Here is a 115343-nt window from a genome sequence, read left to right as displayed (position 1 = left end):
AAACCACTTTTGCATGAAATCTTTTATACCTTCGTTCTCGCTCATGGTTTGCCTCCTTTCTTATTGTTGTTTACCACAAGTCCCGGTAATAGACGTTTCACTTCTGCCAACAGATACCATACTCTACCTCCCCTGATTGAATAGGTTATTTCTCCGTTACTGCGTAACCGCTGCATAGTGCGTCTACTTACCCGTAATATGGTAGCAGCATCTTGATCACTCAGCCAAACCTCTGATGGATCAGATTGTTGTAGGATAGTATTTTCTTTTTCTTGTTTTTGTACAAAAGAATGAATCCGGTCAATTTTTTGTAGTAGACTTTTATAGGCTTCCGATTCTATACTTATTACTTTCATGCTCGTAACTTATTGGTTTGATGCAAAGTTCGAGCGTTTTTTGATACTTGATAACGAGGTCGGTACTACTCTTTTTGAATATTTCTGTAAGTAGCTTATATATAATCGAATATAAGTAAATTTTCTCCGAAAAAGAGAAATAGAAAATACAGAAAAGATCGGTATAATGCGTGTTTAAGCATACATACCGACCTCGGTATTATTCTTTTCTACCCATACGCCGCAATAGGGCATCTTTTAACTTGTCAAGAAATGGTGTAGGGGTATTCCGTATTTTCAAATCACCAAGAGTTCGCGAAAGATTGCTATCTAACTGGATATTAAATACATTTTGGATATAATCGTAAAGTTGTGTCAACGGTAGGTCTCCAAACATTCCGGCACTATCCCATGAAAATATTTGCTCCTGTAACTCGGCTTTACTACCCATCCAAGTCTTTTTAGTCGCAGGAAAGCCAAAAGAACAACTCTTCATACCGTTATCATCCAACAACTCCACTTCGTGCATCAAATAGACAGTAAGCATATCATTTGCTAAAATCTTCGCTACCTTAAAATCGCAGTTAGTCGAAAATTGGGGATCAAATTCATAATAAAATGTTTCGAGATATTGCTCCACGTCTGTTTTATCCCGCAGAAAATAAATAGCGTCTAAATGAGAAGAGTCTGATCGGTAATAACGGATAAAATCAAGCCTTTTACCATTATATTTGTTTATATCATTCAATAAATCACAGAAGTATTCCCGTTGTTTATTTATACCTATGGGGCGATTCATCTCAATATTATAGACTTTACGATAGAATATTAAACGGGAGCATAATCTAGGTTTAGTTTCTTTGAAAAAATAAATTTCCTCTTCCTCATCTTTAAAATCGTATGATAAAATAAATGCTTTTAATTGGTTGAATGCTTTGGCAAGTACGCGGGAAGCATCCAAAGACTTCGTAATCATACTCATTTCAGAACATTCTATTTGTTCAATCTTTATATCAATTTCTTTTTTTAGATGGGAGGTAAATCGAATCATAAATATGCATCTTTTTAGACCAAACAGTAAAACAGAATTCTATTACTAACTGATGTTACGCAAAAAAGAGAGAACATGCGATATGGATACCTCAGGGGCATCTTAGTTTCCCATCGTTAGATACACAATGTGCTTTGTGAGGCCTGAGATACAGGTATAATGTTTCCCTGCGTAACATCAGTTACTAATTGAACTACAATAGAGCACGAAATCTAATATCTCAAGTTTAATTTCTTTAAAAAAACATTTTCATTAAAAATATCATTAGAGTTTAAAGAAAGAAAACAATTTCTCATTTTATTCAGACAATCGCTTAATAGTCTTATTATTGGTTCAGTTTCTTCAATGGAAATTCATCAAAATGATGGTAAAACACACCGACATATATACTACAACTTATCAGGTTATTTCATATGCCGGTGTGACACTTAACAGAATCAAATAAAAACAATTAATATTTCCATCAGGTATGAATAAATGGATTTTATTTCATTCGTAACATCAACGCATTTATTGCAACTATTACTGTACTGACGGACATTAGTACAGCCCCTACGGCAGGACTCAATATAATACCTACAGGAGCGAGAATTCCTGCTGCCAATGGTATAGCGATAATGTTATACCCTGCCCCCCACCATAGATTTTGCACCATTTTTTTTGTTGTGTTTTTTGCAAGTGAAAGAAAATGGATGATATCATATGGATTACTTTTTACCAATACCACGTCTGCTGAATCTATCGCCACATCTGTTCCGGCACCGATTGCCACACCGATATCTGCACGTGCCAATGCCGGGGCATCATTCACTCCGTCACCCACCATCATAACGTTTTTTCCCTTATGCTGGTATTCTGTTATGACCTTCTCTTTATTTTCGGGTAAAAGAGAGGCATATACATCGCTGATTCCCAACTGTCCACCAACAGACTTTGCTGAGGCTTCATTGTCTCCTGTTAACATGACCGGAGTAATTTTTTCATTTTGAAGTTTTTTTACTGTCTGTTTGGCTTCTGGTTTAATTTGATCTCCTTGTGCTATTAAGCCTGCTACATCATCATTTATTAAAAGGTAACTTATGGAATTGCCTTTTTCTGCCAAGTCATTAAACAAGGATTTATCATATGACACTGCATTTTTATCCAGATATGCAGCAGTAACAATTTTTGCATCCTGTCCACTTACAGTACCCGATAAGCCTGTTCCACTTATAAGAGCAACATTTTCGGCCTTTGGTATCTCCAATTTATCTTCTTTGGCTTTATCCAATATACCTACTGCTAATGGATGATTGGAATGTACTTCCATTGCTGCCATTGTTTTTAGTATATCAGCATCACTCCATCTATCCGAAAGACTTTTAACAACGGAAACACGGAAATTACCTTCAGTAAGTGTGCCTGTTTTATCCATGGTTACAACGGATATATCCTTTGCTTTCTCCAATGCGTTGCGGTTACGGATTAGTAAACCATGTGTTGCACCTAAAGATGTAGAGCGAGCTACTACAAGGGGGATAGCCAAGCCTAAAGCGTGTGGACAGGCAATGATAAAGACAGTTACCATCCTTTCCAATGCGATATTAATATCTTTGTCGATAATATACCAAACGATAAATGCAATGATACCTACTATCAATGCTATATAAAAGAGTGCTTTGGCTACTTTATCGGAAATGGATTCCGCTCGTGATTTTTCTTGTTGGGCTTGTCCTACCAATTTCATCACTTGTGCTAGGTAACCTGATTCACCTGTTCCTGTCACTTCTACTACTATTGATCCCGAGCCATTGACCGAGCCACCTATTACGATTGCTCCCTCGCTTTTCTTTATGGCTTTGGCTTCCCCGGTTACCATTGATTCATTAACAGATGTTTCACCGGATATAACTTTCCCGTCAGCAGGCACTTTTTCCCCCGCCTTTACCATTACATGCTGCCCTTCCTGTATTTGTTGAAGAGGGACATCATTAATACTTCCGTCAGGTTGTACCAGATGTGCACTTCCAGGCAACAATTCAGCCATTTTCTGCAATGCGTTTCCTGCATTACCCACAGCCTTCATTTCTATCCAATGACCGAGCAACATAATAACAATTAGTGTCGCCAATTCCCAAAAGAAATCCATTCGGTGACCCGGCACTTGCAGGATGTAATTGGTAACAAAGGCGTACACACTGTATATGTAAGAAACAGTGATACCCATTGAAATCAATGTCATCATAGCCGGATTTTTTGCTTTTAGTTCACTTACAGCTCCAGTGAGGAACGGCCATCCACCGTAAAAATATAGAAACGAAGCTAAGAACAGTACTACCCAATATGAGCCCTCAAACGAAAGGCTAAAAGGTAGTTTCATTCCCATCATAGGGGATAACAGAATAATCGGTATTGCTACGATAAGGGAAATCCAAAATTTCTGTTTAAGATTTCCCATATGAGCCATATGTCCTCCCGCATGATCGTGATTCTGATGTCCATGCCCACTATGGTCATGTCCTTTGTGCATACTGTTCATTTCTGTATGATCCTGATGATTATTATGCGACACGTTTTGAGCATTTTGAGCCATTTCTATAGTATAATTGCCAATTTTCGATAAGGCATCCTGCAATACTTCCGTAGATATATGTTTATCCATACTGATGATGGCTATAGGAGGATCAAGAGTAACAGTTGCATGAATGCCTTCAATAGCATTCAGTGCTTTTTCCACACTTGAACGGAAATGATTACAAGTCATACCGTTTATAATATATGTATGTTCCATGTTTGGCTTCTTTTTATAAGAGGAATGCTCTAATTGAGCATTCCCTTTAAATATAATACTCACTTATCCCGGTCATTTATTCACCGTTTAAATTATTTCTAACAGAATTACCTGTATTTGCAACAGCCGGGTAGGGCATTATACGTTTTTTTATCTGTTTTGTCCTTTTCTGTATCATGTCCCACTTTGGCAACGGCCTTACTTATTGCCTCGATAGATGTTTTCTTTTCGTCAAAGTTAAGATGTAATTCTTTCGTCTTTTTATCCCAAATAGCCGAAGACACACCTTCCACATTTAATGCGGCTGTCTCAATTCGTTTTTTACACATATCGCACTTACCTTCCACTTTGAGCATCGCATGAGATTCTTTCATTTCACTTTTTTCTTTTTGATGATGTCTGGCATGTATGGTATCTTTTTTTTGTAGGCTATCCTGATTGTTAGCAGTCAGGCTGTTTGCTGATAAGAATATTATCACTGTTAAAAATAAAACTATCTTTTTCATTTATTTTTTTATTTTGATTGATTAATTATTCGTATTTCTCTTATTTTCTGTATTTGCAGCAATCGGGCAATGCATCATATGCTGCCTGATCAGCTTTATCCTTATCCGTATCATGTCCTGCTTTGGCAATAGCCTTGCTGATTGCATCCAGATTAGTCTGATGTGGATTGAAGTTCAGATGTAGTTCCTTCTTTTCTATATCCCACATAGCCGAAGATACCCCTTCCACACCTTTTGCAGCAGTTTCTATCCGCTCTTTACACAATTCGCAAAGTCCTTGTACACCCAACATGGCATGTTCATCCTGATGATGTTCTGGGGCTGACTGGGTTGTCGGTTCCGTTTTGGATGTATCGTCACTTGGTGCGCTTTTTGAGTTACAGGCACTAAAAGACAGGATGCCTAATCCCAATACGATGACTAAAATATACTTCTTCATTTTATTCTATTTTTTAATGGTGAATATTCCTTTTTTAGGTTGTTATGTTTATTTCTTGTATTTGCAACAGTCCGGTAGTGCATCATAAACAGCTTTGTCTGCTTTGTACTTGTCTGTATCATGCCCAACTTTGGCTACTGCTTTACTTATAGCATCCACATTGGTTTTTGCCGGATCAAAGTTTAAATGCAGTTGTTTAGACTTCTGATCCCACGAAGCCGATGTTACTCCGCTAACACCTTTAGCAGCTTTCTCGATACGTTCTTTGCATATTTCACAGAGTCCCTGCACATTTATCATAGCATGTTCAGTTTTGGCAGTCATGCTTTGTTTTGAATCTCCCTGCATGGAGGACATATCGTGTCCTTCATGCCCGGTTGATGTTTCGGATTGGTTTGTACCTGATGAGCTTCCCGACATATTATGACCTTCGTGCCCTGTTACGGGACGGGATGCTTCAGCATTCATCATACTACGTTTTCCTTCGAGTTGCGCACTGGCATCAATGGTAAAGGCTCCGTTGGTCACAATCTCATCTCCTTCATTCACACCCGAAAGCACTACATACGAATCGCCAAGTGACGGTCCGAGTTCAATTTCATGTAACATAAATGCCGGAGATTGTGTATTCGGTTGCTTCACATAGACAATCGAACGTTTCCCTGTCCAGAGCACAGATGATTTTGGTATGACAATTTCATTGTTGAATTGTTTCAACGGAGCTTTGATAATGGCATTAGCATACATCTCCGGCTTTAATTGCATGCCGGAGTTGGCTGTTTCTACCCGAATTTTAGCTGTACGGGTCGTTCTATCCAATATCGGATCAATAAAGGATATTCGACCTGAAAATGTTTTGCCGGGCACAGCCTGCAACGTGAAATCAATTTTATCCCCGACTTTAAGGAAAGGCAGATCTACTTCATAGGCATCAAACATAGCCCATACCTGTGACAGGTTAGCAATATCAAAAAGTACACTTCCCTGATTAATATAATCTCCCTGATTCACTTTTTTGCTGACTACAATACCGCCGGTATTGGCTTTTATTTCTACCAATGCAGACACATTTCCTGATTGCTCTATCCTCGCGATCTGTTCATCTGTCAATTTCCACAGGCGCAGTTTTTCCCGTGCCGCCTGAATTAAGGCAGGTTGTACCGATTGCATTTTAGCTGCTTCCAATAATTCCTGCTGCGCACTTAATAATTCAGGGGAATAAATTGTAGCAATCGTTTGTCCTTGCCTAACACTCTCTCCTGTGAAGTTGATAAAGAGTTTTTCAATCCGCCCACTAACATGGGATGTTTGTGATTGAGACAATCGTTCATCAGCTTGTATTGTACCATACAACTGAACATCTTTTATTGGATTTTGGCGGCTGATAACGGTTGTTTGTATATTAGCCAGTGCCACAGCTTCCTTAGACAGTTGAATCGCACTCGGGTCAACAGCTTCGTCTCCGCTACCGGATGTTTTCAACGGTATCAGATCCATACCGCAAATAGGGCATTTACCCGGTTTGTTTTGTCTTATCTGAGGGTGCATGGCACAAGTCCAAATTTGTACCGCACCCTCTTCGTGAACATGCTCAGATGATTCATTCTGATTATTGGATGAAGCTCCGAATATCAGCCAGCCGATAAACAGCCCGGCAATGAGTATCAATCCGTACTTGATATAATTATTATTAATAATCTTTTTTAATTTATTCGTTTCCATAATATATGCTGTTTACGTTTTGTTCAGTATCCTTAAATGAAATCAGTTTTTGAATAGATGCCACCATTGTATTGTAACTTGCGACTGCCTCGGCTTTTTTGAGTTGATAATCCAACAGTTGCCGTTGAACCTGTATAACATTGGTTAGATCGCTTTTTCCAACAACAAACTCCTGTACGACCAAATTATAGGTTGTTTCAGCAAGGTCTGACTGTTTTTTATATAGCGAAATTTTACGGGAAGCATCATCCAGCAGGTGTTTTGTCTTATACAATTCCGACTCCAGTACATTGTACGTATTGGTATATTTCTCTTTACTGGCTTGCCACCAGAATTTACTTTCGCGCTGTTGAGCCTTGTACTTGTTACGATAGAGGGGGATACTAACGGAAACCATTGGCATAATCATATCCTTTCCGTTCATATCGCCCATTCCGAACATCGGATCGCTTGTTTTCTTATTAAGCATATATTGCACACCTATACCGAACATCGGATAACTCATCTTTTTATCCATTTCTGCTTTAGCTTTGTAAGCAAGCCCTTCTTCGGTAATCATGTTCAACATAGGGTTCTGATCGTTGATCTTTGTCATAGCAGTTTCGGGATCGAATAGGAATGGAAGTTGCTCAAAGGTTTCGGGTATCTGTATTTCGCTGAGAGCGGAGCGGTTCAGTAAAGCGTTGAACTTTGCTTTTTCCGCTTTTATTTCCGAAAGAATGCTCTCTATATTATTATCCAATTCAGCTATTTCCAACTGGATACGCAGCACATCAGACATACCGCCGGAAGCTGTACCACTCATGCCTGATGTCATACCACCACCGGAGCTGCCCATCGAAGACATACCTGCATTTTGAGCAGTTGGCTGAGAGCCACCACTACTTCCCATTGAGGACATGGATGACATACCACTTCCTCCTGCCGGAGGCGTACTGGTTGGTGGGGGCGGGGATGAAATTGAATATCCTGAACCTGAACCTGCTGATGGCGATGAAAACTTACGTAACGCCAGTTGTTCCAATTGAGTCAGCAGGGCTTTGTTATCCCTGTTGTTCATCAGTTTTTGTTGTAAGCTGCAAAGTAGATACCATTGGGTATAAACTTCCAGATAAAGGTTATCCCTTGTTTCACGGAATTTCTCAAACGACATTTTTGCCATGTGGGTGGCTTCGGTCTGTGCCGCTTTCTTTGTACCAAACCAAGGGAACATCTGCATCAGTTTGAACTCGGCAACCTGTTTCCCTCCGATAATATCCATCGGTTCAAGGAAAAAGCCCATTTCAAGTTCGGGATCTGCATAAGCTCCTGCTTGTGGTATTTTTTGCAGAGATGCCTTATAAACCATAAAATCCGCTTTAACTCCGGGGTTATTAAAGGCAGCTATTTTGAGGTAATGGCTGAGTGAATCAGCGGTTTGTGCTGAAACTGAACCGGTGCCCATTATCATCAACAACAGCATTGTTAAATATTTGATTCTTATTGTTGTCATAATACGATTTGTTTTATTCTTTAATCTTACCGTGTTTCTTTATCGCCGATTCACGCCACCAGCATTGAAACACCGGAACTACGAACATGGTCATCGACTGGATAAGCATCCCTCCGAAAGTAGGAATGGCCATCGGAACCATAATGTCCGCTCCCTTACCTGTCGATGTCAATACGGGAAGTAATGCGATGAGTGCGGTTGCCGTAGTCATAGCGGCAGGGCGTACACGCCTTAATCCGGCGTGAACTACAGCCTCTCTGATTTCATCTTTGGTATGTGGGTCGCGTTCGAGGAAAGTATCATGGATATATGTACCCATCAGCACCCCATCATTGGTAGCGATGCCGAATAAAGCTATAAATCCTACCCAAACAGCAATACTCAGGTTTATCTGATGCATTTGGAACAGGTCGCGCATATTCATATCCCCAATAGAGAAGTTCATAAACCAAGGCTCTCCATAAAGCCACAACAGGATAAATCCTCCGGCAAAGGCTACGATTACCCCGGAAAAGTGGATCAATGATGCTGTAACAGTCTTAAACTGAAAATACAATATCAACAAGATAGCCAGCAAACTTAATGGTATAACAACCAATAGTCGGTTAGCAGCCCTTTTCTGTTGTTCATAATTTCCAGCAAACTTATAAGATACACCTTTGGGCAATTCTAACTGTCCGGACGCTATTTTATCTTTAAGTATCTTGTCAGCTTCTTTAACAACATCTACTTCGGCTTTTCCGGCTACTTTGTCAAAGATTACATAGCCTAATAGAAAGGTGTTTTCACTCTGGATCATTTGCGCTCCCTTGGTATATTCTATATCTGCTACTTCCTTTAAAGGAATCTGAGCTCCGGTTGCTGTTGGCACAATCAGTTTAGCCAGTTCTTCGGGGTTATCCCTCAATTCCCTCGGATACCTTAAACGCACAGGAAAGCGTTCACGTCCTTCTACAGTTGTGGTCAAAGGCATTCCTCCCACTGCTGCACTGATTACATCTTGTAAATCAGCCACGGTAATGCCATAACGTGCCATATTCTGACGGTTTAATTTTATTTCAATATAGGGTGCTCCGACGGCACGGTCATAGAACACAGTAGATGAAAGTATAGACGGAATATCTTTCAAGGCTGCTTCCAATGCTTTTCCTCCTTGCTCAATGGATTCCAGATCGGGCCCTGATACTTTCAATCCCATCGGTGCGCGCATACCTGTCGAAAGCATCACCAATCGGGCTTCTATCGGTTGTAGTTTAGGCGAGGATGTAAGTCCCGGCATGTGAGAAACATTTACGATTTCCTGCCATATATCATCCGTTTTTTTGATATGGGGACGCCACTGACGAAAATAATCGCCCTTGCTGTCCGTGATAAGACTATCGGCAGGTAACAGGCGAAAACCATCTTTCGGATTATAAGCGCCTCCACCTTTTAAAAGGAACTCACCATTACGGTTTACTTTAAATCGTTGCCTGTGTCCATTTTCGTCCAGAATATATTCACTACGATAGTTAATTGTGTTTTCAAACATTTGGGTTGGAGCAGGGTCGAGTGCCGAATTGACACGTCCCCACTTACCTACGGTTAGATCCACTTCGGGAATATTGGAAATGCGTTTATCCAGTGTTTCAATAAATTGTAAATTCTGCTCTATACCCGTATGAGGCATACTCGTTGGCATCAAAAGGAACGAGCCTTCATTCAGACTTGGCATAAACTCTTCACCAATACCGGGGAAACGTTCACTTGAAGCCTGCCAGAAAGCAGTTTGTCTAAAACTCTTCCAGCCCACAGTTTCAAAACCTTTAGCCACAAAACCGAATGTTGTATCAAATCCCAACCATATCATAATACCGAAGAATACGGTAACTAATGGTATAAGCATAAACTTCCATCGATGTGCCAAGCACCAACGTAATATGCGTTCGTAATAAATTACCAATATCCATAGTAAGGCTAAGATTATACTTATCGCTACAAGGACGAATATTAAGTTTAAAAAGAATCCTTCCTGCGGGCCGATAGGTAGCCACTCGATTGTTAAATAATAGACAGCTACCAGAATTGCAATGCCAATATTGATATAAGTAGGTATCTTCTTATTCGTCCATCGGTAAGCAAGGAAGTTATTCAGTCCAAATAAAGTGAGAGCCAGGGCTGCCAATACTCCCGTAAAGACAAACAACAGGATACCTCCAGCTATCAGGACAATATTAGTAATTTTTCGTACCTGGGCAGAAGTCACTTTAATGGAAAATACATAATAAGCCAGTGTCGGCAACAGACTTAGTCCCAGTAGTAATGCCGATATCAATGCAAAAGTTTTTGTAAATGCTAACGGATGGAATAATTTCCCCTCCTGCGCCTGCATGGCGAAGACAGGCAGGAAGCTCACAATGGTAGTAAGCATTGCTGTCGTGATAGCACCTGAAACTTCGCTGACGCTTTTATGTATCAGGTTTGTAAAGGCTTTCCCTTTGGAAATGCCTTCATTTTCGGGCATCTCCATATGCCGGATTATATTTTCGACAAAGACAACTCCGACATCAATCATGACCCCGATAGCGATGGCAATACCCGACAGCGCGACAATATTGGCTTCGACACCCGTATAACGCATGATGATAAAGGTGGCCAGCACCGTTATAGGGAGCATGGAGGAAATCACAACCGATGCCCGTAGGTTGAAGACTAATACTATTACTACAATTATACAGATCAGTATCTCATGAGAAAGGGCTGTTTCCAGTGTACCGATAGTTTCCTGTATCAGTCCAGACCTGTCATAGAAAGGTACAACAGTAACTTTTGACACGGTACCATCCGCCAGTGTTTTCTGAGGAAGCCCTGCTTCCATTTCTTGTATTTTAGCTTTTACATTGTCAATGACCTGCATCGGGTTTGAGCCGTAACGGGCAACCACAACGCCACCGACTGCTTCGACACCTTCTTTATCCAGACCTCCACGACGGGTAGCCGGGCCCAGATTAACAAAAGCGACATCTTTAATTTTAACGGGTACTCCATTGCGGACAGTAATAACCGCTTCTTCCAGATCGGAAACATTCTTTATATACCCCAATCCCCTGACAAGATATTCAGCCTTATTGATTTCCACTGTTTCCGCACCTATGTCCAGATTGCTCTTTTGTACGGCATTCATCACATCCATGATGGAAACATTAAAGGCACGCATAGCATTAGGATTTATCTCTACCTGATATTCTTTCACAAAACCGCCGATAGATGCTACTTCGGATACTCCTTCGGCTGCTGAAATCGAATATTTGGCATAAAAGTCCTGAATAGTTCGTAACTCATCTGGGTTCCATCCGCCGGTTGGCTCCCCTGTTTCGGGGTTACGTCCTTCAAGGGTGTACCAGAATATTTGTCCTAAAGCAGTGGCATCTGGCCCCAAGCTGGGCTGTACCCCTTCTGGTAATGTTCCCGCAGGTAGGGAGTTCAGCTTTTCTAATACTCTGGAACGACTCCAATAAAATTCGATGTTGTCGTCAAAAATGATATATATAAACGACATACCGAACATAGAAGTACTACGGATGGTTTTCACTCCGGGTATTCCCAGCAGTGAAGTAGATAACGGATACGTAATTTGTTCCTGAATATCCTTTGGTGAACGTCCCATCCATTCAGTAGCTACAATTTGCTGATTTTCTCCTATATCAGGAATAGCGTCCACAGGGACAGGATCGCGTGGCAATACGCCACCATGCCAGTTGAATGGAGCTGTAGATAGTCCCCAAACAATGATGATAACAAGTAGTAACAATGTTATAACTCTGTTATCGAGAAAATACTTGATGATTCTGTTAAGCATAGTAATATTTTTATTTATCCGTCAATAATATATTAAGGTTTTCCCATTTTCCTCCGTCATATACATTTATAAACCCCTGATGTGTTAAAAATGTTTTAGCTTCTTTACTTCTTTTACCACTACGGCAAACTATAACAATAGCTTCTTTCTTTTGTAGGGAAAAAACAGAATCATTTAATTTGTCCAGCGGAATATTAATAGAATTTCTTATATGACCTTCATTATACTCTTGTTCTGTACGAACATCAAGTATAATAGCAGATTTATCCTCTATCAGATGTTTGACAAGGGTGTATTGAGGGGATGAGGGTTGAGAGACTGTTGAATCAATCGGAACTGTCTCCGTATTATAATGAGTATATACGGGACGTCCTGTGATATAGCCGGTGGACATAGCTATACCAATCAGAAAATAAAATGGTTTCATTGTTCTTTGATTTGATAAACATTTGTAAATCTTTGTTTTTAGATTTAAACAATTTAACGTACATCCGGTTTTGGATATACACAAAATTCAAACCAATGGCAGGGTAGCCACGGATTTATCAAATCAAATACGGTAGATGCAAATATAGGTCAGAAGGTCTATGTTGTGTAAACTAAAACCTCCTGGCGGAAAGTATTGACTGGTTTTAGTTACACCCTCATTCTCTGTTGGTATAAGCAAATTAAGAGCCAACCATACATTTTCATATGACGGCAATATATTGCTTAGGTTAAATTGCTGAACCTGATGCTGATAGTCGTCCGTTGAGAGTTCAACCTTTTGAATGTCACAGCAATTTTCATGGGATGGCATTATGTTATCCTCCTGTGTGTTTGAAGTAGTATGGCAGGCATTGTCATCCTGTTGTGGCATTTCCATATCTTCACAGCAGGACTTCTCTATTTCATTGTCCAAAACTCCAAAGGAATATAATTCTCCTGCACAATAATGCATAGCTATCACAGGATGAGCTCCAATGATCAGCATTAATAGCAACAGAAATATTGATATAACCTTCTTCATTTTATTACTGTAAAAATTCACTTATAAAATAAGCTATTGGCAAAGGTAGATATTTATTTTTATATTAACACAAAAAAAATACAATTTTATCCATGTTAGTTTTTAGATATCCAAATTGGATTTTATCATTATACTGCACAAAGATAGAAACACCCAACATGAAGTTACCGTCATTTTTAACAATCAACTTTAAGCATACCTAAATCTCATAATTTAATCTTTGCTATTTCCCATTTTAGTTTTTTGTCCTGTCCTGGAAATAATGGAATATCATGCTCCGAAATATTGGAATATCCTAAAAACACATTATACAGTGATAACACAGACATTGAACAGTTGTCTCTATTTTTGGAAATTACCAGTTCGTTTAGCAAACATTTATTATATTTATATCAAACGACATCAAACCCCTATTCATATATTTTTATTAATTCAAGGGTAAATATTCCGTACAAGCTCTTTTGGGTATTGAATTTGAATTATCATTAGCTATAAAATTTTATAGCAAGAAATTAATAAATACAATAAATCAGATAAATAAATTTGAGAATATTGGCAATATAAGGATTATTTAGTATTTTCACGCTAAGTTAAGTCGCTCTTTAATAGTAAGGGAATTAAGCATATCTAAGAACCAAGTTGGTTTCTAGATCGTTACCTATTGAAAAATAGCACATGCGCAATTTGTTGATTAATAGTCTATAAGACTTTCTTTTGTGTCTTGCAACATATGTTGTTAAGTCAATTGGTATGTTCAATTCTTTACCAATGTCTTTTAACCGTTTATTTACTTTAGTAATTACTTTATGAACTCGATTTGCTTTTTGTTGCTCTGTTTTATGGAAACTGTTTAAAATCGGGAATAGATAAGGATTTTCGGAATTAGAATATTTATTGATAATCTCCATTGCTTTAGCCTGTAATGGCGTTTTTATCAACTTATTTGTCTTTCTTCGAAAGTATATTAATCTATCCTCAATTATATTATCTCTGGTTAAATAAGCCATATCAACAAAGTTTATCCCTGCCATTAAATAAGAGAATGTAAATAATTCAATAGCAAGCATTTCATATATGTTATTACCATCATAAGGGTAATTTATAACAGAAATAATATTCCCTTTTGAAATAGAACGCTTTACAGTTTCCTGCTTTAGTTTAGAAACATTATATTCCTTAAATGGATAATGTTCCGTTTTAGCTATATTCTCTTTAATAGCCACATTGTAAACGGCTCGTAACGTCCTAAATCGGATACCTATTGTATTTGTTGATATATTATTACTCTTTAGCCAAGTTTCATATTTATTGAGCCAAGAAGCATCTATATCCGAAAAGTAAATATCAAGGTGCGTATTATACTCTAATAACGAATTTAGGACTTGTAAATGAGACAAAGCATAACCACGTCGTTTTTCCTTAAACAAACGCTCTATCTGGTCTTCAAACACCTCTTTTACTGTTTTCTTAATTGTTGGATTATGCACCTTTTCAATTAGAGATTTAGCCGTAAACTCCTTATTTGTAATTTTATATTCAATTATTTGCTCTCTGTATTCTTTTGTTCTCTCTGAAATGAGGGTTAATATTTGCTCTTTATTGGGACAGTTCCGTTTCGGTTTGTTTTTGGTAAAATCCCAATACTCTGGATTGATTGAAATTCCGAGGCTTAAATATCGCCTTTTTCGATCTTTCGTTACTCTTAGCATTAAAGGATTCTCATTGTTTTTCAACACTTTAGATTTGTAACAAATCACATCAATTGTTGCACTCATGGTTTACACATCGGTTTACACAACCTATGTAAAACAGTGTATCTTCGTATATAAAAGATAGGGAAGTTATATTAAACGAAAAAGCCGTAATTCAATGAATTACAGCTTTTTTTAACGTGGTGCCACCAGGAATCGAACCGGGGACACAAGGATTTTCAGTCCTTTGCTCTACCAACTGAGCTATGGCACCTTAACCGTTTTGCGTGTGCAAAGATAGTACATAATTTATATTCTCCAAAAATTATACGAACTAATTTGATAATATTTTCACAATTCATAGAGCCCTGCAAGCTGCAACCAGCCTAATTATTGAGCTTTTCAGCCTCATTATCAGAATCTATAGACTAAATAAAGTCGGCTGAAAAATATTTAAAAAAATAGTCGATATTTTTCATATCAAAGCGTATTCAGGCAGGAAAGCTGATTCGTTTTACTTCAAAAGAAAAATAGCAGTCTTAATTCGATACTACTTTCAATCCAATAATTGAACAGACAAGCGTAAAAATAAAGAATAACCGCCAAAAGCTAGAAGGCTCTTTAAACACCAAGATTCCTAACAATACAGTACCAACTGCACCAATGCCTGTAAATATAGCGTAAGCAGTGCCCATTGGTATTGTTTGAACGGCTTTTATCAACAAATACATACCCAAAGCAAGACAAATACCAAAACCAATATACCAGTAGTATGAATGAGGAGTAATTGCCTCTTTTGCTTTTGATATGCAAAATGTAAACCCAACCTCAAACAAACTGGCTAATAATAAATAAATCCATCCCATAATACTTAGACTCACTGAACAAACGTTCAATATATTAAAAAAATAATACTACTTCAATAAAAAAATATAATGTAATAAAGCCTTTTCCAGATTCTGAACAATCGAATTTCCATCTGTACTGAAAATACTTTGAAACCAAATACCATCAGTCAGGGTGAACAATTGCATCGCCGAAACTTCAATATCTGTATCCTGCTTTATCTCTTTCCTCGAAACACTATTTCTCAGCGCACTCTCCCACCCGATTTTCTCTTTTTCGATTGTAGCCTGATATTTATTTCTAAATATGGCATCACGTTGCATCACTTGATAGAAAAGAAAATGATAATTCAACATCGACACATTTGTATTCTTAGATGCATCTCGAACAATATCAGATACTATTCTAGCGATCTTCTTAAAACGCTTACACATAAAATCAACAAATTCGAAAACTGTGTAATCTGCCGTGCGTCGAACTTCAAAATCAAATATTCTTATAAAATACTTTTCAGTAACCTGTATAAACAGATCTTCTTTATTCTTGTAATAATGATACAGAAGACCTCTGGACAGACCTGTTGCTTGCTGTATATCAGATATTGACACAGCATCAAAGCCTTTCAAGAGCAACAGCTCAAATGTTCTTTCTAATATTAATTCTTCTGACACCATAATTGAACAATCATTCAACAAAGATATATTTTTATACCAAATCAGACAAGATCGAATGTATAATTATAGAAAATTTATAGAATAATAGTCTTTATAAACCAATCGTAAAGCAACGAGAGAAGAATCCAATTAAGTGAACCATAATAGAGCAGCACGGGATAAAGATGACAATAGATACAAAAACGATGAAAAGTTCTTACCTTTGAGCTTTCTTTATTTAGATCGAAATATAACAAAGGCATCGAGAAAAATGACTGTATTATACGAGGACAACCATATCATCATCATCAATAAAACAGTATCTGAGATTGTACAAGGAGACAAAACCGGAGATCAGCCACTTTCAGAAATTGTAAAAGAGTATCTAAAGGAGAAATACAACAAACCCGGAAATGTATTTTGCGGGGTAACACACCGTCTCGACAGGCCGGTAAGCGGCATTGTTATCTTTGCGAAGACAAGCAAAGCCCTTAGCCGTTTGAATGAAATGTTCAAAAACAAACAGATAGACAAAACCTACTGGGCAATAGTAAAAAACATGCCGAAAGAAGCTGAAGGAACGCTCAGTAACTATCTGGTTAGAAATGAAAAGCAAAACAAATCGTATGCTTATGATGTGGAAAAGCCAAATTCGAAGCTAGCCATACTGCACTATAAGTTGATAGCACGATCCGACAGATATAATTTACTTGAAGTTGACCTTGAAACAGGCCGCCACCACCAGATACGTGTACAACTGTCTAAAATGGGATGTCCCATAAAAGGTGATCTGAAATACGGCTTCGACAGGTCCAATCCTGATGGAGGCATCAGCCTTCACGCACGTAAAGTATCTTTCCTACATCCTGTTTCAAAAGAACGGATCGAGGTCACTGCCCCTCTACCGAAAGATACCCTTTGGCAAGCTCTGGAAAAAGCAATTAGTTAGAACTTACAGGAACTTCTTTCCCCGAAATGGCATCCTCTATATATGAACGTAGAGAGGTATATTCCACGCCCTTGGAAAAAGCACGTCCGTAAGTATAACGTGTTACTCCTTTTATTTTAGAAACTTTGTATTCCCCTCCTGACTGATTATCAAGAGATGGTGTATATTCAACGAAAATAGAAGAGTCCACTTCTCCCGAGTCATTCATCACATAGAATATATTTTTAACGAAAGGCTGAGATGAGCTCTCTTCATAACGCTCATATGCATATACATCAAAAGAACCAACTTTAAACTGATCTATACAAAAATTATCAGAGATGGTAGTCGAAGCCAACTGGCCTTCTTTATATGCATTATATAGCTTAGTCTTAGATGCAGCCGCCTTGTTGTACTCCCCAAGCTTAACATAACACTGAACCAGCTTTTCATACGAATAATAATCGTCAGGAAGATAGCCGACTAATTCCTCATAGGCTTCTGCAGCTTTGGTATATCTACCAAAATCATATTCTATCCGTGCTATATTATAAAGAACTGTAACCAACAATTCCTCATCCTTCTTAATTTTATCTTTGGCAGTATAAAATACATTCAATGCATCAGACAGATCGTCTCGGCTTGCATATATTACTCCTATCATGTAGAACGCTTTCTCAGACGGAGGATTAAATGATGTAGCCTTCTTATAGTTTTCCAAAGCTTTATCTGTATCTTCTTTTGCAACAAATACATCACCTAATCCGACGTATGCATCTGCAAAATCAGGAGAAATAGCGATGGCCTTTTCAAAACTAACTTTTGCATCATCAGCACTGCCATTTGCATTCTGAACTAATCCTTTCACATAATAAGCCCGGGCGCATTTTGCACTTTTCTGCACGGATAAGTCTATATATCGCGACGCATTGATCAGATCGTCCAAGTAAAAATAAGCCTCTGCTACATAAGCAAGATTATCCGCCGAAAGGCTACGTGGCTGAGCGGCATATTGTTCTACCACCTCTTGATAAAGTCCTTTATCAAACAATGATTTTATATCCTCTGTTGGTTTTACGACTTGTAGCTGTGCAGAGAGCAATGACTGTACCGAAAAGCACATTAGAAACGAGATAAAGAACAACTTAACAATACTCTTTTTCATACTTAATTTCCTTTATTTTTCTTAAAACCATTTCTGTCTTCTTATCCAAAGGTAAGAAAGAACCGCAATCAATATAAGAGTTATCCAAGCTCCGAGATAACCATATTTCCAATCCATTTCGGGCATCAGCTTGAAATTCATACCCCAAACACCTACCATAAATGTCATTGGTATAAATATGGTAGACACTATCGTCAATCGCTTTATAATATCATTCATCTTTAGGTTATTGTTATTATAATACAAGTCCAGAAGGGAAGTCAGCGACTCATGGAAAGATGCCAAGTTGCCCAAGATAGAACGCATACGATCATCAAAATCATTATAATAAACAATATTTTCTTCTTCTATCAATTTGTTGGTGTTATGCAAGAGATTGACAAATTCTTCGCGCAGAGAAGTGATAGTACGCTTTATATGCATATAATCGACCCGGCATTCGTGCATCAAACGCAGAATATCGATAGACCCTTTGCCTTCTATCAAATGATCTTCTACATCAGCCAGCCTGTCTTCAATATCCATTACGGTATTCACATTCGCCTGATTCACGGCGCTCATCAAAATGTATAGAAGGAAGTCAGCTCCTTTCTGACGCACTACAACATTATTCTCTTCTATATTTCTTTTTACATCATCAAAAACAGGGATTGCTGCCTCCTGAAAACTGACTACAAAGTTCTTTCCAAGAATAAACCCGATCTGCATATCGTCAATATCTGTAGTATCTTTTACCTGATAAAAGAGAGACATCAGAACAAATGAGATATTTTCATACCCAACAGCCTTTACAACTTGTCTGTTTCCCAGAAGGTCCTTAATATCAAAACCGTGTAGTCCAAGCTCTTTACAAATTCTGTATACAGTATTAGCATCAGATATCCCTGTTATCTTTATCCAATTTACCTTCGTTGTATCTATCTTATCCTTAATAGATTCTTGCAATTGAATATTCCTAACCTCCAGACGTGTCGTATCATATTGAACGAGTTCAATAGACATCGGTATATCCTTATCACCAAGATATACGGGTTTGGTTAATAGATAATTGTTTCGTGAAACCTTATTCTTCGATTTTCTGGTGGTTCGTTTACTCATACTGCAAAATTATGTTTTGAGTGATATTAAACAATATCAAAAGTAAGAATAAAATACTATATTTGTCGACTCTAAATCCGTATTATTTAAACTAAGGCAGATTTACTGACGATAAATTATTAACACTTGTGATGTAACCAATGAACGAAATATACAGCATATTAAAGAAAAAGAAAATGCAATTCTTTTTCTTATTTTATATCCTACTCCTACTGCCTATACTGTGCCCTTTAGCTCAAAATTTTACTTTTTTAGACAAAGTTGCTGTTTTCTTGGTCTGTGGTTTATTCTTTGCTGCTATCTGGATCTTATCGCTATTTATCAGTTCCAGATCTGAAAAGATCATATACTCTATCATGTTGGCTATCTCGATTATTCCTGGATCAATCTATCTGGCCTACTTACTGTTTGCACACGTTATGCTTGAGCAAAACAGTGTGACCAGTCTATTCGAAACTAATCCCGAAGAGAGTAAAGAATTTATAGCGCATTATCTGAGTATGTGGGTTATAGCCGGAGTTGTAGTATATGCTGCGATACCTATCGTGATGATCTGTAAAATGCGTTCGTTCAGAAAACTCAAAATAAAAGAATATAAAACGCTGTTTATATTAAGTATAATAACAATAATAGCCATTGTTGGCATAGGCAGGGTATCACGGTCTGTATATTTCATCAATTTCTACAGAACATTTATCAGCTATAAGATCCGTACAACCCATGAGGTAAAAGAGATACAAGCACGTCAAAGCTTAGATTATGAAGTAAAAACCAACCATAAAGATTCCATTCCTCAGATAATGGTACTGGTGATTGGCGAATCACTGAACAAAAATCATATGTCTCTCTACGGCTATCCAAGAAATACAAACCCCTTGTTGTCACAATACGGAGACAGCCTTGTTGTATATAATGATGTAGTAGCTCCACATGTGCATACAATTCCGGTGGTTCGTTCTTTATTATCGATGAACGAAGTAGATCATTCGGAATACTTCACAGAGAAACCATCTATGTACGAATTATTCAACCGTGCGGGATACGAAACATACCTTATAAGCAATCAGAGATTTAATGACGAAATGCGGGCAAGCTACGACATACTGCTATCGCTTGCGAAAAAAAGATACAATCTGGCATCTTACAGGCAACACGATGATATTGTCCTTCCCATATTAAATAAAATACTGGAGAAGAATGACAAAAAAGATAAATTGATTATCATACATCTCATAGGAAACCACATGGCCTATGAATTCAGATATCCTAAAGAATACATATTCTTCAACAACCAAAAAGATGGCTTGGTGAAAGATGCTCCATACAGAGACGAAAAAGCAAAAAAAGCAATAGATGCTTACGACAACTCTGTTCTCTATAACGACTATATAGTAAACAGCATTATCGGTTCTCTAAAAAAATTACAGCATCAGGATGCAGCCATGATCTACTTATCCGACCACGGAGAGGAAATGTACGATTACAGAGATTTTGCAGGTCATGCTTATGAAAAAGTATCACCAACGATGAGCGAAGTCCCTTTTCTTGTATGGCTATCGCCGTCATACAGAAAATTCAGAAAAGATCTTGTCTTTGACAAAAACAGAGTCTATTCGTCAGCAGACTTTATTTATTCTGTATCCGATCTGGCAGGGATAAATTATGTTGATTATGATGACTCGAAGAGCATATTCTCCACGCATTTTGTTCCTCGTGAGCGTTATGTAGGAGAAAAAAAATACGAAGACATAAAAGAGAAGTTTGAGAAATAGAAACTATCTGCCGGTGTAATCAGAAAATCATTTTATAGCCTATTCCCCGAATATTTATAATTTGAATTGTAGGGTCTAAAGCTAACTTCTTACGCAGCTTTACGATAAACACATGCAGGCTGCGTGTATTAAAGAAACTATCATCGCCCCAAAGCTCAATCAGTACAGCTTTATTCTCTACGATATTATTCTGATTAGAACAAAGACGTTCCAATATAGCAGCTTCACGGTGAGAGAGAATTTCAGTACGTTGAGAGTGAACTAATTTCTGCATCAAGGGATCGAATGTATATTTTCCTATCTCATATATTTTATCTTGAGGGATCTCCGTTTGCGCTCTGTTTAGCAAAGCCTTGATACGCACAATAAGCTCATCCATTCCGAAGGGCTTTTTCAAATAATCGTTTCCTCCTATCTCAAACCCCTGAACTACATCGTCTGTCCTAGACTTAGCACTTAAGAATAATATCGGGGTTTTCTTGTCACTTTTACGTATCAGTTGAGCCATTGTGAAACCATCCATCTTTGGCATCATTATGTCTGCCACGACGATATCGGGCTTCAACCGATGAAAAAGCTCGAGCCCTTTTTCTCCATTAACTGCTATATCAACAACAAACTCCTTTTTCTCTAAAGTATCTTTAATGATCATAGACAAGGCCGGTTCGTCCTCTACTAACAATACATTTATCTTATTCATCCTATCATTATTTCGAAACAAGTACCTTTACCTTCCACACTTTTTGCTTTAATATTCCAGCCATGCTTAACCACAATCGTCTTTACATAAAAAAGCCCTAAGCCATATCCTTTAACATCGTGAACATTACCTGTATGAACACGGTAAAACTTATCAAATATCTTATCCAAAGACCCGTCCGGAATACCGATTCCGTTATCACATACAGATAAAACAATTTTATTTCCCGACTTACGTGCCGACAACCGAATCTCTACCGAATCGTTGGAATATTTGATTGCGTTTTCAATCAGATTACTTACTACATTACCAAAATGCAATCGATCGGCTTCAATACTCAATCCTTCAGGTTGTATATCTATTACAAATGAGGTTGGTTTTACAGTGTTCAGTAAAAACTTATTTTTCTGACTCTCAAATATGCTCCCCACTTCTATATTTTCCAAATTCAGTTTGAGGTTTTTCCGCTCTTCTACCGACATCGTTAGTATCTGTTCCACAAGGCTATTCAGATACATTAACTGCTCACGTGAAATATCAAGATATTCTTTTCTTTTTATAGGGTCATCGCCAAAACCAAAGTTCTGGAGGGAATCTACAGCCGCGTAAGTAACTGATATCGGCGTTTTAAGCTCATGTGTCATATTATTTACAAAGTCTGTTTTTATTTCATCTATTGTTTTTTGTCTTAATATGATTTTAAGCAAATATATAAAAGTCACAATTAGTAAAATAACCATCAATACAGAAACGGAGGTCAACCCCCACATACCTTTAAAGATATACCACTTAGGATTATCCATATACAAATAATAAGTATGTATCTGGGTTTTGAGACCTTCTAAAACATATTCCTTACTATTCTTAAAATCGAAAGTTCCTTTAGGTATTTGAGTCACCAAGGTATCTCCAATAGATGTTCTACACTGGATAACATGAGGTATATCGAATCCTTGTGCAGACAAATCGGCACTCATAATACTATCCAAACGTACTAAGTCGAGTGGGGTTATTTCTCCAATAGCAGACAAAAGTCCTTTCTTGATTTGTATCGTTACCTCTTGCAAGTCTGCGTAAATAGAATCAGAGCTACTTTTTTCGCCTCCTCGTTCTTTGGAGAAACTCATACTAATGGTTGTCTTACCTTTGCCGGAGTTATAAGTCTTTGTTTCTACAGAAGCAGGAATACCATTTTCTGCTTCTTCCTCTTCAGCATCCTTGGCTGATATGGTAGACATTCTGATTGCCAACTCTTTGAAGGAGCTGCTTTCTGCCGTATTGTTTATTACTGTTTCTAACTTCTCATATTGCTGGTTATAGAAATTGACCAACCAATAAGCCTGATAAGAGCAAACCAGAATTAACAAACTAAAAATAACGATCGCTATGGATTTAAATCTGAACTTCATACATGAATTCATTATCGATAAAGCAAATGTAAACAATAGCTTAGAAACAAAAAATAGTGATAACACTAAATAACACTAGACAAGCAAACTTCTGTACAAATCATTTTTATAAAATTATCTTATATAAAGGCAGTTATAGTAACAAAGAAATAAAATACAGACACTTTTTGTAACAGAGAAAAGGTGACAATAAAAACAGATCGAAAAGGTGTTACTTTTGTCACTTTTTATTAGCTATATCATTGTTTACTAATACTTAACAAAACATTTATATTTTGTCACTTTTTTAACTAACATACAGTTCTCTATTGCTTGCTGGGATAGGCATATTATATCCGCTTTTTTTAGTACTTTTGCAACTTATTACGGAAAAATCAATGAGCGAACTTAAGAAAGAAATACAAAAAAGACGCACTTTTGCTATTATAAGTCACCCCGATGCGGGTAAAACAACCCTTACTGAAAAGTTATTACTATTTGGAGGGGCAATACATGTTGCCGGAGCAGTAAAGTCAAATAAGATAAAGAAAACTGCTACCTCGGACTGGATGGAGATAGAAAAGCAACGTGGTATTTCTGTTGCCACCTCTGTTATGGGATTCGAATACGATGGTTATAAGATCAACATACTCGATACTCCCGGTCACCAGGATTTTGCCGAAGACACTTATCGTACCCTGACTGCAGTGGACAGTGTGATCATTGTTGTCGATTCGGCCAAAGGGGTTGAAGCACAAACACGCAAGCTGATGGAGGTCTGCCGTATGCGCCATACTCCTGTCATGATATTCGTCAACAAGATGGATAGAGAAGGTAGAGATCCTTTTGAATTACTAGACGAACTGGAAGCCGAATTACAAATCGGGGTTCGTCCTTTGAGTTGGCCAATTGATAGCGGACAACGTTTCAAAGGAGTTTATAATATATATCAGGAAAAATTAGACCTATATACTCCAAGTAAACAGACTGTTACGGAATCTATAGGATTTAAAGATATAAATAGCCCTGAGCTGGAAACATACATTGGAGTACCCTTGGCTGCAAAGCTGAGAGATGACATCGAGTTGATTGACGGAGTATATTCCGAACTGGATATGGATACATACCTCAAAGGACAAATTGCACCTGTATTCTTTGGATCGGCTCTCAACAATTTCGGAGTAAAAGAACTGTTGGATTGCTTTGTAAAGATTGCACCATCTCCACGTCCTGTAGAGGCAATAGAGCGTGAAGTAAAACCTGACGAACAGGCTTTTACAGGATTCATATTCAAGATACATGCCAATATGGATCCTAATCACCGTTCATGTATTGCCTTTGTTAAGATATGCTCTGGAAAGTTTGAACGGAATGTAAACTATAAACATATGCGATTGAACCGTTCGATGAAGTTTTCCTCTCCTACTGCCTTCATGGCTCAAAAGAAAGAAACTGTAGATGAAGCTTTTGCGGGTGACATTGTAGGTCTGCCTGATACCGGGAATTTTAAGATCGGGGATACACTCACATCGGGAGAAGATTTACACTTCAAAGGTTTACCTAGCTTCTCTCCTGAAATGTTCAAGTATATCGAAAATGCTGACCCGATGAAATCTAAACAACTTCAGAAGGGAATAGACCAATTGATGGACGAAGGTGTTGCTCAGTTGTTTACAAACCAATTTAACGGACGCAAAATTATAGGAACTGTTGGGCAGCTGCAATTTGAAGTAATCCAATATCGCCTATTGCATGAATATGGTGCTCAGTGTAGATGGGAAGCAATCAATTTGTATAAAGCTTGTTGGATAGAAAGTGACAACAAGGAACAACTGGCTGACTTTAAGAAGCGTAAGGCTCAATATATGGCAGTAGATAAAGAAGGACGAGATGTCTTTCTTGCAGACTCTAACTATGTATTGATGATGGCTCAACAAGATTTCAAGGATATAAAATTCCATTTCACTTCTGAGTTTTAAGATGGTAGAAATTGTTATTAATCCCGAATATAAATATCTGGAAGGTTTTGTAGAAAATCTTTCTGACTCTTTTGCTTATGAAGGTGAAACACTATATGCCGCTCGGAATATTATAAAGCTATTTGATGTAGATGGGTTTAAGGTAAACGTGAAGTTCTTTAAAAAGCCTATTTTTATCAATCAGATAGTATACAGGACATTTAGAAAGTCTAAAGCCCGACGATCATACGAATATGCTTTTAAGCTAAAGGAGAAAGGACTTCATACTCCCGACCCGATAGCCTATATAAAAGATACTAAATTTGGGTTGCTTAAAAACAGCTTCTATATATCAAAGCATGAGTCTTTTGATGGCACAATGCGTGAACTAAAAACATCGCTCCTCTCAGAAAAGGAAGAGCTGATAAAGCAGTTTGCAAGATATACAGCCGGCCTGCATGAACAGCAAATACTCCATTTAGACTACTCTTCAGGGAATGTCTTATATAAAAAGGAGGGAGACGATTATATCTTTTATCTGGTAGACCTTAATAGAATGGAGTTTGATAAACCTATCACTATGGATACGGCTTGTTTTAACTTCAGACGATTATGGGGTAGCGATGATATGATTTTCTTATTTATTAAAGAATATGCCCAAAGCAGAAACTTTGATGTAGAAGATTGTCTTAAACGGACGTTATACTACAGGAAGAGATTTTGGGATAATTTCACAAAAAAGCATCCGGGTTCTTCACCATACATAACTAATTACTAATCAGTTACAATAAAAAAAACAAAAAAAAACATTTATTAATATTTATCTAGCCCATTTTGGCAATAGGTTCCTTCACTATTAATAGTTTCTAAGAAGGTTTTGTGATTCTGATTGACTTTGTCTCTACTATTGATAGGATGATCAAGGTGATATCCTACTGCTCCCATCTTTAAGAATTGTCTTTTTATTCCGGCAAAAATAAGTCGTGCTCCTAACTCATTATCTTCATATCCCCAACCGATAATATCTTCGTTATATCCGTTTACCCTTAGCAAATCCTCTTTCCAAAAAGCGATATTACAACCCCGAACAAGGTAGGGATGATTTACTTTATATATAAATCGAAAATAGTTTTGCAAGAATCTTAACCTCAATCTATTGGGTTGAAAGAATGAAGACCATGAAAAAGGAATATCCACCTTGCCATTCCTTAATATCTCCAAGCTAGACTTTGGTGATAACTTCACTCGACTTCCTTGTGTGAAAAAACTCTTTTGAGCAAATAAATAATGATCTTCTATAAAGTGTTTTTCTAGAATAATATCTCCATCTATTTGAACGATATAATCACCCGCAGCTTTCACTATAGCTTTATTCCTTATTTCAGACACCCTGAAGCCATTATCTTCTTGCCATACATGAATAAGTTTGCAAGGGAAAGACTTCTGCATCTCTTCTATTAGTTCTCTTGTATCATCTCTTGAACCATCATCCGCTACGATTACTTCTATTGGTAAATATGTTTGATTGATGACACTAAGCAATATAATTTTAAGAGCTTTAGGCCAATTATATGTTGATATGATAAGTGTGATAGAAAAGTCATTATTATTCATGAATACTATTTACAAATTAATAGATATAAGATGTTAAGTCCTCTATATGTGTTATATTATATTTCTCGTAAGAAAACACCAACGACTTATTGGGGTTGATAAATAAATCCCTTTTAAGTCGATCTTGCAAATTCACCTCTACACCCACTGGATAGAAGAGTAGTAATCCCGAATAAAACTCTGTTTTTTCGACCTCACTCCTAAATGAGAAAGCATTAGTTATCTGCCCTTTATCATTTACCTCTATAATATAATTTTTCAGATATATATTCGGATATATAAAGGTATAATGCGAATAATAGCGTTTCATTTCAAAACTTTGAAGGTATAGGAATTTCGATTTTTTAATTAGGCTCCGGACGACCTAGACTTTCCTTACGGATATTATCTGTTGATCTGTTCGGTTGCCTTGTAGAAAGACCGTCTTTATGTCTTACAACAGCTACAGAATCTATATAGCTTATATTATGTATCAAGACATTTCCACTACTCGTATTATTTTTAAGGTGTATATACCCTGATATGCCGTTCAGTAAGCTATCAGGTAACGAAGGTTTACTTATTGAATAATGACTATTACTTTCGATAGGAATCCTTGTTTTAACTAAGGTGTCCTTATAATTGAAATAAATTGCAGCCTCAGCTTTTTGCTTAGCGCTCAATCCTTGTATATCAAACTTTAGGTGAAAATCGGATATATTCTTTATACTCTTCATCTTCAATGTATCTATATTGAAAGAAAGAGTTGGAGTATAACTATTCAGATAGTAAAATGTAGGTATGATCAAATTACTCTGAGCACCCCTGCTCAGCATTGCAGATCTAGAATTTAGAAGCGATTCATTTCTAAACTTGAGACGTGCAGCTACAGTATCATTTATTGCTGCATAATATTGTATATTATCCGAGTACCACAAAAGAGATGTATCTAGTTCGGCTTGAGTTATATTATGCTTTTTAAGCACTCCGGCCACTAGCGCATCTTTCATGTCATCAGACCTGAATTGAGGATCGTCATTGAAAATAGATTGGGCTAGCCTTATATCGTATAAGACATCTGTCATCTTATCGGGGGAGATTACATATCCCGGTCTTCTTCCGCAAGAGCTAAACAGAATAAGAATAGAAATAATGATATAAATAACAGATCGTTGCATAATTATGCTTTGCCGTTTTTTTCTAAAGATAGCGCAAGAGTCTTACGATAGAAAAGAAGAAGGATAAAAATACCAACAGTAATAGCTGAATCAGCGATATTGAATATGGCACTAAAGAAAACGAATGGTTGCCCGCCCCATACAGGAACCCATGAAGGGAAAGTGCTTTCGATCAATGGGAAGTACAACATGTCTACAACCTTACCATGCAGCCAGCTAGAATATCCGTCTCCCAAAGAAACAAAAGACGCCACATGCCCGGAGTAGCTAGCTGAAAATATTTCGCCGTAGAATACACTGTCTATGATATTACCAAATGCTCCGGCTAATATAAGCGATATACATATGATATATCCTGTCTTATATCTCCCGTTAATCAGCTTGTATAAATAATAGCCAATAAAACCGATAGCTACGATACGGAATATAGAAAGAAACATCTTTCCGATGAATTCCATCCCAAAAGCCATCCCATTGTTTTCAACAAAATGTATTTGGAACCAGCTTGTTATTTCAATACTCTCAAAAAGAGACATATGGGTCTTCACCCAAATTTTAGATGCTTGATCTATTACAAGAACGAGTACTATTACTAGGATTGCTATCAGTCCTTGATTCTTTTTCTCCATATATCAGCCGATTCCTGTAAAGAAAGTGAAGAAAAAACAGGCATAATTCACCCTTGCTTTTTCTTCCTTTCTTCTATGCTTTTTTTATTTAATTACTACTTATTTTACTCCGCTGTTCTTAGCCTCAATACTTAATGTAGCATGAGGAACAGCACGCAATCTTTCTTTCGGTATCAATTTACCTGTTTCGCGACAAACGCCGTATGTCTTATTTTCGATACGAATAAGAGCCGATTGAAGATTTTGGATAAACTTCATCTGGCGTTGAGCCAAACGGCCGGCTTCTTCTTTCGACAATGTAGATGCACCTTCTTCCAGGACTTTGAATGTCGGTGAAGTGTCAGTAACATCATTCCCATCGGCATTTGTTATAGCCGCTCTCAACTCTTCATATTCTCCTTTAGCCTTATTTAGCTTCTCAAGAATAATATCGCGGAATTCATTTAATTCCTCATCAGAATATCTTGTTTTTTCTGCCATAACCGTTAGTTTTATAATTCCTGTTTCTTATTTTACTTAAAGATAATACATTTTCAGACTTTTTCAACAGATATCTGTAAAATATAATCATCCATATCAATATTTTGCCCATCTACAGACTCCAACAGTTCTATTTTGTCAGCAAGTACCTGTGACGCTATGTAATTATTATATTCCGAGACAGTTTCCCTTATCTGCTCCAAGTCTGTCAATTTTATATTTATTCTGTCAGTTATTTCCAGTCCACTGGATTTACGTATATTTTGTATACGGTTTACCAGCTCGCGGGCTATACCTTCTTTTCTCAGATCGTCTGTTATTGTCACATCAAGTGCAACAGTCAGTTTTCCGGCATTAGCAACCAACCATCCCGGTATATCTTCAGATATGATTTCCACGTCAGCCAATTCTATGGTAGCTGCTTGTCCAGCAATATCGAATGTATATTTTTCTTCTTTTTCGAATGTAGCGATAGCTTCCTGACTCATCCCCTGAACTTCTGCGGCAAGCTGTTTCATGATCTTACCATAACGAGGCCCAAGTTTTTTGAAATCGGGTTTTACTTTCTTCACCAAGATACCGGCAGCATTATCTACATGCTTAAGTTCTTTGACGTTTACTTCATTCAATATCAGTTCGCGCACAGCATCCAAATCTTTTCCTTGCTGATCGTTCAACACCGGTATCATGATTTGTGTCAATGGCTGACGCACCTTGATATTGGTTTTACGGCGCAGAGCCAAAACAGCGGATGATATATCTTGTGCTATTTGCATACGTTCTTCCAAATTCTTATCTACTACTGATGCATCAGAAGTAGGGAAATCCGAAAGGTGTACCGACGCTACTTTTTCATGCTCTGTTACAACAATCAAATCACAGAAAAGTTTATCGGCATAGAATGGAGATATCGGAGCCATAAGTTTGGCTATTGTCTCTAAACATGTATATAAGGTCTGATATGCAGATAATTTATCTTTTGTCATTTCTCCTCCCCAGAAACGTTTTCTGTTGAGGCGCACATACCAGTTGCTGAGATTATCATTTACGAAATCAGAGATAGCACGTCCGGCCTTTGTTGGTTCGTATGTATTATAATACTCATCCACATCCTTGACTAGCGTATTGAGTAATGATATTACCCAACGATCGATCTCCGGTCTTTCCGAAACAGGTATCAAGTCTTCCTTAAAGGAGAAGTTATCCACGTTTGCATACAAAGCAAAGAATGAATAAGTATTATAAAGCGTTCCGAAAAACTTACGGCGCACCTCTTCTACTCCCTCTATATCGAACTTAAGGTTATCCCAAGGCGACGCATTTGTTATCATGTACCAGCGCAATGGGTCTGAACCATACTTATCTATTGTCTCAAAAGGATCGATAGCATTGCCTAAGCGTTTCGACATCTTTTGTCCGTTCTTATCTAATACAAGTCCGTTGGAAACAACATTTTTAAACGATATGCTGTCCTTGAACATTGTAGATATAGCATGTAGAGTAAAGAACCATCCACGGGTCTGATCTACACCCTCAGCTATAAAATCAGCCGGGTATACTTTTGAGAATTCATCTTCGCTGATATTCGGATAAAATACCTGAGCGAAAGGCATTGCCCCCGAATCGAACCAAACATCGATCAAATCTTTTTCGCGTGTCATTGGTTGCCCCGAATCGGATACAAGTATTATATCATCAACATACGGACGGTGAAGATCTATTTTCTCATAGTTTGCCTTATCCAGATTTCCGATTTCGAAACCTGTCCAAGGTATTTCTTTCATCACACCGGCATCTACAGCTTTTTGCATTTCGGCATAAAGCTCTTTCATCGAACCGATGCATTTTTCTTCTTTTCCATCCTCTGTTCTCCATATAGGAAGAGGCGTTCCCCAATAGCGGCTACGGCTGAGATTCCAGTCCTGCAGGTTTTCGAGCCATTTTCCAAAACGGCCTGTACCTGTCGATTCCGGTTTCCAGTTTATTGTCTTATTGAGTTCTATCAATCGTTCGCGACAAGCAGTGGTACGTATAAACCAGCTATCGAGCGGATAATATAATACCGGTTTGTCTGTACGCCAACAGTGCGGATAGTTGTGCACATGACGTTCTATCTTGAATGCGCGATTTTGTTGTTTCAACATCACGCAGAGATCTATATCTAAAGTTGTTGCATCAGCAGGAAGCGTATCGTCGTATTCGTTTTTCACATAACGACCGGCATATTCCTTATATAGCTCAACATTTACATTGTCACTAACAAAACTAGGATCTAAATCCTCTAAGTTGAAATACTTTCCGGTGAGATCTACCATCGGACGTTGATTCTCGTCTTTGTCCAACAGAAGTAATGCAGGTACATTATTTGCTTTTGCTACACGGGCATCATCTGCACCAAATGTAGGTGCTATATGTACAATACCTGTACCATCTTCTGTAGTTACGAAGTCGCCTGCAAGAACTTTAAATGCACCTTCTCCGGGATTAACCCATGGGATAAGTTGTTCGTATTCCATTCCGGCCAAGTCTTTACCCTTCCATTCTCCTACAATCTTATAAGGTATAAGCTTATCTCCTACCTTATAATCTTCAAGAGCTATGTCTTTGGCTTTCTCATTGAACATACTGAACACAAGAGACTGTGCCATTACAGTAGTTATCTTATTTCCTGTATACGGATTGTAAGATTGTACCGCTACATAGGTTATCTCGGGTCCTACAGCTAGTGCCGTATTGGACGGAAGAGTCCAAGGGGTTGTAGTCCAAGCTAAAAAGAAAGCCTCTCCAAACTGAGACATTTCAGCCTTCGGAGATTTTATCTTAAACTGTGCAACACAGGTTGTATCTTTCACATCACGATATGCACCCGGCATATTCAGTTCGTGTGTACTAAGTCCTGTTCCGGCAGCGGGCGAATATGGTTGTATTGTATAACCTTTATAAAGGTAGCCTTTGTTATATAGTTCTTTTAGTAAGAACCAAAGTGTTTCTATATAACGATTATCGTATGTGATATAAGGGTCGTTCATATCTACCCAATATCCCATTATGCGGGTAAGGTTCTCCCATTCCCCGGTATATTTCATTACCTCTTTGCGACAGGCATCGTTATACTCTTCTACTGTTATTTTCTTGCCGATATCTTCTTTGGTTATACCCAGTTTCTTTTCTACAGCAAGCTCTACAGGCAAGCCATGAGTATCCCATCCTGCCTTACGGTTTACAAGAAAACCTTTCATAGTCTTGTAACGGCAGAAAATATCCTTAACCGATCTAGCCATAACATGGTGAATACCAGGCATACCATTAGCCGACGGAGGTCCTTCATAGAAAACAAATGATGGTGCTCCGGTGCGTATTTCCAAGCTCTTTTGGAATATGCCTTCTTTATCCCATTTTTCTAATATCTCTTTGTTGACATCAGATAAGTTAAATCGATTATATTCTGAAAATTGTTTACTCATAATGTAAAATAACCTGCTTAAAAAATTGAGGACAAATATAATGAAAAAATCTATACGGTATAGTGTACGATTTTACGTTAGTTAATATAATAAGGTAAAAAAAGATAATTCACAATAATCACGACTGATTGCAAATAAATACAAAACTCATGCCAAAGAATAAAAACAAAAAAAGTAACAAAAGTAACAGATTCGTATCTGTTTTTTGATGTCACTTTTTTATTTCGGATGTAAACGCCCTATACTATATAATAGATAAATTTACGAGGCATCGATAAACTGTTTCTTTACCCAATCCTTTCCCTCCGCCAAACGGGTTACCATCATTGCACAAACCACATTACCCGTAGAGTTGAGCAGTGTAGCAGGAACATCAATTATAGTACTTATAATCATCAATGTAGCAGCAAACTGAGGTGAAAACCCAAAGATAGAACAAATCAACAATTCGCCCGTCATACCTCCGCTTGGGATAGCTCCTACAACCGCAGCAGATAGTACGGCAACACCTATAATCATAAACATATTCGAAGAAGATGTTATCTCTTGCCCGAAAATCGTAAATAGAAATATGATCTTAAGAACACCGCCTATAATAGAACCGTCCTTGTGCATATTTGTACCTAACGGAATCACTGTTTCGGCAATACGCGAAGGAATCCCCATTCGTTTAGAAGCTTCTATATTGACCGGAATACATGCCGCACTGGAAGATGTGGCAATCGCCGTAAGTGATGGAGTCAATATATTCTGCCAAAATGAAACAAAGCCTTTTTTACCTCCCGCCCAAAACACATATATAGAGTTGAGCCCGAAAAAGCTAATTCCTGTAAGGATGAGGAAAAGAATGAAAACATGCATATACCCATTCAGTATCTGTCCGCCCAGATTCCCAACCGTATCGGCAAAGTAACAGCCTAGTCCGATAGGAGCCGCTTTCATTATTATATCCATCATTTTCATAATTACATGAGTGGAAGCATTTAAAAAGTCTGCCACTATTTTTCCTTTCGTACCCGAAAAAGAGGTAGCCAAGCCAAAAAAGATGGAGAATATAATAAGAGGTAAAAGATTAGCTTTTGTAAATAGCTGCTGAAAGTCAGAAACAGTAAAGACATTCACAAATATTTCGGCTGAAGTCAATTGTTTTACAGTTTGTTGGGGCAGCCCTAATAAGATTTCCGACTGATTAACTCCTCCTAGAGGATTATACAAGAGCGTAAAAAGATAGGATACGGCGGCGGCCACAACTCCGGTAAAGAGAAATACAAAAACAATGCTTCCTATCACTTTACCGACCATATTAGAGTCGCGCATGTTGTAAATAGATGATGCTACACTAAAGAAAACAAGCGGCACGATAAGCACAAACATCAAATTGAGAAAAATATCCCCCACAGGCTTTACAACACTAGCCCCTTCTCCAAAAATAATACCGCAAATACCACCAATCAGAATGCCGAGAAGCAAAAAGATCGTAAATGCGTAGTTCTTCAAAACATTCATTAATCAAACTCTTATATAAGTCGACAAAAATACACTTTCATTTCGAAATATCTGTATTAAAAGAACATAGATTTTATAAGCGAAGAGTCTAAATAAAAAAGATTAAGATTTTTCATCATACCCCTTGCTAATACAAGAAAAATGCATATATTTGCACCGCAATTGCAAAACGGTGGTTGTAGCTCAGTTGGTTAGAGCGTCGGATTGTGGTTCCGAAGGTCGCGGGTTCGAGCCCCGTCTTCCACCCTGAAAAAGAAACTGTTTATTTAACAGTTTCTTTTTTTTATTATATCATATATCCAAACTTGGAATACTTCCTCTTTAAGTGATGATTCACTCTCATTCAGCACAATAACAAAACCCCTTTCAAAAAAAAGATCGAAGACTTGTTCAACAACAATCAATATTCTTTTCTTAAAATTGAATATTGTATTTATAAAAAATAAACATTACATTTGCAAACAAACTTTGACACGAACTCATTTAACATAACAAACTTTATAAAACAAAATTTAAACCGTTCGACATAAGAAAATTTTACAAAATTAATACCCAGAGAAAATCAAACTATAGTCTTTAACACTAATAGATAATAAAATATTACTCTTTTATCTATTTTGTAATTTGTTTGCACAAAGCATTTTGGGCACACCATACACACAAACATATTATTATAGTGAAATGTCAGGAATTTCAGATTTAAATACACAAACAATTAACTTTTACATTTATGACAACAAACAATTTACTTAATTACTTTTTAATTCACCTTAGCGGATTAAAGGAAAAGACAAAAACAAGGAAAACAAAAAGTTTCGCTTACCTATGCATGACCTTTGCTTGCTTTATGATTACAAGTAATGCTACGGCACAAGTCACAATAGGTTCGAACGTCTCACCGGAGGGAGGTTCTATTTTAGACCTAAAGGAGTTTGCGGCCAAAAGTCAAAACCAGACATCAGACAAAGGTGTAGTTCTGCCTCGTGTTCTACTTACAAACAAAAATGAGTTATACCCTATGTATTGGAATACATCTACAAGCTCTGAACAAATTGAATACACAAACAACAAAGCAGAGTTAAAGAAGAAACATGTAGGAATGACAGTATTTAATTTAACAAATACCGGCGACTTTGTTATTGGAGTACATATCTGGACAGGGACAGAATGGAGAAAAATAGACGACAGTCCGGTTATACAACCTCAAATCACATCCTTAATATGCAGTAGTTCTCAAATGACACCTAATACCTATACGGCAAATGTTCCTTTTGAAGGAATACTAAAAGTACCTTATTTAGGAGGAAATGGAGGATCATACTCAGGAACTGCCGCAACATCAATAGATAATGGACTATCGATAGAACGAATTGGAGGTAAACTCGCCTACGGAGGAGGAGAAGTTATGTACCGAATATTTGGGACACCGATAGCATCATCTCCAACAGCAGCAACCATACCTTCTATCGACTTTTTAGGTCAGACTTGTAGTAATATAAAAATCGGTGACGGCATGATAGGCATAAACCTAAAAAACTTAACCAGCGATATTACTATCAGCACAACCTATAATAGTGTAAATGGAGACCATGCTCAGGCCAACCAACTTCCATTCGGCGATATCACAATAAATGAATCGGGAAGCTACGCATTCTCACTACGACTTTACGGCCGAATTGGAACAACCACTCAGAATCGTTTACCATTCTATATATATCTTCAAAAAAACGACAAATCTACCCTTATAGATGCCGCTGAAATCGACGTAGTAGTTTTAGGGCTACCAACTAACCAACAAGATTATAGTTATAGCGTAACACTAGGAGGAACATTTGATGCAGGAGATAAGGTTATTATCAGTATGCTTAGACCCGATTTATCGAACTGGACATTAAGACAGGGATTAAGTTCAACCAGTGCTATACGCACCAGCCTTATTTACTGGAAGCTTTAAACATAAAACATTATTAAACAGCAAAATATCGAATAAAACATATCGATTAACACATTAAGGTTAAAATAAAACTACTTAAATAAAAAAACGCAGAAAGTTTGTAATACATTAAGTCTATAATTGGAGTTGTCTCTTTCGATGACAACTCCTTTTTTTATTGATGCAATAAGATTCAACCCTTCCATAAAAAAAAGAGTCATCGGAAAACCCCGACGACTCTTTTTATAATATTTTCTCCGGCTTTATTTCTTTATACCGTTTCTTTCCAGCAATGCATTTACAGTAGGTTCTTGCCCTCTGAATTTAACATACAAAGTCATTGGTTCTTCGGTATTCCCTTTCTCTAAAATGTTTTCACGGAACGAACGAGCTGTATCTTTGTTGAAAATACCCGTTTGTTTGAACAATGCAAAAGCATCTGCATCCAATACCTCCGCCCATTTATAACCATAATATCCGGCAGCATATCCTCCGGCAAATATATGGCTGAATGATGTAGACATATTAGTGCCTTCTACTACTGGCAACAAAGCCGTTTTGTCCATTGCCTTACGCTCAAATGAGATCACATCACCTGTATATGGTTGCTCTAATGTATGCCATGCCATATCAAGGTATCCGAATGATAATTGACGATAGCAGAGATATCCTGCATTATAATTGGCGGCATCTACAAGTTTCTTTACAAGATCAGCAGGTATTTTTTCTCCTGTTTTGTAATGAACAGCAAACTTATCAAGATATTCTTTTTCTGTTAACCAGTTTTCCATTATCTGAGAAGGCAGCTCTACAAAATCATGTAAAACATTTGTACCTGAGAGTGTTTCGTAAGTACATTTGGTTAGCATACCATGCAAGGCATGTCCAAACTCATGAAGGAATGTTTCTACCTCATCGAAAGTAAGCAAAGCAGGTTCAGTCTCTGTTGGACGTGTAAAGTTCATCACAATCGTAACAAACGGACGAGAGTCTTTTCCTTTTTCTACATACTGTCCCTTAAACTCAGACATCCATGCTCCTTGACGTTTTCCTTCACGTGGATGAAAGTCTATATACAGAACAGCCAAAAAATTACCATTCTCGTCTAACACATCAAAAGCTTCTACTTCGGGATGATAAACCTGTATTTTAGTATTCTTTTTAAATGTGATTCCATATAGATCTGTAGCCAGGCCAAAAACACCTTTCTTTACATTTTCCAATTCAAAGTAAGGACGTACCAATTCATCGCTTACACTATATTTAGCATCTTTAAGTTTTTCTGAATAGAAAGACCAGTCCCAAGGTTGCAGGTCTATTGCTTTTCCTTCCATCCCTACTGCAAAGCCTTCTACCATCTTCACATCTTCACGAGCCGCCTGCGCATAAGCACTGAACAAGTCGTCCAACAAACCGTAAACATGCTCCTTATCTTTTGCCATCTTGTTACGTAATGTATAAGTAGCATAATCCGGATAGCCCAAAAGATTCGCTATTTGCATTCTGGTTTTAGCTATTTCTTTTACATTCTCCTGATTGTCGAACTCTCCACCTGCCACACATTTTGTATTATATGCCATATACAGTTTCTGACGGAGGTCACGGCGAGTAGAATATTTCATAAATGCGATATAGCTAGGCGCAGAAAGGTCAAACATATACCCTTCTTTTCCTTTAGCCTTTGCTTTGGCTGCCGCAGCATCTTTCACCATCTGAGGCAATCCGGCTAAATCAGCCTCATCTGTCAGAAGCATCTCAAATTTATTGCTTTCTTTCAAAGCATTCTGTCCAAAATCTAAAGTCAATTGGCTCAACTTTGTAGAAAGTTCTTTGTATATATCTCTATCTTTTCCTACGAGTGTTGCCCCGCTATTTTCAAAGCCACGGTATGTCTTTTCTACCAAACGGATTTGCTCGGGTGTAAGGTTCGATTCCAGACGTTTATCATAAACAGCCTTCACTTTTTGAAACAAACCTTCATTCAATGTTATTGAATTGGAATGCTCCGAAAGTTTTGGTTGAATACGCTGTGCTATTTCCATCATCTCATCATTGCTCTCGGAGCTGAGTAGATTAAAGAACACTGATGTTACTCTACTCAACAGCTTTCCGGACTCTTCCAAAGGAACGATTGTATTCTCGAAGGTAGGAACGGCCCTGATCATTACTATCTTGTTTATTTCAGCCTGATGCTCTGCTATTCCTTTTTCTATAGCAGGTTCGTAATGCTCGTTCTTGATTTTATTGAACGGCGGGGTATCGTAAGGCGTTTTATACGCCGAGAAAAACGGGTTTTGAGCTTGAATTGTAGTCATAGCTATTGTTAATAATAAAACGAAAAAACACTTTTTTTTCATATAATTCAAATATTTGAGGTTATCAATTATCTCTTTATTTAACTTCCATTATCAATTTTACCGATGCATAAATGATTTGCTTGATTTAGGACTCTATTTATCGTTATAGTTTTAAATTAAAGAATTCAATGGAAACATACAAAGGTACAAAAAGTAACACAAAAATCTTACCTTTGCACATTAAATAAGAAGCCTGAATGGCAAACACGAACAAGAAAGATAGAGTATTTGATTTTTCATTTTTAGATTATTATTTAATGGCATACGCAAAGAGGCGTGATATAAGAATTTGGATTTGATAGCAAATATCCTTAATTTATTATACGTATACTCGGTAAAACGAAAGTTAAACAACCTCTAAATCGTCTTGAAATATACTTTTTTTAATATTTACACGTTATAAATTAGTAAAATTTACGAACCGATTATGATAGATTATATAAAAGGGGATATCGCTGAACTGACCCCTACTTCCGCTACACTCGAAACACATGGTATAGGTTATTTTATTAACATAAGCTTAAATACATATACCAGTATATCAAGACAAAAGAGTGCCAAATTATACATATATGAGGCAATAAGAGAAGACGCCTACCAGCTATATGGTTTCTCCGAAAAACAAGAACGTGAGCTATTCATCTTATTGATAAGTGTCTCGGGCATAGGAGCAAGCACGGGTCGGATGATTCTATCGTCGATGACTGTGCAGGAATTAACAAACGTAATTGCCTCCGGCAATTCGGATATACTAAAAACCGTTAAGGGTATAGGCACTAAGACCGCCCAACGTGTAATTGTTGACCTGAAAGATAAAATCAAGGTCAGTGGAATTGAGTCTGCAGAGATGTTTGCAAAAACAAGTCAGGCCGGAGAAGAAGCCATCGCAGCACTGGTAATGTTAGGCTTTCCTCAGCAGGCTTCGCAAAAAGCAGTGTCTAAAATATTGAAAGATAAACCGGACAGTACTGTTGAGCAAATAATAAAGACGGCACTAAAAATGCTCTGATCATTCACTCTATTTATATTTACCTTGTCGGATTGAAGAAGAAACTTACAAAATATTTGTTTTTTATCACGCTTTTAGTAAGCTCGATCAGTTTATTTTCCGGTATTTACGGAAAAAAGGAAATCGATATTGCCCAAAAAGAAAGCTCTTTGCTAGAAACAAATGATACAGTACCTCTCTTTCCGGTAAAGAAAACTCAGATAGAAACTTATAAAGACCTCAACGCTAATCCTCCGGCAGACCTCAAAGACCCCGACAACCTGAAGAAGTCTGTAGAATATGACCCTGCCAGCGGACTGTATATTTTCCGTACAAAAATCGGAGATCAGGAAATATCCACTCCTTTTTCGTTAAGTTCTGACGAGTATATGGATTACACCCTCAAGCAATCCATGAGTAGATATTTCAGATCTAAAAATGCAGAAGCATACGACAAGAAAGATGAAAAAGATGAGTTTTCTCTGAAAGACATAAAACTAAACTTAGGTCCGGCAGAGCGGCTTTTTGGACCCGGTGGAGTAAAGGTGAGAACTCAAGGATATGTTGAAACTACAATGGGCTTTAAACGAAGTAGCACAGACAACCCTACCCTCTCGGAACGCAACCGAAGTCACACTACCTTTCAGTTCAAAGAAGATATCCAGATGAACGTAACGGCGTCGGTTGGTGATAAGATCAACTTCGGCATGAATTATGACACCAAAGCCTTATTTGATTTCGACTCTAAAAAGCTAAAATTGGGGTACGATGGAAAGGAGGACGAAATAATAAAGAAGATAGAGGCAGGAAACGTAAGCATGAGTACAACAAACTCGCTCATCAACGGAGGAACAGCCTTATTCGGGATCAACGCAGAGCTTCAGTTCGGAAAACTACGGATAAATACAGTTATCTCTCAACAGGAGTCTCAGTCGCAGACGGTGAATACAAAGGGAGGAATACAAACAACCGAATTCTCTTTTAAGGCTGATCAATACGACGAAAACAGACACTTCTTCTTGGGATACTATTTCCGTGATAATTACGATAATGCAATGAGTAGAATCCCTTATATCAACTCACCTGTATCAATCACTAAAATAGAAGTGTGGGTTACGAATAGGAGAAGCGACTTTATGCAGTCGAGAAATATTGTTGCCTTTGCCGATATTGCAGAGCGAGACAATATTAAAAATCCAAAATGGATAGGGACAGGCTCTGTAAAGACACCATATAATGCAGCTAATAACCTATATGGTACGATGACCACAGCACACACCAGGGCTAGGGATATTTCGCAAGTAACCAGCGAGTTTAATGGCTATATAGAGAGCGGGCTCGACTATGAGAAAATAGAAAGTGCGCGAATGCTTAGTTCTTCGGAATATACATACAACGCTCAACTAGGGTACTTATCTCTAAACTCTGCACTACAAGCTGACGAAGTACTTGCAGTAGCTTACCAGTATACAGTAAATGGAACTACATATCAAGTAGGAGAACTATCCACAGATATATCTGCCAATTATGAGTCAAGCAACCCCAAATCAGGTGCTTTGTTTGTAAAGTTATTAAAGCCCATCTCTCTGTCTCCACGTTCATATACATGGGATTTGATGATGAAAAACATTTACTCCCTTGGTGCAAGCAATATACAACAAGACCGTTTTAGATTAAACATAGCCTATCAATCAGACACTTTAGGTACATACATAAACTATCTGCCTGAGGGAAACATTAAAAATCAACTTCTGATAAAGGTGATGAACCTAGACAGATTGAACTCTCAGAATAAAGAAGTTACCCAAAAAGACGGAACAAAAGGCGATGGTATTTTCGACTATCTTGAAGGATATACCGTCCAGTCTCAGAACGGACGCATTATATTCCCTGTGGTTGAACCATTCGGAAAGCATCTGGCGAATAAAATAGGCAGTCCTATTATTGCAGAAAAGTATGTTTACCAGCAATTATATGACTCGACATTGACCGTAGCCAGACAAATCGCAGAAAAAAACAAATTCAAGATATACGGTTCATTCAGAGGATCATCGAACAGTAAAGCTGAAATTGACCTGATGTCGACAAACATACCACAAGGATCAGTTAAACTTACAGCCAATGGTATGCTCCTCACCGAAGGAACAGACTATATAGTTGACTACACATCAGGTATAGTCACTATCATAAATCAGAACCTGATAGATTCCGATGCCAATATACAGGCTTCGTTAGAGGAACGATCGTTAGGTATGCAGCGAAAAACAATGATGGGGCTGAATCTGAGCTACGATATCTCAAAGAATTTCAACATCGGCGGTACAATTATGCATCTATACGAAAAACCCCTTACCACTAAAACAGTTATTGGCGAAGAATCTGTCAATAATACCTTATGGGGATTGAATACGTCATATAAAACCGAGTCGATGTGGCTCACCAACCTGATTGACAAGATACCGTTTGTGAATGCAACACAACCTTCTCAAATTAGTTTTATGGGTGAGTTTGCGCACATGATACCGGGACATTACCAAAATAAAGATACGGGTGGATTCTCTTATCTCGATGATTTTGAGTCGTCGCAATCACGCATCGAACTCAAAAGCCCTTATGCATGGAATCTTGCGTCAACACCGAAGGAACTACCTAAATATGTTTATCCTCCTACTATATCAGGGAATAAACCTTCGGATAGTATCCAATATGCAAAAAACAGAGCCATGTTATCTTGGTTTACTATCGATCCGCTATTTACACGCAAAGGGTCGTCACTTACACCAAGTTATATAAATAGTGACTCTTTATCAGATCACTATGTAAGGGAAATTGGTATCACCGAAATATATCCGAACCGAGATATCAGACAAACAGAATCGGCAACAATACCAACATTAAACTTATCGTACTACCCTAACGAAAGGGGGCCTTACAATCTGGATGGAGAAAAAATAGATTCGGATGGGAAATTATTAAATCCACGAGATCGCTGGGCGGGCATTACACGTAAAATGGATGTGCGTGACTTCGAAGCATCAAATATCGAATACATTGAATTCTGGCTAATGGATCCATTTGTAAAAGATTTTTCAAGTTCGCACAAAGGAGGAGACCTTTATTTCAATCTGGGAGAAATATCGGAAGATGTTTTGAAAGATGGGAAAAAGTTTTACGAAAACGGACTACCTGTCAATGATGATCCTACAGCATATACAAAAACTGTGTGGGGAAAAGTACCTACGCGCCAATCTACGGTATATGCATTCGATGATAATTTGGGAGCTATTGCCCGCGAAAAACAGGATGTCGGGCTAAATGGATTGAATCAAGAGGAAGAAAAAACATACGGCGTATATAAGGATTTCTTAGACAATCTGAGAACAAAGTTACCTCAAAGTACGCTGAATGAAATGGCAAACGATCCTTTCTCTCCGCTTAATAGCCCTTCGAGAGACTTATATCATTTCTATCGTGGCTCAGACTACGACCGCGAGCGAAAAGGAATACTCGACCGCTACAAATACTATAACGGTACGGAAGGAAATTCGAAACCGACAGATCAGAGTGGAGAAAGGTATTCTACCGCAGCACGTGGAGTTCCCGATGTAGAAGATATAGATCAGGATTACACGCTGAATGAAAATGAATCGTATTACCAATATCGGGTATCACTGAAACCGGATAGCATGAATGTCGGTCGCAACTATATTGTAGACGAACGGGAGGTTACTGTCCCGCTCCGAAACGGAAAAGAAGAAAAGGTAAGATGGTATCAGTTCAAAATTCCAATTCGCCAAGGAAAACGAGTTGGAAATATCAACGATTTCAAAAGCATCCGTTTCATGAGAATGTTCCTGACTGACTTTGAACAACAAACAGTGCTGCGATTCGGAACCTTACAGCTTGTAAGAGGTGATTGGCGTGTTTACGATCAGGACTTAACAAGTGGGGCTAAGATGGGAAATGGATCTATTGATATTTCGACAGTAAATATCGAAGAAAACTCTGAAAGAAAACCCGTAAATTATGTATTGCCTCCGGGGCTAAGCAGATCCTTAGATCCTGACCAAACACAATTGACCAAAGAAAATGAGCAATCGCTATCGATGCGCGTGACAAATCTCGATCCGGAAGATGCACGAGCCATATACAAGAATACATCTTACGATCTGAGACGCTATAAACGCATACAATTATTTACACATGCAGAAAATCTTATAAATAGAACTGAGTTGGCAAATGGAGACATATCTGTATTTATGCGTTTAGGTTCTGACTACAAGAACAATTACTATGAATATGAAATACCTTTAACAATAACACCCGAAGGTAATTATGGAAACGGAGACAGGGCTGTGGTATGGCCTAAAGATAATATGTTTGATTTCCCTCTCGAGTTACTGAAAAATATAAAACTGAACAGAAACAGAGAAAAAAGAAAGTCGGGCTCAACAGTATCTTATACAACCCTATACCATGAGTATGACCCTGATAAGCCAAACAATAAAGTAAGTGTAATGGGTAATCCGTCTTTATCTGATGTTTACGTAATCATGATCGGTGTCCGAAATAACTCCAGACTAACCAAATCGGGTGAAGTGTGGATCAACGAGCTTCGTTTGACCGATTTCGACGAAGAAGGAGGATGGGCGGCTCAGGGTAGCCTGAATGTTGCTCTTTCGGATCTGGGAAACATCAGCGTTTCGGGACGGAAGGAAACGGCCGGATTCGGTGCTCTGGATCAAAGCCTAATGGAAAGACGACAAGACGACTATCATACATACAGCATAGCCGCAAACATAGATTTGGGAAGGTTTTTACCCGAAAAGGCAAAGGTTAGCTTGCCGCTGTATTATTCATACTCGAATCAGACGACAACGCCTAAATACGATCCGTTCGATCAGGATGTAACGCTGAAAGAATCATTCAGCTTGGTAGAAACTAAAGCAGAAAAAGACTCGATAAAAAGTCTTGCTCAAGAAAAGTCTACGACAAAGAGTATAAGCCTCAACAATATAAAAGTGAATATACAAAGTAAGACACCAATGCCTTACGACCCGGCAAATTTCAATATCGGATATTCATTTAATCAGACTGAGATTAAAAATCCAAGTACAGTCTACGATGTTACTAAAAATTACAACCTGACTTTTGGATATAATTATAGCCCGATAGTAAAAACGTGGGAGCCTTTCAAAAACACAAAAAGTAAATCCGGCGCGGCTAAATATGCCAAATCGCTTGGGTTCAACTACCTGCCAAGTAATATTGCCCTCAATTCAAGGATTACCCGTTATTATAGCGAGACGCTTTTACGTGACATAGAAAGTTACTCATTGGGCGGAAGTAATAATAATGAGTTCTTGTCGTGGAGTCAGTCTTTCTTGTGGGACAGAGATTTTAATATCAATTGGGATTTTACAAAAAATCTGAAATTCTCATTCCGATCGGGAACCAGAGCCGAAATAGAAGAACCATACTTACAGGTAAATAAGAAACTGAACAGGAACGACTATGAAATCTGGAAAGATTCCGTCATGCACAGTATCAGAAACTTAGGCACCCCCCTATCCTATCGCCAAATAGCCAGAGTAACTTATCAATTGCCATTCAAGAACATTCCGGCTACCGACTGGCTGACATCCAATGCCAGCTACACAAGTGGCTATCAGTGGGATCGTGGAGCACAAGTAGAAGGAATAGAGGTAGGAAATACGATAAGCAATAATGTAACCCTAGACTTTACTAATCGCATCGACATGGTTTCTCTATACAATAAATGGGGATTCCTCAAAAAAGTAAACGATCGATTCGATTCGAGGAGAAGACAGTCTCCAACCCAAAGACAGCAAGAAAAGAGACAGCCTGAAAGAAGGCGCTTTACTCAGGATATTACATTGCGAAAGGATACAACATACACCCTAAGGCACGGACTGAATACAAAAAATATACAGGTATCAGCAAAGCTAGACGGTAAACCGTATTCTGTAAAATTCAAAAAGACAGATACAAATACAATATTAATAACGAATAAAGACTCTGCAAATATCCTGATCAGCGTCGAGAGTAAGATCAATGATCCGAATAGCTCGCAGCTTCTGACTGATATAATAGACTATTCCGCCAGAGGCTTAATGTCATTACGCACTCTGAATATTAATTACTCGAAACGAAGAGAAACACATCTTTCCGGATTTATCCCAACTATTGGAGATATGTTTGGACAGAAAGATACAAATGAGTACGGGCTTGTTCCGGGTCTGGGTTTTGCATTCGGTCTCGAAGGAGGAGAAAAGTTCATCAACAAATCGTTGAGTAGAGATTGGTTGGTGATGGACACTATGAATATCTCGCCTGCGGTATATAATAGTGCCGAAAAGTTGGAACTAAGAGCTCAGATAGAACCTATCAAGAATCTCAAAATAGAGCTTAATGCCAATTACGAAAATAATAAGAGAACTGAAATCCAATATATGTCGAAAGGGATGCCGCGCACACTGGGCGGAAACTTCTCTATGACTACTATTGCTCTAAAAACAACTCTTAGAGGCAGCAACTCAAAAAAGGACTATCAATCCGATACATTCGACAAATTCTTAGCTTATAAGGAAATAATTAAAAACAGGCTACAAAAACAGTACAACAATGTAACCTTACCCGATGGTTTGGCAAGCGGAAATGCGGCGACAGTGAATGCAAACTCGGGAGACGTACTTATTCCTGCTTTCATAGCAGCTTATACAGGGCGTGATGTAAATAATATCTCCATGTCGGCATTCCCATCTATATGGTCTATCCTCCCGAATTGGAACATAACCTACGATGGATTAAGCAATATACCTCTTATTAAATCTAAGTTCAGATCGTTGAGGTTGAGTCATTCCTACAGCTGCTTTTATCAGGTAGGAAGTTACAGCTCTTTCTCTGGCTGGCAGCAAGCCATAGGCGGAGGCGATGACTTGGGGTATATACGTGATGTACTCGGAGGTAACCCTATCCCATCATCGCCATACAATATATCATCAGTAGGTATTACGGAATTATTCAGACCGCTGATAGGAGCCGAAGGGATACTGAATAACAACATGAATATCAACGCTCAGTACAATAGTGGGCGTACACTTACGCTGAACATGTCGTCTTATCAGATCATCGAATATCTCGAAAAAGAATTTGTATTGGGATTCGGTTACCGTATCAATGAATTTAATAGGGTAATAGGATTAACATCCAGAACACCGAAGAATTTCAACAACGACCTGAATATAAAAACGGAGGTATCTTACAAATCATCAGAAGCCTTGTTGAGAAAAATAGAAGAATATTTTACCCAAGCTACCAGTGGGGTTACAGTTTTTACATTAAAGATATCAGCCGACTATACTTTGAGCCGTGCGCTCACCCTAAGGGCATTCTATGACAGGATTTTAAATAAACCGTTGATTTCAGCTTCATCTTATCCAACAACCAACAGTAATTTTGGAATAAGTTTAAAATTTACACTTGTACAATAAAAAATATTGATAAGTTTGCATAAGAAAAAAAAATCATATAAGTTTATTTCCTCAAATGTTAAACAATATCTTACTCTCAATTGTTAAATAGTTGTTCAGTGCAAAAGGTTAATGTTTGATAATTATCGCATTATTTAATTGACTAGAGAAGACTGAGGATATTAAGAGAAAATGAAAAAATCGACAATTTGGATACTCGCAGCAATAATGGCTGTAGCATTCTTTGGTCTGTTGTATTTACAAATAACCTATTTACGCGAATCAATAAGATTGAGGAGCGATCAGTTTAATGAAGCGGTAAACCGTAGTTTGGCTCAAATTTCAAGAAATTTGGAACTCGATCAAACAAAAAAATATCTGGATGAAGCGTTCATTGAAACACAGAAGAAGGATGCAGCGGCTTACAATCGCTCTATGGCATTAAGGAATCAGCCACAGGAAGAAACTGTTACACAACAGCAAAGGACAAAGATGACAGCGCCCGACGGTACAGTCATTTATATGGAACACAATGTGACTACGGTACAAACAACACCGCCTAAACAGGTATTCCAGTCGCCTAAAAGCGGCACAAATGCGATCTCAAAAACATTCTTCGACCTACAAGAAGAGCAGATAAAGAGATACCTATATGAAAAAGATATCATGAATGATGTCTTGAACAGGATATTCAAATCGGCAAGTGATGTGCCTATAGAAGAAAGGATAAACTTTAAAGATCTGGAGACTAAGATAAAGAATGAATTAAAAAACAATAATATAGAGTTACTTTTCCAGTACGAAGTTGTAGATAAAAATGATAAGCCGGTTTATAGGCAACCACGTTTTCTGGATAGAGACAAGAAATATGCATATCAACAAGTACTATTTCCGAATGATCCGCCGAATAAAGTCACCTATCTGAAAGTTTACTTTCCCGATAAAGGACACTATCTATCAAGCGAGGTATCATTCTTGTATCCGGCCATAATATTTACTTTTATCTTGTTGGTTACATTTATAATAATAATATATATCACATTCCGACAAAAGCGTTTATCGGAAATGAAGAATGACTTTATGAACAATATGACCCACGAATTGAAAACACCGGTATCGACTATATCTTTAGCCGCCCAGATGTTAAAAGACGGGGCTATTACAAAATCACCCGAGGTATTTAAACATATATCCGGGGTAATAAACGACGAAACGGAACGATTGAGTTTTCAGGTAGAAAAAGTTCTTCAGATGTCGCTATTCGAAAAACAAAGAGCTACACTAAAACTCAAGGAACTGGATGCCAATGACATTGTAGTAGGAGTTGCAAACACATTCCAGATCAAAGTTGAAAAATTTGGAGGAAATCTCGATATCGATTTAGAAGCTACCGAATCGGCTATCGAAGCAGACAAGATGCACATTACAAATGTGTTGTTCAATTTGCTCGATAATGCCGTGAAGTACAGAAAAGAAGATGTTCCTTTGCAACTGATGATTCGAACGTGGAACAGCAATAATAAATTGTACATCGCTGTAGAGGACAATGGTATCGGAATAAAAAAGGAATATGTAAAGAAAATATTCGAACGGTTTTATCGGGTATCGACAGGTAACAGACATGATGTCAAAGGTTTTGGACTAGGACTTGCATACGTAAAAAAAATAATAGAGGATCATAAAGGAACAATAAAAGCCGAGAGTGAGCTGGGGAAGGGCACCAAATTTATAATTTGCCTGCCTATAATGAAGAGTAAAAGTTAGTTAAGCAAAATAAACTGTAAATAAGTAAGTTATGGAAGAAAAATTGAAACTGTTTTTATGTGAAGATGATGAAAATCTTGGTATGTTGCTAAGAGAATATCTTCAGGCCAAAGGGTACGACACAGACCTCTACACCGATGGTGAGGTTGGATACAAAGGCTTTGTTAAAGAAAAGTATGATTTGTGTATATTGGATGTTATGATGCCTAAAAAAGACGGTATCACTCTTGTGAAAGAGATCAGAGCAATCAATACAGAAATACCTATCATATTCTTGACAGCCAAAAATATGAAAGATGATATTCTGGAAGGATTCAAAGCCGGAGCAGACGATTATATCACGAAACCGTTCAGCATGGAGGAACTTGTTCTTCGTATCGAAGCAATCTTCCGTCGTGTGAAAGGGAAAAGAAGTAAAGAACAACAGCTTTATCAGTTTGGTAATATGAACTTTGATACTCAAAAACAAATTTTGACGATCAATGGAGAAAGTACTAAACTCACAACAAAAGAAGCAGAACTTCTTGCTCTATTGTGTGCTCATGCCAACGACATTCTGGAAAGAAATCATGCCCTAAAGCAAATTTGGGTGGACGATAACTACTTCAACGCTCGTAGCATGGATGTTTACATCACTAAATTGCGTAAGCTATTGAAACCTGACCCAAGTATTGAGATCATCAATATACACGGTAAAGGCTACAAACTGATAGCTCCGGTAAACGAAGAAGAAAGCGCAGAGTAATAAATGCAATTATATATGAGAGGCTAATGATAGAATATAATCATTAGCCTTTCTTTTTTAGTAATTCTATAACCTTTGCAAGAGGCAGCAAAAGCATCATCTACATCAATCCAAAATAATAGTATCGATAAGTGAATTAAGAAGTAAAGTATGTCTTTTTAACTCATACTTTTTTTATTTGTGCATTATCAGTGTCTTATATTTCATTTTTTTACTAATTTTGCACCCTGAATTGAATTGCTTATATAAATTATAAATATTGAAAATGAAAGCATTTGTATTCCCAGGGCAAGGAGCTCAGTTTGTAGGAATGGGTAAAGACCTTTACGAAACATCTCCTGTTGCTAAAGAAATGTTCGAAAAAGCGAATGAGATTTTAGGTTTCCGCATAACAGATTTAATGTTTAACGGTACTGACGAAGATCTCCGTCAGACTAAAGTTACTCAACCGGCTATTTTCCTCCATTCGGTAATATTGGCTAAAACAATTGGCGATGAATTTAAGCCAGATATGGTTGCGGGTCACTCTTTAGGAGAGTTCTCTGCTTTGGTTGCTGCCGGCGCCATGTCTTTCGAAGATGGTTTAAATCTTGTTTATAAACGTGCTCTTGCTATGCAGGAAGCATGCGAAATGAATCCTTCTACAATGGCAGCAGTGTTAGGATTGCCAGACGCTAAAGTAGAAGAAATATGTGCATCTATCAAGAACGAAGTAGTTGTACCGGCTAATTATAACTGTCCCGGACAGGTGGTAATATCAGGTTCTAATGCAGGTATTGATGCTGCATGCGAATTGTTACTTGCTGCCGGAGCAAAAAGAGCTCTTAAGCTGAAAGTAGGAGGAGCATTCCACTCTCCATTGATGGAGCCTGCAAAAGTAAAATTGTCGGAAGCTATAAACAATACAATTATCACAGTTCCTACATGTCCTGTATATCAGAATGTGTCTACAGTAGGAGAAACAGATCCTGCCGTTATAAAGGACAATTTGATAGCACAATTAACAGCACCTGTAAAATGGACTCAATCTGTAGAACATATGGTTGCAGACGGAGCTGTTGAATTTGTGGAACTTGGACCGGGTAATGTTTTACAAGGTCTTGTAAAGAAAATAGCACCACAGGTATCTGCAACAGGCAAGCAACAATTGGTTAGCTGCATTTAAAAAAATAAATCAAGATGGCTTTTTTTTCAGGAAATAAACAAGCCGACGATCAGGATGAAACAGCGAAGAATATTTTTCTGTTCGAACTCGTTCAGAAAAATATTCTTGTTACAGGATGTAACGGACAGTTGGGAAATGAGATAAGACGAATATCGGCTAATCATGAAAACAACTTCCGTTTCTTCTTTACAGATGTAGCAGAGTTAGACATCACTGATCTTAAGACTGTAGATTCCTTTATAAAAGAAAATAATATAAAGTATATTATCAACTGTGCAGCTTATACAGCTGTGGACAAAGCAGAGGATGATGTAGATTTATGTTATAAAATCAACCGTGATGCTGTTGCCAATTTAGGGCTGGCAGCAACAAACAACAATGCTAAAGTTATACATATATCCACAGACTATGTGTATGATGGAACAGCAAACAAACCTTATGTTGAGACTGATACAGTAAATCCTCAGTCAGTATATGGTAAATCGAAGCAAGAAGGCGAAGCTGAATTATTGAAAGCTTGTGCTGATAGTATTATTATACGAACAGCATGGTTGTATTCCATTTTTGGAAACAACTTTGTGAAGACAATGATAAAACTAGGCAAAGAGCGCGAAACACTAAACGTTGTAGCTGACCAGAAAGGAACACCTACCAATGGAACAGATCTGGCCAAAACAATTGTAAAAATACTTGATTTCAGTGAAGCCAACGGATTTAAACCCGGTATATACCATTACTCCAATGAGGGGGCTACTACCTGGTACGATTTCACATTAGCAATCCACAAAGAAGCGGGTATCAATACATGCAAAGTGAACCCTATAACGACCGAACAATATCCGGTAAAAGCCACAAGACCTAAATATAGTGTACTGGACAAATCCAAGATAAAATCTACATTCAACCTTACTATCCCTAAATGGGAAGAAAGTTTAAACAATTGCATCAAAGAATTGTTATCTATTTGAACTTAGTTAATTTACAATCACATTCTAGCTACTAAAATGAAAAAGATTTATCTTTTCAGTTTTATATTTTTGGTCACAATCGTATCCTGTCAGAATAAACAATCTGAAAATAAGCAAGCTCAGTTGGATACATTAAATGTTGAGCTTTCAGAAACTCAGTTGAGCAATAAGGCCGATAGCATGGATCTGACGGATATCGCCAGACTGACCGAAAAAGAGTATACCGATTTACAGTTGTTCAACGTTAAAGGTTTAGAAGGTTACAGTGCCGAAGATTTATCGATGGGGCGTATTTTACTGGCGAATGAGAATGGCAAAATATTAACCGTACTAGTGATAACAGATGGTGAAATAACCGAATATTTGTTAAGCTACGACAAAAGCGGAAACCTGCAAGATAATTTGCTTGTCGCTTACGAAGATATGGTAGAGTATTACAGCGAAGTATCATCAAAGATAAATAGTAAAGAGATTATTGTTCAGACTATAAATTTCACCTATAGCGACAACGATGATGACCAAGTGGAAAAATCAGATACTGCTTTTGTGAAATATCAGATCACTCCTGAGTTTAAATTTATAGCAAATTAGCATATCCAATATTAAAGAATAAATCAACAGAGGTTTTCGTACAAAGAGAACCTCTGTTTTTATTTATAGGCAATAACATTAAGCTCTGACATTTGACTATAGATATCAGAACCTTGTATTTTCTAATTATTAAATTGTCTTATATTAAAGATCGTTAGAGCCTGATTAAATTTTGCTCGTTCCAATTTTTAGAGCTATTTTCAGGATGATTTATTCTCTTGAGAAACGATAATAGCAGGCTATTAGAATTGAATAAAAGGATAAATCGGACAAAAAGAGACTAAAAATGAACGAAGAAAATTCGTAGAAAATTTAAACAGGCTCTTAGTATTATTGAATAAAGAAAAAGGTGACAACAAATAATATACTTAAAAGTGTTACTTTTGTTACTTTTTCTGTTTAATTTGTTTTATATATGGAAGTTAAGAGAAAGGGAGCAAAATCCTTAAAAGATATACCAGCCGAAGTATTGCAACAACTGAATCTGGGTACTATAGAGTCTGTTAATCTGACAGAGTGGCTGGCTGTTGACCAAAAAGAGCTTTTGAAAAACGTTTTGTCGGAGAAATATGCGACGGCTTGTTTATCAGACCTTGAAGTGTTGGAAAAAGCGAGCACAATGCAAACGATACGCAGAATCGGAGAAACACTTTTGAGAGAAACGCTTCAAGAAACAGATAAGAAGCTGTTGAAAGAACTTAAAAGTCACATATCCGATAATGTACGCTGTTGGGCTGCTTATATGATAGGCTTAGACAAATCAATATCTTTTGCGGATAAATTGGAAGCAATCAAAGGTTTTGCCGCCGATGGCAATTTTGGGGTAAGAGAGATTGCATGGATGGCGGTTCGTGAAGATATGGATCGCAATATAGAAAATGCTATACCGATACTGTTAGCATGGACTAAAGACAAAGATCATAATATTCGCAGATTTGCATCAGAAGCTATACGTCCGAATGGGGTATGGAGCAAACATATCGAAAAACTTAAGCAACAGCCCGAAATTGCTTTGCCAATTTTAGAAGCGTTGAAATCGGACTCTGAAAAGTATGTACAGGATAGCGTAGGCAACTGGTTGAATGACGCAAGTAAAACCCGTCCCGATTTTGTAATTGCAGTTACAACCAAATGGGAAAGCAATAATCCGACCAAAGAGACGAAATATATAATCAAGAAGGCACTTCGAACGATTAATAAAAAATAAGAGATTAAAAATGAAAAGGACTACATATAATATACTCATTATATTATTGTTTCTGAATATCCTTTCGCTAAGAGGGCAAGAGGCGATAGTCCCCGATTTGCAAAAATTGTATGAATATACAGACTCACACTTTGTTGATCTGAGAGCAAAACAGCAACCATTGATCGGAGTCTCTGCAAGCCGCACAAGCAACGGAGGATCGAGCGTGCCCGGAACATATATAGAAGCTATTCTCAAGGCCGGAGGACGACCTCTTATTATCCCTGTGATGACAAAAGGAACAGTACTGAGAGATATTGTAAAGGATCTTGACGGATTAGTAATGACCGGCGGTGAAGATTTCAACCCGCTATACTATAAAGAACAGGCGATCCCGGAGATGAATGACATAGATTCTATCCGTGACATTTACGATTTAGTACTTTTAAAGTTGGCGACAGACCGCAACATCCCTGTATTGGGGATATGTAGAGGAGAGCAGGCGATCAATGTTGCTTTTGGAGGAACACTCTATCAAGACATCCCTACACAGCATCAGAATAAAAGCGTAAAACACAGGCAAAGTGAGCCTAAAGAAATCGGAACACATAAAGTCTCTATTGCAGAAGAGTCTCAATTGAGTAAGATACTTGGAAAAACAGAAGTATTTGTCAACAGCTTCCACCATCAGGGTGTAAAAGATGTGGCTCCCGGATTCAAATTGGCAGCAACAGCACAGGATGGCATCGTGGAGGCAATAGAAGCCTATCCCGACAGAAGAATAATAGGTGTACAATGGCATCCCGAAGGACATGTTGCCGGAGGAGATACTACGATGCTGAAATTCTTTAAATTCATAGTTTCTGAAGCCGAAACTTTCCGAAAGGCAAAAGAACTGCATAAACATATATTTTCTATTGATACTCATTGCGACACTCCTTTAGAATTCAAAAAAGCAGGATTCGATATCGGAGAAAGAGAAAATAATCAGGTGAATATTCCGAAGATGGAAGAAGGCATGCTAGATGCTATTTTCTTTGCTGCTTATACGGCTCAAGGGAAACGGGATAAAGTTTCATCGCAGGCTGCCGTCGACAAAATAGACGGATTGATAAAAGGTATCCATTTACAGGTAGAGAAAAATAACGATATCTGCGAAATAGCTTATACGACAGATGATCTTGCTAGAATAAAAAACGCAGGAAAGAAAGCTATTTTCATAGGAATAGAAAATGGTTATGGAATAGGGAAAGATATTGAGAATATTGCCCGGTTCAAGAAAATGGGGGTGAATTATATTACACTTTGCCATACCAAAGACAATGATATATGTGATACATCGAGTGATACTACACGTGAATGGAATGGGTTAAGCCCCTTGGGGAAAGAGGTAATAAAAGAAATGAACACACAGGGAGTCATGATTGACATATCGCATGCGAGTGAAAAGACTTTTTGGGATGTTATCAAACTCTCTACTCAACCTATTATCGCTTCTCATTCGTCAGTACAAGCACTATGCTACCATGACCGAAACCTTACAGACAAGCAAATGCAAGCTTTAGCCAAGAACGGAGGAGTTGTGCAAATATGTTTGGTAGATCTCTTTGTGAATAAAGATCGGAAAAAAGCATCCCTATCTGATGCGATAGAGCATATCGATTATGCCGTAAAGGTCGCCGGAATAGATCACGTAGGCATTGCTTCCGACTTTGATGGCGGTGGCGGGCTTATTGGCTGCAATGGCAGCAATGATATGATCAATATTACGATGAAGCTTTTAGAGAAAGGTTACACGGATGAAGATATCGCTAAAATATGGGGAGGAAATTTCCTTAGAGTTATGGCTACCGTTCAAAAAGAAGCACAAAAGTAAATTGCAATAAATAGAACTGCCTGAAAGGATTTTATCTTTTAAACACGAGATGTTTCGCTTCGTTCAGGATGACAAAGAAGAATAAGTTATTTACTCCCTTTCAGCCAGTTCTACTTAGTATCTAATTGTTCAAATATTTTTCAAGAACTCACACAAAGCCTTTGTAGCTAATGCTCTGTGACTTACGTTATTCTTCACTTCTGACCCTAATTGGGCAAATGTTTGATCGTATCCATCAGGTTGAAAAACAGGATCATAACCAAACCCCGCGTCTCCCCTTTCTTCGGTGATAATACTACCCTTCACCTTTCCCTCGAATAGATATTCTTTGCCATCCAATATCAATGCGATCACAGTTCTGAACTGCGCTTTCCTGTTAGTAGTACCATCAAGCTCTTTGAGCAGCTTTTTCATATTTGCCTTCGAGTCATGATCTCCTCCCGCATAACGGGCAGAGTATACTCCCGGAGCACCGTTCAAGGCTTCTACTTCCAGTCCGGTATCATCTCCGAAGCAGTCATAGCCATATTTATCTTTTACGTAGCGGGCTTTTATCAGAGCATTTTCCTGCAATGTCTCTCCCGGTTCTTCAATATCTTCGTGGCAGCCGATATCTTTTAGGCTGAGTATATCAAAACTGCTTCCAACAACTGCTTTTACTTCTTCGAGCTTATGACTGTTGTTGGTAGCAAAAACTAATTTCCTTCTCATTTTTTATCTTTTGAATTATAGGCCTCTAAAGCTTTTTCTAATACAGTAAGTGCCTTCGCTAAATCTTCTTTATTAAGTACATAAGCAATACGCACTTCATTTTTCCCAAGTCCCGGTGTAGTGTAAAAGCCGGAAGCGGGAGCCATAAATATAGTTTGTCCTTCGTATTCAAAATCAGACAAACACCATGCACAAAAATCGTCAGAATCTTCGACCGGCAATCGGGCAACGGTATAGAACGCGCCCATAGGTATAGGAGAATATACTCCCGGAATACGGTTTAGCCTGTCGATTAAGAACTTCCGTCTCTCTACATATTCTTCGTATATGTCGCGTATATATTCCAGAGAAGCATCCAGAGAGGCTTCCGCTGCTATCTGACCGATAAGTGGCGGACTAAGACGAGCTTGACACAACTTCATTACAGTTTTGCGAAGCTCCTTGTTCTTGGTAATCAAAGCACCGATGCGGATACCACATTCGCTATATCGTTTCGACACAGAGTCGATCAGTACGACATTCTCCTCAATTCCAACAAGGTGACATGCCGAAACATAAGGTGAGTTGGTATATATAAAGTCACGATATACTTCGTCTGAAAACAGATAGAGATCATATTTTTGCACCAAATGTTTTATCTGGTTCATTTCTGTACGAGAATACAGGTAGCCTGTCGGATTATTCGGGTTACAAATAAGGATACCTTTAGTCCGCTCATTAATAAGCTCTTCGAATTTCTCTACAGGAGGTAGTGCAAACCCCTCATCGATGGTAGAAGACACAGTACGAATAACTGCTCCTGCCGATGCTGCGAACGCCATGTAGTTGGCATAAGCAGGTTCGGGAACTATGATTTCATCTCCCGGATCGAGACAAGCCAAGAAAGCAAACAATACCGCTTCTGAGCCACCTGTGGTAATAATAATATCATCGGGAGATACATTAATATTATATTTTGCATAATATCCTATCAACTTTTCACGATAAGAACGGTAACCATCGCTGGGACTATATTCTAAGATCGTGCGGTCTATATTCCGAATCGCTTCGAGAGCTTCTTCCGGTGTCGGCAGATCGGGTTGTCCGATATTCAGATGGTAAACTTTTAGACCTCTAGCCTTTGCAGAGTCTGATAAGGGAGCCAATTTTCTGATTGGCGAATTTGGCATATCTATTCCTCGTTGCGAGATACTTGGCATAATCGAATATATTATTTATACAATTTTACAATGAAGCACAAATATACGAATTATAGGAAAACTTATACCCGGAATGCAAAAATAGATTTTTGGTTCTGTGAGTTAGATATATACAACGTTATGCATTGAATATCAAACAATGTTAATAATCTTATTCTATTCAAACAACAAAAAGGCAGGTATTTATCAGAAAAAGAAATATATTTGCTTTTCACATAGTGGAAGACCCGGACAAAATTGTCATATATCATATAGGGAAGTAGAATTGACTCGAAACGACCCTATCAAAAGCAATGTAAAAAAGTGGAGCTTATTCAAGAGACAGTGAGGTTAACAGATAAAGGAACTCACGAAGCCCTGTTCAAAAGGTGGTATGAACCTTTATGTAAATACGCTTATAGTATTCTCAAAGATCAGTTCGAGGCAGAAGATGCCGTTCAGAAAGTATTTTTTAAACTATGGGACGACCGCCTCAATACGAGTATAACCGTGTCGATAAAGTCTTATCTGTATATGGCTGTGCATAATATCTGTCTAAACCGAGTTAAACAGATGAAAGTGCAACAGAAGCACAATCAACAAATAGCCTTAGACGAACCGGTTGAGCATAACGAAGTATATGAAAGCATTGTAGAAAAAGAACTGAATTATAAAATCACTATGGCGATAGCACAATTACCACCCCGATGCAGAGAGGTATTTGAACTTAGCCGATTCGAAATGATGAGCTATAAGGAGATTGCTCAAGAACTGGCAATCTCTCCAAATACGGTAGAAAATCAAATAGCTAAAGCACTGAAGCTCTTGAGAGAAAACCTGAAAGAATTTATTTCGGTCGTCGTGTTATACTACTTAATAAAACTGATTGGACTATGGTAACGAATGACACTGACAGATTATTAGCACGATATTTTGCAGGAGAGTTATCTCCTCAAGATAGAATACGCTTGGAGAAGTGGCTTGCCGAGTCGCAGGAGCATGAAGAATATTTCTTTGAGCTCACTTCGATTTATCAAAATATGGGAACGGGCGAATACCCTCCCTTCGATGTACAAAAAGCGATTGAAATAATAGAGGAACATATAAATAAAACCTCCCTAAAAACGCTATCTCACAAAAGAAAGCCTCTAGCTTGGATAATAGGTGCAGCTGCTGCTGTAGCGATACTATTTTTTATCTTCAACAGAAAGCAAGACAATCCGATTACTACCATTACTGAGAAAGGGTTGTATTCTTTTGCTGACAGCACAAGAATAAACTTGATAGAAGGTGAAGTCTCCTTTAGTAAAAATGGCACAAGAGATACAATCTATCTAAAAGGTAAAGCTTCCTTTGAAATGAATTCGGAAAAAGCAGAAAGCAAAATTGTGAAAGCAGGGAATATATATGTAAAAGATATCGGTACTAAGTTTACAGTTGAAGCAAATACTCCCGACTCCGTTTATGTGAGTGTTACCGAAGGTGAAGTCTTGTTTTATTCGGACAGCAACACCGGCATAAATCTTAAGATGAGTCAAAGCGGATATTACTTGTCTAAAAATAATAAATTCTATAAGGAAACAATGAGAGGTAATTTCCAGTTCAAAGGGACAACTCTAAGCGAAGTTATCAACCAACTAAATACATTCTACGGGCAACAGATAGAGCTGAAAGATAAAAGCGTCCAAGATCTTCCTATTACAGTAACATTCACAAAAGAAGATTTGTCTACCATACTGGATGTAGTAGCTATTACATTAAACCTGAAAGTAGACCACATAGGCGATGGCTATACAATCGAATAGGGAAAGATCATAATTAAAGTCGAATGAAGAAAATAATATTTATATCATTATTTATCCTTATCACTGCTAGCTTGCACTCTCAGAAAATGGTAAACATAAAATTACAGAATGAGAGAATCGGTGTAGCGATGAAACTTATAACCCAACAAACGGGAGTCGAATTTTCGTACAACCCTAAGGTTGTGGATACGCATAAGAAGATTTCTATCAATATTGTCAACAAAGAGGTAACCGAGGCAGTATACATATTGCTGCACGACAAATATTTTTTTTATATTATAAAAGGTAAATATGTAATAATAACATCAGCCAAAGCAACCCCTAAGGGAATCGCTAATTATGAACCAATTACAGAAGACGATAATAATATTATAGATAGGAGTAGTGGAAACTCCCCGCATAGTGGTCTTAGTAGTATAGGAAATGACAAAATCGCTGATGAGCGGATAGAGAAAGGGCTTCCTTTAACTATAAACAACAAAAAAATGAGACCATTATGTTAAAAAAAATCGCAAGAATTTTCACGCTATATTCGAGAAGAAGGATAGTGACTATAATTAATGCACATTTAGAGTTAATTCATCGAGAAAAAATATGTATTTATCGATTTCAGCTTGTTGGTTAATATGGTCTAGTCTAACTTTGCATTATAAAAAAGGACACTCTTCATTTGTTAAATTGTGAACGAGTGAATACAATAAACATAGATTTTAATGGTTTTATTTTCTAAAACCACTAAGATCTGAATAGATAAAAACTTATACATTAATATAAACAAATTGAACTTTGTTTAAAAATTTAAACCTACTTATGTTAGTACATGCAAATTTTTTACCCAAAAAGACTTGGGTTTCATTTCTATGGCTTTTACATTTATTTATAATTCCGGTTTTGACAAGTGCACAAACCTATAAAATTAGCGGGACGGTAGTTGACTCTCGTACAAAAGAAACACTGATAGGAGTTCCAATTATAATAGAAAACCGAAATGGCAGTGGTGTATCATCAGATGAGAATGGGAAATATGCCCTTACTCTTCCGAAAGGAGAATACACATTAAAGGTTGATTATATCGGCTTCGAAAAAAAAACCTTGAAAATTTCTCTTAACCAAAATATAAAAAAAGATATCGAACTTGTACAAACTACAATTGGTTTGAGTGAAGTTGTTGTATCTGCCGAGCGTCCCGATGCAAATGTATCCGCACCACAAACAGGGATTGAGAAAATGGAGATACAAACAATAAATAAGATTCCGGTTCTACTCGGAGAACGTGATATCATAAAATCAATACAGCTAATGCCCGGAGTACAAGGTGCCGGAGAAGGCAGTTCAGGGTTTTATGTACGCGGGGGTAGTGCCGATCAGAACCTTATCTTACTGGATAATGTATCGCTCTACAATGCATCCCATCTGATGGGTTTCTTCTCTACGTTCAACTCGGAAGTATTACGTGATGTAACGCTGTATAAAGGAGCTATGCCGGCGCAGTACGGAGAACGCTTGGCATCAATCTTAGATGTTCAACAACGTAATGGTGACAATCAGAAATATCATGTAGCCGGTGGCATCGGGCTTATTTCATCTAATGTGAATGCCGAAGGGCCTATACAAAAAGGGAAATCATCTTTCCTGATAGGGGCAAGACGCACCTATGCCGATGCATTGGCACGTATGTCGGGAATAGAAGATGCAAAAAATGCTTACCTGTATTTTTATGACCTGAATATGAAGTTGAACTTCGCCTTGTCTGATAAAGACCAGATATCTATTTCTGGATATTTGGGACGAGACAAAATGGTATTAAAAGATGCAGCCGAGGTGAACTGGGGAAATAGTTTTCTGATAGCTAACTGGAGTCATACTTTCAATAACAAATGGACTTCTCGCACATCACTATCTTATAATCAGTACGATTACTACTTTGGGATGGAAGTAGGAATGAACTTGAATGGAACAGCTAAAATCAAAGACTATGGTTTAAAGCATGAGTTTATCTTTCAGCAAAGTAAAAACAGCCAATGGCGTTTAGGTGTCAGCTCTACATACCATGATTTGGCTCCCGGAAACTATAATCTGGACTCGGAGCAAAAAAACTCGGTAGATCTGCATCATCGCTATTCGTCAGAAAATGCAGCCTACATATCCAATCAGATCAAGATAACTGATAATCTGGAGGTGGTATATGGACTTCGTGCTTCGGCTTTCATGGCTCTGGGGAAAGGACAATATTATACGCTAGATCAGGATAATAATGTATTAGATAGCACATGGTACAAATCGGGAAAAGTAGTAAAAACATATATAAATCTCGAACCTCGATTTTCAGCTGCTTACAAACTAAATGAAGTATCTTCAATAAAAGCTGCTTATGCACGCACAACACAGAATATGCACTTGTTGTCATACTCGGCACAAGGCACACCCTTCGACCGTTGGACATCCAGCTCCAACAATGTAAAGCCACAGATAGCAGATCAGGTATCGCTTGGGTACTTTAGGAACTTCAATGATAATATGTTCGAATTCAGTATCGAAGGTTATTACAAAGATATGAGAAACCAGCTCGACTTCAAGGACAATGCCGACATAGAAGGATATGACGTTATAGAAACAGAGCTGCTATCGGGAAAAGGAAGAGCATACGGGGTAGAACTTTCACTGAAGAAGCGTCAGGGAAGGCTTACGGGGTGGATAGCATACACTCTTTCGAAATCGGAGAAAAAGATTGACGGCATAAATGAAGACAGATGGTATAATGCATTCCAAGATCGCACGCATGATTTATCAATTGTGGGAATGTACGAACTCAACCCAAAATGGTCGTTATCTGCGGCTTGGGTATTCTATACAGGGAATGCGATTACTTATCCAAGCGGAAAATATCAGGTCAATGGTAAAGATGTGATGTACTATGCAGAGAGAAATGGCTACAGGATGCCTAATTATCATCGCCTCGATCTAGGTGCAACCTGTCTGCTAAAGAAGACCTCTAAATTTCAGTCGGAATTGGTATTCGGTCTATACAACGCTTATGGACGAGAGAATGCTTATATGATTCAATTCCGTACCAATACAAAAGATCCGAGCAAGACAACAGCTTATCAATATTCACTATTTACATTTGTTCCATCTGTTTCTTGGAACTTCAAGTTTTAAACTAAAAAAGCAGGAAAATTATGAAAAGTATAAAAAACAAATATATAATAGTACTTTCGGCTTTAGCTGTAATGCTTGCAGTAACCTCTTGTGAAAAAGAAATAGATGTCGATCTTAATTCGGTTACACCACGCATACAAATAGAAGGTATTGTAAAGCAAGATCAATTGGCTAAAGTAAGAGTAAGCCATACGCTCGATTTTAATGATAATAGCGGCTACCCTTTCTTAAAAGGAGCTATTGTAAAAATCTCCGATGATGCAGGAAACACGGAGATATTGCAACAGGACAATACAGGCTGGTATGTTGCACAGAATATCAAAGGGGTGATTGGTCGCAGTTATAATTTATCAGTAACCTACGAAGATAAAGAATATACGTCTACCTCTAAAATTCCACCTTTAGTAAAACTCGATTCATTGTCGATGTATAAAGTTCCGGTAATGAAATATGCTATTCCGATGATTCACTTCTCCGATCCTAAAGGAGAGACCAATCAGTACTACCGGTGTCTTGTATATATCAATGGAAAACAATTGCCGGATGTAAATGAAATGGTGCTGAGTGCTGAGTTTATGGACGGCAGCCCGATACATCAGTTTTTACCGGTATTCATCAACGATGATGACGTAGACCCAATCAAACAGGGAGATGAGATTGAAGTAGAATTTCAATGTATTGATAAAGGAGCTTATACTTTCTTTTATACATTAAGTAGAATTGAAGATTCGAAGACAAACCCAACCTCCAATATCAAAGGTGGGGCATTAGGCTACTTCTCTGCATCTACTGTAGATAAAATGACTATTACTGCCGAGTGGGAAGAATAGAAGGATGAGTCAAAAGTAATTTAGACTTCTGATTGTTAGTCTTAATTCTACAAAACAAAGAGAAATCTAAATTACTTTTGACTCACTTTTTTTATCCATGTAATCAAGGATTTGAATATCGAAAGCCAAGACACAACACCAATAAAGCCAACGTAAAGATATAGTTTAGAAAGTTAAGAAGTCACCTTATACCCATTTGTTCTATATTTTGACTATTTTTGTACTTAATATCACTATATTTTGCAATGAAACAATATCACGACTTACTGAAACGTGTGCTGGCTGAAGGCACATTCAAAGAAGATAGAACAGGTACAGGTACAATAAGTGTTTTCGGACATCAGAGCCGTTACAACTTGGCAGAAGGATTCCCTGTCCTGACCACAAAAAAATTACACTTAAAATCAATCATATACGAGCTGCTTTGGTTTTTGGCTGGTGATACCAATGCCAAATACCTGCAAGATCACGGGGTACGCATCTGGAACGAATGGGCTGACGAAAACGGAGACCTCGGACATATCTACGGATACCAATGGCGTTCGTGGCCCGACTATAATGGAGGATATATAGACCAGATAACCAATACTGTAGAGACAATAAAGAACAACCCCGACTCGCGTCGTATTATTGTGAGCGCATGGAATGTTGCCGATCTGCCGAATATGAACCTCCCACCCTGCCATGCTTTTTTTCAGTTCTACGTGGCTGATGGCAAACTAAGCTTACAACTCTATCAACGCAGTGCAGACATATTCCTTGGCGTTCCTTTCAATATTGCGTCCTATGCCCTACTCCTAAAGATGATGGCTCAAGTAACAGGATTGCAAGAAGGCGAATTTGTTCACACACTGGGTGATGCTCATATTTATACGAATCATTTAGATCAGGTAAAACTACAGCTCACCAGAGATTTTCGTCCTCTCCCTCAGATGATAATCAATCCTGAGGTAAAAAGTATTTTTGATTTCAAATATGAGGATTTCCAGCTTGAAGGATACGACCCGCATCCACATATAAAAGGAGAAGTTGCTGTCTAAGTGATTTCCATAATATGAACATAAGGAAAGGGCTAATCTCCGATATAGATAATTTAGAAAATCTGTATAACAATTTAAATGATTACCTGGAAGCTAATATAAATTATCCGGGATGGATAAAGCATGTATATCCCATTAAAGAAACTGCTATAAAAGGAATTGAAGAAAAGAGTCTTTTCGTTATGGAAAAGAATGATATTATCCTCGGAAGTATTATCCTTAACCATACGCCGGAAGATGCATATAATCAGGTTAAATGGAAAGTTGATACGGATTACAGTAATATTATAGTAGTTCATACACTTGTAACAAACCCTGACTTTATGAATCAGGGAGTCGCATCCGAATTGATAAATTTCACAAAACAATATTCATCAGCTTTGAATATGAAAAGCATACGGCTGGATGTTTCCATAAATAATACAGCAGCAATATCCTTATACGAAAAGCACGGATATGAATACATAGGAATAGTGGATTTAGGGCTCGGATACGAGCATTTGAAATGGTTCCGTCTTTATGAATTAACCTTATAATACGCTAACTCCCTGCAAATACAGTTTATATACTATTAATTCGACAAAAATACTCTATTATATTTTGTTAATTCCGTGAAAAATAGTAATTTTGCGAGCCGATTATTACGAAATAAAACGTAAAAAATTGATTAGCAAACGATTATCGTTTATCATATCTTAGCTCGATGAACGGATGATAGTTGTGTGAATCAAAAAAGTCATTAACCAAATTAATTTTTAATTAAGTGGATACTTTAAGTTATAAGACCATTTCTGCGAACAAAGCAACTGTACAAAAAGAATGGGTTGTGATTGACGCAACAGGCCAAACCTTAGGGCGTATGGCCTCTAAAGTGGCAAAACTTCTGAGAGGGAAGTACAAACCAAGTTTTACTCCACACGTTGACTGTGGCGACAATGTAATCATCATCAATGCTGATAAAGTTGTACTTACAGGAAATAAATGGAACGATCGCGTTTATCTGAGATATACAGGTTATCCTGGAGGTCAAAGAGAAGCAACTCCTGCAGTTTTGCTGGAAAAAGGAGCTGACCGCTTAGTGCATAAAGTAGTAAAAGGAATGTTACCTAAGAATCGTCTTGGTGCTGCCCTTCTTAAGAACCTTTATGTATATGCAGGAACTGAGCACAAACATGATGCTCAACAACCAAAAACAATAGATATTAACGCTCTTAAATAATTATTAATGGAAGTAGTAAATGCAATAGGAAGACGTAAAGCTGCTATAGCTCGCGTATTCGTAAGCGAAGGAACCGGAAAAATAGTGATCAACAAACGTGAACTAGACAATTACTTCCCTTCAACTATTCTTCAATATGTTGTAAAACAACCTCTAAGCAAACTTGCTGTAGATGGTAAGTACGACATAAAGATCAACCTTAACGGTGGCGGATACAAAGGACAGGCAGAAGCTGCACGCCTAGGTATCGCTCGTGCATTGGTTAAGATCAATCCAGAAGATAAGGCTGCTCTTAGAGCTGAAGGATTTATGACTCGTGACCCACGCGTTGTAGAACGTAAAAAACCGGGACAACCGAAAGCAAGAAAAAGATTTCAATTCTCAAAACGTTAATTTGGATATTATCTTACCCAATTACACTTTGCCGGCATATGCCGCTTAAAAGTTATAAGTTGGTTAATATATAATGATGAGTCGGCCTCATCTCTAAAATTACGTTTAGTATCTAAATTGCCGGGACTTCTGAATATGAGCTACCCGACAATTCGCTAACAGAAAAAGAAAGTAAACGAAACAAAAAAACTAAAAATGGCAAAATTAGAATTCGACCAATTATTAGAAGCTGGTGTACACTTCGGTCACTTAAAGAGAAAGTGGAATCCGGCTATGGCTCCTTACATCTTTATGGAGCGCAACGGTATCCACATTATCGACCTTTATAAGACAATAGCTAAGACTGAAGAGGCTGCTGCTGCATTGAAGCAAATAGCTAAATCAGGTAAAAAAATATTGTTCGTTGCTACAAAAAAACAAGCAAAACAAGTTGTTACAGACTTGGCTCAATCAGTGAATATGCCATACGTGGTAGAACGCTGGCCAGGAGGTATGTTGACAAACTTCCCTACTATCCGTAAGGCTATTAAGAAAATGTCAACTATCGACAAGATGATCAAAGACGGTACTTTCGATACTTTGTCAAAAAGAGAAAGACTTCAAGTAACTCGTCAACGTGCTAAACTTGAAAAAACATTGGGTTCTATCCAAGACTTAACTCGTCTTCCATCTGCTTTGTTTGTGGTAGACGTAATGAAAGAACACATTGCAGTAAGAGAAGCTAATCGTCTTGGTATACCTGTATTTGCTATGGTAGATACAAATTCTAGCCCTGAAGATATCGACTTCGTAATCCCTGCTAATGACGATGCTGCAAAATCTATCGAACTTATCTTAGGAAGCCTTTGCGAAGGAATCAAAGAAGGTCTTGAAGAAAGAAAGATCGAAAAAGCAGATAGCGCTGCTGCTGAAGCTCAAGATGAAGAAGGAGCTCCAAGAAGAGAACGCAAAGCAAAAGCAGGTGCTAAAAAAGCTGTAACTAAAGAAGACCAAGAAGCAATCAATGCGGCTGTAGCCAGCAAGTTTGCTAAAGAGGACGAAGAGTAATAGTATAAAGACTAAATAAATAGCCTCTAAGAAAGCCTTCTTAGAGATTATTTATTTGGTCTTTTTTCTTTAAATCAATAGAGAATAATTATAAACCAAAATAAAAGGAGAAAGAATATGGCAATTTCTATGGCTGATATCCAACATCTACGCAAAATGACAGGTGCTGGTATGATGGATTGTAAAAATGCTTTGAACGAGGCTGAAGGAGATTTCGACAAAGCTGTTGAGATAATTCGCAAAAAAGGACAAGCTTTTGCTGCAAAACGTGAAGACCGTGATGCTTCGGAAGGTTGTGTACTTGCTGCTACTCAAGGCGATTTCGCTGCAATCGTGGCAGTAAACTGTGAAACAGACTTCGTTGCAATGAATGCTGATTTTGTAGGAATGACTAAATCTATCCTAGATGCTGCATTAGAAAACAAACCGGCTGATATCGACACACTGAAAGCTGTTGAAGTTAGCGGTCGTGCTATAACCGATCTTGTAACAGACAGAATGGGTGTTACAGGCGAAAAAATGGAGTTCAGCGTTTACAAACAAATTACAGCTCCTACAGTTGTTGCTTATGTTCACCCGGGTAACAAACTAGCTTCTATCGTAGGTTTCAACAAACCAAACGTTGACGAGCAAGTAGCAAAAGACATAGCTATGCAAATTGCAGCTATGAACCCTGTAGCTCTTGTTCCTGAAGAAGTATCTGAGGAAATCAAACAAAGAGAACTAAGCATTGCAAGAGAAAAAGCAATCGAAGCTGGCAAACCAGAAAACTTGATTGAAAAAATTGCAGAAGGTGCATTAAATAAATTCTACAAAGAATTTACACTTCTTCAACAAGAATTCGTTAAGAATCCAAAACTAACAATAGCTCAATATCTTGCTGCGCACGATAAAGAACTTACTGTTGTCGGTTTCCAACGTTATACTTTGAACGCTGAATAATCGGAGATTCTAAAGAATCATATATAGAAGAGAGTAGTTTTCAGAACTGCTCTCTTTGTTTTTATACGCATACGATATTAAATTGATATGGCTTTTTTTAGTAGCTTTGCGTTCAAAATAAAGTATTAAGATAAACTGTTCCTCGACAGGAGTCTATGAAGGAAAAATCATTAAAAGATAAAACCGTATCCGGACTGAGTTGGAGTGTATTAGATAAGCTACTCCAAAATGCGTTTGTATTTGTTGCCGGAATATTACTTGCGCGCCTAATAGATAAAGAAGGCTACGGACTGATGGGCGTACTTGCCATATTTGTAGGATTAGCAAATATCTTACACGAAAGTGGCTTCTCGAGCGCCATTATTCGTAAGAAGAATATTACACAAGCAGATTACACCACTGTCTTCTATCTGAATATATCTATCGGTATATTCTTGTATCTGCTACTATTCTTTCTGGCTCCACTCATCAGCAACTATTACGATAAACCTATTTTGACAGACTTGTCAAGGTATTTATTCCTATCCTTCCTATTTAACTCTTTTGCTGTAGTACAGAATGCCAAACTCATCAAAGAAATAAATTACAAGCTCATCACCAAGATTAATGCATTCTCAGTATTTACATCATACTCTGTAACACTATTGCTTGCCTATTTTGGTTTTGGAGTATGGGCATTAGCTACCCAGGTGGTACTGTGGACATTCCTTAAAGTTTGTTGCCTGTGGATATTCAGCAGATGGAAACCATCGGGATCATTTAGTAAAGAGTCATTCAAAGATCTGTTCGCATTTAGCTCGAAATTGGTTTTGGGAAGTATTATAAATTCTGTAATGGTAAACATTCCCCAAAACATACTAGGGAAATTCTACTCATTAAGTATCGGGGGGTTATACAATCTAGCTTACAGAAATTACAATTCGGCTAACGATGTCTTAAACGGATCGATATACAGCGTCTCCTATCCTATCCTATCGTCGATACACGATGATGACTACCGATTGAAATATATATTCAGAAAATTTATCAGGATCAAAGCATTTGTCATATTCCCGATGTTTATGGGCATAATATTGGTAGCCCAATCATTTATGTACATACTGGGAGAACAATGGCTTTCAGCAGCTCCCATCCTGCAACTGCTATGCATTGGCGGTATATTTGCAGGCCTTGAAACTACAAATGGAGATATATTAAGGATAAAAGGTAAATCGGGATTGATTCTTATTCTGACAATTATGCATGCTATATTGATTTTCAGCTCTATATGTATCCCTTTTATTTTCGGGCTCAGTTATCTATATTACATTGCGGGTATTTCGACAACCTACATTATCAGATACATTGTATCCTCTATCATGTCTAATAAGCTGATAAATTACAGTCTGGTTGAACTAATAAAAGATTTATTGCCTTATTTCGGAATATCATTTATTTGTATACTATGTGGCTATATGCTCAGGTTTGCGATATCCCAACCTGTTGTATTAATGATATGCCAAATAGCATTTGTAGGAGCTTTGTATATAGGAACTTTATATTTTTCAAAAGCCAGAATATTGAGAGAAGCCATCGAATATGTTACCAATAAAAGGATAAAGAAATGAAAGTCAGCATCTGTATCCCGGCTTATAAACATATTGATTTTCTGAGACGTTGCCTCAACTCTATTTTAGAACAGCGTTTTACAGATTACGAGGTCGTTATCACAGATGATTCTCCCGATGATTCACTACAAAAACTGATTGAAGAATATTCGGACGAGCGAATAAAATATTTCAAAAACAAAAAAGCTTTAGGCTCTCCGCTGAATTGGAACGAGGGAATAAAAAAAGCTAAAGGAGAATATATCAAGATACTTCATCATGATGATTGGTTTTCTTCTCCAGACAGCTTAGGAAAGTATGTCTGTCTGTTGGATGAAAATCCAAATGCAGACATTGCTTTTTCAGCAAGTTGCGACTTGGATAGCAATAATAATTCGAAACCTCATGTAGCAAGCAGTGAATTTATTTCAGAACTTGAGAATGATGCTACAATAATATACACCGGCAACCGGCTGGGTGCTCCAAGTGTATGTATTTTCAGAAACAAAGGCTATCTTTTCGACCCGAATCTGATATGGCTGGTAGATATGGATTTCTACATGCAGGTGATTATGGCTAAAGATAATACATTCGCATTCTCTCCGGAAATATTGGTTAATATCGGAATCAGTGAGTTTCAAATCACACAGCAATGCCTCGCAGAAACGAAGGTGAAAATATCAGAGAAAATATACCTTTACAAAAAGTACAGCTTGGAAAACAAACCTGCCAAATATAGAAAAAGCCTTCTGAAATACATGGGACGAGAAAAAATTCGAAGGACATCCGACCTCAGAGATATTCTGCCGGATTCAGATTTTACCTTCTCTAGGTCAGATACTTTCCGGGCATATATATACCATGCAAGAAAGAAGATTAGAAGTCTTCTTCCTCGATAAGCAACAAAAACCTTGGTATAAGTGTTTTAACAATGCAATATCTGTTCCTACAATAAATTTACATTATTACGAACTTATAAAGAAATAAAAATATGATTATAATAATGTCTCCTGCAAAGTTGCAGGATTTTGAAAAGCCGGCTCCGATAAAAGAGTCAACCACCCCACTCTACGCGAAAGAAGCTAAAGGATTGTACAAATCGATGGAAGGTATTACTCCCGGAGAAATAGCGTCTCTAATGAGTATTAACCCTCAGCTGGCACACGATGTATACCAATACATCCACGCATATCCTCTAAGCAAAACACCACAAAAACAGGCAGCATTTGCTTATAATGGAATAGCATACAAGGGACTGGACGCGCAATCATTTTCTGCGGAGGATATCGATTTTGCTCAAAAACATTTACTACATATTTCAGGGCTGTATGGCGTGCTTCGTCCACTAGACCTGATTAAACCATATCGTCTCGAAATGCAAATCCCGATAGTGAACGATAAAGGGAAAGATTTGTATGCATTTTGGTCCGACACCATCAGTAAGTACATAGCCAAACAAATGAAAGCTGACGACAATGTCCTTATCAATCTGGCTTCGAAAGAATACTCCAAAGCTGTAGATAAAAAGCTGTTGCCTAAAGGACACAAGATCATAACTCCTATCTTCAAACAGCAAACAGATAAAGGATATAAACAAATAGTAGTTTACGCAAAAAAAGCACGGGGTATGATGACCCGCTTTATTATACAAAATCAACTGAAAGATATAGAACATCTGAAGGGTTTCGATACCGAAGGATATACTTTTGCACCACAGCTTTCGGATGATAAGGAATGGGTATTTATTCGATAAGATCGACTTGCTATTCCGCTATAATTTAACTAACTTTGCGTAGTTGGAAAATAATAATTAAAACAGTAAATAAAGATGAAAAAAGTAGTATTAATTCGCCACGGAGAAAGTGTTTGGAACAAAGAGAACCGCTTTACAGGATGGACAAACGTTGACTTGTCGGAGCAAGGAGTACAAGAAGCTATAAAAGCCGGAAAACTATTGAAAGAAGAAGGTTTCAAATTTACATTAGCTTATACTTCTTATCTGAAAAGAGCTGTTAAAACGTTGAACAATATCCTTGACCAAATGGACTTGGATTGGATTCCTGTTGAAAAAACATGGCGTTTGAACGAAAAACATTACGGTATGCTTCAAGGCTTAAACAAAGCTGAGACTGCTGAAAAATACGGTGACGAGCAAGTACTTGTTTGGAGACGTAGTTACGATGTTCCACCTGCTGCACTAGAGCCAACAGACCCTCGTTCAGCTTCTCAAGATCCTCGTTACGCAGACGTACCTAAAGCATATATCCCTGAAACAGAAGCATTGAAAGAAACAGTAGATCGTATCCTTCCATACTGGCAAGAAGTTATCTACCCATCATTGATGTGTCACGATGAAATTATCGTTGCAGCACACGGAAACAGCTTACGTGGTATCATCAAATATCTGAAAGGAATTTCGGACGAAGATATCGTTAGCTTGAACCTACCTACAGCTGTACCTTACGTTTTTGAATTCGACAATGATTTGAACCTCGTGAAAGATTATTTCCTTGGCGATCCTGAAGAAATCAAAAAACTGATGGATGCTGTTGCTAATCAGGGAAAAAAGAAATAAGATAAACAACTCAGCCTTCATACAGGCGTGGAAGTTTTATAATAACTAGTCTGACTAGCTGAAAAATAAAAGAGACTAAACCAACACTTTGGTTTGGTCTCTTTAGTTTTAACACTATAGAGTGAAAATAATTTATTTCTGTACCCAATTTTTTATACTTTTGGAGTTCAATCCTAAAATTAAATGTCACGCAAAAAACTTTATAACAGATTCCTTGTCTGGAAGACCCAAAATGTAAAAGAGAAACAGATGGTCTTGTTCGTAAGTTTCCTGATCGGAATATTTACAGCATTAGCAGCTTTTATCCTTAAAAGTGCAATTCACTTTATACAACATCTTCTTACTTCTCCTTTCCTCACAGAAGGTGCTAACTATATGTACCTCATATATCCTATAGTTGGTATTTTAATCGCCGGAATGTTTGTTCGCTACATCGTGAGAGATGATATCAGCCATGGTGTTACAAAAATATTGTATGCTATATCTCAGCGTAAAAGCTTTATAAAGCTCCATAATGTATATACCTCTATTGTAGCCAGTTCTATTACAATTGGTTTTGGGGGATCGGTTGGGGCGGAAGCACCTATTGTACTTACAGGATCGGCTATCGGGTCTAATCTGGGACGTTTCTTTAAGGTAGAACAGAAATACCTGATGCTGCTGATCGGATGTGGTGCTGCGGGTGCCATTGCGGGTATCTTTAAAGCACCTATTGCGGGATTGGTTTTTGTGGTGGAAGTATTGATGCTCGACCTGACAACGTTTACTGTACTTCCGTTGTTGGTAACATCTGTAACGGCAGCTACCATTTCATATCTGACGATGGGGACTTCGGCAATGTTTAATTATGCCTATACAGAGCCTTTTACCCTCGAACGTATCCCTTATGTTATTTTGCTGGGGATTTTTTGCGGATTGGTTTCTCTCTATTTTACCCGTGCTATGGGGTGGACAGAAGGAATATTTCGCAAGATGTCATACTGGCAAAAGTTTGCGTTTGGTGCAAGCATATTGAGTATATTAATATTTTTGATGCCTCCTCTTTACGGAGAAGGTTATGATACAATAGAGGCATTGATCAGTGGAACAAAGAACTACACCGGTCTGTTGGACAATAGTGTTTTCTTTGAATTTAAAGATACCCGTTGGACTATCGTCTTATTCCTTGCGGGAGTTCTGCTGATGAAAGTATTTGCGACCAGTGCAACCAACGGTGCAGGAGGAACAGGGGGGATATTTGCTCCATCTTTGTTCTTGGGTTGTATTGCCGGATTTGTATTTTCTTTTACTATAAATCACTCACGACTAACAGGTTTTGCTCCGTTATTGCCGGAAGAGAATTTCGCATTAATGGGAATGGCAGGTGTAATGGCAGGTGTAATGCATGCCCCTTTGACGGGAACATTCCTGATTGCAGAGCTGACGGGTGGATATGAACTACTACTCCCTCTGATGATTGTTTCTATCTGTTCTTACGTCGTGATCAAGTTTTTTGAGCCACATAGTATCTATTCGATGCGTCTGGCAAAGAAAGGGGAGCTTATAACTCACCATAAGGATAAAGCCGTACTTACACTGATGAATATTGAGAAACTGATAGAATCTAATTTTCAGACAGTGAGCCCTGATATGTATTTGGGCGATATGGTGAGAGTTATATCACAATCATCTCGCAATGTCTTTCCTGTTTTAGATGAGCAAAAGAGATTCTTGGGTATTGTTCTTATGGATAATATCCGAAATATTATGTTTCGCCCCGAATTATATAACCGCTTCAAGGTATCACGCTTTATGACATCACCTCCGGCTATTGTGGTTGTAGGTATGACTATGGAATCTATAATGAAGAGCTTTGACGAAACTAAGGCTTGGAACTTACCTGTGGTAGACCAGAATGATGTATATCTGGGATTTATCTCCAAATCTAACATTTTGGATGTATACAGAGGGGTATTAGCTGAGAACTTTGTGGAAGAATGACACTGCTTTTTCCTAAATAATATTTATAAATACATAAAGTCTGCTAGAGTTTTATATCTTTGCTTTTTAGAGTAAAACTTAAATAATTAGGTATTTATGAGACTGTTTATAGGTATTCTGTCGGCTGTAATTATTCTTACAGGTGCTACTTTGACTGTTTTGGCGCTCTGGGGAATTAAACCCATCGAGTGGGGCATTATATGGCGTTCGGGGGCAACAATCGCTATAGCTTGTATTACTTTTTTGGTTATGTGGCTTGTTAAGGCATTGTTTTTCAAGAAAGATCCTTTTAATATAGATAGGAATAACAGAAAAAATCAATACTGATAATATCTATATCAAAATAAACGAAGCGTAGAGATTGTTTGATTTATCAATCTTTACGCTTTTGCACTTTTAGGAATAGCGTTTTATCCTTAAATTTGCATTAAACAATCAGAATAAATGAATAAGAAAGATTTGCGTATCGTTTTCATGGGGACTCCTGATTTTGCAGTAGAAAGTCTGAAAAAGCTCGTTGAAAACGGATATAATATAGTGGGGGTGATAACCATGCCCGACAAACCAAGCGGCAGAGGATACAAAATACAGTATTCTGCTGTAAAGAAATATGCGTTGGAACAGAATCTGCCTTTGTTGCAACCCGAAAAACTAAAGGATGAAACTTTCCTCAGTGAACTAAAGGCGTTGAAGGCTGATTTGCAGATAGTAGTTGCATTTCGCATGTTGCCCGAGGTGGTATGGGATATGCCCCGATTGGGAACTTTCAATCTTCATGGCTCGCTGCTACCGCAATATCGCGGTGCTGCGCCTATCAATTGGTCTATAATAAACGGGGATAAAGAAACAGGTGTAACCACCTTTTTCCTTACTCATGAGATAGACACAGGTAAGATAATTCTACAGGAAAAGATCAAGATAGGAGAAAATGACAATGCAGGTAAAATTCACGATGAATTGATGGTTGTCGGAGCCGGGCTCGTACAAAAAACAGTTGATATGATCTTGGAGGGTAGTGTAGATGCTGTAGATCAGAAGCAGTTCTTTTCGGATGAAAAAGACTTGAAACATGCGCCCAAAATATTTAAAGAGACTTGCCGCATCAACTGGAATAAATCGGCAGGAGAAATACATAATTTAATTCGCGGGATGTCTCCTTACCCTACGGCATGGACAGAACTTCTTAGTGAGGGAAAAAAACCTCAAATGGTAAAAATATATCGTTCGGAAGTTATTCCTTCTGCAAACACTCTAGTTCCGGGAACTATTCTGACTGATAATAAAACATACCTGCATGTTGCATGTAGCAATAGCCTTATCAGCATGAAAGAGATTCAGTTTGCAGGGAAAAAAGCGATGAGGGTAGATGAAGTATTGAGAGGGTATAAAATAGAAGAAGGAGCTTATTTTAAATAATTTAGTTTGACTAAATTTATCTTATTATAAAATAACGAAGGAGAATAAAAAACAAAATGTTACACAGATACTATAAATAAAAAAGTGTCACTTTTGTTACTTTTTTAATAATAGCTCTTTAACCAGAGATTTACATAAAGTTGAATCCGAAAGGGGCTAAGAAAAGGTAACAATGAAAAGGGATAACAAACCTGTTACTTTTGTCACCTTTTTATTGTTAATAACTTAATAATAAACAAAATGCAGAAAGTTATAAAGTCTACAGACCTGAATAGAGATTTGTATGATATCCTAAGCCGATTGTCTTTCGACAAATTGTTTTTGCTAACGGACGAAAATACCGAGAGGTTGTGTTATCCACTGGTTAAAGATAATACAGAGATTGCAAAAGCAGGGAAGATTATAATAAAGGCGGGAGACGACAACAAGAATATAGAAACATTGTCTTCTATCTGGAAGTATCTTTCAGAAAATGGAGCTACCCGACACTCTTTACTTATCAATCTTGGCGGTGGAATGCTAACAGATATCGGAGGGTTCGCTGCGGCGAGTTTCAAACGGGGCATTAAGTGTATCAATATACCCACTACCCTACTCGGTGCTGTTGATGCTGCCGTAGGTGGAAAAACAGGGATAAACTTCAACGGATTGAAAAACGAAATAGGAGCTTTTGCTGCTGCCGAAACTGTACTGATTGACTCCGCCTTCTTCAAAAGCCTCGATCATCAGAATTTCTTGTCGGGCTATGCAGAGATGATAAAGCATGGATTGATAGACAGTGATAAAGAGTGGCTGGCAACTATGTCGTTTGACACCGAGGAAATTGACTATGAGAAGTTGAAACAGTTGGTTGTAGACTCTGTTGGGGTCAAAGAGCGCATCGTAGAAATTGATCCTTTCGAAAAGGGAATACGCAAAGCCCTCAATCTGGGACATACCATCGGGCACGCTTTCGAGAGTATGTCTTACGAACTAAACAAGCCCGTTCAACACGGCTATGCTGTTGCATGGGGTATCATTTGCGAATTGTATCTTTCTCATCGATTCTGTGGTTTTCCGAAAGAGAAAATGTACAAGACCATTTATTTTATCAAAGACAATTATGATGGTTTCTATTTCGATTGCGACCATTATGAGCGGCTATATGAATACATGAAGCATGATAAGAAAAATGAATCGGATACAGTAAACTTTACTTTCCTTTCGGATGTGGGTAAGATAGAAATCAATCAAACGGCAAGCAAAGAGGATATCTTCGATGCCATCGATTTCCTTCGCGAGAGTGTAGGGTTATAATAAATCCCCAAGGAATAGTATATTCCCTGAGGATTTATATAAAAAAATAGTGTCTGATATGAAGAGTTGTTATCTTCCAAATCGGGAAGTATCCACTTCATCTACTTTCGGCTTTTTGTAATTACCGAACCGATAAGTAAATGATAGTTTAAATACCGGAGCATTGGGATGTAGCTTCATCGTACTATACTGTGTCATATAATCGATCTTTGTTGTTGCACCGTTGCTCTTAAATATATCCTGAACCTGTGCCATGAGTTCGGCTTTGTTGTTTAAGAATGTCCATTTAGCACCGGCTGTTATATCCCACATGCGCTTGATATCATATATCCCTTGGAGAGCTCCATTCATATAAAACCCTGAAACATCGAGCTTAATATTGGGTTTGGAAGATATATTGAATGTATTACGTAGCTGTGCTACAAAGGAATACATACTTCTCTTGTAAGGAATATCATAGAACTCATCGTCTTTCTCTTCTTGTCTGAAAAGGTTGATCGTTGCTTTGGTATCCCACACCCTGTCTATTGCAAAAGGTACAACGAGATATATTCCAAATTGCTTTTCGTAATCGAGATTTACCATCTGGAATATATTCTCCAGACTACTCTGAGACTGGTATGGCAATTGTATGAATCTATCAGGAGTGTACTCATAATAAGCCCCAAGAACATATTTCTGCTTATAAATTACATTCAGTTGTGTCCTGTATTCTCTTGAGAATTTAAGCTCAGGATTGCCCTCTGCCGATGAGTAAGCGTTGATCTTAAATCGATCGGTGCTTAATGCCCAATATGGAGGATAGTTGATGTCTGAAGAAAATGACAATTGATACATTAACTGCGGGCTATGAGTATAACTAAGGTTTGCATTTACAAATGGTTGGAAATCATTCCACAATGTTTTCTTCTCGCCCATAATGTCTATCGCCGCACGAAAATAGTTACCCGATATTGAAGCCTGGGCAGATAGCTTTTCACCAAACTGCTTAGAGAATCCGGCAAATACAGATGCATTGTACTCCTTCTGTTTGGTATCATTTATTGAATCTACCACGGTGTTATCAGGATTCTTATAATAGTCATAACTATTGTTGTTTTTCGAGAATGAGAAATTGCCTCCATAATTAAAGTCCCAGCCACTTTTGGTTGACACTGTATGATTTGCAAATAACAGAATCTTGTTTACACGCTGAGCCGTCTTGGTTTTAAAGGTAGTTTTTAATATCTGACCATCTTCATAGTCGTAATATTTAGTTGTTGAAGGATCGTTATAGAAGGTATAATCAGCTCCTATATTTAGCTTCTTGTGAGAGTTGTATTCCGCTTTTAGATTATGTAAGTAATCGTTCCCGACTACATCGTCTTTCGAATCTATGCTTGTGTATGGATTACCATCTTTTAGATATTTTGTTTGCGAAGTATGGCTTGCATCATATTTGTCGAAGTTACCGGTATATACTATTTTTATCTTATCCTCATTTTTCAGATTAAAACCAAGTCCAAGCCGGGTATTCAAACTTTCGGGATTGGGCATAGAATAGTTTTTCTGGGAAATATCGTATGCATGCGCATCAAACTGATGTATTGCAAACATATCGCTGGTAGACCAGTTCTTAGCCTTATCTGCACCAATAGAGAAATCAATATTATATGAAGGTTTGGTATATAACAAGCTTCCTCTTACACCAAATTCCGCATAGTGTGCTTGCTTATACTCTGCACTTCCTTCTCCTTGCAAAGTTGGTAAGTCTGCATTCTGATCTTTGAGTACAATATTTATAGCAGCACCTCTTACATTGTATTGAGGCGGTGCACTATACATGATTTCAATATTGGATATACGGGACGCGGGCATTGATTTGAGCATGCTTATTATTTGCTCTTTACTCATGCTGGTGAGTTGCCCATTGATCAGAATCGTATAGGCTGATGTTCCGATCAGGCTGAGATCGTCACCAACTCCGGTAATGCTTGGCACATTCTGTAAAGCTTCGAATGCATTTGAAACCACCTTATTCTTGATTAGTAAAGGAGCATCATAAATTAGTTTCCCCGCTTCCGATTTTACGATAGGGCGCTCTCCGCTTACCACTATCTCAGTCAGTTCTTTGTTTAACGAAAGAAGGACATATGGCGGAATTTCTAAGTCTGCATCCTGTATCTTAATAGGGTGCTCCTCCTTTTCGTATGTCATGTGTTGTAGAGTGAGTGTATACTCTCCATTAGGAATATCCTTGAATTCAAACAAACCTTGTGTATCTGTAATCGTTGTTTTCAGCCAAAGGCTATCCTTTGTATTTCTCAGAATACATGTTACAGCTTCCACCGTTTGGTTCGACTCATTCATTGTTGTGCCTTTCAGGGTATATCCTTGCGCATTGGTTACAACAGCTATGCTTAGTAAGAATAATAGTAAAAATGGCTTCATAGTTTTATTTTATATTCGTTTCGTTTAGCAAAAGTAGATAACAGCAAGCTGATGATGTGTTTCCGTTTTACTACTTAGTGTTACCAAGTGTTATCAAGAGTATTTGATAATGAGTTTTATTATCTATCTTTGATTTATAGTCTATTTTTACGTAAATATAATAACATTACTAAAAAATAGTAAATCTATGCAATAAAAAATTAACTACATGCAAAATTCATTTAAAAATAGAGTTGCTAAATTCTGGAATTCTTTTTCGGAAGAAGAAAGTCAGATAAGAGAAATGATGAATAATAAAGTTGAGGGAGAAACTCTACTAAACTTTGTCGACAGCATATTACAAATCGCTTTCCATAAAATCTACTTCGAAATGGGTATAAACAATGAGGGAAAGTATGAATTAATATTAACACCTGAAGGAAATCGCTCCCGCTTGATACAATTACACTACTGGCTACAACATGCTCCACAAGAACTGTGGGAGAAATGGAATTTCTATTCATCCAAGCCAGCACATGCTAAAGCTGGTTCTACACTTACAATGTATGGCATAGAAATCGGAGAAAATGATATTGAAATATATCCCGAAATTGAGAACGAAAGACCCAAAGTGAATATTGAAATATATTCCTCCAAAATGATGGGTCTTGACGAAGACCAACGTTACTCTATGCTCTTTATATATTTAGATCAGTTTATCGGAGAGCTGTATACAATGGAATATATTGGCTCTATCACGTTTGTGAATGAAAAAACTAAAAAGCCAACTGTAAAAATAACCGAATTAAGTTCTTTTATAAACAAAACAATAGAAGAAAACAGTTGGCCTAAATTTGATAATCCAACCGAAATATATACCGGATATCGTATAGAACCAAAAGAAAATAGTGATTGGACTTTGCGAGAAGATATTTTTTCAGGATACACCTCTTGCTCTTCCATCCTCAATGATTTCTATGGGAAAAAGACCGCTCGTTTTAATGAAGCGAAGCAAGACGGAGTGATATTTGGTTTCGCATTCTTCGAAAATATAAATGTGCCTCGCGAAGACATAATAAATTTCAGAGGAGAGATAGAAGACAAGATCGTTGAAGAAACTGTGCCCTATGGTATTGCTAATACGATAGGCGGTGCTACAGGCTTTCACTTTTCGTATATCGACTTCATTATATATGATTACGCCGCATTTATAAATATAGTAAAGAAAATTTTATCCACATACAATTTTGAAGAGTTCGGCTATTCAGACTTTTCTATAGAATCAAAACCTGTTTTATTCAATTAAATTGTTAAGATAACTCCGAATAAAAGCTTAAAGAATTTAGATATGGCTTCTTTTTTATTGATTTTCAATACAAAAAATCAATAAATTACGGCATTAAGATTATTTTTATTCTGCTATTTAAAACAAAATCACTACTTTTGCCGTTCAAAAGAGAATGTATTATTCGAGTACACTACGTTTAGTATGCTTGAATATAACACAAGCCTTGATTTAATTGTATGCAGAAAAATTTAGTTATTGTTGAGTCTCCGGCGAAAGCCAAAACTATCGAGAAATTTTTAGGGAAAGATTTTAAAGTTATGTCTAGTTACGGACATATTAGAGACCTAAAGAAAAAAGATTTAGGCATAGACCTGGAGAACAATTATACTCCCATATATGAGATACCTTCCGACAAAAAGAAAGTTGTCGATGAACTGAAAAAAGCGGCAAAAGAAGCAGACCTTGTATGGCTTGCTTCCGATGAAGACCGTGAGGGAGAAGCTATATCATGGCATCTGTATAAGACATTAAAGCTTGAAGAGAATAAAACAAAAAGAATTGCTTTCCACGAAATTACGAAAGATGCAATTCTGAATGCAATAGAAAATCCCCGAACAATAGACATCAATCTCGTAGATGCGCAACAAGCACGTCGCGTTCTTGACCGCATTGTAGGGTTCGAATTGTCGCCCGTACTATGGCGCAAAGTAAAGCCCGCACTATCAGCAGGACGTGTTCAGTCGGTAGCTGTAAGATTGATCGTTGAACGTGAAAGAGAAATACAACAATTCAAATCGGAAGCATCTTATCGAGTGATTGCCATTTTCACAAAAGAAGACAATGGCTCTCAGTACGAAATAAAGACAGAACTTAGCAAGCGACTTAAAACCAAACAAGAAGCTCTAAACCTTCTTGAAAAACTTAAAGAAGCAAGCTTCAAAGTTGAAGATGTAGAGACAAGACCGATGAAAAAATCTCCGGCAGCTCCCTTTACTACTTCAACCTTGCAACAGGAAGCATCTCGTAAACTAGGCTTCCCTGTTTCGTTGACAATGATGGTTGCTCAAAAATTATACGAGTCGGGAAAAATTACTTATATGCGTACCGATTCGGTTAATTTGTCCAGCTTGGCAATTAACACTACAAAAAATGAGATTGAATCTGAATATGGAAAGCAATATTCAAAAGTTCGCCATTTCTCAACAAAATCGAAAGGAGCACAAGAGGCACACGAGGCCATCCGTCCTACATATATAAATGAGCACTCAATATCGGGCACTGCACAGGAGAAGAAACTGTACGAACTGATATGGAAGAGGACTATTGCATCTCAAATGGCTGATGCAGAATTGGAGAAAACCACTGTAACAGTTAGTATCTCTAATGAGAAAGATATGAAATTCTCAGCAGTTGGAGAAGTTATCAAGTTTGACGGGTTCTTGCATGTATACCTTGAAGGTACTGATGAAGAGATTATAGATAATGAAACAAGCCTGCTTCCTCCTGTAAAAGTTCAGGATGCACTACAAATGAAAGAGGCGACAGCCACAGAACGATTTACACAACGTCCTAGTCGCTATAGTGAAGCATCTCTTGTTCGTAAGCTGGAAGAGCTTGGTATAGGTCGTCCGTCTACTTATGCACCAACTATCTCTACCATACAGAACCGTGAGTATGTAGAGAAGTCGAATATAGAAGGAACAGAACGTCAGTATAATATCTTAGCCCTCAAAAAAGAAAAAATATCGGATACACAGAAAACTGAAATCACAGGTACAGACAAGGGCAAGCTTATCCCTACTGATACAGGAGTGGTTGTAAATGATTTCCTTATCGAATATTTTCCGGGGATATTAGACTATAATTTTACTGCCAATATAGAAAAAGAATTTGACCAGATCGCCGAAGGTGAAGAAAACTGGACAAAACTTATAGATAAATTTTACAAAGTATTTCATCCTATTGTAGAGTCTGCAACAAATACTCAAACAGATCATAAAGTAGGAGAACGTATACTGGGTGTTGATCCTAAATCGGGACGTCAGGTATCTGTAAAGATCGGACGTTTCGGGCCAATGGTACAAATTGGTGTTCAAGAAGAAGAAGAAAAACCTCAGTTTGCAGGATTACAAAAAACACAATCTATCACAACTATTACATTAGAAGAAGCTTTGAAATTATTCGAGCTACCTCGTTCGGTTGGTGAGTTTGAAGGTAAAGATGTTAGCGTTGGTACAGGAAGATTTGGCCCGTATATAAAACATAACGGAAAGTTTATATCTTTGCCTAAAGGATATGATCCTTACAGTGTTGATTTAGATAGTGCGATTTCTTTGATTGAAGATAAACGCCAAAAAGACGCTGAAAAGATAATAAAGACTTTTACTGAGGACGCAGATTTACAAATATTAAATGGCCGATATGGTCCATATATTGCGTATCAAAAAACAAACTATAAAATTCCGAAAGGTGTAGTGCCTGCTGATTTAGATTTTGACGCAGCAATGAAAATAGTGAAGGCAACCGGAGAGAAACCTGCTACTAAAACAAAAGCAAAATCGAAGAAGAAGTAGCATTTTTTCCTTGAAAAATTATTATATTCAGTTGAATGAATAGATTTTTGGAAAAAATATTTGGATACAGGGGATTAAAGATATTAATACCTTTGTTGGATTTAGCCATCGTATATGGTTCGATAATTTGGTCTTTCTACATTTTTAAAGATAGCCTTGACAACTTCTCCGAAAACTGGTTTTCGTTTGTTGCTATCTGGCCATATATAGGTATTTGCTATTTAATCTTAAGCCATATATTTGAATTAGATAAACCAAAAGATTTTTCTTTTTTGGGTATAGGGTACACCGTATTTCTGGTTATAGTCTCTCTATTGTTTTGCACAATGGCTATAAGCTTCTTGGCCAGAGAATTTGCATTCCCCCGAAGTATTCTTCTTACTGCCTATGCCATGCAGATTGCAGCAATCACGTTCTGGCACTTTTTTGCCAATAGAATGCACTTTCGCCTGAATAAAGGAAAATCGGTACTCGTTATTGGCTATGAGAAGTCGCAACCTCTGGCATACAAATTACTTGAGGCAAAAGGAATATGGTCTAACTTGAAACATGTTTGTTCCCCCGACCATCTTAATTTATATAACTATATCAACGGATGTGATATAACATTCATTACCGAAGATGTTTCCGAAGAGCAAAAACAGCATATTATTTTATATTGCATAGAACGTAACCGTACTGTATTATATCAGCCTAAAAATTCAGAGATACTCCAATTTAATGCGAACTTCCTGCAAATAGATGATTCGCCGGTTTTAGATGTGAGAGAGTTAGGACTGGGACAGAGTAATGAGCTTTTTAAACGACTGACGGATGTCTTCTTAGGGATTTTGGGACTGATTGTTTTATCTATTCCATTCATATTTGTTTATTTGGCTTTAAAAATAGGCGGAGGATCAGCATTTTATGCACAAGAACGCATAACGCGTGACAACAAAGTTTTCAAGATATATAAATTTCGGACAATGGTCGAAAATGCAGAAGCTGCCTCGGGTCCTGTATTAGCTCAAGATGTTGACTGTAGAATAACTAAACTTGGCCACTTCTTGCGTGCTACCAGATTGGATGAAATACCTCAGATTTACAATATACTCATAGGCGACATGAGCATAGTAGGCCCACGCCCTGAACGTCCATTCTTTGTAGAACAGTTCTGTGCCGAGATGCCTGAATATAACTTGCGTCATAGGGTTAAAGCCGGGCTTACAGGTCTGGCACAAGTGCAAGGTAAATATAATACATCGGTAAGAGATAAATTAAAATACGACTTGCTGTATATCAACGGCTATTCGTATGCTTTAGACATTAAACTGATCATGCAAACACTGAATATACTCCTTAGAAAAAGCAGTACCGAAGGTTTAAAATCTGTCAGTGAGATTGAGAAGGAAGTTGAAGAATTGACTCGCCGTTAATTTATATATCCGGAGAGTAAAACTAATTAATAAAATAAGAATTTATAAATCATATTGACTTATGAATAATTTTCAAGATTTGGTAACAAATCGTCGGAGTATTCGTAAATTTACAGATGAACCATTGAAACCTCAGCAAGTAGAGACTATTCTCAAAGCTGGGCTAAAGTCGCCTTCATCAAAGAGTAAAAATCCTTGGCAGTTTCTATTAGTTGAAGATAAAGAAATGCTAAGAAAGCTGTCGCTATGCAAAAAATCGGGAAGTAAACCGATAGAAGGTTGTGCCTTAGCTATTATAGTTATGGCTGATCCATTAACAAGCGACGTGTGGATAGAAGATGCGTCTATTGCTTCCATTATGATGCAGTTACAAGCGGAAGATTTGGGATTGGGAAGTTGTTGGATACAAATCAGAGAGCGATATACAGAGGAAGAGGAAGCTTCTAATGACTATATCAAGAGCTTATTTAATATCCCGATACAGCTGCAGGTTCTTTCTGTTATAGTATTTGGAAATAAAGCACAAGAGCGCTCCCCTATCGACGATGAAAAATTACAATGGGAGAAAGTACATATCGGAAACTTTAATATAAACCAAATAATAGAATAGCTACTTATGGCAACTAATAGCAAGTCAAACGACCGTTTGTCGTATGGGATAACCATACTTATCTTCGGTATTTTATTTATGCTGGACAAGTTAGACGTATTAAGTAAAATCCCTTATGCTGACAGACTAATAGGAGTAGGTTCTTTTTTGCTTATAGCAGGGATTGTGTTCTTATTCACTCAACCTAAGAGAGTTTTAGGTTGGATATTCCTAGGTATAGGAGTACTGCTTAATGCTGATACGTTCTTTGGTTGGATGCATAATTATTCTAATCTTATTGTTCCGGGGTTATTGATCGTTGCGGGAGTGGCAATGGTATTAAGCGCCAAAAAGAAGAACTAATGAAAGTAGTATTGATAGGAGCAGGCAATGTTGCAACACAATTTGCAAAAGAGCTGTACAGTAAATCTTTTGATATTGTACAAGTCTATAGCCGAACATTAGCTTCTGCATCCGCTTTAGCCAATGAAGTGGATGCTGCACCTATTACAGATATATCATTAGCCGTCTGGGATGCTGACTTATATATATTTTCGGTAAAAGATTCTGTTTTAGAAGAATTGATTGCTAGTCTTCCGTCAAATAATGGCTTATGGGCACATACAGCCGGTAGCATGTCTATAAATGTCTTTGAAGGATATACTTCTCGATATGGAGTACTGTATCCGTTTCAAACATTTAGTAAAGATAGAAAAGTTGACTGGGCGGACATTCCAATATTTCTGGAGGCTTCGGATGATCATGCATTGGAACAACTAAAAAGCATAGCATCCCAGTTGTCAACCAAAATAGTAGAATTATCGACAGAAGAACGAAAGTATCTCCACCTTACAGGAGTATTTGCTTGCAACTTTACGAATCATATGTACACCTTATCGAAACAAGTTCTAGCAAAAATAAACTTACCGTTCGATATCGCCTTGCCGTTGATTGACGAAACTGCATCGAAGGTACATTCTTTATCTCCCGAAGAAGCCCAAACAGGTCCGGCTGTGCGCTTCGATGAAAATGTGATGGAGAAGCACCTGTCGCTGATTGATGATGATAAAATAAAACAAATTTATAAACTGATGAGCGAAAGTATTCATCGGTTTGGTAAAAAAGATATATAATGAGTACAATAAATTACGATTTGAAGAAAATAAAAGCATTTATATTTGATGTTGATGGTGTTTTATCTCCCGATTCAATACCTTTGTCTTCAGATGGGTCACCGGTAAGGATGGTAAATATAAAAGATGGATATGCTATCAACCTTGCAGTAAAAGCCGGTTATAGTGTGGCCATTATCACAGGAGCAGATACAGATAATATTCGTCTTCGCTTCAACAGGTTGGGAGTTAATGATATTTACCTCAAATCGAGAGTTAAGATAAATGACCTCAACGACTATATGGAAAAAACAGGCTATAAAGCCGAAGAGATAATATATGCAGGCGACGACTTGCCAGACTATCAGGTAATGCAGGCTGTAGGGTTGGCTGTAGCCCCGGCAAATGCTGCGCCTGAGATAAAAAGTGTAGCCCAATATATTTCGCATAAAAATGGCGGAGATGGTGTTGCCCGTGATGTCATAGAGCAAGTGATGAAAGCACAAGGCAAATGGATGACACCCGAAATGCTAAGTTCGACAGCCGTATTCTAAAAACATAAAAAATAAAAATGCATAAATCAGGATTTGTAAATATAGTAGGCAACCCCAATGTAGGTAAATCAACGTTGATGAACCTGTTGGTAGGTGAAAAAGTATCAATTATTACTTCTAAAGCTCAGACCACTCGTCATCGTATTTTAGGAATAGTGAATACCGATGAATATCAGATTGTTTATTCTGATACTCCGGGTGTTTTGCGTCCCAATTACAAGTTGCAGGAGTCGATGCTTAACTTCTCGGAATCTGCATTAAGTGATGCTGATGTCTTACTATATATGACTGATGTTGTCGAAAAAATAGACAAAAACGAAGAGTTTCTAAAGAAAGTACAAGGTGTAGAAGCTCCTGTTTTGCTTTTGATTAATAAAATAGATCAAACAAATCAGAAAGAATTGGAAGCCTTGGTCTTGCGGTGGAAAGAACTACTTCCGAATGCGGAAATATATCCGATTTCGGCACTAAATAAGTTTAATGCAGATGTGGTCAAGAAACGGATTATAGACCTTATCCCCGAATCACCACCCTATTTTGAGAAAGATGCATTAACCGATCGCCCTGCCCGATTCTTTGTAACAGAGATTATTCGTGAGAAAATTCTTCTTTATTACCAAAAAGAAATTCCATATTCGGTAGAAGTCGTTGTTGAAGAGTTTAAAGAAGAAAAAGATATAATAAACATAAGAGCTCTTATCATTGTAGAGCGTGACACACAAAAAGGAATTGTTATCGGACATCAAGGTGCAGCCTTGAAGAAACTCGGTACAATGGCAAGGAAAGATATTGAGCGATTTTTTGATAAAAAAGTATTCTTGCAAATATTCGTCAAAGTAGAAAAAGATTGGCGAAGCAGGGATAACATACTTCGCCAATTCGGATATCGTTTAGATTGATATATTATTTTTCCTCTATCGTAAATCCTACAGTTTTCAGGTCATTCCAATAATTTGGATATGACTTAGTAACTACATTCGGGTGTGCCATATTGATATGATCCATTTTTATTGCAGCCGGAGCAAAAGCCATCGCCATGCGATGATCTTCGTATGTACGGATAACAGCTTCTGTTTCTGGCTCGCATCTTTCACCATTCCATTCGAGAATACTGTTTTGACTGTCATAAATAAGATATCCCAGCTTTTTCATTTCAGCCTTTAATGCTTCTATGCGGTCTGTTTCTTTTATCTTTAGGCTTTGCAATCCGGTAAACATAAAAGGAATATTCATCATACAACAAGTTACAACAAAGGTTTGTGCCAAATCGGGCTCATTCACAAAATTATGGAACATCTTCTTTGTTATTCTGTCCGACTTAGTCAATATAACTCCGTTTTCAGTGAATTCGGTATTAACACCTAAGTCCAAAAACAACTCGGATACTTTAGAGTCACCTTGCATACTTTCTTTGAACAATCCTTTCAGTTCTATATACGCACTATCTGTTAACGCAGCCATTTCGTACCAATATGAAGCTGCAGACCAATCAGACTCTACTACATAATGAGTCGGTCTGTATTCTTGTGGATGAATACGAATTATTTTATCTTCCCAGTGTGCCTTTACTCCAAACTGGGACATCATTCCCAATGTCATTTTTATATACGGGATGGATATAATATCGCCTTCCAAATGGATTGTCAACCCTTTACTCATTGTAGGGGCAATCATCAGAAGTGCCGATATAAACTGAGAACTGACATCTCCCGACAAATATATGTCACCACCATCGAGTGCCGTACCCTTTATCTTTAGCGGAGGATATCCAATATTCGCAATATATGAAATGCGGGCTCCCAATGAGGTCAGGGCTTCTACAAGAATATTAATAGGACGTTCCTGCATGCGCTCTGTGCCTGTTATTATCCATTCTCCGGGCGTTATCGCTAACAATGCTGTAAGGAAACGCATAGATGTGCCGGCAGCCTTTACATCAATCAGGCTACTACCTGAACGGAAGGCTTCTATCATAACTTGCGTATCATCACAGTCGGAAAGATTTTCCAGAGTTGAAGCATTTAAACTTAGACCGTTCAGAATAAGAGCTCTGTTGCTTATGCTTTTAGATGCAGGCAGTGCTATTGTTGAATTTATGGCCTTTGGAGCCATTATTTTATATTGCATGATATAATTATTTATCTATACGAAATTAAAGTAAAAACCCATAAAGATCAAATTTTTAAACATGGATTAAGCATTTTCTACGAATAAAAATATTTTGATTTTTATGAGCTTTTACAATCTATATATTTTATCAGAATGTTATCATCCTGTGTTTCGCATTCCGGCGGCAATACCCGATATTGTGATCATCAGTGCCAGTTCCAGTTCGGGAGAATGCTCACTGTCTTGTCTCGAACGATGAAGCAATTCTACCTGCAACAGATTCAACGGATTGGTATATATATTTCGCATTGCAATATTCTCTGCTATATCGGGTAGGCTCTCCATCAAGTATTCATCCTGAGATATTCTCAATGTAGATTTTATTGCACCCTCTAACTGTGCTCTAAGCCTTTTTCCTAAATCTTGCAACCTGTCTTCCACTAACCGTTCGTCATAATATGCCGATATACGAGGGTCTGCTTTGGCAAATACCATTTCCAACATATTAATCCTTGTTCCGAAGAAAGGCCAATCTTTGTACATGGTTTTTAATATCTCTACATTCCCTTCATCTATAACTTGCTGAAGGGCCTCTCCCGCTCCAAGCCATGCCGGAAGCATTAACCTGTTTTGAGTCCATCCAAATATCCAAGGAATAGCACGCAAACTTTCAACCCCACCATTGGGACGACGTTTTGCAGGTCGTGATCCTAATGGCAAACGAGCAAGCTCGGCCTCAGGAGTTGCCTGATAAAAATACGGTATAAAATCAGGATTTCTGTGTACTGTATCTTGATATATAGTACAAGAAATATCGGACATCTTATTCATAAGGTCTCTCCACTCCTGTTTTGGTGCAGGTGGCGGAAGTAAGTTAGCTTCTAAGATTGCATCAGTATATAAAGCCAGCGTTTTTATAGCCAGATCGGGTATACCTAATTTGAAGCGGATCATTTCGCCCTGTTCTGTTACACGCAAACCACCCTTTAATGAGCCCGGAGGCTGAGAGAAAAGAGCAACTTTGGCAGGTCCTCCTCCACGTCCGACAGTACCACCACGTCCATGGAATAAGGTCAAGCATACTCCCGCTTCTTGACAGCTTTTGATCAATGCTTCTTGTGCACTGTATTGTGCCCATCCGGCAGCAATAGATCCTGCGTCTTTGGCTGAGTCAGAGTAACCGATCATTATCATTTGTTTGCTCTTGATAACGCCTCTGTACCAACTAATATTAAACAATTGCTGCATAATACCATTGGCATTATTGAGGTCATTCAGCGTTTCAAACAATGGTGTTACGGGTAATATATAAGGACACTCAGCTTCTTTCAACAACAAATAAACCGCCAATATATCGGACGGAGTACGTGTCATCGATATAATGTAGGTAGGTATTACCCCTTCAGGAGTTTCTGCAATAACTTTGCATGTTTGCAGCACTTCTTTCGTTTGAGGACTTGGCTCCCAATTTTTTGGAACCAAAGGACGTTTAGAATTCAGCTCTCTGATAAGAAAAGCTTGCTTCTCATCTTCCGACCATGTTTCATAATCTCCTAATCCTAAATAACGGGTAATCTCTGAAATTGTCTCAGTATGAATTGTACTTTCCTGACGAACATCTATTTGTACAAGAGTAAGCCCGAAGCATTTAACCCTGCGCATAGTATCCAATAGCTTATCATCGGCTATAATATCCATCTTGCAAGCCACTAAAGACTTATAAGATTCATGCAAAGGTTCCCATAATTGCTCATTATAGTAGAGAATATCCTCGGTAAGTTCAGGATTTTTACCTGCTATACGGGCATCAAGGTAAGCTATAGTATTACGAAGCTGTGTACGCAACTTTTTCATTAGCTCACGATACGGCTCTTGTACTTCATAGTTTCCTATATAATTTCTGAATTCGAGCGTACAGGTTGCCATTGATAGTTCTTTCACCAGTATTTCTATATCTGATAAGAAGAGAGTTGCAGCACGACGGCGGCTATCAAGTAGTACATCATGTGTAACTTTGGCTGTCACATTAGGATTCCCGTCACGGTCGCCCCCCATCCATGATGAAAAATGTATAGGACGTGCATCGATCGGAATACGATATGCGAGTGTATTTCTTATTTGCTCGTCGAGTTCTCGGATGTAAGCTGGTACAGCAGCCCAAAGGCTATTCTCTACTACATCATATCCCCATTTTGCTTCTTCGTTGGGGGTCGGACGATTCTGACGTATTTCATCAGTATACCAATATTGAGCGATTAGTTGTTTGAGTCTGCGCAATATTTGTACTTTCTGATGTTCGATCAAATCATCATGATCGAGTAGCTTAAGGCATTGATCTACTTGATTCAGATTATTGATCAACGAGCGTCTATTTATTTCTGTAGGGTGAGCGGTTAAAACCAAATCGATAGATATATCTTCTATTGCTTTGATTATATCGCTATCGCTATAGTTAGCGGCTTTAAGTTTTTCATATACTGCAGAAAAATTCACCGGATTCTCAGCCCCTTGTGCGTGGGGAGAGATACTATTATATTGTTCTGCCGTATTTGTGAGGTTAAGAAACTGGTTGAAAGAACGTGCTACAGGCAAGAACTCCTCATCCCTAAGATTTTGCAATGTCTTAACCAACGATTTATGTGCTTCAATGTCACCCGAGTGTGATGCTTTAGATAGCCTGCGGATTGTTTCTATGAGGTCGACCATATCTTGCCCTTTCGCCTCATTGATCGTTTTTCCGAGCAAGTGGCCAAGCATCTTGATATTGTCGTGCATCAAGGATTGTTGCATATTGTTCATAGGTTTATTCTAATTATTAGTTGTATTTTTCTCCGTTATAATATTTAACGCCATACATTATCAAAAGTTTAAGTAAGCGTTGAGTAGTCAGGCAAATTTTATCGAAGAAAGAGACGAGCTAATACTTAACTCATCTCTACTCCACTTAATCATTATTTATCATTGTAAACAACTCTTCTGCTGCCAATTGAGGCCCATCCTTAGTATGTCCGTCAATAGCAAGCGAGGTGTATATCTCTCCTATTTTTACACCGTTGTTATTCATATCATTAAAGAATTCTTTGATCAGTTTGCCTGCAAGCTCTTTTTCTTGTACAGGGCCAAAAGGGTTGGCAAAATAAGATGTTACCAAACCATTTTCGGTAGTAGTACCTTTTGCTTTGCGGGCTCCAGCTTCGAATATTTTAATCGCTTCGTCGAGATTATCAAAAAACTCAATCTTCTGAGCAGATTCAGTATAGTTATTCGCATACAAGATATAATCTACTTTATATCCTTTAGATATAACATCGTATGTTGCAGCAGGAATCGTAATGCGAGCATTTATTTTGTCAGGATTTGAATAGATACCTCTCTCTAACTGCTGGAACGCATACATAGGGTCAAGGTCATCGATACGGACAAATGCTCCGATTTCGGTTCCATACCCCTTAATCGTACCATCTTCTTCTTTTTTGAGGTAACCCATATCGTCAAATACGATACGCATATGACGTATATATTTCTCGTTAAGTGTACGGAAAGCTTCCAAACTTTCAGATTTTCCGGCACCACTGTCTCCTATAATAACGATATTGGCTTCTGTACCATTCTTGAGTAATATGTTTACCATAGCTCCATGTAGCGGCAATCGCCCTTGCTCCATTTGCTTCACGTTATGAAGTGTAAGAAGCATTTTTTTCATATAGCCAAAATAGTCGATATCGTCGCAATGATTAGCGTAACCGATAAGAATATCATTTTTCTTATCCTTATAGTAGAAAGTACGTTTCTCTTCTATTCCATCAGGATATCCGAACACGTATATTATATCCGGTTTTTTACCGATATATTCACTGGCTTTAGCTAGTTCAAAAAGATTGGATAATGCAAATCCGTGAACCATATAGTCCTTGTGGAAATAAACAAAGGTCAACATATTCCCTACTTTAGCAGGAAATAAGAACCAGTCATCTTCATTCAGAATAATATTTTCTACCGGATTTGTTGTATGTTCTTGAAAAATGCCGTCGCGTGTATTTCTTTTTGTATATGAAATAAACGGTGGTTTAAACATAACAGAAGTAATGAACGGAATAGAAGTCAACCCATTGTATTCTATTGGGCAGTTCCAAGTAATGTCACTAAGAGTTAACCCTGCATTTGCACCTGCGGTAAGCTGGCGATATACAAGATGCTGATACCCCATTACGGTTTCCTGAATGCGGCGGTAGATAGAAAGTACCAGCTCATTGAACAATTCGTTGGCATGCAAAAAACGCACACTTTGCAACCCGCTGCTGATGGAATTGTTATGCACTATAGTATAACGTTCCATTCTACGCCAGAAGCCATAGAGAAGCTCTATAAGCTCTATAAATAAATCTTTATCGTTGAAAAAGATAGCATACTTGTTATGTACATTTTGCACCTCATCGGGATTACATACAGTAAGTAGCTTAAATGCTTCTATCAATGTTTTTTGAAATTCTTCGTCAGTCTTGAATTCTTTGATATAATAATCGTAGATAATGACATCATTCTTTTTCAATCTTTGTATAAAAGCTTCAATAACCCGATGAAAACCGTAACTATTTAATATTTTTTGCCTCGTGTCGCAAAACTTAAGAGTGAAGTTGATAATCGCCTTTCCTTCGCCTAAAGTAAACTCTTGTAACATGTTTAATTTTATTTATTATAGTTATTATTTCTATCCGGTTCGATATCGATTTGCAATCTCCTATCTCCATTTGTGACAGGAGATTGCAAACTTCAATACTTGATTTGAAAACATTCAAATTGCGTTGTTTTCCAACATCAAATTTAAGGAAACTTACCTATACAATTAAACGAATTAAAGACTAAATTTATAATAAATTGTAAATTAAAAATAAGTTTTTGCTATTACCTTGTATTGGTGTTGCTTATAAATACTTTATTTTTTGTCTTTTATGAATTTAGGATTAACATCAAAGGCAAAAAAGTAAGTATTTGTTTCGCTTAAACACTTAGGACAAAGGCAGTCACTATAGTTATCTTTTATATAATCGCGCACCCCTGAAACTAAAGAAACTCTACGGCAGCTACACAATTCTACGCGGTCTTCTCTACAGCTGAAAGCGGCCGAACATCTTTGACATATCTTTTTCATTGTTGTAAGTTTTTATTGTTATTGAATATATTATAAGATCAGGAGAAGGTTTATTTAAAATATACAACCTCATTTGCAGATACCGAAATATGACATTGCAAGAGATGATAGTATAAATACTTCAACCAAAATCAATTTTCTATAATCAGAGAAAAATCTCTTGAGCTTTCTATCTTTTTTCGCGAAAGATGAAATTTATTTTTTGGCAGGTCTTCTGACTTACTTCCGTTTTATACGACCTTCCCGTTTATGAAAAACAGTGGCTTTGAGGATTTGTATAAACGTTTAGCGAAGCTTACAGCAGCGCGACTGTTCAGGATTTACACCTGATTCCCTTTTCATTATATATCCAAGACTTCGAATATATAACACCAATTATGGTAACAAAGATATAGAATTATAAATAAGAACAAATATAAATAAGAAAGTTTTTGATGGTATAATGAATTACTATTTCATAAGAGTGTGTTCTGCAAGGAATAAGTTTCGAACTATAATTTATACTCTAATCTTCTAAATCCCAATCATCAAAGAAAGAGTAATCTTCTGTAAACTGATCCAATTCACGACGATCTTTTTTTGTTGGTCGCCCTGTTCCTCTAGCTCTATCTACAAAACCGCTCACCTTAGACATTTCTAATATTTCAAGTTGAGATGCAGATGTCACATCTTTCATAAATTCGGGCACAAGCTTGGCTCCCATTCTGTTTTCCGAAAGGTTGAGGACTTCAAAGGAATAAGTAACCGGAGGACGGCGCACTTCTATCACATCGCCTACCTTAATTGATCGAGAGGGTTTTATAGTAACTCCTTTGATCGAGACACGTCCTTTTTTACATGCTTCTATTGCTATAGAACGAGTTTTGAAAAGACGAACAGCCCACAGCCATTTGTCTATACGTACTTCGTTTTTAGGTTCTTTCATAATAAAATCAGAATTTTGCCAATATGTCCGCAAACAAGACCGGCTTCACATCATTTACCAAAGTTATATATTAGATACAAAAGATATTCGTTTCTAACTTCTTTGGTTTTATTTATTATTGTATTGGTTCATGGTATTGTTGATACCTGCCAGACAAAAGCTTTTGATTATTTCGCCACAGGTCTCCAGTTTCACAGGAAGCTCTTTTTCCTCTTCGTCACTGAAATTATCGAGCACATAGCCGACTTGACCTCCCCGAGAAAATTCGTTACCTATACCAAAGCGTAAGCGGGCATAATCTTGTGTTCCTAGTACAGATTGTATATTACCCAGTCCGTTATGTCCGGCACTACTACCTTTTCCTTTGAGGCGTAAAGAACCAAAAGGCAAAGCAAGATCATCTACAACTACCAAAAGATTCTCAATCGGTATCTTTTCTTGGTTTAGCCAATAACGAACAGCATTTCCGCTAAGATTCATAAAAGTAGATGGCTTTAGCAGAATAAGAGTACGTCCTTTGACCTTTAGTTCAGACACAAAGCCATAACGCTTGTCAGCAAAAACAATATTGGACGCTTTAGCTAAAGCGTCCAATACTCTGAATCCTATATTGTGGCGGGTATATTCGTATTCTCTACCAATATTACCGAGGCCGGCAATCAAGTATTTCATTCAATATATCCTATTATTAGCCGTTTTTAGCAGCAAGACCTCTTGCAGCACGAGTCAATTGAACGCGACAAACAACAGCATTTTTAGCATTTAACAGTTCTAGTCCTTCGAAGTGTAGTTCACCTACCTGGATAGATTTTCCAAGAGCAAGGCTTGTTACGTCAACGTGTACTTTCTCAGGGATCTTATCGTAAAGAGCTTTTACTTTAATCTTACGCAAGTCAAGTGAAAGTTTACCCCCTGCTTTTACACCTTCTGCAAGTCCGTCCAAAATAACAGGAACGTCCATTACAATTGGTTTGCCTTCAAATACATGAAGGAAGTCAAGGTGCAAGATAGCATCTGTTACCGGATGTACCTGTACATCTTTCAATATAGCTTTATAGCTGTCTTTTCCTATTGTTAGGTTTACAAGGAAAATTTCAGGAGTATAAACAAGTTTGCGAACATCGCTGTTTGTAACAGTAAAAGCAATTGCTTCAGTTTGATCTCCACCATAAATTACAGCAGGGATTTTGTCTTCTTTACGAAATGCTTTTGTCGCTTTTTTGCCAAGATCTGTTCTGGCTTCTCCTTTTAATTCAAACGTTTTCATCTTTTAATTTTAAATTGTGTTACTCAAATTAAGGATTGCTTCCTTATTCCCATCACACGTACGGGCTTATAAAAGCGGGGCAAAGATAAATATTTTACATCTTTTTTCCTAATGTTTATGAAAGTAATATTTTGTAGAAGACTACAATATGCAAATATTAAATGGAAAGAGCCCATTGAAAGTAACCTATCAGGCATATCACTATTGAGATAAAGACGAAAAGAGGCTGTACACAACGAACAGCCTCTTCACAGTATCTTAGAAAAAATTTTATCCCTTCAAATAATTTACAATCCAGTCGCCTACTTGCGATGTAGAATAAGCTTTTCCTTCTTTCGATGCAATATCCTCAGTTACTACTCCTGCATCCATAGATGCATTAACAGCATCACGAATCAGCTTACCTTCTTCTTTCAGTTCGAATGCATATTCGAACATCATTGCTGCCGAAAGAATAGTGGCTAATGGATTTGCTATATTTTTGCCTGCTGCCTGAGGATATGAACCATGTATCGGTTCAAACACAGATGTGTGAATACCAATAGATGCCGATGGCAACATACCTAATGATCCGGTAATTACAGAGGCCTCATCGGTAAGGATATCTCCAAACAAGTTTTCTGTAACAAGTACATCAAAACGCTTAGGCCATTGAATAATCTGCATAGCGGCATTGTCTACAAACATATATTCAGTTTCCACATCAGGATATTGTTTTTCAATTTCCTGAGCAACCTGCCTCCATAGACGAGAAGTAGCCAATACATTCGCTTTATCTACCACTGTCACTTTTTTGCGACGCATCTGAGCATATTTATATGAAAGATGAAGTATACGCTCTACTTCTTCACGAGTGTATACGCAAGTATCATAAGCAGTATCTCCGTCTTCGCTGCGTCCTTGCGGACGACCAAAATACATACCTCCCGTTAATTCACGCACACACATAAAATCAGCACCATCTACCAAATCGGAACGAAGGGGCGATTTATGTACTAGTGTAGGGAATGTACTTACAGGACGAAGGTTAGCATACAATCCCAACTTTTTGCGCATAGCCAAAAGTCCTTGTTCGGGACGTACTTTTGCTGAAGGGTTGTTGTCATATTTAGGATCTCCGATTGCACCAAACAGCACAGCATCAGAAGCCATACACAATTCATGCGTTCCATCAGGATATGGATTGCCTACCTGATCGATTGCCGAAGCTCCAACAATACCATATTCATAAGAAAGTTCGTGACCAAATTTTTCACAAACTACTTCTGTCACTCTCAATGCCTGTTCTATAATTTCAGGCCCTATTCCGTCTCCAGGGAGCACTGCAATGTTTAATTTCATCAATCTATATTTTAAAATTGTAATTATTTTTGAATCTGTCTACTCTTATATTTTCCTAAAAAAGTACCTGCGTAATTTCAAATCTATTAAAGATACGATAAAAGCAATAAAGAAAAGAGGCATATAAAACAGATATATTATCTTGTAGCAAGCATCTGGTATTGAAACACATGTCCCATAGCAACACATATTATTCCGATACCTTTTGCTATATCAACCCATTCAACCCGCTCTCCTTTCATTTGCAGAAAAGTCATTTACAGATCTTCGATCATATTCAGCATCTTTTCGGTAGCCTTTACCGCTGCTTCTGTCTGGTCGGCATCAAGACCTCTTGTCTTGAAAGTCTTACCATTAAATTCCCATGTAATTACCGTTTGTACCAAAGCATCGGTACGCCCGCCGGGTGGTATATAAACAGCATAGTTCACTAACGTAGGGGTAGGCTTACCCAAACGTGAGTATATCTTATACAAAGCTTTCGAAAAAGCGTGATACTGTCCGTCCCCTGGTGCAGTCCATTCATGTTCCTGCCCATCAATTTCTACTTTTACCGTAGCTGTAGGGCGTAAGCCCTTTGTCAATAAAAATGCAAACGACAATATCTTGATTTTTCTTTCCTTCTCGTTGTTTTTCAACACATCCGAAATGATATATGGGAGATCGTCTTGCGTAATAATTTCTTTTTTATCACCCAATTCTATCACTCGGTTTGTCACTTTAGTCATATCATCCTCATCGAGTTCAATACCCAAAGCCTCAATATTCTTTCGGATATTAGACTTACCAGACAATTTACCTAATGCGTATTCGCGAACACGACCAAAACGTTCGGGAAACAAATCATTATAGTACAAGTTATTCTTGTTATCACCATCAGCATGTATTCCGGCACACTGTGTGAAAACATTGTCTCCGACAATTGGCTGATTAGCGGAGATTACTTGTCCAGAATAGGACTCTACTACACGACTGACCCTGTTTATATTTTCTTCTTTTATTGAAGTTTTTAATTTCAATTGGTCGTGAAAAACTGCAATCACACTGGCAAGGGAAGCATTTCCTGCTCGTTCGCCTAATCCATTCATCGTCAGATGCACGCCTCTCACTCCCACTTCTGCTGCCACCATTGTATTCGCTACAGCCAGATCATAGTCGTTGTGAGCATGAAAGTCAAAATGAAGGTCTCTATAACGGTTTATCATCCGGCGACAACAGCGCCATACGCTATGTGGATTCAATACCCCTAAGGTATCGGGAAGCATAAATCGCTTTATCGGCAAATCCTTCATTCCATCCATCATATAATAGACGTAATCTTCAGATTTCACGATTCCGTTAGACCAATCTTCGAGATATACATTGACTGTGATACCCAACTTTTGAGCCAATTCCACCTCAGCCTTAATATCGTCAAGATGCTGTTCGGGTGTTTTGCGCAGCTGTTCGGTCACATGCTTATACGAACCTTTTGTCAGCAGGTTTATAGTTTTACATCCTGTGTCTTTTATCCAATTGAGCGAAGCTCCCTTATCTATAAATCCTAATATCTCAATATTATCTATATATCCTGCGGATTTAGCCCAATTAGCGATTTTTTTTACAGTTTCAAACTCACCATTCGAAACACGTGCCGATGCTACCTCGATACGATTTACGCCGAGATCGACCAGCAACAAGTGAGCTATACTCATCTTCTCCTGAGCCGAGAACGAAACACTCGATGTTTGTTCGCCATCTCTCAGGGTTGTGTCCATTATTTCTATCATGGTAATCTTTAATTTTCTTAATTACTTAATATCAAACCGCACTTGCAAGACACCAACCGCACTGTCGGCTTTTGGCGTTACATTCAATCTGATACTTTCTACAACAAAAGAATCTCCATCAGAATGCACAAGATTAAATTGATCTTTGAGCAAACTATATGAATCGGTACTGTATAATGGGAATGGCTTCCAAGAACCACTATCATCTTTATACTCCAAGTTCCAAACATCCGGCAAACGAACTCCGCCGTTGTCGTCATACCAATAAACCGAAAAGGCTTTTATATCAGTAGGCTTCTCGAAAGTGAAATCGATGCTTTGCTTTTCACCCTTTTTGTCCCAAGAAGTCCATCGATTGACTTCTGTATCCTTAGAACTCTTCGGATGCTTTCCGTCAACAATAGAGAATACATTTTCGCCTTCGTTTGTATAAGTCGCTTTTATATCTTTTATTGCTACAGGAAGAATAGCGACGCTTTCACGCACTTTCTTTTCATTCTCAGCAAACCAAATATTCATTGTCGAAACTCCTCGATTGTTCCATGCATAATATGGAATAAAATTAAGTGAAGCCTGATGAATATTACCTTTTACATCTATATAGTCTGCCGAAACATTTTTTATTAGGTCTATCCCCTTCAATATTCCTGTATCATCTTTCTGTACCTTAGCATCTATTGATGCTTTAGTCAGATAATACCTGTTCACATCTTCAGTATTATCAATACCCTCTGCACAATATACTAACGGACCTCTGGAGATAGCTACTCTGCCATTGTCTGCTTTCACTTCGCTTATAGCATGAGAATAACGAACAGGCATAGGAAGTTTAAGCTCTACTTTATCCCCTTTCTTCCATTTTCTGGAGATAGAAACAAAACCTTTGTCAAGAGAAACTTCACCTTTTTTAAAAGATAAATTTCCGACCTTCTTATCGTTTATATATAGTTCCCACGCTTTCGAATTATTATCAACATAGCTATACAATTTACCAGGGACAAACTGAGAACCGACCCACGTAGGAATTCGCATTTTTATTGAAAATGTCTGATCATTCTTTTCGGGATTTACAGTTAATAGGATACTTTCATCGAACGGATAATTCGTTTTTTGCTCTAGTGCTACTTTTCCGGATGTAAGAGCAAAATCTACTTTACTTCCGGTGTAGAAAGAACAATAAATTTCATTATCGGTATGCGCATACATCAAACCCGAAATTTGAGGAATAAGCCTCGCCAAATTTGTAGGGCAACAAGCAGTTCCAAACCAATATGAACGATCGACCGTACCATCCGAGGCAAGAGGATTAACATAGAAAAATTTGTTTCCCTCAAGATTTACTCCCGCTAAAACATTGTTCAAGAGTGACACTTCGGCAACATCCATGTATTTACCGTCTTTTTCGAGAAGAAACATACGATGGTTAAAGAATACATTGCCTACAGCGGCGCACGTTTCATTATATGCTTCCTTATTTGGCAATTCATATTCAGGGCCAAAGCCTTCAATGCCATGTATAGCCCCCAGCCCACCTGTGATATGCATCCGTGTGTCCACAATATTGCCCCAGATCTTATCCAAAGCAGGCGGGAGAGTTGTATCTCCCGTCAATGTACCTACATCAGACATACCCGAATAAAGATAAACCGCACGAACGGCATGTCCTACTGCTTTATCCTGCTTACGTACAGGCGCATGCTGCTGTGCATATTCGGGCGACATGGTTCCTTTTCCGTCGGGCACATAAGTTACACCTCGTATGTCGATAAACTTTTTCGCCATATTGAGATATAGCGGATCTCCGGTCACACGATAAAGCTTCACCAATGCGATTTCTATTTCTTCATGTCCGGGAGCTTGGTTTACAGGCTTACCACCATTGTAATTAGAATCCCCTTCAAAGAAGACCTTATTTATATGTTTAGCACTCTTAGTCGCAATATCCAGCAGATTTCTTTTACCTGTAGCCTGATAGTATGCAGCCGCAGCCTCGTAAAGATGCCCCATGTTATACAATTCATGGCTGTGTACTACCCACGAATAAGGCTTATCGCCCATTCCTGCCCCACCCCACAATGGCGCAGTCTTATAAGCCCCTGTAATATGAGGAGGGTACAAATAGCCGTCAGGTTGTTGAGCCTGAGCTATAATATCTGCGATATCGTCTATCTGCTTTTCTAATTTTGGATCACGCTCCATCTTTAACAGATAGGCCGCACCTTCGATAACCTTAAACAAGTCGGAAGTGCTGAATCTGCTATCAGATGGTAAAGGCCCTTCGATCCCTTTCAGATAATTCGCTGTGCGTCGAAGATCTTCTACGGCAATTTCTGTCCGTTCGAATGCCACAGGAACCAATACTTCTTTTTGGATCCTCATTCTATTGTTCCAGAAATTATCGGTAAGAGTCACTTGCTCAAACGATACAGGAGTTAAGATATTCTGAGAATAAATATTCACAGAAGCCATAATAAAAATGAATATATAAATACCTTTTTTCATTTGGGGATATATCTCTTCTTATTCAGAACGATCTAGCTTTTCAACAATGATGACAGACATAATCTAATCGCAGATAGCTGCTTACTACATTTTTATAAAATTACAAAGGGCGTTCCGTTTCGTACTTTTCTGTCAATTCTTTTTTGGATAACAGATAGTCGATATCATCAAGTCCCTTCAATAGACATTCTTTCTTGTAAGGGTTGATTTCAAAACTTTCTGTTTTCCCCGTTACATTGTTTGTTATGGTTTGTTTTTCCAGATTGATTGTCAATGTGGCTTTTGGATCAGCATTTACACAAGCAAATATTTCGGAAAGAAACTCAGGTGTAACCACAACAGGAAGTACTCCGTTGTTTAGTGAATTGTTTCTAAAAATATCAGCAAAGAAGCTTGAAACAACAGCTTTGAATCCATATCCGGAAACAGCCCACGCTGCATGCTCGCGACTGGAACCGCTACCGAAATTCTTTCCGGCAACAAGTATCTCTCCGCTATATGTAGGGTTGTTGAGCACAAAATCGACTTTGGGACTTCCGTCTTTATTGTAACGCCAATCGGCAAAAAGATTATCACCAAAACCTTCTTTATCTGTCGCCTTCAAAAAGCGAGCCGGTATAATTTGGTCTGTATCCACATTCTCAATAGGAAGTGGAACGTATGTTGATGTAAGTGTTTGAAATTTTTCCATAATATAAATCAATGTGCCAATAAGATAATGTGCCGATATGTCAATTATCTCGATTTGGCGGTGTTTATTATTTTGTTAATTATCTTTTGTAAGATTTTTATATCTTCTAATAATTTGGTTTCAATAGGATACTGAATATTTACATATTGGCATATTAGAAAATTAGTCTTATTAAAGATTTCTAGGATCTGTAATCTTTCCTGTCACAGCAGCGGCAGCAGCCACAAGCGGACCGGCAAGAATAGTACGAGCTCCAGGACCCTGACGCCCTTCAAAGTTACGATTTGACGTAGACACTGCATATTTGCCGGCAGGAACCTTATCATCGTTCATCGCAAGACATGCCGAACAACCCGGTTGGCGAAGTTCAAAGCCAGCCTCCTTAAGAATATCATACAGTCCTTCATCCTTGATCTGTTGCTCTACTTTCCAGCTTCCCGGAACTAACCAAGCGATTACATTATCAGCCTTTTTCTTTCCTTTTACAAAGTTTGCAAACACACGGAAATCTTCGATACGTCCATTGGTACAACTACCTAGAAATACATAATCTATTGATTTTCCTTCTACCTTTTCTCCGGGTTTGAAGCCCATATAGTCCATAGACTTCTGGAAAGAGATACGTCCCGCCTCATCTATTTCGTCCAATGTAGGGATCGATTCATCAATACCCATACCCATACCCGGATTAGTTCCGTAAGTAATCATCGGCTTGATATCTGCGGCATCGAATGTCAACTCTTTATCAAATTTAGCACCTTCGTCAGTCTTTAATGTTTTCCAATATGCTAATGCCTTATACCACTCTTCTCCTTTAGGTGCAAATTCACGACCTTTCACATAAGAGAAAGTTGTCTCATCGGGAGCAACCAAGCCTCCACGAGCACCCATCTCGATACTTAGATTACATAGTGTCATGCGCTCTTCCATAGACATGTTGCGAATAGCCTCACCCGCATATTCTACGAAGTAGCCGGTAGCACCGCCGGTAGTCAACTTAGAGATCATATATAGAGCTAAATCTTTAGCTGAAACACCTTCACCCAATTTTCCGTTGAATGTGATGCGCATTGTCTTCGGACGTGTCTGAAGAATACACTGCGTAGCCAAAACCATTTCCACCTCACTGGTACCAATGCCAAAAGCAATAGCACCAAAAGCACCATGTGTAGAAGTATGGCTATCCCCACAAACAATAGTCATTCCGGGTTGAGTAAATCCGTTTTCCGGCCCTATAATGTGTACTACCCCATTTTTTTGATGTCCCAAAGGATAAAACAACTGAATTCCAAAATCTTGTGCATTTTTAGACAATGTATCCAACTGATTTCTCGAAATCGGATCTTTTACAGGCTGATCCTGATTGATAGTCGGCGTATTATGGTCGGCCGTTATCGTTGTTTTTTCGGGACGGTAGACTTTCAGCCCCCTCGCCCTAAGTCCATTAAATGCCTGAGGACTTGTAACCTCATGACAAAAATGGCGATCTATATACAATTGTGTGGGGCCATTTTCAACGGATGAAACCACATGTGCATCCCAGATTTTGTCGAATAGAGTTTTCATTTTTCAAGTTTATTTTTGTTGATTCAACTTTTGAATAATTTTTCGTCCCAAGTTTTGTCCCGGAACTTCAATAAATTTATGAGTAAAGACCGAGCATATATAGCCCGATGTGAATATACACAAATATGCTAATATAAAGTAAAATGTTGCAGATCTATCTAAAAAGCCATAATTTATAGCAATATAACAATAGATAAAAATTATTAGAACTAAATAAGACAATGTCCTTGGTCGACGGAAGTATTCGTTAGAAGTAAATTTACGACATAATGGAACGCCCCCCTTCTGAAAAGGAATATGAACCAGAATAACCATCAATATAGCTATTCCGCGAAGGCTGTCAATATATTCATATTTTTTAGTTTCCATTTACTGCTTTAGTATGAGAAATAGGATCCAAAGACAATTTTTTAATTAGTCTCTTACCTAAATTTTGCCCCGGCACTTCAATTATCCTATATGTTATACTGGATATGGCAAAAGCCACCCCCGCAACAACAATATACATCAATAGAAAATTAAGAAGCGATGTTGTAAAATCAGTAACCTCTATAATTCGGTAAAAACCAAATCTATTAAAAAGATACACAACGGCAAAATGCAAAAGATACATGCTGAAACTTACTTTTCCGACCTCTGCCAGAAAGCGATTAGAAAACAGCTTGAAGCTATATTTAGCCTGAATAATGAGTAATAATACAAACACAAGACTAAACATAATATGCTTCGGAACTGAGATATAACAAAATACGATCATCATTCCGATGAGGTACACCCATGTAAAAGGTTTTATTTCATGTTGTTCTCTATTCAAAAAGAAATAAGCTAATATCCCTAATGGGAATACCGGCAGTTGAACAAAAAAATTATACTCATGGAAATATGGATATATTGTATTCGCCTTGATGAAAGGATCAATAATCAACGCTAATGTCAAAGTAGACAGGAACAATAGTAGAGCAGCATTTACTGTTTTTACTTTACTGCATATAAACGGTAACATAAAGTAAAACAGGAACTCCACCGATACCGACCACCCTCCAGGCACATAATTATTGGTATGCTCAGGAATAAGCGCATTGGTAAAGAAAATGTTACTCAACACAGACCGAATTGGTATTGCCGAAAAATCGGGATTTACAAAATTGAATTGCAAGTACTTATCCAATGTAAAATAAATAATAGCTATATAATACATAGGTGCTATCCTAAAAAAACGACGAATAAAGAAATTCCGGTTTTTGTGTGGCTCATCCAGCCTATTGTAATGCGACATAGTCAATGTATATGCACTTACAATAAGGAAAAGTTGTACACCATATGCTCCATTCCCAATTATCGACAACAACAAACTATCTTTTGGAAAATAGTCGATCATGTTATCCAAAACTATACCAACATGAACAAGCACAACCAAAAGAATCGCTATTCCTCTCAAGCTGTCTATATATTGGTATTTTTGGGGCTCCATCTATTTTTACGTTGTCTGTGTCTTTTTTATTTTACAAATTTGTTTACTGCATTTATAAACGCCTCCGCCGAAGCAGTTACAATATCAGTATTTGCCGAAAAGCCGTAGTAATTTACTCCTTCGTGCTCTACCTGCATATGTACTTTTCCGATATCATCGCTACCTCTGTTTATCGCCTGAATCAGAAATTCTTCAATAACCATCTGACGTCGTATGATTTGCTTGATCGCTTTTATGGCAGCATCTACTGGCCCATTACCGGAAGCCGAGGCCTCAAATTTTTCGCCGGCAATATCAAGTCCTACATTCGCCACATTGCGTATCCCTAGCCCTGAGATCACCTGTAGATAATCCAACTTGATACGATGCATTTTATCTGTTTCTCTACCGGCTAAGATCAGGATATCCTCATCAGTAATATCTTTCTTCCTATCTGCCAAGTCAAGAAAACGTTGATAATATTCTGCTAATGTATCATCATCGACTTCTATACCAAGCAAATTTAGTCTATTTTTCAATGCAGCACGTCCACTTCTGGCAGTTAAGACAATTGCATTATCATCAATACCTACATCTTTAGGATCGATAATTTCATAAGTAGAAAGATGTTTCAGAACTCCATCCTGATGAATACCCGATGAATGAGCAAAGGCATTACGCCCTACCACAGCCTTGTTTGGCTGAACAGGCATATTCATCAGATTAGAAACCAAGCGACTGGTTGGATATATCTTTTGCGTATTGATATTTGTCTCAATCTTCAATTCTTTATGACTATGAATAGCCATCACAACCTCTTCCAAAGACGTATTACCTGCACGCTCACCGATACCGTTTATTGTCACTTCCACCTGACGAGCTCCATTTAAGACGCCCATTATAGAGTTTGCCGTAGCCATACCCAAGTCTTGATGACAGTGTGTAGAAAGAATAGCATTCTTCATATCCACATGATCAATCAGATATTTTATCTTGGCACCATACTCCGTGGGCAAACAGTACCCTGTAGTATCGGGAATGTTTACAACAGTAGCTCCTGCATTAATTACGGCTTGTACCACACGTGCAAGATAAGCATTGTCGGTACGACCTGCATCTTCGGCATAAAATTCAACGTCTTCTACAAAACGCTTCGCATATTTGACAGCAGCAGCAGCCCTTTCTATAATTTCGTCTTGTGTCGAATTAAATTTGTGCTTAATATGATATTCCGAAGTCCCAATACCTGTATGTATACGTTTTTTCTTGGCATACTTTAAGGCTTCGGCAGCTACTTCTATATCTTTTTCCACAGCACGTGTAAGAGCACAGATTGTAGGCCAAGTAACAGCCTTGGATATTTCAACCACCGAGTTGAAATCTACAGGACTGGAAACAGGGAAACCAGCTTCGATTACATCAACACCGAGCATTTCGAGGGCTTTGGCTACTTCAATTTTCTCGATTGTGTTCAACTGGCAACCCGGAACTTGCTCTCCGTCTCTCAATGTGGTGTCAAAAATAAATAACTTGTCCATAACTGTTTTTAATTAAATCCTGATTATTTTACATAAAAAAAAGCCTTTCTCATCTACTTTACAGTGAGAAAGGCTCTAGTTTTTTCTTTATCGTTTATACTACATAGCAATGCTCACTCTAAATTTCTCCAGAGCAGAATGAGTGAACTAATAATAATACTATGTAAATTCATATTCAATATTTACTTTATTGGCTGACAAAGTTATTTTATTTTTTCAGAAAAACAAATAAAAAGTTTTATTTTTTGATTTTGTTATGACATTTACACATTATAGGTAATTAAATCGATAAAACGTATCTTTGCACATATTTTACTAAATAAAATCATGATCACCACTTTTAACGAATATCTAAGCAAACATAATTATTCAGAATTTGATCTCAAAGCAGTCCTTTTCGATATGGACGGGGTTCTGTACGACTCGATGAAATGGCATGCCAAATCGTGGAAAGAAACAATGGACGAATTTGACATACCAAGTACGCCCGAAGAATTCTACCTATACGAAGGAATGGTGGGTAGCCATACAATAAACCACCTGATGAAAAGGGAAAAAGGAAGAGAAGCTACCGACAAAGAAGTGAATGCAATGTATAAGCGTAAGACCGAGCTGTTTTCGGAATACAATGACGGAAGCCTGATTCCATACGCTTACGACTTCGTTAAAAAAGTACATGACGAGGGTTTGATCTGTGCCGTGGTTACAGGATCGGGACAACCCACCCTGATAGATAAACTGGAACACAATTTCCCGGGATTATTTAAGAAAGAACGAATGGTAACAGCCTTTGATGTGAAACATGGCAAGCCACACCCCGAGCCTTATCTGATGGGGCTGGAAAAAGCCGGACACTTGAAACCAAACGAAGCTATCGTTGTAGAAAATGCACCGAGAGGAGTAGAAGCAGCGGTTGCCGCAGGCATCTTTACGATTGCTGTAAACACAGGACCAATGCCTGACAAAATATTAGCCGATGCAGGTGCAAACATCGTACTACCATCGATGAAAGCTCTATACGAAAAATGGGATGAGTTATACAAACTAATAAAATCATAAAAGAAATAAGGGGACAAAAGAGCTGATAATACAACAAAATGACATTATTTACGTTTTTTAATTAGCGGTTCATTTTTTTTCTATCTTTGTGAATCGATATGTATTGTATACAGTAGGAAAGGAAATGGGTAAATTATATGTTATACCTACCCCAGTAGGTAATTTAGAAGATATGACTTTCAGGGCAGTCAGACTATTAAAAGAAGTGTCTCTTATACTGGCTGAGGATACCCGAACAACAGGTATTCTGCTGAAACATTTCGAGATACAAAACAAAATGCAATCGTATCACAAATTTAATGAACACAAGGCTGTAGCTCATATCGTAGAACGTATAAATGCAGGCGAAGATATGGCACTGGTCTCAGACGCGGGTACTCCGGGAATTTCTGATCCGGGATTTTTGATTGTCAGAGAATGTGTTGCAGCGGGTATTGATATAGAGTGTTTGCCGGGAGCAACGGCTTTTGTTCCGGCCCTTGTAGCATCGGGCATTCCTTGCGACAGATTCTGTTTCGAGGGCTTTTTACCTCAGAAAAAAGGGAGAATGACCCGCTTGAAGGTATTGGCCGAAGAAACAAGGACTATTGTATTATACGAATCTCCGCATAGGGTATTAAAAACGTTAACACAATTAGCAGAATATATGGGGGAAGAACGATATGTGGCAACGTGTCGCGAAATCTCCAAAAGATATGAAGAAGTCTTAAGAGGCAGCCTCAAAGACTTAATATTACACTATACAATGAACGAACCCAGAGGAGAATTTGTTATAGTGCTTGCAGGTAAAGAAGAATAAATTTTTAAACTATAATAGAAAAAGAAATCTAACAACTTAAATATTAGTTTATGAAAAAATTAGTAGTTGGATGTCTATGCTTATTAGCATTAGCATCATGTAACGTAAAAAATTCGGATGAATATAAAGCTTTACAGGCTCAACGCGACTCTCTTCTTCAAGTTACGAGCAAAAGTAATAGCGAATTGGAGGAAATGAATACTTTGATTAACGATGTAGAAGAAAATTTCAGACAAATAAGAGAAGCTGAAAAATTCCTATCTATCGAATCCAAGTCTAAAGGGGAAATGTCGAATGATACAAAAACACGTATCAAAGACAATTTTGAAATGATCAATGAAATATTGAAAAAGAACAAAACTGATATCGACAAACTAAATAAAAGGCTAAAAAGCAATTCAGGACAAATGTCTGGCTTGAAAGCAACTATCGAACGTTTGAACTCTGAGCTAGTAGAAAGAGCTAACACTATTTCGGAACTTCAAAAATCATTATCAGCGCGTGACGAGCAAATAGCTTTATTGCAAACAGATGTACAATCATTAACTTCAAATGTAGAAACATTATCGTCTCAGACTGCGGAACAAGCATCTAAGATTAAAGAACAAGACAAGGAGTTGAATACTGCTTATTATATGTTCGGCACAAGCAAAGAGCTTAAAGAAGCTAAAATTGTTTCGGGCGGATTCCTTGCTTCTCCTAAGATTTTGAAAGAAAGCATCGAGAAGAGTAAGTTCATAAGAATTGACATCCGCGACACTCACAGTATTCCTGTTTACGACAAGAAAGCAAAACTCTTGTCAGATCACCCTAAAGACAGTTATACTTTAGACAAAGATGCAAAAGGAACTATAGTTATCAAAATTACAGACTATAAGAGATTCTGGAGTTTAACTAAATTCTTAATCATCGAAGTAGGTTGATAATAACAACGATATAATATCAAGAAGTGCTATCTTTTACAGATAGCGCTTTTTTTGTAGCTAAATTCAAAATCCAACACACTTTTTTCTATTATATTATTAATCAGAAGTGAAATACTCTCTAAATCTTGATAGAGAATAAATATTACTGTTATTTTTGTAACTTTGCATTATAAATGCATATCCTTTTGTTATGCCAAAATAACGGAGCTTCTCGTATCACTATCGATAAGGGAGTTTTGCTTCGTTTAACATAACAAAACAGCAACTTATTTTATCAATCACTTATACTTAGCGACAATGCCAGTAAATATCCCAAATAATCTTCCGGCCATAGAGATTCTGAAAAAAGAGAATATATTTGTTATGAGTCAATTAAGGGCTGACGAACAAGACATCCGTCCCTTGAGAGTACTCATACTAAATCTCATGCCGATAAAGATTATGACCGAAACGGATCTGATCAGACTATTGTCGAACAATCCGCTACAAGTAGAAGTTGACTTCTTGATGCTCGAAACACATGTATCAAAAAATACATCGGAAGAACATTTGCAGATGTTTTATAAAAGTTTTAGCGACGTAAAAGATGACTTCTATGACGGGATGATTATTACCGGAGCCCCGGTAGAACTCTACGAATTTAAAGAAGTGACATACTGGCCCGAGATATCTGCAATATTCGACTGGGCACGTACGCATGTTACATCTACACTCTATATTTGCTGGGCGGCTCAGGCGGCCATGTATCACTTTTATGGCATAAATAAATATATTCTTCCCGAAAAAATGTTCGGGGTATTCAAGCATGTAGTACATGACAAAAAGTTTCCACTATTCAGAGGTTTTGATGATGAATTCTATATTCCACACAGTCGCCATACTACGGTAAGAAGAGATGAAATACTAAATAGTGGCGGACTTAAAATATTGTCCGAGTCTGATGATTCGGGAGTAGGCATCGTTATGTCACGTGGAGGACGTGAGTTCTATCTGACAGGTCATTCAGAATATGCTCCTTACACGTTGAATAACGAGTACGTAAGAGATGCAGAGAAAGGACTACCAATAAAAATTCCAAGTAATTATTACAAAAACGACAATCCGGCAAATCCTCCCGTAGTGCGTTGGTCGGGACATGGAAATTTATTATTTAATAATTGGCTTAACTACTTCGTTTATCAAGAAACTCCATACGATAAAACTCAAATCAAAAATATGGGAGATCTTGATTTGATGAATGAAAAATAAAAAGGTCATATCCTATTTGTAAATTTATCTATATATAAGAAAGTTTCAACAACAAAAAGGTAACACTCAAAAACAATAAAAAACGTGTTACTTTTGTTACTTTTTATTCAGAAACATAATAGAAGACAATCACTTGCTTAAAGTACGAAAAATAGAATTACTCGCGCCTGCCAAGAACCTTGAATGTGGTATCGAGGCAATCAATCATGGAGCGGATGCAGTATATATAGGTGCTCCAAAGTTCAGTGCACGGGCTGCTGCCAGCAATACACTCGATGACATTAAGGCTCTGGCTGAATATGCACATTTGTACAATGGGAAGGTATATGTAGCTCTCAACACAATACTGAATGATAATGAACTGAGAGAGACAGAAGCTCTGATATGGCAGCTATACAATGATGCCCGGGTAGATGCTCTAATTATTCAAGATATGGGTATTACGATGCTCAACCTCCCTCCTATTGCCCTACATGCAAGTACACAGATGGATAACCGAGGAGCTGACAAAGTAAAGTTTTTAGAAGAGACAGGTTTTCAACAAATAGTACTACCCCGTGAGTTGACAATAGACGAAATACACGACATAGCAGCACAAGTCACCACACCTCTCGAAGTTTTTGTACATGGAGCATTATGTGTATGCTATAGCGGTCAGTGTTACCTCAGTCAGGCTTTATCGGGACGAAGTGCGAATAAAGGAGCATGCGCCCAATATTGTCGCCTACCTTATACTTTGAGTGATGCCGAAGGAGAAGAGATCATGGCAAAAAAGCATTTTCTATCGATGAAAGATCTCAATTTATCGGAGAACTTGGAAGAGCTGCTTGAAGCCGGAGTGAGTTCTTTAAAAATAGAGGGGCGACTAAAAGATATTTCGTATGTAAAGAATGTTGTTTCTTATTATCGTACCAAACTCGATCATATTATAGAAAGGCACCCGGAATATATAAGATCATCGACGGGAAAATCAAGTTACACATTTGAGCCAAATCTTGAGAAGAGTTTTAATAGAGGTTTTACAAAGTATTTCTTGCACGAACGCACAAATAATATGTGGTCGCTGGACTCTCCAAAGTCTGTAGGTGAACCGATTGGCAAAATCACTGAGGTTACAACAAAATATATCAAAATAAATAGTAACAAAAAGTTGCATAACGGAGACGGACTTTGTTTTTTCAACAACAAGAAAGAACTCGAAGGTATTAATGTAAACCGTGTAGAAGGAGATACCATATATCCGGCAACTATTCCCGAACTAAAAAAGGGAACTTATGTGTATAGAAACTATGACCATGAGTTTGAGAAATTATTATCAAAAAAGTCTGCCGAACGTAAAATAGAGACATCCATAATAATAAAAGAAACAACATTTGGCTTTTCTCTTCAGATTACAGATGAAGATGATAATCATGCAACTATCAGCTTTGAACAAGAAAAGCAACCTGCTCAAAAAGATCAAACCGAAAGTATACGGAACAACCTGAGTAAAACAGGGAATACAATATTTAAGGTGAACGATGTAATCTTTGACTTCAAAAACAGTTGGTTTATTCCTGCCTCTGTTCTATCGGAGTGGAGAAGGCAACTCATAGACAAGCTACTATCTGTTCGAAAGATTAGATATCGTCAAGATATCGTTCCTCATAAACAGACCTCTCATGTCTTTCCTATTTCCAATATTACATATCTCGGAAATGTGATGAATGAGAAGAGTAAGCAGTTTTATGTTCAGCATCAGTCAGCGGTAACACAGCCTGCATTTGAGAAGCAAGTACAGAATGATGTTCCTTTAATGTTTACCCGTCATTGCATCAAACAGTCATTAGGCTGGTGTCCTAAAGAAGGCAATGAAAAACATCCGTATAAAGAGCCTTTTTATCTGGTATACAACAATACAAGGCTGAGACTTTTTTTTGATTGTAAAAATTGCGAAATGAAGGTATTCAATGACTCCATTAATTAATATTTTATCTATCTTTAGCCCCCATAAACGTGGAACTCTATGTTAAGAAAAATATTCAGGTATACATGGCCACCGGCAATAGTTGCCATTATTATATTTTATTTATGTTGCCTTATCGCTCCAAAAGATGTTCCCGAGATCGATTTTTGTCTTTTTATCCCCACAGATAAGATTGTTCATTTTTTGATGTATTTTGGGCTGGCCGGAGTAGCTTCTTTTAATTATATCTACGATAAGCGAGGTAAAATTATTATACTAAAGCTTATCCTTTTTGCACTATTGGTTCCTATTATATATGGAGGCCTGATTGAGATACTTCAAAGTAAATATTTTCCCGGAAGAAGCGGAGATTGGTACGATTTTTTGGCTGATGCCTTAGGAGCAATTGCATCCCTTCCATTCTCGTTTTGGTTTAGACGATTTTTATTAAATAAAGAATTAAGAGAACAAGAAATATGAAAAAGCTTTCAATTATTTTATTTGTATTATTTACATCTGTAAATATATTCTCACAAGATAATATTGACTATCAATATAAAGTAAAAGTTGGTGATATAGCTCCTGACTTTGAGATGAGCTTACCATCGGGAAAGACAATCAAACTGTCATCTCTCAAAGGGAAAGTTGTAATGCTACAATTTACAGCCAGCTGGTGTGGTGTATGCCGAAAAGAAATGCCACATATAGAAAAAGATATCTGGCAAAAACATAAAAACAACCCCAATTTTGCTCTATTTGGAATTGATAGAGAAGAACCCGCTGAAACAGTTCTAAAATTTGCGAAGGCAACAGGTGTCACCTACCCTATCGGACTTGATCCTAAAGCGGATATATTTGCAACCTATGCAGAAAGGGAAGCGGGTATCACCAGAAATGTTATTATAGACAAGGATGGTAAAATTGTGATGTTGACTAGGCTTTTCAAAATGGAGGAGTTCAACGAAATGGTATCGTTAATCGATTCGTTACTAGCAAAATAAATACGGATATACAATATAAAAACTGTATGACTTTTATTTAGGACTATAACCAATGAATATAGTAATTATTAAATACAACGCAGGAAATATATTCTCGGTAGAACATGCTTTTAAGCGACTTGGCATCGAAGCCGTTGTTACAGGAGACAAAGAACTCATAAGAAAAGCTGATAAAGTAATTTTCCCTGGTGTAGGTGAAGCCAGTTCTACGATGCAACATTTACAACAAACAGGGCTGGACAAACTGATTCCTGACTTAAAGCAGCCTGTGTTAGGAATCTGCTTGGGAATGCAACTTATGTGTTCTCGCTCAGAGGAAGGGAATGTAGACTGCCTCAATATATTCGACACAGAGGTCAAACGATTTGTACCGCAAATACATGAGGATAAAGTACCTCACATGGGATGGAACACAATTTCCAATGTGAAGAGTGACTTATTTGATATCTCTTTAGAAAACCAATTTGTGTATTTTGTTCACAGTTATTATGTGGCCATTAGCGAACATACAGCTGCTGTAACCGATTATATACATCCCTTCAGTGCGGCTATGCATAAGGAAAATTTTTATGCAACACAGTTTCATCCCGAAAAAAGCGGTAGCGTAGGCGAAAATATATTAAAAAACTTTCTGAAAATAAAATAGGGTTTTCCCCCTCATGAAAAGGAACTATATATTTGAGGCTAACTTTGCAATTTATTGAGTATAGTAGTTTCTCTTTATATACTCTGATATCTTATTGATATCCACCGATGTTTGTCCCATTATATACATACACACGAGTTCACATTCTTCCATTTCGGTCAATTCATACTCCTTATGAGGGCTAGCTGCACGCCGCCTGATTATTTCTATGATTATTTTCTTTCTCAACTTCTGCATGACTATTTCGTCTTGCTTTGCCTTTTGATTTATGGTTCCATTCAGCGTGCTCATAATAGTTGTATTAGTTCATTCAGGTTCGTATTTGGCTAAGATAATGTAAAAGTTAATTACTTAAAAGAGATCGGAAGATGCTTTCTAACATAAAAGGAACACAGAAAAGTGATATGATATGATTCGTGCATAATTTGTATAAAAAAAGACATTATAAATTTTGAAAAAATAAAAATTGCCTCTATATTTGCAGTCTCAATTGCGAAAGTAGCTCAGTTGGTAGAGCACGACCTTGCCAAGGTCGGGGTCGCGGGTTCGAATCCCGTCTTTCGCTCAAATGTGACAAAGGTCGCATTTTTTTGTTTTAAAGCATGCGCACGTGGTGAAATTGGTAGACACGCTACTTTGAGGGGGTAGTTTCCGTAAGGATGTGCGAGTTCGAGTCTCGCCGTGCGCACAAAAATATTTATACAACCTCATTGATTAACAATAGTTTTTCAATGGGGTTTTGTATTTGTAGATATGCTTGTCGGAAAAATCCGGCAAAACCGAGATTGTAAAGAAAGGAAAGGAGTATATTGGGTTTGAAATTAGGATGAAAGAATAATATACTGAGAGGGGTTATTCTTATAGCGGATTAGAGATTCTTAATTATTAGTCTTCGTTTTACATATTACAAATCCGATTGGACGAGAGAAAATAGTAACCTTAAAAATAAAAGCGTTAGAAGCACATGAAGTGTATAATATAATTGAAAAGTAGTCCACTTAGTAATTGAAAAGTATAC

General features: G+C 37.7%; 92 protein-coding genes, 4 tRNA genes, 1 pseudogene and 1 riboswitch (1 of these 98 running past the window's edge). Of the genes and pseudogenes, 52 read left to right on the top strand and 45 right to left on the bottom strand.

All coding sequences use genetic code 11. The annotated features are described in order from the left end of the window. From BGO84_RS07515 to BGO84_RS07445, 15 genes and pseudogenes are all read right to left on the bottom strand, one after another. Positions 1–45, bottom strand: partial view of a helix-turn-helix domain-containing protein gene (locus BGO84_RS07515; RefSeq protein ID WP_006801220.1) — the beginning only. The gene continues 276 nt to the left of window position 1, outside the view; 45 of the gene's 321 nt are visible here — the first part of the coding sequence; it begins with the start codon at positions 43–45; its stop codon lies off the left edge, out of view. Then, positions 42–356, bottom strand: a complete 315-nt coding sequence (locus tag BGO84_RS07510) for a helix-turn-helix domain-containing protein (protein WP_006801219.1) — start codon at positions 354–356, stop codon at positions 42–44. The genes BGO84_RS07515 and BGO84_RS07510 overlap by 4 nt, the downstream gene beginning before the upstream one ends. 199 nt (positions 357–555) lie before the next feature. Continuing rightward, positions 556–1386 (bottom strand): RteC domain-containing protein, encoded by an 831-nt coding sequence (locus BGO84_RS07505; protein WP_291028661.1) that lies wholly within the window; start codon positions 1384–1386, stop codon positions 556–558. 484 nt (positions 1387–1870) lie between these two features. Further along, positions 1871–3958 (bottom strand): heavy metal translocating P-type ATPase, encoded by a 2088-nt coding sequence (locus tag BGO84_RS07500; protein ID WP_306539935.1) that lies wholly within the window; start codon positions 3956–3958, stop codon positions 1871–1873. A gap of 305 nt (positions 3959–4263) precedes the next feature. Beyond that, the gene (locus BGO84_RS07495; RefSeq protein WP_135107447.1) at positions 4264–4662 is read right to left on the bottom strand and encodes a heavy-metal-associated domain-containing protein; all 399 of its coding nucleotides are present in this window, start codon (positions 4660–4662) and stop codon (positions 4264–4266) included. A gap of 40 nt (positions 4663–4702) precedes the next feature. After that, positions 4703–4969, bottom strand: a pseudogene (locus BGO84_RS07490) (heavy-metal-associated domain-containing protein); the annotation flags it as partial. A 180-nt stretch (positions 4970–5149) separates the two neighbouring features. Further along, a complete protein-coding gene (locus BGO84_RS07485) occupies positions 5150–6823 on the bottom strand; it encodes an efflux RND transporter periplasmic adaptor subunit (RefSeq protein WP_135107444.1) in 1674 nt (557 codons plus the stop codon). Next, positions 6810–8315 carry a TolC family protein gene (locus BGO84_RS07480; protein WP_006801213.1) on the bottom strand — a complete coding sequence of 502 codons (1506 nt, stop codon included), beginning with the start codon at positions 8313–8315 and terminating at the stop codon, positions 6810–6812. The genes BGO84_RS07485 and BGO84_RS07480 overlap by 14 nt, the downstream gene beginning before the upstream one ends. A 13-nt stretch (positions 8316–8328) precedes the next feature. Next, on the bottom strand, positions 8329–12153 hold the full coding sequence (locus BGO84_RS07475; RefSeq protein ID WP_006801212.1) for an efflux RND transporter permease subunit: 3825 nt from the start codon (positions 12151–12153) through the stop codon (positions 8329–8331). Between the two features lie 10 nt (positions 12154–12163). Next, positions 12164–12580 (bottom strand): rhodanese-like domain-containing protein, encoded by a 417-nt coding sequence (locus tag BGO84_RS07470; RefSeq protein WP_006801211.1) that lies wholly within the window; start codon positions 12578–12580, stop codon positions 12164–12166. 123 nt (positions 12581–12703) lie between these two features. Beyond that, the gene (locus BGO84_RS07465) at positions 12704–13162 is read right to left on the bottom strand and encodes a hypothetical protein (RefSeq protein WP_006801210.1); all 459 of its coding nucleotides are present in this window, start codon (positions 13160–13162) and stop codon (positions 12704–12706) included. Between the two features lie 617 nt (positions 13163–13779). Continuing rightward, entirely contained in the window at positions 13780–14937 is a 1158-nt protein-coding gene (locus tag BGO84_RS07460) for a site-specific integrase (protein ID WP_291028659.1), read from the bottom strand. A gap of 117 nt (positions 14938–15054) precedes the next feature. After that, positions 15055–15127: transfer RNA gene (locus BGO84_RS07455), tRNA-Phe, on the bottom strand. Positions 15128–15392: 265 nt separating this feature from the next. Further along, entirely contained in the window at positions 15393–15719 is a 327-nt protein-coding gene (locus BGO84_RS07450) for a multidrug efflux SMR transporter (protein ID WP_291028666.1), read from the bottom strand. A 48-nt stretch (positions 15720–15767) separates the two neighbouring features. Next, positions 15768–16373 carry a TetR/AcrR family transcriptional regulator gene (locus BGO84_RS07445; RefSeq protein WP_291028658.1) on the bottom strand — a complete coding sequence of 202 codons (606 nt, stop codon included), beginning with the start codon at positions 16371–16373 and terminating at the stop codon, positions 15768–15770. Positions 16374–16623: 250 nt separating this feature from the next. On the opposite strand from BGO84_RS07445, the gene BGO84_RS07440 reads away from it, so the two are divergent. After that, positions 16624–17301: an RluA family pseudouridine synthase gene (locus BGO84_RS07440; RefSeq protein WP_291028665.1), complete on the top strand. Its 678-nt coding sequence runs from the start codon at positions 16624–16626 to the stop codon at positions 17299–17301. Here the strand turns inward: BGO84_RS07440 and BGO84_RS07435 are convergent. Further along, positions 17294–18445, bottom strand: coding sequence for a tetratricopeptide repeat protein (locus tag BGO84_RS07435; protein ID WP_291028657.1), 1152 nt, complete (start codon positions 18443–18445; stop codon positions 17294–17296). The two genes, BGO84_RS07440 and BGO84_RS07435, sit on opposite strands and share 8 nt — an antisense overlap. A 21-nt stretch (positions 18446–18466) precedes the next feature. Continuing rightward, complete coding sequence (corA, locus tag BGO84_RS07430; protein ID WP_291028656.1) at positions 18467–19543, bottom strand: magnesium/cobalt transporter CorA; 1077 nt, start codon at positions 19541–19543, stop codon at positions 18467–18469. Positions 19544–19683: 140 nt separating this feature from the next. Between corA and BGO84_RS07425 the strand changes: the two genes are divergently transcribed. Then, positions 19684–21315 carry a sulfatase-like hydrolase/transferase gene (locus BGO84_RS07425; protein WP_291028655.1) on the top strand — a complete coding sequence of 544 codons (1632 nt, stop codon included), beginning with the start codon at positions 19684–19686 and terminating at the stop codon, positions 21313–21315. 19 nt (positions 21316–21334) lie between these two features. Here the strand turns inward: BGO84_RS07425 and BGO84_RS07420 are convergent, their stop codons facing one another. Then, positions 21335–22015, bottom strand: coding sequence for a response regulator transcription factor (locus BGO84_RS07420; RefSeq protein WP_291028654.1), 681 nt, complete (start codon positions 22013–22015; stop codon positions 21335–21337). Then, entirely contained in the window at positions 22012–23424 is a 1413-nt protein-coding gene (locus BGO84_RS07415; protein ID WP_291028653.1) for an ATP-binding protein, read from the bottom strand. Before BGO84_RS07415 ends, BGO84_RS07420 begins: the two co-directional genes overlap by 4 nt. A 377-nt stretch (positions 23425–23801) precedes the next feature. On the opposite strand from BGO84_RS07415, the gene BGO84_RS07410 reads away from it, so the two are divergent. Next, positions 23802–25382 carry a peptide chain release factor 3 gene (locus BGO84_RS07410; protein ID WP_291028652.1) on the top strand — a complete coding sequence of 527 codons (1581 nt, stop codon included), beginning with the start codon at positions 23802–23804 and terminating at the stop codon, positions 25380–25382. A gap of 1 nt (position 25383) precedes the next feature. After that, positions 25384–26139 (top strand): lipopolysaccharide kinase InaA family protein, encoded by a 756-nt coding sequence (locus tag BGO84_RS07405; protein ID WP_291028651.1) that lies wholly within the window; start codon positions 25384–25386, stop codon positions 26137–26139. 35 nt (positions 26140–26174) lie between these two features. Here the strand turns inward: BGO84_RS07405 and BGO84_RS07400 are convergent, their stop codons facing one another. The 7 genes from BGO84_RS07400 to BGO84_RS07370 all read right to left on the bottom strand — a co-directional run bounded on the left by BGO84_RS07400 (position 26175) and on the right by BGO84_RS07370 (position 34211). Then, complete coding sequence (locus BGO84_RS07400; protein WP_291028650.1) at positions 26175–26975, bottom strand: glycosyltransferase family 2 protein; 801 nt, start codon at positions 26973–26975, stop codon at positions 26175–26177. A gap of 16 nt (positions 26976–26991) precedes the next feature. After that, positions 26992–27285: a hypothetical protein gene (locus BGO84_RS07395; protein ID WP_283686142.1), complete on the bottom strand. Its 294-nt coding sequence runs from the start codon at positions 27283–27285 to the stop codon at positions 26992–26994. A 34-nt stretch (positions 27286–27319) separates the two neighbouring features. After that, a complete protein-coding gene (locus tag BGO84_RS07390; protein ID WP_291028649.1) occupies positions 27320–28132 on the bottom strand; it encodes a DUF4296 domain-containing protein in 813 nt (270 codons plus the stop codon). Positions 28133–28134: 2 nt separating this feature from the next. Next, the gene (locus BGO84_RS07385; protein ID WP_291028648.1) at positions 28135–28761 is read right to left on the bottom strand and encodes a lipoprotein signal peptidase; all 627 of its coding nucleotides are present in this window, start codon (positions 28759–28761) and stop codon (positions 28135–28137) included. Positions 28762–28860: 99 nt separating this feature from the next. Continuing rightward, complete coding sequence (locus BGO84_RS07380) at positions 28861–29241, bottom strand: TraR/DksA C4-type zinc finger protein (protein ID WP_006842933.1); 381 nt, start codon at positions 29239–29241, stop codon at positions 28861–28863. Positions 29242–29294: 53 nt separating this feature from the next. Further along, complete coding sequence (gene ileS / locus BGO84_RS07375; protein WP_291028647.1) at positions 29295–32705, bottom strand: isoleucine--tRNA ligase; 3411 nt, start codon at positions 32703–32705, stop codon at positions 29295–29297. Between the two features lie 261 nt (positions 32706–32966). After that, positions 32967–34211 carry a dicarboxylate/amino acid:cation symporter gene (locus BGO84_RS07370; RefSeq protein ID WP_291028646.1) on the bottom strand — a complete coding sequence of 415 codons (1245 nt, stop codon included), beginning with the start codon at positions 34209–34211 and terminating at the stop codon, positions 32967–32969. Positions 34212–34382: 171 nt separating this feature from the next. On the opposite strand from BGO84_RS07370, the gene BGO84_RS07365 reads away from it, so the two are divergent. Both BGO84_RS07365 and BGO84_RS07360 read left to right on the top strand, forming a co-directional pair. Further along, positions 34383–34458, top strand: a tRNA-His gene (locus BGO84_RS07365). 483 nt (positions 34459–34941) lie between these two features. Next, positions 34942–36165, top strand: a complete 1224-nt coding sequence (locus tag BGO84_RS07360) for a hypothetical protein (RefSeq protein WP_291028645.1) — start codon at positions 34942–34944, stop codon at positions 36163–36165. A 242-nt stretch (positions 36166–36407) separates the two neighbouring features. On the opposite strand, the gene BGO84_RS07355 is transcribed toward BGO84_RS07360, so the two are convergent. After that, positions 36408–38501, bottom strand: coding sequence for a M3 family metallopeptidase (locus BGO84_RS07355; protein WP_291028644.1), 2094 nt, complete (start codon positions 38499–38501; stop codon positions 36408–36410). 427 nt (positions 38502–38928) lie between these two features. Here BGO84_RS07355 and ruvA point away from each other — a divergent pair, with 427 nt between their 5' ends. From ruvA to BGO84_RS07310, 9 genes are all read left to right on the top strand, one after another. Beyond that, a complete protein-coding gene (gene ruvA, locus BGO84_RS07350; RefSeq protein ID WP_291028643.1) occupies positions 38929–39510 on the top strand; it encodes a Holliday junction branch migration protein RuvA in 582 nt (193 codons plus the stop codon). 32 nt (positions 39511–39542) lie between these two features. Then, entirely contained in the window at positions 39543–47003 is a 7461-nt protein-coding gene (gene sprA / locus BGO84_RS07345; RefSeq protein ID WP_291028642.1) for a cell surface protein SprA, read from the top strand. Between the two features lie 171 nt (positions 47004–47174). Next, positions 47175–48746, top strand: a complete 1572-nt coding sequence (locus BGO84_RS07340) for a HAMP domain-containing sensor histidine kinase (protein WP_252638951.1) — start codon at positions 47175–47177, stop codon at positions 48744–48746. A gap of 31 nt (positions 48747–48777) precedes the next feature. Beyond that, positions 48778–49491 (top strand): response regulator transcription factor, encoded by a 714-nt coding sequence (locus tag BGO84_RS07335; RefSeq protein ID WP_006842944.1) that lies wholly within the window; start codon positions 48778–48780, stop codon positions 49489–49491. 265 nt (positions 49492–49756) lie between these two features. Continuing rightward, positions 49757–50656, top strand: coding sequence for an ACP S-malonyltransferase (gene fabD / locus BGO84_RS07330; RefSeq protein ID WP_252638950.1), 900 nt, complete (start codon positions 49757–49759; stop codon positions 50654–50656). A 14-nt stretch (positions 50657–50670) separates the two neighbouring features. Then, positions 50671–51624, top strand: a complete 954-nt coding sequence (gene rfbD, locus BGO84_RS07325; RefSeq protein ID WP_291028641.1) for a dTDP-4-dehydrorhamnose reductase — start codon at positions 50671–50673, stop codon at positions 51622–51624. 36 nt (positions 51625–51660) lie between these two features. Beyond that, positions 51661–52215, top strand: coding sequence for a hypothetical protein (locus tag BGO84_RS07320; RefSeq protein ID WP_135105115.1), 555 nt, complete (start codon positions 51661–51663; stop codon positions 52213–52215). 415 nt (positions 52216–52630) lie between these two features. Next, entirely contained in the window at positions 52631–53422 is a 792-nt protein-coding gene (locus tag BGO84_RS07315) for a DNA alkylation repair protein (protein WP_291028640.1), read from the top strand. A 10-nt stretch (positions 53423–53432) separates the two neighbouring features. Then, the gene (locus BGO84_RS07310) at positions 53433–55277 is read left to right on the top strand and encodes a membrane dipeptidase (RefSeq protein WP_291028639.1); all 1845 of its coding nucleotides are present in this window, start codon (positions 53433–53435) and stop codon (positions 55275–55277) included. A gap of 129 nt (positions 55278–55406) precedes the next feature. Here the strand turns inward: BGO84_RS07310 and BGO84_RS07305 are convergent, their stop codons facing one another. Then, the gene (locus BGO84_RS07305) at positions 55407–55988 is read right to left on the bottom strand and encodes a non-canonical purine NTP diphosphatase (RefSeq protein ID WP_135105112.1); all 582 of its coding nucleotides are present in this window, start codon (positions 55986–55988) and stop codon (positions 55407–55409) included. Continuing rightward, a complete protein-coding gene (locus BGO84_RS07300; protein ID WP_006842951.1) occupies positions 55985–57187 on the bottom strand; it encodes a pyridoxal phosphate-dependent aminotransferase in 1203 nt (400 codons plus the stop codon). The genes BGO84_RS07305 and BGO84_RS07300 overlap by 4 nt, the downstream gene beginning before the upstream one ends. A 303-nt stretch (positions 57188–57490) precedes the next feature. Between BGO84_RS07300 and BGO84_RS07295 the strand changes: the two genes are divergently transcribed. The 19 genes from BGO84_RS07295 to aroB all read left to right on the top strand — a co-directional run bounded on the left by BGO84_RS07295 (position 57491) and on the right by aroB (position 76454). After that, positions 57491–58066 carry an RNA polymerase sigma-70 factor gene (locus BGO84_RS07295; RefSeq protein ID WP_291028638.1) on the top strand — a complete coding sequence of 192 codons (576 nt, stop codon included), beginning with the start codon at positions 57491–57493 and terminating at the stop codon, positions 58064–58066. Continuing rightward, positions 58060–58971, top strand: a complete 912-nt coding sequence (locus BGO84_RS07290) for a FecR domain-containing protein (RefSeq protein WP_291028637.1) — start codon at positions 58060–58062, stop codon at positions 58969–58971. The genes BGO84_RS07295 and BGO84_RS07290 overlap by 7 nt, the downstream gene beginning before the upstream one ends. A 23-nt stretch (positions 58972–58994) precedes the next feature. After that, positions 58995–59474: an STN domain-containing protein gene (locus BGO84_RS07285; protein WP_291028636.1), complete on the top strand. Its 480-nt coding sequence runs from the start codon at positions 58995–58997 to the stop codon at positions 59472–59474. A 388-nt stretch (positions 59475–59862) separates the two neighbouring features. Further along, positions 59863–62130 carry a TonB-dependent receptor gene (locus BGO84_RS07280; RefSeq protein WP_291028635.1) on the top strand — a complete coding sequence of 756 codons (2268 nt, stop codon included), beginning with the start codon at positions 59863–59865 and terminating at the stop codon, positions 62128–62130. Positions 62131–62150: 20 nt separating this feature from the next. Continuing rightward, positions 62151–62960, top strand: coding sequence for a DUF4249 domain-containing protein (locus BGO84_RS07275; protein WP_291028634.1), 810 nt, complete (start codon positions 62151–62153; stop codon positions 62958–62960). 245 nt (positions 62961–63205) lie between these two features. Next, on the top strand, positions 63206–64000 hold the full coding sequence (locus BGO84_RS07270; RefSeq protein WP_283686126.1) for a thymidylate synthase: 795 nt from the start codon (positions 63206–63208) through the stop codon (positions 63998–64000). Positions 64001–64014: 14 nt separating this feature from the next. Continuing rightward, on the top strand, positions 64015–64536 hold the full coding sequence (locus BGO84_RS07265; protein ID WP_291028633.1) for a GNAT family N-acetyltransferase: 522 nt from the start codon (positions 64015–64017) through the stop codon (positions 64534–64536). A gap of 227 nt (positions 64537–64763) precedes the next feature. Next, positions 64764–65219 (top strand): 50S ribosomal protein L13, encoded by a 456-nt coding sequence (gene rplM / locus BGO84_RS07260; RefSeq protein ID WP_006842959.1) that lies wholly within the window; start codon positions 64764–64766, stop codon positions 65217–65219. 6 nt (positions 65220–65225) lie between these two features. Then, positions 65226–65612, top strand: coding sequence for a 30S ribosomal protein S9 (gene rpsI / locus BGO84_RS07255; RefSeq protein ID WP_006842960.1), 387 nt, complete (start codon positions 65226–65228; stop codon positions 65610–65612). A gap of 195 nt (positions 65613–65807) precedes the next feature. Next, complete coding sequence (rpsB, locus tag BGO84_RS07250; RefSeq protein ID WP_006842961.1) at positions 65808–66659, top strand: 30S ribosomal protein S2; 852 nt, start codon at positions 65808–65810, stop codon at positions 66657–66659. Positions 66660–66776: 117 nt separating this feature from the next. Beyond that, complete coding sequence (gene tsf, locus BGO84_RS07245; RefSeq protein WP_135105105.1) at positions 66777–67601, top strand: translation elongation factor Ts; 825 nt, start codon at positions 66777–66779, stop codon at positions 67599–67601. Positions 67602–67756: 155 nt separating this feature from the next. Then, positions 67757–69208, top strand: coding sequence for a lipopolysaccharide biosynthesis protein (locus tag BGO84_RS07240; RefSeq protein WP_291028632.1), 1452 nt, complete (start codon positions 67757–67759; stop codon positions 69206–69208). Then, on the top strand, positions 69205–70086 hold the full coding sequence (locus BGO84_RS07235; protein WP_291028631.1) for a glycosyltransferase family 2 protein: 882 nt from the start codon (positions 69205–69207) through the stop codon (positions 70084–70086). Before BGO84_RS07240 ends, BGO84_RS07235 begins: the two co-directional genes overlap by 4 nt. A gap of 92 nt (positions 70087–70178) precedes the next feature. Then, positions 70179–70940, top strand: coding sequence for a peroxide stress protein YaaA (yaaA, locus tag BGO84_RS07230; protein WP_291028630.1), 762 nt, complete (start codon positions 70179–70181; stop codon positions 70938–70940). Between the two features lie 75 nt (positions 70941–71015). Further along, positions 71016–71762: a 2,3-diphosphoglycerate-dependent phosphoglycerate mutase gene (gene gpmA / locus BGO84_RS07225; RefSeq protein WP_006842966.1), complete on the top strand. Its 747-nt coding sequence runs from the start codon at positions 71016–71018 to the stop codon at positions 71760–71762. Positions 71763–71945: 183 nt separating this feature from the next. Next, positions 71946–73742, top strand: a complete 1797-nt coding sequence (locus BGO84_RS07220; RefSeq protein WP_291028629.1) for a chloride channel protein — start codon at positions 71946–71948, stop codon at positions 73740–73742. A 96-nt stretch (positions 73743–73838) separates the two neighbouring features. Next, entirely contained in the window at positions 73839–74069 is a 231-nt protein-coding gene (locus BGO84_RS07215) for a hypothetical protein (protein ID WP_252638911.1), read from the top strand. 117 nt (positions 74070–74186) lie between these two features. Then, on the top strand, positions 74187–75158 hold the full coding sequence (gene fmt / locus BGO84_RS07210) for a methionyl-tRNA formyltransferase (protein WP_291028628.1): 972 nt from the start codon (positions 74187–74189) through the stop codon (positions 75156–75158). Between the two features lie 240 nt (positions 75159–75398). Beyond that, complete coding sequence (aroB, locus tag BGO84_RS07205) at positions 75399–76454, top strand: 3-dehydroquinate synthase (protein WP_291028627.1); 1056 nt, start codon at positions 75399–75401, stop codon at positions 76452–76454. Positions 76455–76523: 69 nt separating this feature from the next. On the opposite strand, the gene BGO84_RS07200 is transcribed toward aroB, so the two are convergent. Further along, positions 76524–78884, bottom strand: a complete 2361-nt coding sequence (locus BGO84_RS07200; RefSeq protein WP_291028626.1) for a TonB-dependent receptor family protein — start codon at positions 78882–78884, stop codon at positions 76524–76526. Between the two features lie 208 nt (positions 78885–79092). Here BGO84_RS07200 and BGO84_RS07195 point away from each other — a divergent pair, with 208 nt between their 5' ends. The 8 genes from BGO84_RS07195 to era all read left to right on the top strand — a co-directional run bounded on the left by BGO84_RS07195 (position 79093) and on the right by era (position 87293). Next, a complete protein-coding gene (locus BGO84_RS07195) occupies positions 79093–80169 on the top strand; it encodes a hypothetical protein (protein WP_291028625.1) in 1077 nt (358 codons plus the stop codon). A 218-nt stretch (positions 80170–80387) separates the two neighbouring features. Then, complete coding sequence (gene topA, locus BGO84_RS07190) at positions 80388–82724, top strand: type I DNA topoisomerase (RefSeq protein WP_283686117.1); 2337 nt, start codon at positions 80388–80390, stop codon at positions 82722–82724. 35 nt (positions 82725–82759) lie between these two features. After that, a complete protein-coding gene (locus BGO84_RS07185) occupies positions 82760–84139 on the top strand; it encodes a sugar transferase (RefSeq protein WP_291028624.1) in 1380 nt (459 codons plus the stop codon). A gap of 61 nt (positions 84140–84200) precedes the next feature. Continuing rightward, on the top strand, positions 84201–84749 hold the full coding sequence (locus BGO84_RS07180; RefSeq protein ID WP_283686115.1) for a nitroreductase family protein: 549 nt from the start codon (positions 84201–84203) through the stop codon (positions 84747–84749). 6 nt (positions 84750–84755) lie between these two features. Then, positions 84756–85091 (top strand): hypothetical protein, encoded by a 336-nt coding sequence (locus BGO84_RS07175; RefSeq protein ID WP_135105092.1) that lies wholly within the window; start codon positions 84756–84758, stop codon positions 85089–85091. Further along, positions 85091–85861, top strand: a complete 771-nt coding sequence (locus BGO84_RS07170) for a Rossmann-like and DUF2520 domain-containing protein (RefSeq protein WP_291028623.1) — start codon at positions 85091–85093, stop codon at positions 85859–85861. Before BGO84_RS07175 ends, BGO84_RS07170 begins: the two co-directional genes overlap by 1 nt. Next, the gene (locus BGO84_RS07165) at positions 85861–86394 is read left to right on the top strand and encodes an HAD hydrolase family protein (RefSeq protein WP_252638899.1); all 534 of its coding nucleotides are present in this window, start codon (positions 85861–85863) and stop codon (positions 86392–86394) included. Before BGO84_RS07170 ends, BGO84_RS07165 begins: the two co-directional genes overlap by 1 nt. Positions 86395–86411: 17 nt before the next feature. Next, positions 86412–87293, top strand: a complete 882-nt coding sequence (era, locus tag BGO84_RS07160; protein WP_283686113.1) for a GTPase Era — start codon at positions 86412–86414, stop codon at positions 87291–87293. Between the two features lie 4 nt (positions 87294–87297). On the opposite strand, the gene BGO84_RS07155 is transcribed toward era, so the two are convergent. The 14 genes from BGO84_RS07155 to BGO84_RS07090 all read right to left on the bottom strand — a co-directional run bounded on the left by BGO84_RS07155 (position 87298) and on the right by BGO84_RS07090 (position 106701). Then, positions 87298–88521, bottom strand: coding sequence for a 3-phosphoshikimate 1-carboxyvinyltransferase (locus tag BGO84_RS07155; RefSeq protein ID WP_291028622.1), 1224 nt, complete (start codon positions 88519–88521; stop codon positions 87298–87300). Between the two features lie 141 nt (positions 88522–88662). Further along, on the bottom strand, positions 88663–91293 hold the full coding sequence (gene ppc, locus BGO84_RS07150) for a phosphoenolpyruvate carboxylase (protein ID WP_135105284.1): 2631 nt from the start codon (positions 91291–91293) through the stop codon (positions 88663–88665). 154 nt (positions 91294–91447) lie between these two features. Next, entirely contained in the window at positions 91448–93181 is a 1734-nt protein-coding gene (locus tag BGO84_RS07145; protein ID WP_135105087.1) for a phosphoenolpyruvate carboxykinase, read from the bottom strand. Between the two features lie 255 nt (positions 93182–93436). Continuing rightward, complete coding sequence (locus BGO84_RS07140; protein WP_135105086.1) at positions 93437–93652, bottom strand: cysteine-rich CWC family protein; 216 nt, start codon at positions 93650–93652, stop codon at positions 93437–93439. 186 nt (positions 93653–93838) lie between these two features. Beyond that, positions 93839–94043, bottom strand: a riboswitch (cobalamin riboswitch). A 114-nt stretch (positions 94044–94157) separates the two neighbouring features. Beyond that, positions 94158–94577 carry an RNA-binding S4 domain-containing protein gene (locus BGO84_RS07135; RefSeq protein WP_252638892.1) on the bottom strand — a complete coding sequence of 140 codons (420 nt, stop codon included), beginning with the start codon at positions 94575–94577 and terminating at the stop codon, positions 94158–94160. Between the two features lie 108 nt (positions 94578–94685). Beyond that, the gene (gene pth, locus BGO84_RS07130) at positions 94686–95249 is read right to left on the bottom strand and encodes an aminoacyl-tRNA hydrolase (RefSeq protein WP_291028621.1); all 564 of its coding nucleotides are present in this window, start codon (positions 95247–95249) and stop codon (positions 94686–94688) included. A 16-nt stretch (positions 95250–95265) separates the two neighbouring features. Further along, positions 95266–95844, bottom strand: a complete 579-nt coding sequence (locus BGO84_RS07125; protein ID WP_135105083.1) for a 50S ribosomal protein L25/general stress protein Ctc — start codon at positions 95842–95844, stop codon at positions 95266–95268. 270 nt (positions 95845–96114) lie between these two features. Next, positions 96115–97185, bottom strand: a complete 1071-nt coding sequence (gene leuB, locus BGO84_RS07120) for a 3-isopropylmalate dehydrogenase (protein WP_135105082.1) — start codon at positions 97183–97185, stop codon at positions 96115–96117. Positions 97186–97442: 257 nt separating this feature from the next. After that, on the bottom strand, positions 97443–98954 hold the full coding sequence (locus BGO84_RS07115) for an alpha-isopropylmalate synthase regulatory domain-containing protein (RefSeq protein ID WP_135105081.1): 1512 nt from the start codon (positions 98952–98954) through the stop codon (positions 97443–97445). A gap of 21 nt (positions 98955–98975) precedes the next feature. Then, on the bottom strand, positions 98976–101456 hold the full coding sequence (locus tag BGO84_RS07110; protein ID WP_291028620.1) for a beta-L-arabinofuranosidase domain-containing protein: 2481 nt from the start codon (positions 101454–101456) through the stop codon (positions 98976–98978). A gap of 100 nt (positions 101457–101556) precedes the next feature. Continuing rightward, positions 101557–102147 (bottom strand): 3-isopropylmalate dehydratase small subunit, encoded by a 591-nt coding sequence (gene leuD, locus BGO84_RS07105; RefSeq protein ID WP_291028619.1) that lies wholly within the window; start codon positions 102145–102147, stop codon positions 101557–101559. 171 nt (positions 102148–102318) lie between these two features. Then, the gene (gene leuC / locus BGO84_RS07100; protein ID WP_252638878.1) at positions 102319–103713 is read right to left on the bottom strand and encodes a 3-isopropylmalate dehydratase large subunit; all 1395 of its coding nucleotides are present in this window, start codon (positions 103711–103713) and stop codon (positions 102319–102321) included. Positions 103714–104071: 358 nt separating this feature from the next. Continuing rightward, positions 104072–105184, bottom strand: a complete 1113-nt coding sequence (locus BGO84_RS07095; protein ID WP_252638877.1) for an acyltransferase — start codon at positions 105182–105184, stop codon at positions 104072–104074. A 26-nt stretch (positions 105185–105210) separates the two neighbouring features. Beyond that, positions 105211–106701: a 2-isopropylmalate synthase gene (locus tag BGO84_RS07090; protein ID WP_006842998.1), complete on the bottom strand. Its 1491-nt coding sequence runs from the start codon at positions 106699–106701 to the stop codon at positions 105211–105213. A 327-nt stretch (positions 106702–107028) separates the two neighbouring features. On the opposite strand from BGO84_RS07090, the gene BGO84_RS07085 reads away from it, so the two are divergent. The 8 genes from BGO84_RS07085 (at position 107029) to hisH (ending at position 114325) form a co-directional block, all read left to right on the top strand. After that, a complete protein-coding gene (locus BGO84_RS07085) occupies positions 107029–107760 on the top strand; it encodes an HAD-IA family hydrolase (RefSeq protein ID WP_291028618.1) in 732 nt (243 codons plus the stop codon). Between the two features lie 124 nt (positions 107761–107884). Continuing rightward, positions 107885–108559 carry a 16S rRNA (cytidine(1402)-2'-O)-methyltransferase gene (rsmI, locus tag BGO84_RS07080; protein ID WP_291028617.1) on the top strand — a complete coding sequence of 225 codons (675 nt, stop codon included), beginning with the start codon at positions 107885–107887 and terminating at the stop codon, positions 108557–108559. Between the two features lie 50 nt (positions 108560–108609). Further along, the gene (locus BGO84_RS07075; RefSeq protein WP_006843001.1) at positions 108610–109482 is read left to right on the top strand and encodes a hypothetical protein; all 873 of its coding nucleotides are present in this window, start codon (positions 108610–108612) and stop codon (positions 109480–109482) included. A 300-nt stretch (positions 109483–109782) separates the two neighbouring features. Next, the gene (gene metA, locus BGO84_RS07070) at positions 109783–110733 is read left to right on the top strand and encodes a homoserine O-succinyltransferase (RefSeq protein ID WP_283686103.1); all 951 of its coding nucleotides are present in this window, start codon (positions 109783–109785) and stop codon (positions 110731–110733) included. A 133-nt stretch (positions 110734–110866) separates the two neighbouring features. Further along, positions 110867–112699, top strand: coding sequence for a U32 family peptidase (locus BGO84_RS07065; protein WP_291028616.1), 1833 nt, complete (start codon positions 110867–110869; stop codon positions 112697–112699). Between the two features lie 39 nt (positions 112700–112738). Further along, the gene (locus BGO84_RS07060; RefSeq protein WP_252638870.1) at positions 112739–113158 is read left to right on the top strand and encodes a VanZ family protein; all 420 of its coding nucleotides are present in this window, start codon (positions 112739–112741) and stop codon (positions 113156–113158) included. Further along, a complete protein-coding gene (locus BGO84_RS07055) occupies positions 113155–113679 on the top strand; it encodes a TlpA disulfide reductase family protein (RefSeq protein WP_283686101.1) in 525 nt (174 codons plus the stop codon). The genes BGO84_RS07060 and BGO84_RS07055 overlap by 4 nt, the downstream gene beginning before the upstream one ends. A 52-nt stretch (positions 113680–113731) precedes the next feature. Further along, positions 113732–114325 carry an imidazole glycerol phosphate synthase subunit HisH gene (hisH, locus tag BGO84_RS07050; protein ID WP_291028615.1) on the top strand — a complete coding sequence of 198 codons (594 nt, stop codon included), beginning with the start codon at positions 113732–113734 and terminating at the stop codon, positions 114323–114325. Between the two features lie 51 nt (positions 114326–114376). Here the strand turns inward: hisH and BGO84_RS07045 are convergent, their stop codons facing one another. Further along, a complete protein-coding gene (locus BGO84_RS07045; protein WP_283686099.1) occupies positions 114377–114616 on the bottom strand; it encodes a hypothetical protein in 240 nt (79 codons plus the stop codon). A 201-nt stretch (positions 114617–114817) separates the two neighbouring features. On the opposite strand from BGO84_RS07045, the gene BGO84_RS07040 reads away from it, so the two are divergent. After that, positions 114818–114890, top strand: a tRNA-Gly gene (locus tag BGO84_RS07040). Positions 114891–114929: 39 nt separating this feature from the next. Beyond that, positions 114930–115013: transfer RNA gene (locus tag BGO84_RS07035), tRNA-Leu, on the top strand. Positions 115014–115343 lie beyond the last annotated feature (330 nt).

Origin of the sequence: Dysgonomonas sp. 37-18 (assembly GCF_001899125.1) — a bacterium.
Classification (GTDB): Bacteria; Bacteroidota; Bacteroidia; order Bacteroidales; family Dysgonomonadaceae; genus Dysgonomonas.
The sequence above is the reverse complement of the archived record's forward strand: the minus strand, read 5'-3'. Positions and strand labels throughout refer to the sequence as shown.

Bases quoted from the DNA above. Each gene is read 5' to 3' on its own strand.
- BGO84_RS07510 (WP_006801219.1), bottom strand. From the start codon at position 356: ATGAAAGTAATAAGTATAGAATCGGAAGCCTATAAAAGTCTACTACAA.
- BGO84_RS07505 (WP_291028661.1), bottom strand. From the start codon at position 1,386: ATGATTCGATTTACCTCCCATCTAAAAAAAGAAATTGATATAAAGATT.
- BGO84_RS07500 (WP_306539935.1), bottom strand. From the start codon at position 3,958: ATGGCTCAAAATGCTCAAAACGTGTCGCATAATAATCATCAGGATCAT.
- BGO84_RS07495 (WP_135107447.1), bottom strand. From the start codon at position 4,662: ATGAAAAAGATAGTTTTATTTTTAACAGTGATAATATTCTTATCAGCA.
- BGO84_RS07485 (WP_135107444.1), bottom strand. From the start codon at position 6,823: ATGGAAACGAATAAATTAAAAAAGATTATTAATAATAATTATATCAAG.
- BGO84_RS07480 (WP_006801213.1), bottom strand. From the start codon at position 8,315: ATGACAACAATAAGAATCAAATATTTAACAATGCTGTTGTTGATGATA.
- BGO84_RS07475 (WP_006801212.1), bottom strand. From the start codon at position 12,153: ATGCTTAACAGAATCATCAAGTATTTTCTCGATAACAGAGTTATAACA.
- BGO84_RS07470 (WP_006801211.1), bottom strand. From the start codon at position 12,580: ATGAAACCATTTTATTTTCTGATTGGTATAGCTATGTCCACCGGCTAT.
- BGO84_RS07465 (WP_006801210.1), bottom strand. From the start codon at position 13,162: ATGAAGAAGGTTATATCAATATTTCTGTTGCTATTAATGCTGATCATT.
- BGO84_RS07460 (WP_291028659.1), bottom strand. From the start codon at position 14,937: ATGAGTGCAACAATTGATGTGATTTGTTACAAATCTAAAGTGTTGAAA.
- BGO84_RS07450 (WP_291028666.1), bottom strand. From the start codon at position 15,719: ATGGGATGGATTTATTTATTATTAGCCAGTTTGTTTGAGGTTGGGTTT.
- BGO84_RS07445 (WP_291028658.1), bottom strand. From the start codon at position 16,373: ATGGTGTCAGAAGAATTAATATTAGAAAGAACATTTGAGCTGTTGCTC.
- BGO84_RS07440 (WP_291028665.1), top strand. From the start codon at position 16,624: ATGACTGTATTATACGAGGACAACCATATCATCATCATCAATAAAACA.
- BGO84_RS07435 (WP_291028657.1), bottom strand. From the start codon at position 18,445: ATGAAAAAGAGTATTGTTAAGTTGTTCTTTATCTCGTTTCTAATGTGC.
- corA (WP_291028656.1), bottom strand. From the start codon at position 19,543: ATGAGTAAACGAACCACCAGAAAATCGAAGAATAAGGTTTCACGAAAC.
- BGO84_RS07425 (WP_291028655.1), top strand. From the start codon at position 19,684: ATGAACGAAATATACAGCATATTAAAGAAAAAGAAAATGCAATTCTTT.
- BGO84_RS07420 (WP_291028654.1), bottom strand. From the start codon at position 22,015: ATGAATAAGATAAATGTATTGTTAGTAGAGGACGAACCGGCCTTGTCT.
- BGO84_RS07415 (WP_291028653.1), bottom strand. From the start codon at position 23,424: ATGAAGTTCAGATTTAAATCCATAGCGATCGTTATTTTTAGTTTGTTA.
- BGO84_RS07410 (WP_291028652.1), top strand. From the start codon at position 23,802: ATGAGCGAACTTAAGAAAGAAATACAAAAAAGACGCACTTTTGCTATT.
- BGO84_RS07405 (WP_291028651.1), top strand. From the start codon at position 25,384: ATGGTAGAAATTGTTATTAATCCCGAATATAAATATCTGGAAGGTTTT.
- BGO84_RS07400 (WP_291028650.1), bottom strand. From the start codon at position 26,975: ATGAATAATAATGACTTTTCTATCACACTTATCATATCAACATATAAT.
- BGO84_RS07395 (WP_283686142.1), bottom strand. From the start codon at position 27,285: ATGAAACGCTATTATTCGCATTATACCTTTATATATCCGAATATATAT.
- BGO84_RS07390 (WP_291028649.1), bottom strand. From the start codon at position 28,132: ATGCAACGATCTGTTATTTATATCATTATTTCTATTCTTATTCTGTTT.
- BGO84_RS07385 (WP_291028648.1), bottom strand. From the start codon at position 28,761: ATGGAGAAAAAGAATCAAGGACTGATAGCAATCCTAGTAATAGTACTC.
- BGO84_RS07380 (WP_006842933.1), bottom strand. From the start codon at position 29,241: ATGGCAGAAAAAACAAGATATTCTGATGAGGAATTAAATGAATTCCGC.
- ileS (WP_291028647.1), bottom strand. From the start codon at position 32,705: ATGAGTAAACAATTTTCAGAATATAATCGATTTAACTTATCTGATGTC.
- BGO84_RS07370 (WP_291028646.1), bottom strand. From the start codon at position 34,211: ATGAATGTTTTGAAGAACTACGCATTTACGATCTTTTTGCTTCTCGGC.
- BGO84_RS07360 (WP_291028645.1), top strand. From the start codon at position 34,942: ATGACAACAAACAATTTACTTAATTACTTTTTAATTCACCTTAGCGGA.
- BGO84_RS07355 (WP_291028644.1), bottom strand. From the start codon at position 38,501: ATGAAAAAAAAGTGTTTTTTCGTTTTATTATTAACAATAGCTATGACT.
- ruvA (WP_291028643.1), top strand. From the start codon at position 38,929: ATGATAGATTATATAAAAGGGGATATCGCTGAACTGACCCCTACTTCC.
- BGO84_RS07340 (WP_252638951.1), top strand. From the start codon at position 47,175: ATGAAAAAATCGACAATTTGGATACTCGCAGCAATAATGGCTGTAGCA.
- BGO84_RS07335 (WP_006842944.1), top strand. From the start codon at position 48,778: ATGGAAGAAAAATTGAAACTGTTTTTATGTGAAGATGATGAAAATCTT.
- fabD (WP_252638950.1), top strand. From the start codon at position 49,757: ATGAAAGCATTTGTATTCCCAGGGCAAGGAGCTCAGTTTGTAGGAATG.
- rfbD (WP_291028641.1), top strand. From the start codon at position 50,671: ATGGCTTTTTTTTCAGGAAATAAACAAGCCGACGATCAGGATGAAACA.
- BGO84_RS07320 (WP_135105115.1), top strand. From the start codon at position 51,661: ATGAAAAAGATTTATCTTTTCAGTTTTATATTTTTGGTCACAATCGTA.
- BGO84_RS07315 (WP_291028640.1), top strand. From the start codon at position 52,631: ATGGAAGTTAAGAGAAAGGGAGCAAAATCCTTAAAAGATATACCAGCC.
- BGO84_RS07310 (WP_291028639.1), top strand. From the start codon at position 53,433: ATGAAAAGGACTACATATAATATACTCATTATATTATTGTTTCTGAAT.
- BGO84_RS07305 (WP_135105112.1), bottom strand. From the start codon at position 55,988: ATGAGAAGGAAATTAGTTTTTGCTACCAACAACAGTCATAAGCTCGAA.
- BGO84_RS07300 (WP_006842951.1), bottom strand. From the start codon at position 57,187: ATGCCAAGTATCTCGCAACGAGGAATAGATATGCCAAATTCGCCAATC.
- BGO84_RS07290 (WP_291028637.1), top strand. From the start codon at position 58,060: ATGGTAACGAATGACACTGACAGATTATTAGCACGATATTTTGCAGGA.
- BGO84_RS07285 (WP_291028636.1), top strand. From the start codon at position 58,995: ATGAAGAAAATAATATTTATATCATTATTTATCCTTATCACTGCTAGC.
- BGO84_RS07275 (WP_291028634.1), top strand. From the start codon at position 62,151: ATGAAAAGTATAAAAAACAAATATATAATAGTACTTTCGGCTTTAGCT.
- BGO84_RS07270 (WP_283686126.1), top strand. From the start codon at position 63,206: ATGAAACAATATCACGACTTACTGAAACGTGTGCTGGCTGAAGGCACA.
- BGO84_RS07265 (WP_291028633.1), top strand. From the start codon at position 64,015: ATGAACATAAGGAAAGGGCTAATCTCCGATATAGATAATTTAGAAAAT.
- rpsI (WP_006842960.1), top strand. From the start codon at position 65,226: ATGGAAGTAGTAAATGCAATAGGAAGACGTAAAGCTGCTATAGCTCGC.
- rpsB (WP_006842961.1), top strand. From the start codon at position 65,808: ATGGCAAAATTAGAATTCGACCAATTATTAGAAGCTGGTGTACACTTC.
- tsf (WP_135105105.1), top strand. From the start codon at position 66,777: ATGGCAATTTCTATGGCTGATATCCAACATCTACGCAAAATGACAGGT.
- BGO84_RS07240 (WP_291028632.1), top strand. From the start codon at position 67,757: ATGAAGGAAAAATCATTAAAAGATAAAACCGTATCCGGACTGAGTTGG.
- BGO84_RS07235 (WP_291028631.1), top strand. From the start codon at position 69,205: ATGAAAGTCAGCATCTGTATCCCGGCTTATAAACATATTGATTTTCTG.
- yaaA (WP_291028630.1), top strand. From the start codon at position 70,179: ATGATTATAATAATGTCTCCTGCAAAGTTGCAGGATTTTGAAAAGCCG.
- gpmA (WP_006842966.1), top strand. From the start codon at position 71,016: ATGAAAAAAGTAGTATTAATTCGCCACGGAGAAAGTGTTTGGAACAAA.
- BGO84_RS07220 (WP_291028629.1), top strand. From the start codon at position 71,946: ATGTCACGCAAAAAACTTTATAACAGATTCCTTGTCTGGAAGACCCAA.
- BGO84_RS07215 (WP_252638911.1), top strand. From the start codon at position 73,839: ATGAGACTGTTTATAGGTATTCTGTCGGCTGTAATTATTCTTACAGGT.
- fmt (WP_291028628.1), top strand. From the start codon at position 74,187: ATGAATAAGAAAGATTTGCGTATCGTTTTCATGGGGACTCCTGATTTT.
- aroB (WP_291028627.1), top strand. From the start codon at position 75,399: ATGCAGAAAGTTATAAAGTCTACAGACCTGAATAGAGATTTGTATGAT.
- BGO84_RS07200 (WP_291028626.1), bottom strand. From the start codon at position 78,884: ATGAAGCCATTTTTACTATTATTCTTACTAAGCATAGCTGTTGTAACC.
- BGO84_RS07195 (WP_291028625.1), top strand. From the start codon at position 79,093: ATGCAAAATTCATTTAAAAATAGAGTTGCTAAATTCTGGAATTCTTTT.
- topA (WP_283686117.1), top strand. From the start codon at position 80,388: ATGCAGAAAAATTTAGTTATTGTTGAGTCTCCGGCGAAAGCCAAAACT.
- BGO84_RS07185 (WP_291028624.1), top strand. From the start codon at position 82,760: ATGAATAGATTTTTGGAAAAAATATTTGGATACAGGGGATTAAAGATA.
- BGO84_RS07180 (WP_283686115.1), top strand. From the start codon at position 84,201: ATGAATAATTTTCAAGATTTGGTAACAAATCGTCGGAGTATTCGTAAA.
- BGO84_RS07175 (WP_135105092.1), top strand. From the start codon at position 84,756: ATGGCAACTAATAGCAAGTCAAACGACCGTTTGTCGTATGGGATAACC.
- BGO84_RS07170 (WP_291028623.1), top strand. From the start codon at position 85,091: ATGAAAGTAGTATTGATAGGAGCAGGCAATGTTGCAACACAATTTGCA.
- BGO84_RS07165 (WP_252638899.1), top strand. From the start codon at position 85,861: ATGAGTACAATAAATTACGATTTGAAGAAAATAAAAGCATTTATATTT.
- era (WP_283686113.1), top strand. From the start codon at position 86,412: ATGCATAAATCAGGATTTGTAAATATAGTAGGCAACCCCAATGTAGGT.
- BGO84_RS07155 (WP_291028622.1), bottom strand. From the start codon at position 88,521: ATGCAATATAAAATAATGGCTCCAAAGGCCATAAATTCAACAATAGCA.
- ppc (WP_135105284.1), bottom strand. From the start codon at position 91,293: ATGCAACAATCCTTGATGCACGACAATATCAAGATGCTTGGCCACTTG.
- BGO84_RS07145 (WP_135105087.1), bottom strand. From the start codon at position 93,181: ATGTTACAAGAGTTTACTTTAGGCGAAGGAAAGGCGATTATCAACTTC.
- BGO84_RS07140 (WP_135105086.1), bottom strand. From the start codon at position 93,652: ATGAAAAAGATATGTCAAAGATGTTCGGCCGCTTTCAGCTGTAGAGAA.
- BGO84_RS07135 (WP_252638892.1), bottom strand. From the start codon at position 94,577: ATGAAAGAACCTAAAAACGAAGTACGTATAGACAAATGGCTGTGGGCT.
- pth (WP_291028621.1), bottom strand. From the start codon at position 95,249: ATGAAATACTTGATTGCCGGCCTCGGTAATATTGGTAGAGAATACGAA.
- BGO84_RS07125 (WP_135105083.1), bottom strand. From the start codon at position 95,844: ATGAAAACGTTTGAATTAAAAGGAGAAGCCAGAACAGATCTTGGCAAA.
- leuB (WP_135105082.1), bottom strand. From the start codon at position 97,185: ATGAAATTAAACATTGCAGTGCTCCCTGGAGACGGAATAGGGCCTGAA.
- BGO84_RS07115 (WP_135105081.1), bottom strand. From the start codon at position 98,954: ATGATAGAAATAATGGACACAACCCTGAGAGATGGCGAACAAACATCG.
- BGO84_RS07110 (WP_291028620.1), bottom strand. From the start codon at position 101,456: ATGAAAAAAGGTATTTATATATTCATTTTTATTATGGCTTCTGTGAAT.
- leuD (WP_291028619.1), bottom strand. From the start codon at position 102,147: ATGGAAAAATTTCAAACACTTACATCAACATACGTTCCACTTCCTATT.
- leuC (WP_252638878.1), bottom strand. From the start codon at position 103,713: ATGAAAACTCTATTCGACAAAATCTGGGATGCACATGTGGTTTCATCC.
- BGO84_RS07095 (WP_252638877.1), bottom strand. From the start codon at position 105,184: ATGGAGCCCCAAAAATACCAATATATAGACAGCTTGAGAGGAATAGCG.
- BGO84_RS07090 (WP_006842998.1), bottom strand. From the start codon at position 106,701: ATGGACAAGTTATTTATTTTTGACACCACATTGAGAGACGGAGAGCAA.
- BGO84_RS07085 (WP_291028618.1), top strand. From the start codon at position 107,029: ATGATCACCACTTTTAACGAATATCTAAGCAAACATAATTATTCAGAA.
- rsmI (WP_291028617.1), top strand. From the start codon at position 107,885: ATGGGTAAATTATATGTTATACCTACCCCAGTAGGTAATTTAGAAGAT.
- BGO84_RS07075 (WP_006843001.1), top strand. From the start codon at position 108,610: ATGAAAAAATTAGTAGTTGGATGTCTATGCTTATTAGCATTAGCATCA.
- metA (WP_283686103.1), top strand. From the start codon at position 109,783: ATGCCAGTAAATATCCCAAATAATCTTCCGGCCATAGAGATTCTGAAA.
- BGO84_RS07060 (WP_252638870.1), top strand. From the start codon at position 112,739: ATGTTAAGAAAAATATTCAGGTATACATGGCCACCGGCAATAGTTGCC.
- BGO84_RS07055 (WP_283686101.1), top strand. From the start codon at position 113,155: ATGAAAAAGCTTTCAATTATTTTATTTGTATTATTTACATCTGTAAAT.
- hisH (WP_291028615.1), top strand. From the start codon at position 113,732: ATGAATATAGTAATTATTAAATACAACGCAGGAAATATATTCTCGGTA.
- BGO84_RS07045 (WP_283686099.1), bottom strand. From the start codon at position 114,616: ATGAGCACGCTGAATGGAACCATAAATCAAAAGGCAAAGCAAGACGAA.